Consider the following 115,343-nt stretch of genomic DNA (forward strand, 5'->3'; position numbering starts at 1 on the left):
GGTATCGTGATCGGTTTTGCAAGCCAGAACATTGTCGGAAATCTGGTTTCGGGCTGCTTCCTTATGTTTGAAAGGCCCATAAAAATAGGGGATCAGGTAGAGATCAACGGGATAGCTGGCTATGTCACCGATATCCGCATAATTTCCACCCTTATGCGAACCTATGACGGCCTCCTTGTCCGCATTCCAAACCAGCAGGTGTTTACGACAAACATCACAAATATAGTGGGACACCCGGTAAGAAGATTTGAATACACGATCAGAATTCGCTATAGTGACGATGCCAGTGCTGCAATATGGCTGATCAAGGACCTTATAGATAAAGAGCCATTTGCTCTCCTGAGCCCTTCTCCATCAGTCTTTGTAAACGACCTTGGGGACAGCTGGGTCAATATCACAGTAAGGATCTGGGCTCCTGTTAGCGAGTGGTTCGGATTGAAAACAAGACTCCTGTGGAACATTAAAAAAACCCTTGAAGAAAACGGGATCGAAATTCCCTACCCACAGCGCGTACTTCATATTAAATCCGAAACGGAAAAAAAACCTCAGGTAGCTGAAGAGCCGAAAGAAAATGAATTTGAGAAAAATGAGCCTGTGTTGAACTTTGAAGAAAGAGTGTTAAATTGAGTCCTGATGAGCCATGAAAACTGAGTGGCTAAGGAAAAGAAAAAGGGATCTTTAAATTATAGATCTCCTGTTACTTTTTAGTCACTGCCCCTATTTGATTTTCCTTTTTAGCCGTTGTCCCTTTATTTCATTTTTCTCTCTTTTTCTCTTTTTTTCTTTTCGTTTTTCTTTTTATTTTTTTATTTTTTCTTTTCACTTTTACTTTTTATATCACTTATTTTTGTTTTCTGCCCTCAAGTGCTTCTCTGATAGGTTTAACTGTAAGGGCTCCCGGTGTTCCTTTCATAGCATGGGGAGGCCAGCTTCCGGATTTTATTTCTTCCGAATCTTCCGTATGTTCGTCTTCGAGAAGCAGGATTACACCTATATCGTCAGGGATATCATAAACCATCTTTGCCCCGCAGGCACTGGCTTCCTTCAGAGCCTTTTTTCCTTTTTCCGGATCAAAGGGAGCAGTACAGCCTTTTACGATATTTGTCCGAAAACCTCTCTCGAGAAAACCAAGAGCGTTCAGGTGAATGCAGACCTCATCAACAAGACCTGTCATAAATACTTCGTCAATTCCGAGCTCTGCTATCTTCAGTTCAAGTTCTGGATTTGTAAATGCATCGTAGTGGTCTTTCGAAAGCCTGAAAAGAGAGACGGTCCTGCTGTTAACTGCTTTTCTTACCAGGGCTGCAATAGGCTCCATGATTGACTTCCCAAGCGGGGCTACAAGCTTGCCCTCGTATTCCTCTCCTTCATGTTCATATTTCTCGAATACGAAGTCATTTGTCATATCCATAATTATCAGAGCTTTCAATTTTTCACCCAATCTTTATCCTTCAATCGATTTTACCTTTTATCTTCTATTTTACGTGATCTGCGATAAGCTTACCCCTGGAGCCCTTTATTTAAAGCTATTTCTTCAAAACATAATAAAAATACCAAAACACTTAACATATATAATATATTAAAAATATTTTATTGTTAGATATTTACTTCTGCTAAAAATTGTCATCAATTTTGGAGATTAATCTATAATTTAGCTTTTATTCGATTATGAAACTTATGACTTTCTAACTTTAAAATGATCAAAAAGCAAAACAGGTAAGGGTAAAATGGTAAAAAAACATAATTGTTTTTTCTTTCTTGCTTTGACATGCCTTCTGCTAGGGCAGGCAACAGCAGTTTCAGAAAATCTGACTTCCATAGAAAACGGATCCGTTACATCAGGAAATAATACATCAATAATAGTTGAAAGTAATGTCTTAAGTACATTTGAAAATAATAATTCCAATTACTATGAAAATGACGAATCTGTTCCACCTGAAAATCATTCTTCTAAACTTTTTTCCCTTGCTCCTTTGAATCCTGAGTTTGAGGAGTATCTGGAAAATGAAGGGCTAGATGAGAACCGAATACTCCTTACCTCAAATGAGGTTTCTGAAGAAGAGGCCGAAAATTTTGCTACAGGCCTCACTCCTGCCCCCGTAGACCTCACACACCTGAAAACTGTTGAGAATCTGGCAGGCGAGGGCAGCTATCCAGTTTCTTACGACCTCCGGGCTCTAGGGCGCGTGACTCCCATCCGGGACCAGATGGATGCAGGAAGCTGCTGGGCATTCGGAGCCTGTGCAGCCCTGGAATCTTACATTCTCGGAACAGAGGGAAAAAGTATGGACTTCTCCGAGAACAATATAAAGAACCTGCTTTCAGAGGATTATCCTGAAGGTTTTGACCGCACTTATGACGATGGCGGAAATGCTCTTATGACCACGGCTTACTTTACCCGCCGGAGTGGCCCGGTAAGTGAAACCGATGACCCCTATGACTCTCACTCAGGAATATCCCGGACAGACCTTCCTTCCTTAAAACGGATACAGGAAGTTCTTTTCATTCCGGCAAGAAGCGGACCGGAAGATAACGACCTGATCAAATGGGCCCTGATGAATTACGGGGTGGTTGGCTCTGCGATTTACTATTCTCCCGATGCTTATGACGCTACCAACTTCACATATTATTACCCTGGGTCGAACAGTGAAAACCATCTGATAGGCATCGCAGGCTGGGATGATTCGTTTGACAGAAACAGGTTTACTCCTGCAGCTCCCGGGGATGGGGCATTCATTATCAAAAATTCCTGGAGTACAAGCTGGGGAGAAGAAGGCTTTTTCTATATCTCTTATTACGATACTGCCATAGGGAGCATAAACAACGTTCAGACTACCGAAGACCTGAGTTCTTATTCCCATGTATACCAGTATGATCCACTTGGCTGGGTCGAAAATATCGGGGCCTCAGGAAGCAGCACAGCCTGGGCAGCCAACATTTTCACAGCCGAAAAAGCCGAAACCCTTGAAACCGTGAGTTTCTATACTACTGCAACCAGTACGGAGTACGAAGTATACATCTACACAGATCCGGTTTCCGGACCCATAAATCCTGCAGGGGCAGAAAGTTCTGCCAATGGGACAATTACCTTTGCAGGCTACCATACGGTTTCCCTGAATACCTCAGTTCCTCTTGATCCCGGGCAGAACTTTTCAGTAGTTGTAAAGTTTACTACTCCCGGGTACTCTTTCCCTGTGGCGGTCGAATACCCGCAGGAAGAGTACAGCAGCAAAGCCAGGGCAAACCCCGGAGAGAGCTTTTTCAGCCCTGACGGGGAGAACTGGATAGATACTGCTCTTGCTGCAGAAAACATGAACGTTTGCATCAAAGCCTTCACAAACAGGAGTGAAGCTGCAGAAGCTGCCTTCACGGCCAATGTTACCTCGGGCCCTACTCCCCTCACAGTAGAGTTTATTGATGCAAGTCTCCTTTCCCCAACTGCATGGTACTGGGATTTTGGAGACGGAAACACTTCCGCCGACCGTTTCCCTATTCATAAATATACAGAAGCCGGGAAGTATAATGTCACACTCCATGTGGAAAATGAATATGGAAACAGTACTCTTGAAAAAACAGAATGGATTAGTGTAACTAACTCTTCCATACTCTACGTGGACGATGACGAGCATGCGGATTTCGCTTCCATCCAGGCTGCAGTTGACGCCGCTTCTCCAGGCGCCACAATCATTGTCCGCAACGGCACATACACTGAAAACGTGGATGTGGACAGGGCAGTTACAATCCTTTCGGAATCCGGGCCCGAGTACACGGAAGTAAGAGCGGTAAACCCGAAAGATTCGGTGTTCTTCGTAACTGCTGATTCGGTTAACATCTCAGGCTTTTCCGTAAGAGGAGCATCAGAACTTGTATCTCCTTACTCCTACCCCACTGGCGGGATCTGGCTCTATGAGGTCAGAGACTGCAACATAAGCGGAAACGTGCTTTCAAACAACTACTGCGGGCTTTATGTCACTGTTTCAGAAAACTGTACCATGGAAAGGAATAGAGCCGAATCCAATAATTACGGGATATATATATCCTCATCGGAAGGGAATACTCTTAGAAACAACAGCATGGAAAACAACTCTTACAACTTTGCGTTTCCAAAAGCTTCGACAGAACAGGATATTGATGAAAGCAATACCGTGGAAGGCAAACCAATTTACTATCTCGCAAATGAAAGCAACCTTGTCCTTGATTATGGTTCGAATGCCGGAACGGTGTACTGTATCAACTGTCAGAACATGACGATCCGTGACCTTAATCTTTCTGGAAATAACTATGGACTGTACTTTTATAACACAATGGATTCCCATGTTGAAAACACCAGTTCGTCAGATAACCGGTATGGGTTCTACATCAGTAGTTCCTCCGGCCTGAACTTCACGGACAACAATGCAAGTTCAAACTCCTACGGGCTTTATATTTCAGGCTCGGAATGGGACTCACTTGCAGGCAATAGAATGAGTGAGAACACGTACAACTTTAGAATTTCAGGAAATTGTACCTCGCAGAACATTCCTGAGATAGAATCAAGCAACCTTCTTAATGGAAAGCCTCTGTACATCCTTTCCGGAGTTTCTGACCATGTCCTGAATGCCGGGTCAGGTGCGGGTTCCGTTTGTTTGCTTAACTGCCAGAACGTAACAGTCCGGGACCTTGTATTCCGGAACGAATCTTACGGGATCTACCTTTACGGGGCAGAACGGACAGAACTCAAGAACAATACGTTCTTCAACAACACATACGGAGTATACTTCGAGGATTCGGAAAACAGCACGGTACAGGAAAGTGAGTTTTCAGGCAACTCATATGGGATTTACCTGACGGCCTGTTCAGGAAATTCCCTGACAGACAACAACCTGACCGGAAATAAGGAACACGGCATATATCTTTACGAAGCCCGGTATAACACCATAAACGGCAATAATGCTTCTGGTGGACACACCGGAATTCTGGCGGACTGCTCGAACAATAATACCTTTGTGGAAAATAACGTTTCGGGTAGTGATCTCGGGCTCGAGCTGTTTGATTCGGATTACAACGTCCTGACAGCAAACAATGCAAATTCGAACAATGAAAGCGGAATTAGCCTGACCATAAGCCAGCACAACATACTTTCACGAAATATAGTCTTGGAAAATACCCGAGGTATTACTCTTGAAGGCTGGACAGGGGAATTTTTAACGTCCGACAATGTACTGTTTGCAAATACGGTTTCAAATAACTCTGAATTCGGGCTCTGGCTTACTGCAGCTATAAACAATACCGTTTACGGTAACTCGTTCAATAATACAAAGAACGTTAAGGACACAGGCAATAACGTCTGGAATACCACCACAGGTAACTACTGGAGCGATTATACGGGTTCTGACTCTGACAGCAACGGGATAGGAGATACTCCTTATGTTATCAATACTGTCACAGGAAGTAAAGACTACCTCCCTGTCTGCAGAGAACCGGGCGTTCCGCTTACGCTCACAGTTGGTTCCGGGCCCGGGACTTTTTCCTCAATTCAGGCGGCCGTAGATGCTGCATGGGATGGGGACACGCTTCTTGTAAACCCCGGGACTTATGAAGAAAACGTGCAGGTGACCAGGTCCGTAAACATCATTTCTTCCTCAGGGAACCCTGAAGACACCATTGTCCGTGCAGCTGTCCCTGAAGAAAATGTTTTCAATGTGACTGCCAATTCCGTAAACATCAGCGGGTTCACCGTATCCGGGGCTTCGGAAGGACATGCTGCAGGAATCTATCTGGAAGGAGTATCCGGCTGCAGTATAAGTGAAAATATCCTTTCCGACAATTATCAAGGAGCCTGGTTATATGAGTCTGAAAACTGCACCCTTTCCGAAAACACCGTTACCGGAGGAGAATTCGGGCTCCACCTTGATAATTCCGGCAATAGCTCTGTAAACGATAACAGCATAAGTTCGGTTTCTACCTGCGGGCTCTGGCTGAACAGAGCATCAGGAAACGAGGTATCAGGAAACGAATTGCAGGACAACGGATACGGAATTGCTGTTAGGGGCCTGAGTGACGGAAACAGGCTGTATAACAACACCATAAGCGGAAGTGAACGGTTCGGGTTCTGGCTTTCGGCCTCGGAAGCAAATATCCTGAGAAATAATTCAATGCAGGATAACACTTTCAATTTCATGGATGATGTATATTACCGGAATGAAAACCTGATTCCAAACGATATAGATACCAGCAACCTGGTGGATGGAAAAACCATTTATTACCTTACAGGAGAATCCGATAAAGTGCTCGATTCTTCTTCAAATGCCGGTACAGTCTACATGATAGGCTGTGAAAACGTAACTGTCAGGGATCTTGTGCTCGAAAAGAACGGGTACGGGGTTTTTCTTGCGGAATCCTCCAATTCTACCCTGTATAACCTCACCGTATTCGGGAACAATAACGGGATTATAGGGAGGGACGGCATTGACTGCAACTACTCAAACAACAATGTGAAGAATAACAGTTGCGGAATCGATCTTATTGATGGGAAAGATAACTACCTGAATAATAACATAATCTCAGAAAACATGTATGGGCTAATGCTCTCTTCCGATTCCAGCGTCCTGAGAAACAATCTTCTTTCAGACAACGAGTACAGCTTTGGAGCTTCTCCTTACACCGGACAGGGGACCTGTGATATAGACACCAGTAACCTCGTGAACGGGAAGCCAATTTATTACCTTAAAGGGGAATCTGATAGAGTACTCGATACCTCTTCAAATGCAGGAACTGTGTACCTTTTTGATTGTGAGAATATAACAGTCCGGGACCAGGTACTTGAGCATAACATATACGGACTTTTCCTTTACAACACGACAAATTCGAGCCTGGAGAATAACGTAATTAGCCTCAATGACGAAGGTATTTACCTTTATATTTCCGATACCAATATCCTGCGTGACAACAACCTGTCAGACAATTATTGTGGGCTGGAACTCGATGATTCCGGGAATAACAGCATTTACAACAACCTGTTCAGGAACATGGATAATATTTTCCTCCGGGGAGAATGCGACGGAAATATCTGGAACGTCAGCAGAACCGATGGACCAAACATTCTGGGAGGTCCCTATATAGGAGGGAACTGCTGGGCAGCACCTGGCGGAACAGGCTTTTCCGAAACCACTCCGGATGCCGATGGAGACGGTTTCTGTGATACGTCTTACGAAATTCCGAACTCCGACAATGAGTTTGACAGCCTTCCCCTGTACATGCCTCCCGAAGCAGGGGATGACGGAGAAGAAGAGAAAGAAGAGAACAGCGGAAGAAATGGAAGCAGCAGGAGGCGTTCAGCTCTTTTCGGAGGAGTTTCGGGAACGTCTTCTGCCAACGTCCTGACAACGGGCGTTTCCAGACAGCAGGTTCTTGCAGGACAGCAGGCAGAGTTTACCTTCAGCGAACCCGGATGCAGTGTTACGGGAATTAGCTTTGTTTCAGGGACAGGTGCAGGGACAGTAACCGGAAAAGTTGAAGTCCTGAGAGGTCTCCCGAGTACCGTTCTTGAAAGCCCTGAAGGTGAGATCTACCAGTACATGAACATAGTTATCGGAAGCCAGTTCTTCGGAGAATTGGATACGTTTAAGAGTGCAGTGATCGAATTTAAGGTTCCCCGCAGCTGGGTGGAAGAAAACAATATTGATGAAGCCAGCTTGACCCTGAACCGTTACCACGACAACGCCTGGACCTTACTTCCGACTGAAAAAACCGGGGAAGATGATAAATTTCTCTATTTCAGAGCCGAAACTCCTGGCTTTTCCTACTACTCGATTACAGGAGAAAAGAAAGCTTCTGTTACGATAACGCCAGCAACCGGACCTGAAACCGAAGCACAGCAAGTAACCGGGGACGAAGTTCCGAATACAGACTCCGGAGAAACCAAGATAATTCCGGGTTTCGGTCCTGCCATTATGGCAACTGGAATGGTTTCTGCTTTGCGCCTGTTAAAAAAGAAATCATGAGAGCAAAAAACCCGAGCCTTTGGTTTAGTGAGGGGAAATATTTCTTCCCCATTAACTTTCTTTTTTTAGTTCCGTCTTTCAATAAAGTTTGTCCGCCGCTAGCTAGATAATGTTTTTGAAAAGAAAGAACGGAAATAATGGCTGTAAAGAATAATAAACAAATGTAATATTCCTAAAAACAATAACTAAAATGACAAAAGCCTGAAAAGGTTCAAACTAAACTGAATTAAACTATATCTAAAAAAGGCCGCCAGACAAGCTGGCGGAGGCTCTGTGATACTTACTTTATGTTAAAATGGCAGGCCAAGAAAATTAATTCTCTAGCCAAGAGAAAGGTCGATTTCACTTTTCTTAATATTTTTTATCCTCCGCCAACCGGAGGGATAAGGACAACAAGATCCCCTTCTTTCAGTTCGGTTTCAGGTCCCTTGAGAAAATCAACATCTCTGCCGTTAACAAGAAACCTGATTCTGGGATTTTCGTCCTCGAAGGGTTTACCTGCTGCTTCTTTAAACTCCACTCCAAAACGGGATTCAAGGAGTTCAAGGAGATCTTTTACAGTATCCCCTGAATTCAGTTCAAACCGGATTTCGTGAGCTCCGACTATCTCGCGGATCGAGGCAAGGAATTTCACATTTACTTTCATTTTTCCGGCATTCTCCATCAGGCAATTTCGAGTTCCCTCAGCTTTTCTTCAGTTGGTACTCCATCAACCCAGCCTCTGAGTTCATAATATTTGTCGATCATATCAGGCACATGAGAGATCTGCCCTTTGGAAGGCCCTGCAGGAGTTGATTCTGTTATGAGGCGCCTTGGCAGGACATCCTGTGTTCTATTAAAGCCATACCTGTTGTTCATCATACGTTCAAGGTTTGTGATTCTCTCTCCTATCTTAAGCAGTTTATCAGGGTCAAGTTCCATGCCTGTGATAGCTTGAAGCATTCCTGCATATTGAGGGAGCCAGAGGGCAAAGCTAGTAAAGAGGCAGATGACGGTTGAGTTAATTACAGAGACCATATCCTGCATGAAAATTGTCCATTCAGGTTTCCCTTCCGTCGAATAGGGATCCCGCTTCTCAGGAATTCCAAGGATCTCGGATGGAATGGTATAACCGTAAACGTGGTCTCCTCCGCGGTTTGATGTTGCATACTCAAGCCCTATTCCCTGGATCGGACGCGGGTCATAAGCCGGCAGTTCCATACCTTTAACGTTTATTGCATATTCCGGAGAATGATATTTTTCTGCAAGTTTTCTTGAACCAAGTGCAAGATCAGCTCCGAACCCTGCCTTGTATGCTGTCCTCCAGATACACTCAACCATTGCTCCGGCATCCCCGAACCTCAGGTTCAGGCCCAGCAGTCTTTCTTCAGGAATTTTTCCTTTCTCGACAAGCTCCATAGCGCAGGCAATTGTCCCTCCCATGGAAATCGTATCTATCCCGAACTCATTACAGAAATGGTTTGCTTTCACAACGGCATCAAGCTCTTTTACTCCGCAGTTGGAGCCCAGGGCAAAAATAGTCTCATATTCCGGACCTTCGGTATACTTCACATTGAAAGGTCCTTCAGGAACCACGGACTTTCTTCCGCAGACAATCGGGCAGCCCCAGCAGCCTGTAGTGCCTACGAGATAGGTTGCAGTAAGCCGTTCTCCGCTCTGTTCATCAGCTTCTGGGAAATAGCTTTGCTGGAAGTTCCTCGAAGAGTATGCACCGTGTGCATTTACTATGTTCACAAGGACTGCAGTTCCGTAAACGTGAAGACCTCCTTTGGGGCCGGTAACCGGATTTTCCCTGATAAGGCTCATTGACTCTGTAACCTTTTCAACAAGCATCTCCGGGTTTGCGGATTTCTGCCTCTGGTTCCCGGAAACTAAGATTGCTTTCAGTTTCTTGCTGCCCATAACAGCCCCTGAGCCGGTCCTGCCTGCTGTCCTGTATTCATCGTTCATTATACAGGCAAAGGAGATCAGGTTCTCACCGGCTGGCCCTATACAGGCAATGGAGGTTTTCTTTGGGTCTGTCCCCACCCTGTCGAGCAGTTCTTGCGTAACTGCGGTTACGGTCATGCCCCATATATCGGGAGCCTCAACAAGTTCAGCCTTTCCATTTATAATGGTCAGATAAACGGGTTTCTCCGAGATACCCCTGACAACTACTGCATCGTAACCTGCAAATTTCAGGTAAGGTCCCCATTTCCCTCCAGAGTTCCCGCTCCCTACTGCTCCTGTGAGCGGGGACTTGCTTGTAAGAATATGGTAACGCCCGCTCGTTGGCACTCTTGCCCCGGTAGCAGGACCTGTAGCAAAAACAAGGAGGTTATCCGGGTCAAAGGGCTGCATATCGTCCCTGAACTCGTCATATATGAGTTTCAGGCCAAGCCCTTTTCCTCCAAGGTACATCCTCAGAATCCCTTCGTCCAGCGTTTTATCTTTAAGCTCTCCGGTTTCAAGATTAACATCAAGAATTTTTCCTGCATAGCCCCCTAACATAGATAGTCTCCTCCAAAAGTATGTTTTTAGCTTTTTCCAATAATGATATCCTTCGGTGTCCGGCTCTATTCCCCAATTCTAATGTTCCAAGCAGGGTTTAAAAAAGAGTCTGCCGGATTAAGTTTAAGATACTGGTCTGAATGAAATGAATTTTAATAGTATTTAATTATGTAGGGGTTCCTTTATAAAAGTGTTTACATAAAAAACTGAGCTGCAAGGCGCCCTCGGGTAATTTACACAAGTATTTCCCTTATCTTGAGTTACGGAGTTCGTGGAAAATTGTAAATTTAGCTTTATCAGGTCTTTATCGGTCACATAATAGCCCAGGAATAAGAGAACAACCACTGGAGAATGAGTATTATCAGGTACAATTTTATTTTAATTCGAGGCGTAGAGACATCTTATTTTTTTCTGTCAACCGGACGTTCTGAATAGCCCTGCTACACATTGATTTTTATAATGAACTCGGTACCTCTATCCCTTTTTATCTCTATTTCACCGTTTAACTGATCTACCAGGATATTTACAAGCTGCAGGCCGAGTGTGTCTGAACTTTCCAGATCAGTATTTTCTGGAATGCCAACTCCGTTATCCGAGACAATCAGGGTATACTTCGTACCTTTTCCAGCTATTTGCTTTTTGTTATCACCCGATTCATTTTTGACTTTTCCTTCTCTAACTCTTTCTTCTTCATAGAGTTTGATTCGAATCTCACCTTTGCTCCTGCCTGTAAATGCATGTTTTAAGGAGTTGGAAACAAGTTCATTGACAATTATCCCTAACGGAACAGCTGTATCCATGTCAAAGAAAATATTTTCTTCAAGATCCATGCTTAAGCTAATATCGACATTTCCGAGGCGGTATGTCTGGAAAAGGTTCTCAACGAGCTTTTCAAGGTACGGTGAGAAGTACAGTGTATTGTCTCCTCCGCCTTCATGCAGTTCTTCATGAATCAGGGCAATAGACATTATCCTGTCCTGACTTTCTCGAAAAGCGTTGAGGACATCAGAGTCTGTAATACACTGCCTGTTGCTGAGATTTTCAGCCTGGAGATCCAGGAGAGAAGAGATAACCTGAAGATTATTTTTGATCCTGTGATGAATTTCTTTTTTACGGGCAGTCTCAAGGTTCATCAGGGCTTTTTCAGCTTTTTTACGGTCAGTAATATCCTGAATTATTCCTTTTATTCGAACAGGAGTATTTTTTTCATCAAAGATAACATGGGATTGCATATAGATTGTACGTTCTTCTCCATTATCCCGGACAATCCTATATTCAATACTGTAAGATTTTCCATTTACAGCTCTCTTGGCGGTAGTATCAAAACAGTCTCGGTCATTGGGACGTATGTAACTTAGATACTCATTGTAAGGAGGTGCCAATTTTTTGGGATCTCGTCCGAATATACGATACATCTCCTCAGACCAGTATGCTTTGTCAGCTGCAATATCCCATTCCCAGTTTCCAATGTGAGCCATTTTCTGGGCTTCAGCAAGGCCCTTTTCACTTTCTTTTAACGAATTATAAGCCTTCTCAAGCTCTGCGGTCCTTTCTTCAACCAGTTTTTCCAGATTATCAAGTGTTTCTTTCGACCTGGCTTCCGCTTTCTTTATATCCGTAATGTCCCGTGAAATGGCAAGAGCTGAAATCACTTCGCCATCAGCAAACTCCGGTACTATTCTGGTATTAAAATAGTATTCTTTTCCTAGAGGTGACCTATAATTATATTCTATTTCTTCGGGTTTGCCTGTGGTAAAAACGTTTTCAATATGTTCTTCCCAGAACTTTACTGTCTCAGGGTCCATTCCCAGTTCACTGCTAATTTTTCCTATGATCTCTTCTGGAAGGTAACCGGAAGGTTCCGCAACAGCAGGATTAACATACATGTAACGCATTTGTCTGTCATATCGGGCAATCACATCAGGAGAATTCTCAGCCAATGTACGGAATTTGTTTTCACTCCTAATCAATGCTTCTTCAGCTTTTTTGCGCTCTGTAATATCTATGAATGCAGAAACAGATCCGCGCAGGTTCTCTTGTTCATCACGTAAAGGTCTGGCATTGCCCAATACATGTCGTAAATTGCCGTCAGCAGATACGATATCCAGCTCGCAGTCCTTTATCTCTCTACCTGCAGCTGCCATCTGCGACGGCATCTTTTCAGGTGGGATCTCCTTCCCGTCCTTGAATAACTTAAAAAACTCCGGTTTATCTCTTTCAGGAGCTGACTTGGAAAAGTTCGTACCCACAGGAACCCGTAGCCATTCATAGGAGAGACGGTTACCAGTTAGCTGACGCACCTGGGGATCGTGTGTTATAAACACAGCAACAGGTACGGCATCTAATACGGTTTCCAATTCTTTAGAGCGAGCTCGTTCACGTTTTTCGCTCTCCTGCAGTGCTTCCAGTAGATTATTGCGTTCCTCCAGCGATTGGGCTAATTTGATGTTACTGTGGCTTAGCTGTGAGAGCATGTTGGCAAGTTTCATGAAGAAAGACATGCTATTTTCAACAGTTTCTCTGCTCAGCCGTGGAACTTTTTCTAAAGCTGCTATGTATTCCTCTTCATTGAAACCATATTTTCTAGCCTGAGATCGAAAAAGCTCATAGTCCAGAGGCTCGTCTTCAAAAAAGAACTGACCTGAAAAGATATTGCCGATGTGATGGCCATCAACAATGATAGGGGTTACTATGTCCCACAGATTGTTTTTGCACCTGTAGAGCTTAAACTCTCCCGGAAGAACGCCTGTGGACAGCTTTGTATCACTTTCTACGCAGTGCCTGCAGGTTTCGGGATGAACCCTATGAAATATGGTACAGATGTCCTGCCATCCAACACCTATCAGAACATTGCCTTTAAGATCAAGTAAGGCCATGGTAATGTGAGCAAATTTATAAAAATCATCCATGATGGACTGGACTGCCTGAACATTAATAATATCAGCAAGTTCCAGGTTTGTCATCTCCCGAGAAGGCGAAGGGGTGCTCTCCGGTCTCAGCCTGATGTGCTGCTCAGTCTGGTTCAGCTCCTCTTTTGCGCACTTATCCACAATAATATCAGTAATATCAGTACCAGACTTTCTTGGTTTTTCTTTCATTCAGGACCCCCAACTATAAAATGTAACTTTGCGAGACTGTGTTTGATTAAGTGTTAGTGCTGCATCAGGAACTACGATCTGTGTTAGCCACCATCATTTTTGAGACTATGATTTTGATCCCCGGAAACTTTTTTGAAACCCTTAACTGATTAAGCAAAACGCATTGCATAATATATTAAAAAAAGAATCGATCAGCCAATCAATTAAATGTTTTGTCCTAAATAAAATCAATCATATATTAATATTTGTGCCCTCATGATATCATAAATTCAACCAAAAAACTGTTTTTGTTCAGTATCTTAAAAAGAATCAGCTTAGCTGTAAAAAGTATCTGAGAGCTTCATGAGTACTCATGCTTTGGTGATATATTCGTACCTGACATCCGCCCTCGTAATCTCTGGCAACTCTCCCCACATGCCCATGTATTCCCCCTGGATCGCGAGTGCGCCTTTTATTCCCGGAATCCCTTTTACAGCCTTGAAAGATGCCTCTACTGATTCCTTTCCTATTCCCACTTCATTTCCAAGTGCAGTTGCAGCCGCATCTGCAAGGGAAACATCATCAGAAAACACTGCAGCCGCATCTGCCATTCCGAAGCTTATCGAAGGGCCTACCGTCCCTGCTGAAGTGCATACACCTGTTATAGAGTCACGCGGTTCGAATATAAGCCCCAGGTTTTTGATAGGTGACTGCCCTGCATAGATCCCGACAATAACAGGCCTGTCATTTATAAGTGCAATATCCCCGCCGTTATCAACTATGGCATATTTTGCTCCGGCTTTTACCATAGCTTCTACCGCAAGGGCAGAGATTGTGCCGGCAACCGCACTCATTGGTCCTATTCCCATTGTGTTTCCTGCTTTTATCATTCTCCTAACTACTTCAGGAGCATTTTTCGGGAATTCGTAGGGTTCGAGAGTGAACTGGAAATAAGGGTCTGAAAGAATGTAAGTTTCAAGGACTGCCCTGTGGATCCGAATAGCTTCTTTTGCGGCTTCTATGTGAGCCTGATCATAGGCGGAGATAGTAACTATGGTCTCCTTAAGCTGAAAGTGTTCTTTTATAGGAGTTCTGGCAGGTTCTTTAGCAAATTCTCTCGCGGGTTCTGGCATGTTGGTCTACATGGATTTATTGCTTAAAAAAGAAATGCTTTTCTGAAATGACCTGCCAGTCTGATAAAAAAACTTGTACACCAGCACTGAGATATAGGTCAGGAAAATATTCTATTTCCCTTAAAGGGCTTTTAAGTTCACACTGTACTGGAAACCTCCGCCAGCTTGTCTGGCGGCCCTTCTCAAAAAGCAGAAAGAGAAGAAAGAAGAAATTTGCAAATTAATGAAGTAAAGAAATAAGGGCGAAAAAATATTTTTTAAAGTATAGTTTTGTCCTGTTTCATTTGAGTTCTTTCAAGTTTTTGTCGGTTTCATTTTAACTTCTAGAAAACTTGCGGTTATTATTGCTTTCACTCTCTGAGTTTTATTTTAAATATTCATTTTCTATGTTTTTCTCTGCTTTTTGAGAAAGGCCGCTCTCCTGCGTCGAGCGTGACAAGAATCACAATTCGAAAGTTTTGATCAAAAAAGAGATTTTTGGCGGCTTTTTCAAACTTGCCGCCCACTTTGATTTCTTGATTTTTTAATTTACTTTATGCCCGGTCTAAGTTGTTTTCCGGATTAAATTGCAGTTAGAACTGCAGCTTTTTCATCCTTTCCACAGCTTCTTTGATCCTTTCGACCGACTTTGTAAGGGCGAACCTGATGTAGCCTTCACCGGCTTCTCCAAAGCCCACACCCGGGGTTGCAACGATTCCGGCTTCTTCGAGCAGGAGTTTTGCAAAACTGATTGAGGTAAAGCCTTTCGGGACCGGAGCCCAGATGTAGAAGGTGGCTTTTGGCGGCTTTACCTCAAGGCCCATTGCAGTGAGCCCTTCAATAAGAGCGTCCCGCCTCTCTTCGTAGATTTTGTTAGTTTCATCAACACAGTCCTGGGATGATGAAAGGGCTGCAATACCTGCAATCTGGATTGCATCAAAGACGCCGGAGTCAACATTGGACTTAACTTTTCCGAGACCCTTTATGAGAGCTTTGTTTCCTACGGCAAACCCGAGCCTCCAGCCGGTCATGTTATAGGTTTTTGAGTGGGAGTAAAGTTCTATTCCAATGTCCATTGCCCCTTCAGCAGCAAGGAAAGAAGGAGCCTCGTATCCGTCATAGACCATCTGGCAGTAGGCGTTGTCGTGCACGGCAATGATATTGTTTTTCTTGCAAAATTCAACGACTTTCTCGAAGAACGCCATATCAGCAGTTGCTGCAGTGGGGTTGTTCGGGTAGTTGAAGAAGAAGAGTTTTGCCTTCTTCAGGACGTCTGCCGGGATTGAGTCCAGGTCAGGCAGGAAGTTATTTTCAGCCTTCAAGGGCAGTGGATACGGTTCCCCACCCGCAAAAAGAGTCCCGATCTTATATACAGGATACCCGGGATCTGTATAAAGTACGATATCTCCGGGGTTGACAAAAGCGAGCGGGATATGGGCCACAGCCTCCTTTGACCCTATCAGGGAAAGGACTTCGGTTGCAGGGTCAAGCTTTATTCCTTTGTATTTCTTGCACCATTCAGCCGCAGCCTTCCTGAACTCGGGCATCCCGGCATAAGAAGGATACTGATGCGTCTTAGGGTCGCAGACAGCCTTCTGCATGGCCTCAACAATGTGCGGGTGTGTCGGCAGGTCGGGATCTCCCACGCCAAGGTCTATTACGTCCACTCCCTTAGCAATCATTTCGTCCTTTGATTCATCGATAGCTGCAAAAAGGTATGGGGGTAATGAGTTTATGCGGTCTGAATACATTGGAAAAGTCACCTGAATATGAATTTACAGTATGTAATTCTGCATAATTACGGCAGTGGGGATATTAAAAGGTATGGGATGATGAGAGAAAAATCAGATCATTAAACGGACCGGGAATTAAAGGACTGGATATTATTGACTTCGCAGGAAAAAATGCAAAGTTGAAAACTTTTATAAAGTATGATTGTAAACTTTTGTAATGTGTCGAAAATTAAAACTGCTATTTTGAGTTTCATTGTATCCGAATTATTTATTCTAACTATAGAAATGGTATTTGGAGTCCCACTTAATGTCTATTATTACCTGGATCTTAATCTTACAAAAACGACTGATGTTACTTTTCCATTTTTGCTAAGTAATGGTGAGGGAGCCGAATCTTCTGGAGGTTTAATATTTATGACAAATTTACTCAGCATGCTATTATGGCTCCTGACATCTCCTGCCCTATTGATTGCAGTTGTAGTTTACATCTTAGCACCGGATGACGAAAGTAAACCCTGATGTGATCACATACTTAAAAGTGGTAATATAAAAGTAATAAGGTTTAGCATTACTATATAACAATTACTGTCTTAAAAATCACAGAGAAAAACAAACGAAGAAAACCTGGTGGCATTTACAATAGGGTGTACGCACTTTTCTTATGAATCAAAACCACGGAGGGACGATTAGATGATCGTCAATGAGACTTTAAAAACCATTAAACAGCGCAGGAGTATCAGAAGTTTTAAAGACGAGCAGATCAGGGAAGAAGAATTACAGGCGGTACTGGAAGCAGGTTTGTATGCTCCTAATGCCGGGGATCAGTCGTGGCATTTTACAGTAGTTCAAAACAGGGAACTGCTGGACAGACTGAACCTTGCAGCCAAAGAAGTTGCTAAGCAAATGGAAATGGAACATTTAAGGAAACTGGGAAAAAACGAAAAGTTCAATTGCTTATATGGTGCACCGACACTGATCATGGTCTCCGGCAATGAGCATGCCCCCGTACCTCTCGAGGCAGACTGCGCTGCAGCTACTCAGAATTTGCTGCTAGCCGCAGAGTCAATAGGGCTGGGATCGTGCTGGATTTTCTTTGTCCTGTTAGCATTTTATTCCTCAGAGGGGTCCGAACTGAGAAAACAACTGAAAATACCTGAGGGCTACAGACCTTACTGTTCGGCTGTGCTCGGGTATAAGAAAGCTACAGTTGTCAATGTACCGGACAGGAGGAAGCCAAACCTCATCACATACATCAGATAATCTTAACCGAAAAGAATTGGTTGAGAAGTCACTTTAAACAGCAAAGTAAACTGCTTCAAGCAGTGTAATTTTTCTATTTCCTGCTTTTTGCAGTATCCAGTTTCAGCTTTCAAGCACCTCTACAGCCAGGTCTGCATTGATAATATAATCAAAACTGATAACTTCGTCCCATTTTTGCTGCATAAACATAGACTGGAAACAGACTCCGATAACTTTTCGTTTCTCTGAACCCTCGAGAACCTTTTCTGCAATTTCTCGAGCTTTTTCAGGCGCGGTGCCGATCTTTGGCATTGCAAGCCCGCCGAGCAGGACAACAGCACCTGCATGGGCATCTGCAGGTTCTCCAAGCTGCATTCCTTCGGGAGCCATTGAGATTGATCTGGCTTTTTCAAAGTCAAGATTGGGAACAAAAACAAGTTTCCGGTCCCTTACCACAAAACCAAGAAGTTCGGCAAAGGGTGTACAAAAGCCGGGGGTTCCAACAAAAGTAATCTTTTCTACTCCATCCATGAGACTCTTGAAACTATTCAGGATGCCTCCTACTCCCTGAGAGGTATTTATTATCGGCATGAAACTCTTCTCCTTATTGATCTCTCCTTATTAATCTCTAATACAAATACAAATCCTGTTTTTTGACCACTTTCTTGTATTATCAACTTTCTTTGTAGCACAAAATCTACTTTCACAATAAGATTGGTAACATTCCCATAAATAAGTTGAGTTTAAAGCCAGAATTACTCTATCTGAAAAATACCCTCTATAAAGTTTTCTTTTCACTTCTTCATCCACTTTTTCTTTTATAGAATAAGCGACAGACGAGCTGACATGGGCTCTCTATGAAGATTAGATTAAAAAACAATTTTAGATTAAAAACAATTCCGAGGTCAAAGTAAGTGTTTCTCTGGCCGGGAAAGAAAGACCAAAAGTAAGAAAAAAGAGCAGAAAAACAAAAGAAAAATAAGAAAAGGCAAATGCCCTCTCAAACTTTCCTGATTCCGAAGGATTCGAGCAGAATTTCAGGATAAAGCCCGCCGCTCGAAATAGTCTTTGTGCTCTTGAGATCGTTTACCGTTACCCTTGCAGGGGCGAACATACCTGCGTCAACTTTAAAGAAGTCAAAGTTCGCTGCCTTGAAGGTCTGGTAGAAGGGCTTTCCGAAATCGCTTGAAGTTGTTGAGGGAACTTTCTTTACGAAATCCTCGAGTTCAGCCAGTTCGCCTTCGAAGCGGACGGTGTAGTTGGTCTCGCCGCAGTATATCACACAGTCATTGGTTGAGCCCATGCACTGGACATCGTTTCCGACAATAGGGGCTATTGGGGCAATTCCGTACCCGCTCTTGATACAGTTGATGTCAAAGCCTATGGATTCGAATTTGTGAATACCGGTTTCGACGACACGGGCTGAGATCTGGACAGAGCCTGCAATGGAAGCTGTAGGTGCAACAGCGATCATCACATTTTCGGGGTCTACACTGCAGTGTTTTGCAATGTACTCGACCACTTTTTCATCAGGAAGCTTGTCGGATTCCATGACAAGGACAGCAGCTTCAAAATCATCCTCGTACCCGATTTCTTCGTAGAGCTCTTTGGGCTTTAAGCCGAGTGCACGTGCAGGACCTGAGCCCATCCCGAAGTAGCCCCCTACAGAGATTCTCCAGCCTGCGTACTGGGAAGCCATACAGGCAATTACAGGGTTGTCGGTTGCTACCTGGATGGCAGGCCAGTTGATGCCGTTGAGGTCAAAGGTGCTGTATTTAAGGTCAGCAAGGTCAGCAAGGCAGAGTCTTGCCAGGTACATTCCGGCTTCATATCCGCCTTCGGCTTTAACTCCACAGTCAATGATTGTGGCACCATTTTCAAGTTTGGTTACTTCCGTTTTCAGGTCTTCACTCCAGTCGAGCATCTCTTCGATGACGTATGAGCCCATTTCGTTGACGCTTATCAAAATATCACCTTATTTGTCGATCTGAAAATTTTTTATCCAAGTTCATCGAAACCGTTTATTGAGATTGTTTACAGACAAAAGTTTGACTGCATACCAAACTGTTGATCACTTTAATCAGACGGCTGGCTACCAATCAAGCTAATTTCCCCGGCTGGAAGTTTGTCCTGCCAGATGAGTATTCTATCGGATAACTAAGTACCATCTCGAATAATTGAGTACCGAATAACCGGGTACTGAACAGCCAGGTACTGAATAACTAAGCCAACTCGCTTAGGTTGTTTCCCGAATTTGCTATCCGTATAAGGAAGAATCCAATATATAGATACTGTTATAATATTTTAATAAAACAATACTAGTTTACCGGATAATACAATCAATCAGATTATAAAGATTCGGTCATTTTTTCGAACCGCCCTATCAACGGCAAGCCCGACCTCATCCCCTTTTTCGGCTGTTTGCAGGTTTATGCCCTTTTTCATAAGGGAGCTGACTTGCTGCTTTAGATAAGTAGTGTTTCCTTCTATCAGGATTTCATCTCCTGTTGCAAGCCCTCCTTCAAGAAGTTTTATCGCCGCAGCCTGCTTTTTGGGGTAATAGTTTTCAACAATTCCCACAGCCCTGCGTTTCTTTTCCGATGCATTCATGCCTTTTTCAGGAGAGAAACCTTCCAGACCGGGAACTCCGAAGTAAAATCCGGTAGAAAAGCCCCTGTTATACACAGCAGCTAACCCGGATCTCCACGTGTCTGCTTTTTCGCGGGTATAAGTGCCTTCTTTGCAGGCATCTATTGCTTCCCTGTAGCAGCGCGAGACTACTTCCAGATATCCCGGGTCGCGCAGCCTCCCTTCTACTTTAAATGCATCTATTCCGGCTTCAAGGAGTGCCGGAATATATTCTATCATACATAAGTCTTTTGCACTGAGGAGGTATTTTCCCCTGCTTTGCATGACAAGATCGTTTTCTCCGTGAAGCTCCCACTCCCAGCGGCAGGGCTGGGTGCACTCCCCGCAGTTTCCGGATTTTCCAAGGACATATGCAGACAGGTGGCACCTTCCCGAAACTGCCATACACATAGCACCGTGAACGAAAGTTTCGACCTGTATCTCTGTCTGCTGCCTGATTTTCCGGATTTCTTCTAAGGAAAGTTCCCTTGAAAGCACTATACGTTCTGCACCAAGGGTTCTGTAAAACTCTGCAGTTTCATGATTTGTTACATTTGCCTGTGTGGAGATATGGGTCCTGAGTCCGGCTTTGCGCGCTTTCAGGATAACAGCCGGGTCCCAGGCAATAACTGCATTTACTCTGGCTTTTGCGGCTGCAGCTATCACATGGTCTGCTTCCTCAAGCCTGTCTTCGTTTACTGTTGAATTCACAGCCAGATAGGCTTTTAACCCCCGTGCTTTAACCTCAGAGACAAACTTTTCAAGGTTTTCAAGAGTGACGTCTTTTGCTTTTGCCCTCAGGCTGAGCTTATCAGTTGAGAAATAGACAGCGTCGGCATACTTATAACAGGCTTCAAGCCCTGCAAGGTTCCTGATGCCCATTATGAGTTCCGGGCCTGGACTATTGTACATGAGAGAGGGAATGCCTGAACTCCGATTTAAAAATATCTTTATTGCATTTTATTACTTACCTACATTTATCAGTCCAACAAATAACAGTAAGAAATGTAAACTTTTTCCATTTAGTTAAAGGATAACTGGTTAACGGAAAACTATATATAAGCGTACTGCATTTTTCAAAATGGGGATGAAGTCAAATTAATTAGAGATTAATTTAGCGTACAGACTATAGAAACAAGTAAAGATTGTTAATATCTCAAATATGGGGGTATATTAAATGGAATACGAACTCGAAGAAGTCGAAAGAGACTATGTGGAATTCCGCAAGGAAATGGGAGAAGAATAAACATAAACCGTAAGTGCATTAAAAAATGCCGACGACCATATCTCAGAATTTATCAATATTTTTTTCTATTTTTTTCCTTTTAAAGAAAAAAATTGTTTTTGTTTGTCCAAATCGTAGAGTAATTTTTATTTTATTGTGACTCTTGGTTTGTTTAAAACAAATACTTGATTTCGAACACGTTTACCTGATGAAATCTTAACCCAAGAGATCCGCTTTTTTGTCTCATGTTAATATGTTTATACTCCTTAAGGTATTGCAATATCTGATTGTTTTTATTTTCAATTAGATTTCAATATCTACTGTGCTTCAATGTTCATGCGCTTAAAATCTACCCGATTAACAGATACTAAAATTTATGAAAAAAGTGTGTTACAAATAATAGCATTTTTTTAGCCGATTAAGATCAAGTAACATTTCGCAAATATTATATATTTAATTTTTGTTCTATGCTTAAAGCTAAAGCTTGGAACCATTAGCCAGCACTGAAATTAGCTTAAATTTTTATCTCATAAAAATTTTTATGAAAATAAACTTCTGGGACAATTGTAAACACATGTAGGGATCGATATAATGAAAAACAAAATAATTGCATTTGACTTTTTAAGGGCATTAGCAATAATTATGATTATTCCCGCTCATTTGAGTAGCTATTTGTTTTCTAAATATAGCAAGTTAGCACTCTATGCTTTTGATCCTTATTTTGCAAACATGGGTTTGGGACTCTTTATATTTATGAGTGGATACCTTCTATATTATAACAACTACTCGATAAACTCACTTGAAAATGTGTTTGATTTTTACAAAAAAAGGCTTCTCAGAATCTATCCTCTTTACTGGTCTGCACTCGCCATCTTTGTAATGATATTTTACGTACTTGCTCCCAGGTTAGATTCAGGCTTTGTATTTCCTAACTCAGATAATGTGTTTACTTTTTATAATGTACTTGTACATGCACTGGGACTGCAAATCCTGCTTGCGCCGGCTTATGCTACTCCTATGTTAACTCTCTATTTTGTGGGCTTGATTGTTATTTTCTATGCCATTTATCCGTTTATTATCATGTACTCAAAGAGTACAAAGAGCCTTTTATTTTCCTCACTTATCGTATACTCTGGTTTTTTTTTAATCTCAAAAACTTTCAATGTTATTGACCACCGTTTTTTCATGTTTTTTCTAATCTTTATGTTTGGAATCATTGTCTGCAGAGAAAATCTGTTTGAAAAAGCCGTAAAAACCCCCAAAACATCTTTTTTTCAGATCCTGCTGGCAGTTCTTCCGGTTATTTTCGTGCTGGTAATTGTTTTAGGATTGAGAAGTTCAATGTTTCTAGACCCAAAAATTTCTGTTACTATTGATAACGGTAGCGGGACAATTAGCTCTTTCACAGTAAGATCTATTATGGACAGTGTAGCGGGCTTACTGGGTGTCAATTCACCTCTTTTACAATTCATTATTGACACAGCGCTACTTAATATCTTTATAATAATATTCTGCGTTTTTGAGTATTCGCTTGCTATGAGGTTTATCAATGATAAATTTTCACGTTATTTAAGTTCTTTTTTTACGCATATTGCTACATCTTCATACTGTGTTTATTTATTTCACAGACCTTTTTTTGTTCTGTGGAATTCGGGAACGAATTTCATAAACTCTCCAATTTTACGTGATGTTATTATGCTGTTTGTAGCCATTCCCCTGTTATTCTTTACTTCATATCACATTCAAAAAATTGAATTAAACCTGAAAAATAGTTTCTCGTCGAGGAAATTCCCCGGAAAGAAATTACCTTACATGAGGGCCATTATAGGTTTCAATAAATGAGAATAGTAAAGGAAACGAGTAAACAAGGTTAATAAGATCACAGAAATTTGACCCACAGCAAAAAGAGGAACTGGAAACTGGGGCTGAAGAGGTAGAAGAAGAGTTATCCAAATAATTAAGCTCGTTTTGGGCTTTCCGGAACGCTTCTGGAAAACCCAATTTTTGAATATTTTAGTAATCAAGTGATCCACTATTGATGTTTTATTATACCTTGAAATTAGTTACTTTGATTTAAAGATTAAATACAAATTAAATAGGCAGAAAATGAGTCGAAAGCCAGGTAAAAAGCCGTTTTTTTCGCGTAGCTTCCCGGTTCTTCAGGCTCAGCAAAATAAAGCCTTTTTCTGTCCGGACAATACATATCAAGATCAAGCCGAATTCTTTCTATAAGGTCCATGCAGCAGGTTTCTGTGACTCCATAATTTTCCTGCAGAATTTTTATCAGAACTTCGATCTCAATTCCGTCGTGGATAATTTTTTGCAGGCCCTGCAGGATATTCCCAACAAGCTCTTCTTCAGGTAGGGAATCCTTTACCTCGATATTTTCAATCACATACCTGCAAGCCTGTTTCTCCCCTTCAAATTGCAGGTGCTCCAGAGCGGACAAGCTTATATCGTGGTATATTTCATTACCACAGACCGGACAACGTGTTTTTACAAACATTATTTACCTCCCTGCGGAAGATAAATTACTTTTAGGCATATAAGAAAGAATCAAGCGTGCTGAAAGTACTTAGAACCTGAGTGAGAAGCTATTCAAAAACCGAGTGAGGAACCAGTTTCAGTATGATAACAGTAGTTGTTGTCGAATCTATCAGTTAACTGAAGATATAAAACCAAACAAATTTGCCTCTTTACTTCACCAGAAAATTTTAAATATTATAAAAATAATTAAGAAATCACAAGTTATATAAAACTTGGAAAAACGGAAAAACGGATTTCCGGATAATATGACGTCAGATAGTAAGAAAGACGTAAATAATGTTTTTAATAAGATTCAGTGTGCACTATTAATTAAAACTAATTTGCGCATATTATTCAAAAAAAACTCTTCTAAGGTTTTCTTCTTTATTTCCTTTCTCTTTTTCCGATTCGCGGGCATTTTTACTTACATTTTCCAATTCTTTATATAAAAGGACTCCTAGGGTATCTTCAGGACTGAGATTTAATTCTCCAGAAATTCTGGCAAGAATTTGAGCATTCTTTTTTGATAAAAAAACCGGCTCTACATCTTCTTTGCCCCAATGTAATAGTACAACTTTCTCGATATTCATTTTTTTGATCTGCTTGACACAAAACTCTATTCCATGACTTCGACTACTAAATATTTTTTCATCGCATAATCTGTCAAGCCATAACACAAGATCGTCATCCATTGAGATAGTGAACCGTTCTTTCATCGCTAAACCATACCATTGATTATAATATAAACAATTGTATGAAATTAGAACCGATAATAAGCTATTTATGAGAATAATTAATACTATAATATGATTAATTCACCAGAATGTAGAGAGGTATAGGAAAAGATAGAGTGGAAATACAGAAGAAAATGAAGTGTAAAAAGGAGGTAAAATGCTGAATAAAAAGAGAAGTACAAGAGCAGGACTCTGCGACACAATTTTCCGGAAATCTAAACAATATATGGAGAGTGTAGTCCTCCTGTTAGTTCCTTTATTTTTAACAAGCCAAAAGATAGAAAAGACAGAAATAAATGCTGAAACCTGGAGAAGAACAGTTTTTCTCTGGAGAGATGAAACCGAAAGCACATATTCGGCAAATAATTTACGGATCGAGGAAGACGACTATCGTCTACTCGTTCAAAACATCGAAGGTTTCATAGGATTCAGGGTAGATGAGAACTTTATACCTGTATTCATTGACGGAGCAGTTAATGACATAACCGGATACAGTATAGAGGATTTTTTATCCCGCAGAATAAAATGGTTAGGAATAGTCATAGCTGAAGACCGGGCTCTAATTTTTGAGAATATCGAAAAAACTCTATCCAACCCGACTGTCTCAACCGAGTTTGAGTACAGGATACGGAGCAGGGATGGAGAAATAAAATGGGTTCGGCAGGTTATTCAGAAAATTCCGGCAGGCTACGGAAAGCCCGGAGAAATACAGGGATTCGTTCGTGATATTACCAGGCATAAATTAGCAGAGATTTCCCTGGAAATAATTAAGGACGCACACATAAAAGAAATAAATCACAGGATAAAGAATAACCTTCAGGTGATCTCATCCCTACTCAGTCTCGAGGCTGAGAAGTTTACTGACCCTGAGGTTCTTGAAGCCTTTCGGGAAAGCCAGAACCGCATAGCTTCGATGTCTTTAATCCATCAGGAACTTTACACAGAAGAAACAGATACAATTGACTTTTCAGATTACCTCCGGAAACTCACTGCAGGTCTTTTCGGTTCATACAGAGTGGGAAAAGACGAGATCAGTTTGAAGCTGGATCTTGAGCAGGTATATATTGAAACAAACACTGCAGTAGCCCTTGGCATTATTGTTAACGAACTGGTTTCAAATGCCCTGAAGTATGCCTTTCCGGCTGGAAAAGAAGGGAAAATCTGCATAAGCCTTTCCAGGGTGAAGAAATATGAAAAACAATACGAAAACTCTGGAAATCCAAGAACAGTACCAGACTGCCTGAACGAAAACGATTTGCCGTTTATACTGACCGTAGAAGATGATGGTCAGGGAATTCCGGAATGGGTGGACTTTAGGAACACAGATTCCCTGGGTCTGCAGCTTGTAAATATTTTTGTCGAGCAGATAGAAGGTTCTATCGAACTTATAAGAGACAGCGGGACAAAGTTCAATATTCACTTCAGCAGACTGAAAAATGGGAAACTAGGCTGAAAAAGTGAGAACTGAAACTCCTGCAGATAGAGTTTCGGTCTCTGATTAAAAACATACTTATGCGGTTTCTAATGTACAAAATGCGGCAACTCTTGAGGTTGAGAACCAATAAAACAAAAAGAGATAAAAAGATATTCAGAAAAAGCCTTGAGATTATACGCTGAGGGGGAGAAATTAAACCTCGTAGGACTAACCTACAGATTAAAAGATTCTCGTACAGATCCGCAGATTGAGTCAAAGATATACAAGTATAAACTTATTCATTACAAATCTTTTAGGAATATGCTTGTTAATTTCGATGAGTAAAGGGTTATTATAAAAAATATAAGAAAAACAGATGCAGTTTAAAGAATGCCTTCTGATAGTGAAAAAATAGTAGAATTTTTATCAGAAAATATATGGTTTCATTTATTGTCACACTATACAGCCTTATGCTCCAAATCAGCAATGATTCCAGCCGAGTATTCAGACAGAGGATACTCAACCAGCAATAAATCTGGATCTTCAAGCAGATCATAAATACCTTTTTCTATCAAGGCTGTTGATATCCCTCTTCTTCTAAATGCGGGGAACGTGTAAATGTCTATTAATTTCCAGGTATCATAAACCTCACGATCAATATTCACTATATCTTCTACAACGACGCAAATCCTACAGGAATTCCATTTAATATATACAGATATGAAACTTCCTCAAATCCTATATATTTAGTTAAGGAAGTCCTGGAAAAGGAAAGGCAAAGAAAAAGGAATTTCACTTATATGCTTTGTCGTGAGGACTAAACTTCAAAAAAAGTGATGGTTTCATTAGTATTATCTATTTCATAGATTAGAACGAAGTGGCCAATGTGAACTCTGCGAAGTCCTTTAAGTACATTCCGCAAAGGTTTTCCACACTCTGGATTTTCTAGAATACTGTTGACAGTTTTTCTTAAAACGGCTATAAAGAACAGAATCCTTTTTGAAGAGGACCTTTGTTTCTTTTTCAAAATCGGGTGATAAAACTACCTGATATGTCATTTTTCAAGGCTGCTAAAAAAGTCATCTACTATGTTGAACTTGATACCTTTCCCGTTGAGGACTTCTAAATGAATTCCTGGGAAGAAAAACTATTTAAAGAATTTATCCCTTCTCCTGGCCAGCACGGCTTGGAGATCGGGAACACAGGATCAGGAAAAACAACCCTCATGTATTGGCTACTGTACGGCTTTCTCAACGCTCGGACTCAACTCCCTCCAGACCTCTGGGAAACTCTTCTCTGGTTTGATAGGGGGAAATCCTCCGAAGTCCTGCAGCTCTCCAGGATGGCACCCGTCAGACTCGTAGCATCCTCTCATGGCTGGCGAAAACTCCGGCCAGGCATAAGGTCCTCTTTCCAGTTCTTAATCTCCCTCAGAGGCGCCAACTATCCCAGCAGCGAACAGCCAAAGCTCTACCGATTCAACCGCTCTTTGAAAAACTCGAACCCGGCCAGGCAATAATAGCCTTTCCCACAAAGACCTTTACGGATAAGATCCGGATACCCTGGTACGGAAAAGGTGAAGACCTCGGCTATATCAGATATCTCGGCCATCTCGAACCCGAACACAAACCCAGGACATCAAAATCAAGCGTATCCCTTGAAGATCTCGTAACAAGCCCTAAAAGCCGTAGTTCCGCAATCATAAAGGCGGTGAAACATGGAAATAAACGGAGAATTTATTTATTTTTCAACTCTGGATTTATGCATAATTTGTATTCTCCTTGCAATCATTTTTCAGTATCTATTTTTCAAATTAACCGAATCACGTGCAAGAGAAATATAAAAACGTATAAATTCCATAAAATCCATACTTTTTTTGGGAGTGCAGTATGGAACTACATTCTATCGTAGTGGCTAGGGACCTCTGTTTAGGGAAAAAAGACCGAAGACAAGTCTGGCTGTCTATGGAAAAATTTTTGATTCAAACCATTGACATGCACGGTTTAGACCTCAGCAACACAATCAATACTGCCGTAGAAAAATACCTTCAGGAAAAACAATATCTCATGCCTGAAACCCTTGAAACCCTCGGGTCCTGCTCAGTCCTAGAAAAACAGATACTCGAAAACGGAATTAACGCAATAGCCGAACACATAACCACTCAAAACATGCACATGCTCGTTTCCAGAATCAAAGAAAGCGTTCCACAATCTTAATACAGTTGAAATTATATTTTCTTTAGTTTTCGATGTACGAAAATAACCTCATTCTGGATTTAGGTATAGACCGGGATCTTCCCGAAACATCTTTTCTTACTGATTTTTTACTAGACTGTCAGGTCCGTAATTTCTCTCCCAGGACAATCCAGTCTTACAAAAGCAACCTGAAATACTTCTTATCCCAGCATTCCATAGACCTTACACCTGAGGTCCTCAAAGACTTCCTGGTCCACATCAGGGGTAAAAAACACTATTCTCCGTCTACCGTGGAAAACTATTTCGCGGTGCTCTCTTCTTTTTTTGATTGGCTTGAATGGGAAGGAGTAATCGAAAAAAACATAGTCCCACAATTCCGGAAACGGTACTTAAGATACTACAAAGAACAAAGGCACGAAGAGCGCCAGCTAATCAGCCTGGAGCAAATGCGGGCCCTGATAGATTCAGCTGAATGGATAGGCTGGAAAGCCATGTTTATCTTTTTTGCCAAGACCGGGATAAGAAGGCAGGAACTTATAGACCTCGACCTCAAGGACCTCTACATAGAAAGCAGGTATGCAGTCCTGAAACCTCACGCAAAACGAAGTAATAGAGTAGTCTTTTTTGATCAAGAATGTGCTCAGATCCTCGAGGCCTGGCTATCCTGGCGCCAGGAACACAAAATCAAATCGAAGACGCTCTTTGTAGGGGTGCAGGGTTCCAGGATCTCTAGGGACGCAGTCTATGAAACAACCACAGAACACGCTCAGCGTTTAGGCTTCCATAACTCCAAAAGCCGACTACACGAAAAATTCACCCCTCACTGTTTTAGGCACTGGTTTACTACTTGGCTAAGGCGCTCTGGCTGCCCTCGTTCAATTATACAAGAACTCCGGGGTGATTCCAGGAAGGAAGCCATAGACATTTATGACCACATAACCCAGATAGAAATAAAAGAGAGTTACTTAAGATACATTCCACAGCTGAAAACAAATATATGAAAAAAGTTTATATGTTTTTCATCTTTACTTTTTTCTATGGGAGTGTTAAAACGGATTGATTCAGTGATAATAACTGAATCAAATAAGGAGTACATGCGGTTATATAACTTTACTAAGTTTTGCCTCAAAGCTGGTTTTTATTGGCTTTGTTTTAGAACGGGTGCATTCCTCGTAATTCTCCTTTGTCTCAACATAAACAAAGATGCTGCATTTCAGGAAAGCATAAAAGATGGGTTTCCATGGTTATCATCAACAGCTTCATTTATTGATTCAATTTTTCTCTTTACTTTCTTGCTTATACTATTGGCTCTATTCTATATTTGTTATTAATTCAATAGTGAAGCCAAAAAAAAGATAAGTTTGTCTTTCAGTGCCGTGACTCAAAAAGAAGATAGTTTCTTAACAAACGAACAAAAAAAGACCATTTTTAGTAATGTTAACCAGAGAAGTTAGGCGCTGAGGGGGAGATTCGAACTCTTATAGAGCCCGACATTACCCCTTACATGTACTCACTAGAAGCTGATATTATCGTAAAACCTTTGCGTCATTTTGAGAATGTCGAGCTTGCAACTTTTTAAAAAAGTTTCCATCCTAAATGACAAGGTCCCTGTTACCAGCAGGTCGAAATACAGCCTAACATATAATGACCTCTGAAAGTTTAAAAAGCTTTTTATATTTATAAATTTCAACTAAAAGTTAGACGGAAATTTTACCAGAATTTTCGTACTAATTGAATGAGCTTGCAATAATGAAAAATGATACAATAGATAGCGGAAGCTATGCTTTAACTCAGAATAGTAACGTAGTTGAAAACACAAAGTTTTTTTCACAATGTGATGAAAGATTACGTACCTGTTGTCCTTACTGTGGATCTATTAGAATATACAGAAGGACCAGAAAGGGCGGTTATGTCTGTTCTAACTCAGACTGTCTAAGATCATTTAACATCCCAGCATCTAAATTTACCGGAGTTAGCGGCGGTAGTTTACCTACATCTCTTTTCAAGGGGGTCCGGGCATGAAGGTAATATCCAGTATAGGTCTTTGCCTTTTAACTTTCATTATTTGCCTCTTCTTCGGTCTTCTGATGTTCACCTTCTGTTTTTCTCTCCTCTCGGGGGTGGGTCTGTGAGTCGGGATGAGATTATATTTTTCACTCTTTTTTATTTGAGTATCTTTCTTATAGGGCTTGCCTCCGGGATCTGTTCGGAGGTGTGGCTTTAATGGCGCCAGAATCAAATGCCCTTGCTGCCCGGAACGGTTGCCTTATTGAGAAGATTGTCAGGACCCTATATCCTGACGCTCAATTTGATTATAAGGGAATAGTTGACCTCAAAATAAATGGGCAGCCTGTAGAGATTAAATCCTGCCAGGTTTCTGTATCTGATCATAGTCACGGATCTGGGACCAGATCAGGAAGGTTTGCCTTCTCTGCAGAGCAGCACAAAAGCCTGATTCAAAATAAGGGTGAGTATATCCTGATGGTTCATAAAAGTGGAGAACCATTCCTTTTTTTCAGGATCCCTGCAGCAGCCTTAAAAATATCTGAATTTTCCGGAGTCAAAAGTGTCTGCTGGAAATCAGTAATTTCAAGGGCGGTGTAATTTGTGGCTGCCAGAATAATTGCTGAACTTCCTGCTCGCTCCTTCCTTAATTATGAGGAAATCAGAGCTAGGCTCAGGGAGTTCATAGACATTATAGAGCTACAGCCAAAGGAGGAAAATAAATGAACTCTGTAGCTGCAGAAATGTTTGGAACTCCTTTAAACCTGGGATCAGGGGAAGTTGTCAAGGAAGCCATAAAGGAACTTTTCCGAGAAGAACCCGAGTTTTTTCAAGCTGCCCTGCAGGGGATACTTTCAGAGATTTCAGAACGCATAGATCACACACAAATGGAACAGATTAAGGATAGGTCAAGGATTGCAGATCTGGAACTTCTCCTAGGACTTGATGAGGAGATCCAAGATCCTGAAGATCCATACTATCCGGAAAAAAAAGAGAGACTAGAGGAACTCAGACAGAAAACTAGCTTTATCCGGGAGATTCAAGGAAATCCTGAGCAGAGTTTAGAAAACCATCTCTATGAAGAACTCAAACGGAGCCTTTCAATGAAAAACAGAGATATCATGAACTTGTTCGGATGGGATAAAAAGAATACTATGAAGGCGACACGATTGATGCAAAAAATGGCGGAGACGTTCTCTGATGTGGTTTATGAGCCAGTTCCAGGAAAGAAAAGAGTAATGAGAATCCACCTAAAAAAACAATAAAAGTTTACGTTGTAAAATTCAAACATTATGTTTAAACATTTCAAACATGATGTTTGAATTTTTGATGAAAAAAGGTGAAAATTGTGATACCATTTATATAGTGACTGAATGAGGGAAAGATAATTTCCTCAAAATGAAAAAGTGATACAAGGAAAGTTGTGTTACTTGGGCAAAAATCCAAAATTTTCTCTTATTTTTTATCTCTCTTATTTTATATTATCTTCATAACTTGTAAATGAAATTTGTAAAATGAATCCTATCTGTTACAAAAGTTCAAACATCATGTTTGAAACGTTTGAAAATGTTTGAAATTATATTTTCGCAACCAGTAATCTCTTTTTTGTAGATAATCCATGAGATTTCAGAATAAAGTAGTTAGTTACTAACAAAAAAGAACCTGAAGTAGCAAGCAGGAATCGATAATTCAAGAAAGTTGTCTATTTCGGTGTCTTCTAATTGACTTGTCTCGAAGTTCGGATGTATTTTTCAAAGAAAGAAAACACATCACCTAAGACGTGTTCATGTAAATCAATGTCGTTATCATACTCAACTGACACAACATGATATCTTTCCGTCCGTAATTCTTCCTTTAATAATGTGCCCATGGCAGGAATACCATTGTGAGTCTCCTCAAACACTCTACACTTTGAGAGTAAATTATTTCCAATTACATATTTTAATTCACTGGTAACGCTATCTGTTTTTCCCCTACATGTAAAGACAAGTATATTTAGATCGGCAAACTTCAAACAATCAAAGCTCTTATCAAGGTTTGAGCTAATTGATTTTTCATCAGAAGGGAAATCTTCAACAATGTAAGTGCTGATATAACCATTATTTCTCAAATAGTCCCGAAGTTTAATCAGCCTTTCCTTTTCTCCCAAATGCTCTCCATCTCCAGGTGGATTATATGCACCATAGATGATAATGTGAATCCTGCCTTTATGAGAGATAATAGACTCTGCTTTTTTTTGTTGAAAAATATTCCATCGCTCTGAAGTATTTTTGGATATCACACAATTTTAGTTATTTTTACGACATAAAAAAGTATAAGTAAAATCAGTTATACTAAAGTAAATTAAATTATACGTAATTTGATGGAGGAGATTACTATGGGCATAGATGAAAATGAAAAAATAAAAGCGTATGCGAACGAATTGCCTGCTGAACTTAGGCGAGCAATCGATGCGTTGAATAGTGATATTGGTTTGGCCGTTTTTTTTGTACTATTCAAATATGGCGAAATGTCGTTTTCACAAATAATGAGCGAATTAGATATCCCATCAAATTACAGTAGCAAATTAACATACCACATCAAAAAACTGCAAAAAGGTTCATTGGTTAAAAATGAATATATTAAAAAGGAAAACGTAGATAGTTATTCCTTTTACGATATCACAGAGTTTGGAGAAGGAATTATCAATAATTTGATGAACGCAATTCAGGTACCACAGTCGAGTAATTATCTCATACAAACGTTAGATGAAAACTCCACCACCAGTCCAATGACAAGAATTATGTTAAATTTGGACAGCAATGATAGTAAATTTAATGTAGACTGTGCAGCTGCCTCTGATAGTGTCATTAAAGTTTTGTTAAACCAATCTGAAGCTACTATGATGGCAAATTAATATCACTAGTACTGCGATTCCGAAGTATGTTCACAAAAATTGACGGTTGAATCTATCCCACGATCACGAATTTCTCAACAAATAGGGAATTTATTTTGGAATCGAAGCACTAGGAAATTAATAATAATTCTAGGTTGTTGAGGTGAAATCATGGAAACAGATAAAAAAATCTCTTTAAGTTATGCTCCACAAAAGGTGAAAACAGAAAAGTCTGATAATTATAGGGAAGTTACGCAGGATAGAGTTTTTGCAGGAATCAGAGAGGGCTATTTCATTTACATGATTCAAAGTGAAGTGTTTGATACTAATCAACTGGAGGATAAGGATGAAGGGCATTTTACTGATGAGGTACTGGTCAGGGTACCGCCTCAACAGATGGTTAGAATGCACAAACTTTTTGGTCAATTAATTAAAAATTATGAAAATATTTATGGAGAAATCAGAAATTTAGAACAAATAGCTTCTGAAAAACCAGATCTATTCAAAGATTTATCCTCTAAATCTTAAGTACTCTCAATTGATTCTAATCAGCATTATTTATTAATCTAAATACTCGGCTCTGTACAAAACCTATTTTAATCAGCATTAAGGGGCCACAATTAACTGTGGGAAATAGAGATCACAAGATCAGTGCAGAATAACGAATATTTATTATTTCATAGGCATTCTACAGAGCCAAATACTCCGGATATGATATCTATAGAAAATTAAAGCGTTTTTTTCAAAATCGTGTTCGGGCTTAAACTTTTAGTCTTTTAGGAGTAATTAAGATATTTCCTACATACATAGGTTTTATATCAAAATCAATGTATCCATGGAAAACAGCATTCTGTATAAACTATAGACTACGATATAAATCTACATAACTATCTAACTTCAAATTTACAGCAAACCTGCGACATTGCAAAAAAATTTTATTTTAAAGAGGGCCCCGCTAATTGTTACCAAATGTGGTAACAGATAGATCATTTATCACATAAAATGAAGGGTTATCATTTTGTATTCAAATCTAGGATTGTATTCAAACCTGGGATTGTATTCAAGTCTGGATTGTATTCAAATCTGGGATGAAAAACAAATATAAGTAACTACAGCATTTATACTACCTGCATTACCAAAAAATTGAGCAATAAAAGGGAACATACAAAGAAAGCTTTTATGTTCTTATAAATCAAGAGTATACGGATCATAAAGGCACTAGAACCTGAAAACGAAAAAATTTAAAGTTCCCATTAAATACTATATGCTAGGTTAGGTGAACCAGTGAAGTAATAAAGTTAGAAAGCTTGTAAGTTGTTGGGATCGTGACTCCCTACAACTTACAGACTTATGTTTAAGGAAAGTATTTCAAAACATTGCAATAATATACCATTTCTAATTGTATCGTACATGTACTTGTACTTTGCGATTGTATATAACTCTGAAAATTGCAATCTACTGAAATCTTTCCTTTTTTTTGTACAGAGTAATAAAACTTTGCATGAAGTAAAAAGAACTCATGTCAAATAAATAACAGGAGGACATATTATGTCAACTGTATTCCACGCAGGATTCATGACATATCTGTTGATTGCAATCATCTTCTTCTTAGCTCTCTGCTTTGTTGCTCCCGATATTGCTGACCAGGTATTAATTGATCTGCACAATCTAGCCTCAGCGGTAAAGGTATGATAAATACCTTTTTTCCTTTTTTTCAATTTTTGAACAATACATAGAGGTCTGAAAATGGCTTCAAAAAAGGGTCTTAGATATTCCCATCTCTTATAAAGAACACACAAGTTTTAAGGTAAAACCTGTGCATTCTTCATGATTTGGTATAATTATGCGGTAATTTTGGCTCAAAAACATCAAAAGTACGCAGGTTTAAATAAAAGCTGTGTATACTTACTTTGGTGATTTTTTGGTAAAATACCCTAAATCAGGTTATGAAAAAGATTCTGAAGCTTTACATTTCTATGTGAAAGATGTAAGAATCCTTACTCCTAAAGAATATGAAGCATTAAAAGCCACTATTCCAAAAGATCAGCATAAAACAACTTTAGATATTCTTCTAATTACAGGTATGCGCTACGCAGAGCTTTTGAGGCTCTATGATAATCCTGCCTGGTACAATGAGAAAAGAAATATAATTCATCTCCCGGAAGAGGCACAAAAGAAACACAAAAGAAGACAGTTAGAAAGAACTATTCATCCTTTACCTTCCATGTTCAATTATCTTCTAAAGGACTTCTGGCAGGCCCGTAAACCTCCCTTAGAAAGTACCTGGAATAAGAACCTTCAAAGATGGGCTATGTCTGCAGGCATAAACCCTTATGGTCTTTCTGTAAAGTCAAGTAGAAAAACACTGGAGTCCTGGTTAATTGCTTCAGGGGTTGTTGAGTCTACCGTATGTTTACGGCAGGGTCATGATTCCTTAACCTCTATGCGTCATTATCAGGGGCTTGCCTTTTCAGATGATGAATTAAGAGACATAAAAAAGCAGCTAATCGCATGGGGTTTCTCGATATAATCTTAAGTTCTGGAAATTCATTACCAAAATAAGTGTCCGAAAAACTGAACATGAAAAATGCTGACGTCATTTGATTTATAACTCAGTAACTCCAATATATATTGGAGTCTGATTAATCGAGTGTACTATGAAATAATAGGAGTTTTCAATAATGGGTCTACGGTTAACAGTTGCCATGTTATTTTTAATGAGCTTTCTAACATGGCGTTTTTTTGATGTGGCTGGCTATATCTGGCTTGGGTTTGTACTTGGTCAAATATCATATGCTGAGCATTGGGCATTTCCGTCCAACATCACTAAAAAGTAAAATAAGGGCATCTTCCTGATTTTAACGTAGATGTACACTAAGAAATAGTTAATTATTTTGAGTAAACGAAATAGATGAGAAAAGCCATATTCGAGAAGTTTTCCGAGGGTATCATCCCAAGTATTGACCTCAAGACAGTGGATAGTTTCCAAGAAAATATGGGAAGCTCTTGAGAAGCACTACAAAGGTCGAATCTATTTTTTTGATGAATTGATGTCTTAATTTCAATCTATTTAATCCACCATCGTTATTTCCGCTGTTGTTTTTTTCCGGGCTTTTTTTCCTGCCTTCTGTTAGTTAGTTACATACATCTTTTATTTCAAACTTTTAAGTAAAATTACTTATTTATCTTATTTCTCTTAATTTATATTCTCTTTTTATAATCCAATTGATTAATTATTTTTTATGATCTCAAAATTTAAAGAAAAGTTTTCCAGAAAAAACATTAAATCGGTAGCTCTAAAATCTGCCACCGCAATATCCGGAGGCATGGCGGTACTCTCTGCCAATGCTTCTGCAGCAATAAACACAACTGCCATTACTGAGGCCATAAGTGCAGTAACCGGTATCCTCCCGGCTATGGGAGATATGGTCTCTGCTGCAATCGGTCCTATGATGACCATAGGAATTTGTATGTTCTGTCTCAGGTTCTTTGACGATATCCTGGGGGCGATAAGCACAGGGCTTCGTTTTGGCCGTTAAAAGGGGGGCTTCTCTTGAATCCCTCCCGTTTATTTATTCCTCTGCTTCTTCTTTTATTCCTTCCTGGCTCAGTAATGGCTGCAGATGTTAACGTAACATTCAGCGACCTTAACTTATATCCCTCTCAGGAATTTTCTTTATATCAGGTAACTGAATCAGGCTCTCAGTACCTCGGCACTTACAACACTACTGACACAGTAACCCTGAATTCAGAGTATGAATACAATATAGTCCTAAAGCCAGGTCCTCTGTCCTGGTTTGATAACCCCTTAGATAATTTTGATCTCATATGGAACAATGCCCCTAAATCCCTTAACTTTGCAGCTTTCTTCCTGCTGATTGTAGGCGTTCCTCTCCTTACTGTTCGCTTCCTGTGGTGGGTGATGACGTGAAGACAAAAATAGTAATTTGCTCCTTGCTGTTGCTTTGCCTGCTGGCTGTTCCTGGTTCAGCTTGGGAAATGACAGGTTGGGGTCACTCAAATGATGAAAGTATGGAAGATGCCTTCGTGCTTGTAACTTCAGGGTGCTCAGTAGGTCTCTATGGACATCAGCAAACGTTTTATATTCCGGCTATGTCAAAAAATACTCCTAAAGCTTTCGGAATTGAACAGGACTTTCAAGATGGTTATTTGGGTTTCACAGTTCAGGCGTCATATTCGGTGTACACATCAAATTGGGATACTGGATGTACTGTTTCTTTGTATAACTCATCAGGTGTTAAGGTTTTAGATAACTTGGGTCCTGGAAGTTATTACACTTATAACAAAGACAACCCCATACCGTGCAGGTATGAACTTATAAAAAATGCTTATGGAACTGGATGGGATCTATACAGGAATGGGGTTTTCTTAGATTCAGAAAGTTATCTTGTTTCGAGTCCAGGCGAAATAACAAAAATAGTTTTAACCTTCAGTTCAGTTAATTCAGGATGCAATATACACGTTTATGATTTATGCACCTCTCCCGCTGTTGTAGGTTGTGATGAATCATTCGAGACTTTAGACGAATATCAATATTTTACTATCGGTCATCCATTTCCGTCAGATTGTTATTGGTTTGTCAATGTTTACAACCCCTCTGGTTCAATAATACAAACAAACAATATTACAATTACAAACATTGAATATTCAATTGAAAATGACCTAATAACAACGGGCGGCACCTATTCTATCAGGCTTTTCCAGCATGACAACCTCTCAAATAATAATTATTTCTATGCTTCGCGAATCTTTACATATGATAAACCCTCTGGCTGCTCTATAACTCTAGATAAAGAACAGTACGCACCCGGCGACCAAATGCAGATTTTTACCTATATGCCAGCTTATTCTTCTGGGTATAAAGTATCAGTCTCTTACAGGACATCTTCAGGACTTACAGCTTATACTTATGATGTCACTTCAGCAGATTACACAAAATCGTGGCCTCTTCCTTCTGCAGCTCAGGGAGGTTCCTTTTTTGCATATCTCAGAGATCCTTATGATAATGTCGTAGCTTACGATTCCTTTTATATCTCTGTTCCGCTTGGGACTACTTCATTAACTCTTGATAAATCGACTTATGAAAAGAATGACACCGTAAAAATATCTTATAAGTATCTCCCTGATAATTCTGATATTACTCTCCAGCTTCGTTCAGGCTCAACAAATGTATATACTGAATCATGGAGGGACCTCTCAGGATCAGGAGTAATATCTTTTAATATCTCTGGAAAGGCAGTAGATTCTATTTATGTAAAAGCTGTTACTCCAGTGGCAGGGGGGACTAATACTCTCCTTGCCGAAGCTTACGCAAAAATCCTTTCCGGAAACGGCTTTATCAGTGGGAAAGTATACGACAGTTCAACAAATTCCCCCATCTCAGGAGCCACAATTTATATCGGCGGTTCCTCAGCAGTAACCAACGCTCTTGGATATTACGAAATGACGACCTTAACAGGTACTCAGCCTGTGAGCATCGTCTGTGATGGATACAACCAGTATACAGGAAACGTTCAACTTTATTCTCTCTCTACTTCTAAAAACTTCTATCTGGTAAAAACAATATCGACAGGCTCTAACACACTATACGGAACCGTAACTGATTATTATACAGGAGCTCCTCTTACTAATGCCTACGTTCAGATAAAAAACGGCTCCACTACTTACAGCATGTTAACTCATTCTAAAACAGGTAATTATCTTTTCGATCAGGAAGGATTATCTGGCTCATGGGAAGTCACAGTCACAAAAACAGGATATGACACTCATACCAGGACTGTAACAATATCAGGAGACACTTACCTTTCAATAAAATTGGTACCTATTAATGGTTCTTCTATCCCTGATGATGATAGTTCTTCTGGATCCTCTGGTAGTTCTACAGACCGCCCGGGAAGGGAGGCAGCCAGAGAATCAATGAAAGAATTTGAAGCCCTTGCACCTGGACTTATCAGCCTGGTTGTCATCAAAGTCATTAAGGAGCTAATGAAATGACTTTTAAGCGTGGCTGTCTTTTCCTGTTTTTTATTTTTATATTTTTCACCGGGACAGCTGCAGCTGTAGAAGAGATTACACAAGAACACATTAAATCATTTAGTCTTGAAGCTCCAGAAGGCCTTTCTCTTTCAGGTGTTGAATTATACAACCTGGATCCTAACTCAAATACCTCAATAGTCCTGAATAACTATGGAGAAATCTATACACTGCAGATAAATTCTACAAAAAACTGGGGGTTCTGGTGGAATTTTGATGTAAGCTTAACAACTCCTAACGGCTCCATAGAACATAAAACTCTAAAATCAGGCACTCTTACCGCTCTTAATTATGACGTTCATATACAGTATTATTGGCAGGCCTTAAACAGTTCAGTTGAAACTTCTTACTTTGATATTGACCTGTATACCGGGATCCTGCCTCTTGAAGCAACATTACAAGACTATAACCCGACTAAAACAACCCCTCTTCAGTTTTCTCAGGTCTCAGCAACCAGCACAAGCTATTATGATCTTATATGTTATGCTGTCACTCCTGAAGAGTTCGAAAAACAGCTTAATAATGATCCTCTAGCCCCTCTCACAGAACTTACAGGGGATTTCTTTTCCTGGTCCTGGAGCATGATCCTATCTTTCGTTGAAAAAATCCCAGGAGTAGGACCTTACTTGGCTTCAGTCCTTGAAATTGCAGCCATCACCATTGATTCTATAATCTTCTATTTTGACCTGCTCTTTATCGAGTACCCGGAAACAACTTTCCTGACAATTGAATCTTTTATCCTGGGCTCTGCTTTTTGCAGGCGGGGGAATTTCTGGACAAAAATAAACCGGGTATGTAATGCACATGTCAAAATTATCGAACTTTTCATTAACCTGGTTGAAGCCGGGGTTAACATGATGTCTAAAATTATCAGTGCAGTTGCAGACGCAATAAACGCACTAAAACCAATATGAGGCTATGCTATGTCAGAAACAGAAATGAAAACCGAAGCAACAACAGAAACAAAATCAGAGGAAAACAAGTCTTTCCTGCCAAAAAAAATCCGCATTAAAACCTCAAAATTCAGGCGTGGAAAAATAGCCTGGGCTCTTAAATTGTTGCCTGGCTCCTCTGAGCTTGAACTCGTAAAAATGAGGCTCATAGATGGCAGGCTCCGGAACTGGCTAGAAAATGAAGACTATGCTTTAGGATCCCCTGCCATGAAACTCAATGACGGTAAAAACCTGCATGACCTGTATATCCTGGACGCTGCCAAAGGCTGCACAGTCACGACTCACATAGTCAGGGACCCTGATAAGTACATGTTAGACAGGGGAGATGGGACAGAAATCCATCTTGGAACAAACCCTTACCTGGTTCAGCAAATAACAGATGCGACAGTCTTACAAAATGCTTTCAAAATCAAGCCCGATGAAAAAGAAAAGCTAAAATCCATGATTAGCGGGCTTGCTATCGGGGTTCTTATTGGCTTGATGTTTTAAGGGGGGATAATTCACGGATCCGGAAGAAAGAAAAAAGGCCTTACAAACTCAGGTAAGCCAGGATAAAGAGCAGCAAAGAAAACAGGCCTTACACGCTGCAGTTGCAGGAAATACAGAAATAGCTTTCAGGATAGCTGCAGGGCAGGGCCTTATAGATCCCCAAACCCCAGGAATGTTTGACCTTTCAGAAGAGCAGATAACGGCTTTTTCCCTGTATTCAGCAGTTAATGAAAGTATACTCCCTCTTCCTGGAACTATGAAGTTTCTGGATACCTTCTGCAAACACTCAGCTAGTAGGGAACGCCAGGGAAGAAAAGAACTAGTGGAGCTCGCAACCCCTCACCCTATAAGCCCTCTATTCTGGCCTCGGGGAGATGAAGTTCAAGACTCCAGAACCTCCGGAGGCCTGTTCTCAAAAATAGGAGGATTATTCAAAAAACCAAAAAGGGGAGAAACTGTAAATGATGCGAAACCCGAACGGCAGTAAACCAGGTCTTCCTTTTCTTCTCGCTGAAGCTCTACGGTCCTTAATTTACACGGTTGAAGGGTCCCTTCACGGGCGGTTAAACTCCCTTTCTCTTATTTACTCCCTCACAAAAGCCATAACGGACACAAAACACAAAGGCCAGCTGGAAGATGCGGATAAGAAAATCTATGAAAGCATAAACTCGGACATAGAAGAACTAAGAAACACTTACGAACCTGACATAGACGTATCAGAAAATGCTCATGCAGCCCTTTTTAAAAGAACAGCCTTCGAAACGACCTTAGATCTGATTCAAACCCGGCTTTTATACATAATTCAAAAATACGAATTAATAGACGGCTCCATGATCGGAGAAGTACAGGCTACTAAATGGAGGGATTAAAACAATGTTACCAGACACTTTTCAAATGACAAGTGAACTGTTTACTAACTATACCTATATCATCTGCGGAATCTCGGCCCTTATAGGTTTTATAATTGGCCGTATGCCTTCCGGATGGTTTAAAAAACAGAAGAAACCGGAAGCGGAGGGATAACTTATATCTCTCTTAGATCTTTCAAATAAGTCCGGATGGGAAAAGGCCTTTTTTAACAACTTCGTTAAGCAACCAGGAGAGCACCTTTTAGATGTAGCAATCACTGGCAGCGGTAAAACTAATTTCCTTTACTGGATCGTTGATGCAATTCTGGGAGCTCGGGACAAGCAGGACCCCAAAGACTGGGAAACTGTTGTCTGGTTTGACCGGGGAAAAAGCTCAGAGATTCTGCAGCTGTGCCGGATGTCTCCCTGCAGGATAATAGTACCTGAGTCCTGCAATGTTAAGACGGAGTTCTTTGACCCGGATAACCAGTTTGATATTGAGATAGTCAAATTCTCAAACTATACCGATATGTGGCACCTGCTGGACAGGGACAGGATAAACATTATCTCGGTATTTCCTTACCTCTCAGATCCGGCTCTCGTAGGTCCTACTACAGCTAAAATCTTTAAGGTCCTGGTCCGGGAAGCAAAAAAATACAATATCATACCAAAGAACACAACAAAAGGAAACAGGTCCCCGCCAATAGCTCTGTTTATTGACGAACTGCATAACATAGCCCCTAGCAGAGGGCAAGGCCTTGCAGATCAGGACGGAGCAGGGGCAATTATACAGCTGAATGCAGAACAGTTAAGGAGCCGTAAAATCCGTTTGATAGGCAGTACTCATGGCTGGCGAAAACTGCGACCTGGTCTCAGGGTTTCTTTTCAATGGCTTGTAATCCAGAGGGGGGCGAATTTTCCAAGCGCAGAGCAGCCAAAACTAAGCAGGTTTAACAGGGAGTTTGAAAAACTTCAGCCAGGATGGGCTATGATTGTGTTTCCTAACAGGGTATTCACGGATAAAATAAAACTCCCATTTTATGGCAGGCCTGACGAGTCAATAGGTTATGTATGGTACATAGGGGAAATACACGCAAAAAAGCGTAAACCATCAACCAACAAAACTGATATCTCAGAACTAGCTGCAGTAATTGCTGAAGCAATAAGAGCAGGCGGGCAATCTAATGCCGTTATTTAATCTATCCTAGACTCAAAGCAACTTATACATTTAAATACTCTATTCTCTTTTTTATCTTGGGAGGGTAGTATGTTAAGTATAGTTATGCCTCGAGTAATGGGATTTGAACGCAGAAACAGAATTCAAGTATTTACACAGATCGAAAAAGAATTATGCGACTGTGTGGAAATGAACCTGCTGGATTTAAACGATGTTCTAAATGTGGCTCTGGAAAAATATCTGCAGGGCTCTTATTCTCCAAATACGAAGAGTATTATAGTGATACCTCGTATTAAGTCCCGGAAGTTTAACCGTGTTGCAGCCAGGCCTTATATTGAACAGGAACTCCTGAACGAAGTATCAAAAAGGTTGCTTGACCTAAAAAACACTCTAAATCTGTCACTTGAATATTATTTACTCGAACGTTCAGATATTCTTTATTACTGTTCTATAAATTAACTAATATTCCGATGTATGGAAAAATGATTAAATATGGTTCATATGGATGTACAGTTAGGGAATTTCCTTATACACAAATTCTTACTGATTTTTTGCTTGACTGCCAAGTCAGAAACTTTTCACCTAGGACGGTCCAAAGCTACAAGAGCCACATAAAATATTTTCTTTCCAGATACTCTATACAGATAAATCCAGTAGATTTGAAAGACTTCCTGGTTCATATAAGGGATGAAAAAGGTTATGCAGCCTCGACAGTGGAAAACTACTTTGCTTCTTTATCTTGTTTCTGTGATTATCTGGAATGGGAAGGAATTATTCAGGAAAATATAATTCCCAAATTCCGAAAAAGGTATTTACGATATTACAAAGATCCTCTTCCTGAAGAAAGACAACTTATCAGCCTTGAACAAATGAAGGATCTAATAAATTCTGCTGAGGATTTGCAAACTAAAACAATATTCCTTATTTTTGCTAAAACAGGTATTCGAAGGCAGGAACTTATAGATCTGGACCGTTCAGATGTTTATTCTAAACAGAACATGATTATTCTTAAGAACCATCATTTTAAGCGATCTAATAGAACCGTTTTTTATGATAATGAATGTTCTTTTTACCTTGATAGATATATCAAGTGGAGATATAATCACAGAATAAATAAGCCTGCTCTTTTTCTCGGTGTTCAGGGTAGCCGGATTAGCAGAGATACTGTATACAATATTACTACAGAACATGCTGAAAAATTAGGATTTCATGACCCTACAGGCAGGCTGGAAGAAAAATTTACCCCTCACTGTTTCCGGCATTTCTTTACTACCTGGATGATAAGGTCCGGATGTCCTCGAGAATATGTTCAGGAACTCCGGGGAGATTCCAGGAAGGAAGCTATAGATATTTATCATCACATTAAGCATGATGAGCTAAGAGAGACTTATTTAAAATATATTCCAAAACTGGGAATAAAGATCTAATTTGTCTGAATTGCTAATCTGAGGGGGTAACTCATTGCAGAGAGAAAAGAAAAAATAAAGTCTGCAATAAGAATATATAAATAAGACTAACATAGATAGTTCGATCATACGAAAAGAAGGTATTCACAATGGCAAAGCCTATTGAACTTGGTCTTGTTCTTGAAGGAGAAGATGCAAAGGAATTCTTCAGGAACGAAAAAAATCCTGTAGTTTCAAAGAAAATGGTTGAGATGTTCAAGCGAGCAAAGAAAATACATGAGAAAAACAGGTTTTAAGCTTGAACTCTATAATTTCAGACTCTGAACTTCGTACAATATCCCTTAATAAAAATCATAATCTCTCTTCTTTTAGCTGCTTAAGCGGGGAATTGAATGATTTTCTAAAAAACGATGCTCTGAATGATCAAAGTAATCTAATAAGCAGAACCAGTTTATGCTTTTGGGATGACGAACTGGTAGGATTTTTTACTTTGATAGCAGATACAATTGAAGCTAAGGCTGTAACAGATGGACTTGAACATTACGAATATCGTAAATATCCTGGGGTTAAAATTGCCAGATTAGCAGTAGATTCCAGATTTGAAAGAAGAGGAATAGGTACTTATCTGTTACTTGCAGCCATAGGTAAAACATTATCTATTTGCGATAATATAGGGTGTAGATATATTCTCGTAGATTCAAAAAAAGACTCAATCGGCTTCTATCAAAAAAATGAATTCAAACTTGTAGATAAATACAAAAATCGAGAGTTCGTTCCAATGTATCTTAATATGCAGCCGATTATTTCTGAAATGAACCTTGAGAATAGTAGCTAAACAAATGTTTTAATTTAATCAGAGTTTCTTTAAGTGCCGCAACACAAAAAAAAGTAGGTTAGACAAGAAACGAACAAAAAAGACTATTTTTTTAAGGCTTCTAGTGAGTTACGCTGAGGGGGAGAACCGAACGTTTTAACCGTTCTAGTTCCCCCATCAGTTAACTTCACTGGCTGAATTTTTATCGTAAACCCTTTTGCCTTTCAGAGAAGGTCGGAAACGCACTTTTGAAAAAAGTATATTCCTTCTCAAGGCCTGGGACCTGTTACCAGCAGGTCGACATTCACAGCCAAACCATATATAGTGCCTTCATGGTTTAATAATGTTCTTATATCAGTAAATTCTCAATTACTGTTTAGCTAAGGACTTTACCAGAGTTCTTGGACTAATTTCAGGAAATGCACGATGAGAAACACTATACCCGAGAGCGAAAGCTCTGTATTAGTTCCAACTAGTAACGCCTCTGAACTCAGAAACTTTTTGGCTCAGAAATCAGAAAGAACCCGAAAATGTTGTCCCTTCTGCGGATCTCTCCGGGTCGAGCGAAAGGTCAAAACAAAAGATTATCTCTGCCTCAGCTGTCTAAGATATTTTTGTTATCCTCACACTAAAATTACAAAACCGGGAGGTAATTCTGGTGCTCTTCCTAAAGCCTTAATGGCTTCTGAAACTGCGCAAATGTCGCCCTGGCTGCCAGTCGTGGTAACAGTATTTTGCTGTATTTTTATCGGTATTCTGATGCTCGCTTTCTGCCTCTCAATCCTTGCGGGGGTGAGCCTGTGAGAGGTCTAATGCCTGCCAGAGTCCCGGCCCACAAAGCCCGGAAAGTAGAACTCAGATCTCACCTTCCTGAACTCATCTTCCAAACAAGAGGAGAAATCAAACCTGCATACAGGAACACAATAAGAAACCTTTTCCAGACTCCAGATCTTGAAAAACTCTATCCTCAAGAGGTGCAGGCATGAGCCGAAGAAAAGCATTCTCTGCCTTCTTCGAAGATTCGCCTTGCTTGGAATCTGTCACTCAAGCAGAAGAATTTACGGTCCGAGAAAAAATTCTCTCAATTCGTGCCTATGTCGGAATCTGGGGGTGTGTGCAGTGAACACTCAGACAATTATTAATTACTCTGTCTATGTACTCACTGTCCTCCTGTATCTCGCTCTTGACATGCTCACATACAAGGGGGTGAGCCTGTGACCTGCGAAAACTGCGGAAATCCTGCCTGGAATTTCCAAAACATGAACAACGGGGAATATTACAGGTGTCCTGTCTGCGGAACATGCTATTACTCTATTCCCGTCTCACCTGCGGAGGCGGTCTAAATGGTCCGGGAATGCTGCAAAACCTGCCGGGGTTATGCTCACAACTCTATCAATCACGGCGTAGGCTGTTACGGATGTCAAAAATCTTGTGACGATTGCCTACATAATTACTGTGTGGCTTGTGGTGGCTGCACAGCTAAAAACAAAAAAACTCCTTGGCTTAATAGGCCATGCTCGGAGGCGGTCCTTTGATCTCAACAGATCTTCTCCTTTCTGACGACTGCCCGCAGCCGGAAATAGATTTTAAGGGCACAGGAAAAGCAGTCATATGGAAAAGAATGTTCCAGACTGGCATTCTCCAGGACAAACTTCCCGACGGGCTTCTATCTCTCCGCAGATATCCGGGCAGATCTGCGCAAAACGAACCCTTATACTATGTCATATTCGCCTCTCCGATCCCTGGGTACAGCTGGGTATCTGAAGAATCCGACTATGAAACCGCGTTCTCAACATACAGTTCCCTCGTATACGAGGAATTTATCTGAGGGGGTGAAGCAGTGAGCGCGAATATAGAAGGGAATACCTTAGCAAGCCACAACGGCTGCCAAATGGAAAACATAATCAAATCTCTGTATCCGGAGGCTGAATTTCACTATAAAGGAGTCATCGACTTTGTAATCGACGGGGTAAAAGTCGAAAACAAATCCTGTCAGGAATACATCAATGCAACAGGGAATCACAACGGCATGAGGTCAGGTAGGTTCTGCTTTGATGCCCTGCAGCACCAAACTCTCATAGAGCAAGGAGGAGACTATTCTTTCCTCGTCCAAAAAGATTCTAACCCTATCTTTTTCGCCAGGGTCCATGCAAAAAATCTTAAGCTCGGGAAATGGTCAGGGGTCAAAGCTGTCTGCTGGAAAACTATCATGCGGATGGTGATCTGATGGGACAAAAACGCGATAAAAGCGGGCTCAAAGGTCCGCTATTCTCTGCACTTTCGCCCGAAGATCAGCAAGAAGTCCGCGCCCTCATGAAAGTGTACAATGATACTACTCTCGATACTCCTTACTTTGAAGTTGAGCAATTTTATCACGCAGTTATCCGGGGGGTGAACACGTGAGGCCTTTCAGATACATCTTGCGTAATCATCGATACGAAAAACTATACGCCAAAAGTGAAAGAGCCGGACGTCTCTATTTTTCAAGGGATGTATATTCCACAGGTACAGGATCTCTCAGGACAGGTCCACGTCATCACGTCCATAACCTCGCAGGGAGGAGGGTATAATGCAGCCTCTCTATACTCGTTGCCTGCGCTGTGGACGCTCTCTCAGAGATCATAAGAGCAAAAGCCGGGGTTACGGTCCAACGTGTTGGAAAAAAGTGCTGCCCACTCTGCCCTCTTGCCCTCCTACAACAGAAATCCGGAGTATTGAAAATATCTTCGCGGTCAACTCGGTTTATGACTCTCTCCGGGTCCGTGTCTCTTCTCATTCCTGCCCTTCCTGTGGGGCTCTCCTGAGTTCTGCGGAGGTCCACAGTTACGACCATGAAGACGGGCTGAACCTTCGGGGCTTCTTGCGTCCTCAATGGATCTACATAACTTGTACTCGCTGCGGGGCAGATATTGCCCTGCACAAACTCACGCGGGACGGTTGCGGGGATCTTTGCAAGCATCACCGGCAGATTTCGCTAGTTGAGGCTCTGAGGGTCTAATCTTTTCTAATTTTTTTTGAAACCAGAATATCACAGGTTCCTACGGGGGTATTTTGCTCATGTCCATTTCTATCGACCAACAAAAAACCATTCAGGATTTTTGCTTATCAGAACCAAGAACGGTTAATCAAATTGCAGAAAAACTAAAACTATTAGGAGAAAACGCAATCAAAAGCCTATACAACTTTTTAAAAACACAAAAAGCTAACATGCTTTTTTTCATAGAAAACGCCGGAGGGTTCGTATGGATACGAACAAACCCTTTATATTTTTTTCAAAAATCTACTAGACTTGATACTATGATAAGCAAAACGGAGAAAAAACCAGAATGTGAATCGGGAGACTCGGAATCTAAAACCGATAGCAGTAAAACCTATAAAAAAATAGAAAATCTGAACAGGGCTTCCCCTGAGCGATTGGAGGCAATATTAAAAATGAACCGAATAAATAAATTTGGGTTTTATAATAAAGACTCAAAACAATTCGAGTACACTACAGAAATGAAAAATGAAATCGATTCACTCTTCCGGGATTACTGCACCCGGATAAAATCTGAAAAAATCGTATTAACTCGGTCTCCCGATGGGAACCCTGTATTCGCTCAAGACATCTATGTCAATTACAAAACCCGGTTTACGGATCAGGGCAGACAGCAGGAAAACATAGAAGGCTTTAAGCGGGCTTACTGGCAGGCAAGCCATAAGCATATGAAAGGGGTCTTCCTGACCCTAACGGCTCCTTCCTGTCCTTCTAAAACTTTATGGGCTGCCAATACGGACCTTCTTCAAACCTGGAAAAAATTTCAAATATTTCTAACAAAAATCTTGCCGGACCGGGCAGACTGGATTTGCGTAAGAGAGTTTCAGCAGAACGGCAGACTGCATTTTCACATCATGATTACCGGGATAAACTGGCTCGCCACAAAAAAACTAATTCAGTATACCTGGGTCAAATACGGCGGTGGTCCTATCCTGGACATCCATACAATCCATCAGGATTATAGGGGCTGGCACTGGTCAAGGTCCTGCCCTCTCGAAGCTGCAGGCTCAGAACCCCAGGACTTCTTAGAATCATATCTCGAAAAAAGTATGTCTGGTTCAGGGGGCTCTCTCTATTGGGTCATGGGCTGTAGAAACTGGACCTGCTCTAAATCCCTTCTTCCAAAAAAAGAAAAAATTCACGAAAACAAGCCCGTAAAACCTTCTAAAAATAAATATTTTCTTAAGGGGGTAATTTCAGCCCTTTCTGGCTTCCGGGCATCTCGTAGAAAGGACTCTCTGAGTCTCTTCTCAGGCTCTCTCACGAGTTCAAAAAAGAGGGCAATAGAACAGAAGGCAGAACAAAAAATAAAAAAGCCTGCTCAAAATCTGAGCTTTAGAAGAGCTACAGATCTAAGCTATCAATGTTAAACGGGGTGTTCTCAATGTGTCTTCCTGAATCAATGCAAGATTTTTATCAGTTCAACATTTATAAAATTTATAATGAAATTGGCCTTTCTGAAAAAGCCAGGATTTACGCGGAAACGTCAGCTTTCCTTTTCTGGGGTTACTTTGAACTTTATAAGGAATTCATGCCGGAGTAATTAATTATGGCTCTCAACCTAATTGAATTCGACAACTACAGCAAACTCTTAGATGAGCTCGGCCTCTCAGAAGAGGCCCGTATCATAGACGAATATGTCTCGTACAGAATAGTTGATCTCGGGTGATCCTATGAAACCAAACATGGAACAAATCAAGTACTTAGAAGATTACTGGGAAATCATAGAAGAAGACATCATAGTAGAAGCAAACATTAGAGCAGAAGAAGATCTCAGAGCAGAAAAATATCATATCTCAATCATGCAGGCTCAGGGCTCTAAACAGCCCTGTAATGATCTTTCACGTGAAGCCGAGATAGCTTTACGTTCTGCTCCTTCTCTCAGCTGGTCAGAATTTATCCAAAAATGGGGGTAAAAAATAATGATTAAAAGAAATGAAAGAATACGCATAGCTGATATGTCGCCAATTCAATCCTCATCAGAGTGTGAATATTTTGGGAGTCAAGACGAATGTATAAAATTATATGCTCTGTGTAAAGCATGCCCGTGTAATCAGTGCTCGGTACGCGAAGACTGCAGAGAAACACAAAATGAAATGTACGATTATATAGAGGGGATACATGGTATTTCTATAACTTGCCCTAAAGAATATGCTCTAGAACTATCTGAAATCATGCTTGGTATAGATAAGTATGTTAAACGAAAAGTAAAGATGATTCCTGGGTGTAAAGTGGATTATAATTTTTTAAACTCTTTTGAGTATGTCAATGATATTGATAACTAATTTATCTCAATAAGAGGACTGCTTTCTTTTCGGTTTTGTATTCCTGGCCGCACAACCGTAGAAAGTTAGATTTCTAACTTTTAATGGATACGGGAACAAAATTTTTTGCAGAAAAAGATACTTTCCTGAAAATCAGAGTAAACAAACTAGTCTTTTTTTACTCGTCTAATTTTCTCTTATTTTCCTCAGTAAACTATTTATTCTAATAGTTACGTTACTATTAATTGTAATAGTAAGTAAGGAAGATGTACAAATCTACGGGGCTTAACCTATGGATGCAAATAAAGTAAAGGTGCAGCAATTGAAAACAGGTCAGCTTATCATAACTATCCCTAGATCTATTGCAGCCTCTAAAGGTTGGGGAAAGGGCACAATCTTAGAATATAAAGAAGATCGTTTCGGAGCTCTCACTCTTCAGGAGGCAAAAGAATGAGACCTGCATTTGAAAACCTGGGCTTCATAGAGTCTCATATTGAATTAAGGTCTTTGTATACACAAACAGAAGCATTATCACGCCTTCATGAAGTCAAAGAGTACATTCTCAAACTGGAAAAATATATATTAGAAAAAGACGGGCTTGATAAATTCTATGAGCTGCGTGGAGAAGATAAGGAGGTTAAGGCTTGATCAGAATCTATTATAGGGTCTCAACAGAAAAACAAGATTTTGATATGCAGTATAAGGCTATTAGGGACCTCTGCACAAGCAAAGGAATAGATTACATGTCCTGCCAGGTATATCAGGACTTTGGGATCTCTGGAACTACAGCAGACCGTCCGGACTACAAAAGATTATTATCTGAGGTACAACCCTTCGACACTCTTATTGTCTACGAAGTCTCAAGGCTTTGGAGAGACCTAGAAGAACAATCAAGAGCAATGAAAGCCTTACTCAAAAACAATGTAAATATAATATCCGTAGCTGACGGAGAAATAAAATCATTAACGGACACTCTCTTTGCTGATATCAAAGGGTCAGTAAATCAGTTCGAGGCCCGCAGGCTAAAAGAGCGAATTAATGCAGGCATCCGGGCTAAAAAAGAAAAAGTCGCTAAAGGTGAAGATTCATGGAATGGCAGGGGGCCAGATAAAGAAAAAAGAAAAACAGACGGCTATAAAGTAAGATGGGCTCGATACAGGGAGGCAAAAAATAATGTCTGAAATAGATAACCATTATTTTAATAATTATTCTACTTCCTCTTTTTTTTCAAAAGCGATTTAATTAATATCCTCTTCTTCTTTTCTTGGGTTCACTCTTAACATTCTTTTCTCTCTCTTTTTTCAAAAGCGATTTAATTAATATCCTCTTCTCTTTTTGTCTATCTTTCATGGGGATCTGGTAGATCTCCCGGAAACCTCACAGCAGGCCAAAACAACAACAAAAAAAAGAGTCTTCAACCAGGCTTCAACCCGGCGAAAGGTTATTTTTTGGGTTAGATATAATCATTTCAAAAAACATTCGTTGTCGTTGTTTCTTCGTCAAAAACTCTACCTATCAGGCTTGGCGCTTCCTCAGCTTTCGACAGCCAAACGTTCAAAGTCGAAACAGGGATATCTGATAGTTCTGCTACCTTTCGCTTCGTGATACCTTCATCACTCACAAGCTTGCTCACCAGGTTCAGGTATGCCTGATTCACTCTTGTAAGGGTCTTAAGCTCCCTCTTAGAAAATATCTCTTCTTCTGGCTCTTTCTCTTCCTCTCCAATCTCCCTGAAATACTCATCTTTCTTCTTCAAGTAATTCTTGTATAGGCTCTTAGAAACTCCTGTAAGCTCAAAAAGCTCATCCATCTGTGGGAGAGGTATCTGTCCTATCTGCTGATATGTCCCGTCTTTCTCGACCTTATACGGGGCTATAAGGGGTTCCTGAATATAATCAGTCACAATTGCATAAGGCATTGCATACGTTTGCGTGAACGGCTTCCTATTTTGATCTATTACGTTCACAGCCTTCAACTTGTGGAAACAATCCAGCTGCAGCCGGATATCTCCATCAAGGAACTTAAGGTGCTGAAAATTTCCGAATAAGGCAATTTTCCGGTATCCGTAAACCTGCAAAGTCTTCGAAATTATCTTGTTTCGCTCGTCCATAAAATCACGAGAATACGCAGAAGCCCCGGCTTCCTCCCATACTACAGCGGCCTCAGTTTCCTCATTCAGTGTTTTCTTAAGCTCATCAATCCCAAAACAAATCTTTTCCTCTGAAAAATCCGGATCTACAGCCGAAGCAGCAGCCAAACAAAACACACTCTTCCCGGATCTCCGCTTCCCTATGCACGCCTGGAACGAAGAATTTTCAAAAAGAAATGCGTTCTTCGCAACATCTACAAAATACCAGAACCAGTTGAACAATACACTATTTTCGCTCATAACTTCACCTCAAGCGGAGAAATCTCGTTCTCTTCTAGGGTCCTGTTATATGCGGCAACAACCTGTCTCAGGTCCCGTTCAGACTCATAATATATGTTGCCTGACTGAGCGTTCGGAATCATGTCAGCCAAAATCGTCTTTCTCAGGGCTGCAATACATATTCTCTCAATTATTCCGGAAAATCTATACTCACATAAAATTTTCAGGTCAATATTTCTATTATATATAGAATTGATGTTTTCTATTGAATATATCTCGCTAGTGTTCATTTTAGCTTTAGATGTCTGGTCTATATACTTTTTATAGTTAGACACAATATTTTCAATCTTTTCAAGCAACTCTATATCTTTTTTATCAAAAGACAGAATTGCCATATTTTTTAAATGGCCAACAAGATCTATATAAGAAATATACTCTTGATTTTTCAGGGCCTCAGTCATAGAAATCATAATGTCCTGATACGGGTACATAAAACTAATCGGCTTACTTCCGTCTATAAACTTATATGCGCTCATATGCTAACCTCCTTGTAACATATAATTCCGTTTTCGAATAACTATTACAATTATATAGTATATGTACTCTATAGTTATTCGGGAGGTGTATAGTATAATGAAGAAAGTAAACACTTATCTGTCAAATTGTTATAATCGCGGATTCACCGCCGTACTCGAATCTAAATCCGGAAAAGGCTTCCGTGCATTTTCCAGAAACGAAGGTGGGTATATGGCAGGCAATGCCATTGGAATCCTGGTCCTGCTCGTAACTCTAATGCTCTGTGCTCTCCTGTTCGGTACTTTACAGGGCCAGACAGACAGTAAAATAGCTGTCCTGCAGAGCGAAGAGGCAAACGCCAGCTATGCCAACATTAAGACCACTGGATGGGGATCTATTGACCTCTTCGGCATGGTCCCGTACGTGGCGGTCTTTATCGTAATCCTCGGCATGCTGATGGGGCTCACCAGAGAAAGCCGCTAAAAGGGGGTGTTCCACCTCATGGAACAAACTTTTTTTTTATTTCTCGAAATCACAGCCTTCCTGATCTTCTTCTACGGAATTGAAAGAGACAGCTGGCATGGTCTTCTTATCTTTCTAAGCTCTGCAATATTTCTTGCTCTCTCTCTCGCATCATTCGATATTGAAAAAATATACGTACTCTTCAATGAAACAAGCGGAGCAATAGAAAGCTACTCGACAACTCAATATGATTCTGTTTTCGGTTACCTAAACAGCATCATGGGTCTATTCTCTATAGCCCTTGGCCTCATCAAAATAATAGTCTATAGAGAATCAATGAAACCACAAGACTAAGGGGGTCTTACTCTGAAATCTTTCTCTGAATTATCCCTTATTTTCTTTTCAGGATCTATGACAGGAGTCTCAGCCACTTTCGCAAGCCTTGAAAACTATTCTTTAGCTATAGGGTTTTTTCTGATAGCTATAAGTCTTACATTATTTAGGGGGGCTTCTCATGCTCAAAAAATCTGAAATCCCGAACGGGGAAATTATGTCTCAAAAAATTTTCTATCATTTTGTAAATATCTGCTTAATAGTAGCTGCTTTAGCAAGTGCTATACAAGGTGATTTTATCCTTTCTATTATTTTCTCTATGGCACTCGGATTTATACTTCTTGGGTCAAGGGGGGATAACAACGACTGAAGAACTCAAAAAACCCGCTCCATTTTCAATGGACGTTATAGCCTACGCAGGAACCCCTAACGGAATCCCAAACGACGAACTTTCAAAAAATTGGGGGCCTCTCAACAAGCAGCTTGCCTTTTCAAACCTTTCAGAAAACGACATCCTTGACATCGAAGACACTCTAAGAATCAGAGAGCTAAAATCATCTTCAAGCCTCAGAGACTATGAACTTAGAGCCCTTGACCTCAAAGGGGCAGACCAGAGCAGCATTATTTCAAAATGCCTCAGCAGCCTTGGAAAAGGCGGGTTCCTTATAAAGCGTGCAACAACAGCAAGTCACGAGATCACAAACAAAACCGAAGAAAACAAAAAATCAAGATTCTTCGGTCTCGGATCTCCAAAACAGCAGCCTCAACAAATCCCACAGCAGGGGGGAAGATAATGGACCTAAAACCAGTCCTCTTTCTCGCTGTCCTCAGTTCCCTGCTCTTATCCTCTCCCGTGGCCTCTGCGGCTCCATGGTCGCAGGTATCCTACAATTCTAATATTAATCTGGGAGAATCATTCACTCATGGAGACTACACAATCACCCTTACCGACATAGCGCGAAACTGGGACGGGGATATCTATGCTCTCATGTTCACAGTCTACAAAAACGGAATAGAAGAAGATAGAATAGCTGTCAACCTCGGCCAGAGCACAGAATTCGCAGATGGAAAATACAAACTTACATTCTCAAAATATCAATTCAAAAAAATATCAGGCAGACTCGAAGCTGCCTTAATTCCTAATTTCGAGATCTCTTCAACTACAACCCAACTCAAAGACTACAACAAAACAACAGTTTGCGCAAAACTAACAACAGCAGAAGCAGAAAACATTAAGATAACCTGGAAAACTTCTGGGGTAGAACTTCAAAACAAACCCACATCAAAACGCTACGAATCGCTTTCAAAAGATGGCAATCTCACAAACTCAACTCTCAAATGGTCCGGATCTGGTAGCATCATCCTCGAACTCACCTATCAGGATGTTGACGGAAAAAAATACAATCAGTCCTATAACGTCCTGCAAAACTCAGTATACGAAGAAACAGGATTGGGAGTAAGCCCAGGACGGATTTCAGCCGAAAAAACAGTATTCAAAAACGCAGCATTCCGGGCTATGACCTATGCAAATCTCTCTCAAGCGTCAATCTCTGACCTTCGCAGCATCACCCAAACCGGGAAAGTTTCCCCTATAACCGTAAACAAATACCGTGAAAACATAGAGAAAAAACGCTTAGAAGCTGCAATCATCCGATCAATGAACTACATTCCATACTCTGAATCTGAAAAAGCAAAACTCAACAACATTCTTCATGAACTCGGGGGTAATCAATAATGTCTACTGCTAATACAATCGCCTCAATGCTCATACTCGAAAGCCTTATACTCGGCTTTCTCGGCTTCCTAACATTTTTCGGATATCCATCATGGATGAAAATAGCCCTTGCAAGAGTCAAAGGCAACCAGTATGTAATCAAACTCACAAGAGACAATGCTCTGGTCCTCGAAGGAGCAAAAGAAACCGAAGGGATTTATCAAACAGCAAACGGAGTATATGAACTCGAACCGGAGGACGCTTTCAGCTTTAATGGCTCAACCGGTGCTCTCTGGTATGCTCCGTATAATAGGGCAGTACACGCCAGGGTAATGCCTCTTCTCAAGGATCTCAAAAAATTCGGAATCGATAACTACGGCCAGCTAATGTTTTTCTACAAAACCCCAATAGAAGAAATTCAAAAAACTAACGGAGATTCAGCTGCAGAGATCGCCTCAGTAATCCAGGGCTATGACGGAAAAATCCTCCAGGACCTGGAGATAGTCCGGATATCCGACCTAAAAAACTTTCTAGAAAGCAGAAGCCCTGCGGCTGAAAACGGGATAATCGAACGCTATGTTAACATCGAAAGAAGAAAGCTCGGCAACCCACTCAAAAACGGAAACGTAGTCATGATGCTTATAATGGCTGCCCTTCTCGGCCTTGCCTTCGGCTATATAATGGCAGGCGGGGGAGGAGTAGAAACGCCGGCAGGTATAGCAGCAGCCTCAAACGCTGCAAGCGGTCTAACTCAACTTCAGTAAGGGGGTATAAAAATATGGGAGTAGTAGGAGCATGGATAAAAGTACTAACAGGCTTCTTTATCCTCGGAGCAACCTTCATCTTAAATCAGCCTATCTTTGACTTTCTTTTCGCCCTTGGCACTGCAATGGGAGGCAACGCAGCCCACACAGCCGAAACACTTGACGGAGAACTGCGTTACCTTCCTGTCATAATGTCCTTGTCCTTAATTCTTTGGGGCTTCCTAGAAGCAACAAGATCAGAAAATAGTAGTTTCTGGAAGTGAGAACATGAAGAAAATTCTTCTTTCTTTCTTTCTTCTTCTCTTTCTTCCATACACAGGAGGTGCGTTTGAAGATAATTGTGAAAGGGGGGTAATCTCGGATTATTGGGTTACAGGATATTATATCTCATCATACTATACAGATCCATCAGGCAGATCTGATACAGTATTGTATATCGGCGCCGGGGGCTCAGGCGATGATGTATCAATAACATCTATAAATACTCTTAATCCTGCGTACTTCTCATTTATTTTTCTAGACGGAGCTTGCGGTGCATCTAATAAATATAATATAAATTATTTAAATCCTACAACAGGAGCTACACAAGTACAAATCAGTATTACCGATGCTACAAATAAAATTTCAGACAACTCAAAAGTAGAAATAATACGTGAAGGGTCATATTTTAATGTATATTCTAACGGAGTATTAATATCAAGTACTGCAGATCCCGGCGGGGTATCGGAAAACGTGAAAGTATCGTTTTCTTTCTACTCAGCATCATCTTTTACGAAGTGGATGTATATAGATGATATAACTGACGGATCTATGATCGGTACAGGAAAAATATATTATGAATCTGCAACATCAATTCCTATAACATGGTCTGCTAAATTAATGAGGAGTTACGAAACACAACATGAGATCTCACTTTACAGTATTACAAATCCAAATAACGCAGGCAAAATTATATCATGGAATATTCCTCAAGATGATAATGCTACTACAAATGAATACGGTTATTTCTCGTTTTCTCGCTCTGGTGTTCTTGGGGATAATCACGGGCTTTACCTGTTAGAAATGACAAGAGGGAGCATAGTTCTTACAGATACATATTTCTATTACGATCAGCTAGCAAACCCTCAAGGATATCCAGAAGTCCTTTTCCTCGCGTCCTCTGATGTGGACGCAGAAATAATAGATGAAGACGTCAACGGGGGAGAAATAGCAGGCGGCGGTTCTGTCTATCTATACCCTGAAATCAATGAAAACGGAATTTATAACATCACTTACAACATCAAAGAAACCCCTTTCAGCATCTCTGTAACACTAACAAAAATATATAATAACACAGCCCTGAACGGCACTAATATACACTTCACCGGGTTATCAGGTCAAAACTATTACGTTTCAGTAGACAGCACACCGATAAACGGTACTAATGGCGCTGATACCTGGGACTGCTCCCTTACATGGGACCAGAACACACACATTATTTCCTTTGCTCCAGATTATACTTTGCCGGGGGTATGGGGTTATGTCAAAAACGCAGACACGCAGGCAGCAATAAAAAGCGCTACTGTAACAGTAACTAACGGATCACTGTTCACTGAATACCTCTATACTGACAGTAACGGCATGTATTACCTTACAAAAGGGATATCCGAAGGTCCATATAACCTAACAGCAGCCAAAACCGGATATACAACCTCAAATCCCTTCCTGCTCACCACAACAGCAGGGACAACAACCAGAAAAGATATTTTTCTTGAAAAAACGTCTGGATCTGGGGTTTATTACGCTCCTCACGATGTCACTTTCACGGTCCTAGAATTCTGGTATAGCTCTATAGGTCTTCCCGGAGTATCCTATGCAGTCTATGATGATGAAAATGAGTCAATAAAAAACGGCACTACAGGCAGTAAAGGAACATTCACAGTAAAAGAAATGGACCAGGGCATAAACTATACCATAACCCTCACTCATAACGGAAACACTTATACTGAGTACATAGAACCCGGACTAACAGAATACAATATCGTCCTTAATAAGGAAGGCATAATCCACCAGTATTATAATCCATGGCTGAATCTCTCGTACTCAGAAACTCAAAATAACGTAACTGTAGCCTACAATAGTAACAAAACAGTATCAACAGCTTCTTTTACTGTTATAGCTTCTAACGGGTCCCAGGTCCAAGCTGACACTCTAAACACAACTTCAGGCTCTTTCCTTTTCTCCTTCACAGAAGGAGATTACATCATGCAGTTCGGTATAGAAGCCTCTGACGGGTCCACAGCAGCGCAGGCATGGTCTATAAGCTCGCCTCCTGTAGTAACTCTTTTTCCCGCTTCATACCCGGCATGGCTCAAAAACATGCTATTCGTAGCCATAATAATAATTTTCCTCCTGGCATTCGGAAAAGCGAAAAACGATATAGCCTGTGGATCTGTCGCAGTCCTTACGAGCCTGGCATATTATTTTGAGTGGCTATCCTGTAGCTTCAACTTCGTGGTCCTAATCTGGATCATAGCAGCAGGCGCAATATTCCTACATTACAAAAGAACGGGGGCGGTAGGCTGAACGGTGACAAAATAGAAGGATATGCATTTTCAATGCTGCTCTTGCAGCTGTCCTTCGTCCTCGTAGGTCTGGCTGGAATCTTTCCTTACAGCATGGAGTTTGCAGGTTTCAACCCTGCAGAAGACATCCAGGACACGGTAAACAGCATGCAAGTAATGTATGAACGCCTCGCAGGCGAAGGAATCCTGTCAAGCGCAGCCCTAACGGCCTATGTCCTGATTATGGGCGTGAAAATTGTCTTAGAGTTCCTTCTAATGACCTTAGTAGGGGCTTATCCGCTTCTGACAGCAATAGGACTACCCGCAGCCTTTGCGGTCCCTATCTCAATGGTCCTCGGGGCCGTCTGCGTATATGGAGCCGCAGTAAAATTCTTGGGGAGGTAATTATGAATCCTTGGCAAGACTACAACAAATCAGAAGCTTTCAAAAGCATCAACAACATGCATGGAAACTATAATTACACTTTCAACCTTTCAGACTACCCGGCACTCTCAAACATGACCAATGCGTCAGTCCTCGACGATCCAGAGCCAGCCGGGGCAGTCGCAAACAGTATCTTCACACCAATAAACTCCTTCTGGGCCTCTCCTGCAGTATGGGGCTCGTGGTTCTATGTCCTGCTAATTTTCTTGACAGTAGGGACCGTATACATCAAGAGTCAGAGCCTTCACAGGACCAGTATAATAATGCTCTTCATGTCTCTGCTCGCAGTAGTCCCAGGCTCAACAGGAGCTATATACATCCCTGCAACAGCCCTTCACACACTCTACATTTTCTCTGCAATAGCCCTAATGGGGGTACTATATTCATTCTGGGTAGGTGACTAAAATGTCAGGCAGAAGAAAAAGAATCGAAATCCGCGAATGTGATATTCCTAACGTCCAGGTTCGTGTACTCTCCAACGACTTCAGGCCGGTAGGGGATTATTCCCTCCAAAATTTCTTCAAAAAATACAGGAGGGTATAATGATCGTAATTATTTTAATCGAACGTCCTGCATATGAATCAATAAAAGACGTTCCACATAATCCAAAGTATCAATGTATAAAAACTCCTAAATTTTATTCTCCGAATTATCTTAAGGGGGTCTAAACTTGGCATACGTAAACAGCAGCGGAAAAACTGTAGTATCTCTATCTGAAGCCTCAAGTGGTCATGCAGCACAGACCACAGCCAGCAGGGACGCAGCCGGAAACGTTGTAGGCACATCAAAAGGTTCTCAATACGTCCGGGCTCAAGAAGCCGTCAGAGCAGCAGAAGCAGCAGAAACAGAACAGCAAAGCAAATACAGCAGCATGGTACAATATAATACAGGTATACCATCCTGGGCAACTGCACCCGGAGAAACAGCCGGGATTGATAGAAGCCAGCTTCAAAAATTCAAAACAGTAGATCAGCTGGAAGAAGAAAAAAACAGAAGTGTAGTATCAAGAGCCGTATCCTCATTCAAAGAAGGCCACAAAGCAGGCGAAGGCAAGGATTACTCTCTTGAAGGTCTTCAAGCCCCCAAAACACGGGCTCAAGACATGGCCACATATTCTTTATACGAGAAAAGCAATAAACTCTCTGAGGGATATAATACAGTACAAAACGCCCTTCTATCTCGTCTCTCTCCTGGGACAACAAAAGACGTCATAACAGGAGTATCAAACATTCCTGAAATGGCTATAGGGGCAGTGGGGGCGGTCCCTCTCGGGCTAGAAACAATAGCCCGAAATCCTACTTCTATCTCAGACTCTATAGGCTTCGGACTCGGAGCTATGGCAGGCTCAACAGTAGAAAAAGCAAAAACTCACCCAGGGGAACTTGCTGGGGAATTAGTAGGAGCTTACGCACTTGGGAAAGTAGGCGGATCACTTGAAGGAAAAATCAAGCCGGGAATATCTTCTAAAGGATTAAAAGAATTTTCTATAGATGAACGCGCATCACTCGGCGCTCAAAAGCTCGTCTATAAAGAGCAAAACTTTAAATCGACTGAACTCCCTAAAGTAAAACAAGAAATAGAAACTTATCATGTAGTGGGGGATGAAATTATACCAGAATCATTAATGAAAATAAACCGTATTCAATTGCCCGACGACTTTGTTCTAACATCTGAAATGGAGGAGGTCCTATTCAGTAGATCTTCAAAAACACCAGAAATAAAATTAGATACATCAAGACTAGATGCTAAACTTCAACGAAACATCTTCTCCTCAGAACTTACACAGCCAACTGATTCTATTATCAGCTCTGTTCAGGCTCAGGAACTTGTAATTGGGTCAATAAAAGCCTCAAAAATAGAAAGTCTGGCAGTAGAAGCTGGGAGGTTTGCACCATCTCCAGGTATTGCAGTTCCCTCCTTAGCTTACTCTCTACCCTTTGCAGGCCAAGGGCTCCAAGTACAGGGTAAACAAAAAAACGAATCTATATTTATGGCTGCCTCTCTCCCTGTAATACCTATTTCCTTCTCATCAGCTGAGGCTCAGTTCTTACCAGATCCAACACTCCAAAAAGAAAAGGACAAAGGCTCTATTTATACTACTCAACTTCCTGACATCAGCTCAATAGAATCTCAGAGATCAAAGCCTATAATTATCCCGGACACACTCCCAGATATTCCTCAAGATATACCAGCTTTCAACGATCCTTTACCACCTGGGAACGATCCAGGAGGTTTTACTCCTCTCCCTTTCCTGCCTGGCAGAGGCGGTAAAAAACCAATCATGCTATCAGATGATTTCGATATCCTAGGGGAGTCTACAACCAGCAAACCGAAACACAGAAAAACTAAAAAGAAAATGACAAAAAATGTATACGGAGATCCATTTAATGTAAAACTAAAATTCTAATTTTATTTAATTACTCTTTTTTTCTCTTCTTTTCTTCGTAGACAAATCGCAAAACGTATATAATTTAATGTTTTATAAAACTTGAAATTTGGCTTATCGAGGATTATATATTAAAAAAATAAAACTGTTTATTTTTATATGTACGGTAAAAATCTGTCTTTAGAATATGGTATTCGGGATCTTCCAGAAACGACACTTTTAAACGATTTTTTACTTGATTGCTCAGTAAGAAACTTTTCTCCTCGGACAATTCAGTCCTACAAAAGCAATCTAAAATATTTCCTCTCTCGTCATTCTGTCCAAATCAACCCGGACGACTTAAAAAATTTCCTCATCCATATCCGGGACAAAAAACACTATTCTCCTTCTACTGTCGGAAACTATTTTGCTGCTCTCTCTTCCTTCTATGACTGGCTTGAATGGGAAGGAGTAATCGAAAAAAACATAGTCCCACAATTCAGGAAACGGTACTTAAGATACTATAAAGAGCAGAGGCACGAAGAGCGCCAATTAATCAACTTGGAACAAATGCGGGCCCTGATCGATTCAGCTGAATGGGTAGGCTTCAAATCAATGTTTATCTTTTTTGCAAAAACAGGAATCCGCAGGCAGGAATTAATAGACCTTGACCTCAAAGATCTCTATCTTGAGAATAGGTATGCAATCCTAAAGCCTCATGCAAAACGAAGCAACAGAGTAGTATTCTTTGACAACGAATGCGCTCAGGTCCTTGAAGCCTGGCTATCCTGGCGCCAGGAAAACAAAATAAGGAACAAAGCTCTTTTTCTCGGCACACATGGCTCCCGGATCAACCGAGATACTGTCTATGACGTCACAACAGAACACGCCCAAAGCTTAGGCTTTCACAACCCTGCAGGCCGATTGAATGAAAAATTTACACCGCACTGCTTCAGACACTTTTTCACTACATGGCTCCGGCGCTCTGGCTGCCCTCGCTCAATCATTCAAGAGCTCCGGGGAGATGCAAGAAAAGAAGCAATCGACATCTACGACCACATCACCCAGGCAGAACTAAAAGAAAGCTATATAAAATATATTCCACTTTTGAATATAAAAATATAAATTTTAGTTACTGATCTGGGGAGGTACAGTAACAGCTTACTATGGTATTTATTGCGGCCGCAATTTGCTTTCCTTGTTCCGTAATCTCTAATATATACTTGGGCTTCTGCGGCTGCTCTCTAATTATAATTAATCCAAAATACTGGTATTGGTATGCTATATCTCTACAGGCTGCTTTATTCATTCTCATCTCGTCAGAAAACTTTTGGAGATCTATTACTTTGTGTGAGGCAATAGTTAACAGTCCCTCGGTTCTGTTTTCTTTGAAAAAATATTGAAAAAACTTATACTGCTCTGAAATCATGAACTAATAATCTAAGTATTTCCTTATCTTTCTTTCGGGAAACTCTTGATAAGTGCCGCGACTTAGAGTCGAAAACTTGTTAAGGCTCAAACGAACAAAAACGAGAATTTTAGTATTGTTAACCAGTGAAGTTAGCGCTGAGGGGGAGATTCGAACTCCCGTAGCGCGTAGCGCTACCGGTTTTCAAGACCGGCGCCGTGGTCCGCTGGGCTACCTCAGCATGTTGAAATGACAAGTTCTTCTGGCTTTCCGTATATAATCTGGCAAATCGCCCTGACATTCCGGGAAGCGTATACAGAGAACCTGATTATTATATATAAAATTTGCGAAGAGAAAGGACTCTTCGCTTTTCCTTAAAGTACGACAGATTTATTCCTGGGATTCCGAAGGCTCTTCTTCAGCTTCGGGTTCAGCCTTGACCTCAGGCTCTGCTGGTGCAGGGACTTCAGCTTCGGCTGTGAGTTTTTCGATAAGCTGGACTTCTTTAAGGCCGGCGTACTTGAAGAGTTCGGATGCAACCCTGTTCTTTGCCATGAGCCAGCGCTGGTTGAAGGTCAGGCCTGTCGGGACATTGATCTTTGCAACTCCGTCAGCTATTTCTACTTCCATGTCACGAATGCCGGTATAGAGGGCGAGAAGACCCTGTATTTTCTCCACATCGTCTTCAAGAAGCTTTTCAATAGCGTATTCGTAGGTAACGGTCTTACCTGCTAGAGGGCTGTTATAGTCTACAGTAACCCTGCGGCCGATAACCCTGCTGACAACTCCTCTCCTGCCGTCAATTTCTACAGGCATGCCCGGATGAACGTTTCTGTCCGGGAGCTTTGTTATGGAAACTGTCTCTACGAGCTTGGGATTGCTCGGACCGAATGCCTTCTCCGGCGGGATTGAAACTGTTCCAGAGTAACCGGCTTCCTTTCCTTCAAGGTCTTCGTCAAGGCCCTCAATGGTGTGCCCTGCCCCGACAATAACGACGTCTCCGCCATAAAGTCCGCGAGGGTTAAAGATCTCTTCTTGCTTGGCAAGTTCTTCGTCTGTTGTATCAAAAATCCTGCCATCCTCAAATCTACCTGTGTAGTTTAACTTTATGAAATCGCCTTTCTGGATTGCCATAATTCTCAACTCTTCTATTAAATTAATTAAACGTGATAAGCAAGGAAATTATCCTTTCGAGTTAAATTTCTGATATTCAAAGTAAACGCGTTCCACGCTATAGAACTCTGGCTTTAATAAGCTTTTTGGGAATCAACGGAGTTACTTGAAAACTCGCATGTCATTATAAAAATATTAGCCTGCAATAAATTACATCTGAACCCGTGTCTGCCGCCACTAAAAGGAAGTATAGAAGAAATTTTTCCTGAATACTGGAAAAAAAGTCATTCTCATTTATACATTCGAAAGATACCCTTTGAGATAAAGTTGCTTTTCTCACACTAATGTGAGAATATGACCCACCAGGAGAGGCTTTTCCGGAGAGGTCTGTCAAGCGTATCTCGTAAATTGAGTTTTCTGTATCAATCTGATCTGTATTACTCTTATTCTCGAATCAAAAACCTATTTTAGGACCACTTATTTCATCTATCTATTTTCGTCCTCTTATCCTTATTCTCTTATCCTTATTCTCTTAATCCTTATTCTATTATTTTTTATGTCTCTGAATGTGATAATATATTAAATATAACCTTGAATACTATATTTATTGGGGCAAGGAAACACATAGCGGACTTTGTCTGTCTGGGTGGTTATTATGATTTTTCATTCAATTGAATAACTGCAGCCGCAGAAACCTTGTAGAAAGAGTTTTCACTTTCAGGAGGGGTGTATGGAAAAGAAGCTTATGAGAATAGGAGTTTCCCTACCAGGGGACCTTCTGGACAAATTTGACAAAACACTTATGAAAAGAGGGTATTCCTCTCGTTCGGAAGGGATCAGAGATGCCATAAGGACATATAATCAGCACTATGAGTGGATGCAGCAGATAAGGGGTTCAAGAGCTGCAACAATTTCTATTGTATATGACTGCTCAAAGAAAGGAGTAACAAGTACTCTGGCAGCAATTCAGCACGAGTATATGGATATGATAAACTCTTCAGTACATTTCCATATGGAAGGAAGTCTCTGTTTTGAAGTTATAATCCTTGCAGGGGAAGGAGAAAAAATAGTAGAGCTTGCCCAGAGAATCCTGAGTATAAAAGGAGTTAAACATTCAAGACTGACAACTGTACCTGAAGAAAGGAAAGAGTGAACAGGACAATAAAGATAAACTTATCTAACTGCACAGATGATTATAATCATCTGTTTAATCATCTGTTCATTACTTACAAGATAAACTTCTAGATATTTTACAGTTTATACTATAAAAATTTGGGTTTCTACACTTAGTTTTCCTGGCTTTATTTCGACAGATGCTTCTTCCAATTCCAGTCGCTTAAGGGAAGAACATGAATTTGACAGAAATCTGTGAAGAGTTTTGTTTATATTCAAGAAGTCTTAAAACCATGCTTAGGAATACGGCAGGAGTTTTTCTTTTAACAAGATGGAAGCAAGTAGAGAAAGAAAATGTTGGAACTGTTGACGAGACCACACTTCCGGAAGTCCTTAGAATTCAGGCCGAAGGGTTTGAAAATCAAAGGCAGGGAGATCTTATAAAACATTCAAAGAAGTTCAGAGAAATCTTTTATACAATTAAGAGCCGGGATAGTGTAATAGGCTACTGCACTTACTACCTGAAACCATCTTTTTCGCTTAGGGGATTTGAGAAAGAATCCGTAATTTATTCAGTTGCAATAGATAGAAAATTCAGAAACAAAGGATTTGGCAGAAAGCTCATGGAGGAAAGTATTCTAGAGATGAAGCATAACGGAGTTCAATCCATTTTTTTGTATGTAAATGTAAACAATACTCCTGCTATGAAATTATACAAAAAAACGGGCTTTCTGATAATCAAAGAAGTGAAAAACATATGCGGACAAAAAGAGAGATGCTACAAAATGAAACTGAAACTTTATTGATTTAATTTCCTGAAACTGGCGCTGAGCAGGATTTTTCTTATCCAATAATTAACGCGACCTCTTAAACAAAACATATTTACAACAGCTTTTTTATATAATAGTAACTTTCAGGCTATTATGCAAAATGCTTCTCTATAGCCGCTTTTGTGGTAGTTCTTGACTACAAGGAGTGCATTTAAACAAGATGCGGTTTGAAGTCCAGTATGCCTTTAATTCATGATTCTGTGCCTCGGACAAAGGAAACAGTATCTTTTAATGGTAGTAGCAACAAAATTTATAGAGAATTATAATAACGACTTTCCACTTAAAGGTGATTTTATAGGTTCAACACAAGTTTACTCGAGGTTAGTTTCATACTTTGAGAGTTTTATGAAATTGCTGCGAGATACTATCGGTGGTTTCATCCTTAATGAATGGAAACATATTGACAAGGAAAATATTGTACCTGTAGATGAAACTATGCTTTCTGAGATTCTTAGAATTCAGGCAGAGGGATTTGATAGTAAGAATCAGAAAAAACTTCTGAAGTACTCTAAGAAACTAAGAAAAATCTTCTACGTAATTAAAAAACAGGATAGGATTGCAGGTTACTGTATATACTACCTGAAACCGGAACTTTCGTTCAAAGGGCTGAAAAAGAAATCCGTAATTTACTCAATTGCAATTGACAAAGAATTCAGAGGAATGGGTTACGGAAGGAAGCTTCTTGAAGAAAGTATAAAGGAGATGAAGCTTAATGGCGTATCCTCTACTCTCCTGTACGTAAATGTAAACAATACTCTTGCCATAAGACTGTATAAAAAAATGGGTTTTAAAATAATCAAAAAAATAGAAGGCATATGTGGCCAGAAAGAAGAGTGCTATATAATGGAGTTAAAACTTACCTGATTGATCCCCTGTTATTTAAAAATAACTTTTTTTGAAAGTAGTCCTCATTTAAGTAAAAATAATTGTAAAGTAAAATTAATTATAAGGTCTTGCCCTTTTCTTACAGTTTATCATCTTCTTATCTTTCACTTACAATCTATCGTGTTATCTTGGAATTCAGAAATCTTAAAGGATATATTTAAATAAAACTCGAGTTCACAGTTTCTTGTGTACCTGATTAACGTCTTTATGTTTGTCGGTGGCCTGATACTGCTTGTAAAGGGAGCAGACCTTTTTGTAATGTCTTCTTCCCTGATTGCGAAAAGGTTTGGAGTCTCAGAGTTTATAATCGGGTTAACTCTGGTATCGATAGGGACATCCGTGCCTGAGCTTGCCTCCTCCCTTACCGCATCCTTCGAACAGGCAAGCGGAATAGTCATAGGTAACATACTCGGATCAAACATAGCAAACATAGGACTTATCGTGAGTACTGCTGCCCTTCTGTCCAATGTGAGGACTGATGAATTAATGCTTAGAAGAGATGGCTATATAATGCTATTCTCCGCCTTTCTTTTTTTTCTGTTTGTTCTGGACTTCAGAATCTCAAGGATTGAAGCCTTTACTTTTCTTCTGCTATACTTTGTTTATCTTCTTTTCCTGCTCGATAAGGTGAAGAAACACGAAGAAGACATATACTTTAAAGATTTTATGAATTACTTTTTCAAGTTTGAGTATATCTTCGATTTGAAAGCAATTATTGAAACAGGTGTCAAAGGGCGAATAAAAGAAAAAAGATTAAAGAAAACTGGAAAAAAAAGCTATGAAGAAAGAGAAAACGGAACTTCGGAAGAAAACCGGGAAGAAAGTAAAACTGGCCTTAAAACTAAAACCGAAAACGAAATTGAGACTGAGAACGAGATAGGAAATGAAATTGAGATCAAAAGCGAGATAGAGGTAGGAAATGAAATTGAGATCGAAAACGAGATAGAGATCGAAAATGAAGCTGAAAGTCTCTCTGAAAGCAGCCTCTTGATGGAGTTTATCAAACTGGTTGCAAGCGGAATTGCCATAGTTGTTGGAGCCAGGTACTTTGTAGAACAGTCAATATTTTTTGCCCTTCTTCTGGAAGTTCCGGAAACTCTAATCGGTATAAGTCTTGTTGCAGTTGGGACTTCCCTTCCCGAACTAATGGTTACTGTTTCTGCAGCCCGCAGCGGCTATGCCAGCATAGCTCTTGGGAATGTTATAGGGTCAAACATTACGAATATCCTTTTGATTCTTGGCTGCTCCGGGCTTGTCCATCCCCTAACAGTGACTGAAATCAGCATCAATTACATAACCCCTTTCATGCTCTTCTTTAGTCTCCTGCTCCTTCTCTTTATCCGGACAGGCTGGCGGATCAAAAGGTTTGAAGGGCTTATTCTTTTCCTTCTCTACTCCGGGTTCATGATTTTTATCCTCAGCCTCGGATAAGAAACTGACCTGAAAAACTCTGTAATAGTATCAACCGATTGATAAGACCCAATTGATAAAAGCCACCAGGAAAAAGTATCCAAAAAAAATTAATTTTCCCTATCATTAGGGACTTTTGAATTCGTAGCCTTTATCTTTAAGGACCCTTACTGAAAGTTCCAGATCTCTTTCCTTTACCAGGATATAATCGGTATCATATGTCGAGACCGCGAATATGCTTACCTTGTTCTCTGCCAGTACCCTGCTGATTCCTGCAAGGATACCTGTAAGCCCGAAGTCAAGAAGGCCCTCCACTTTCAGGCAGCTCCAATCCCTTTCAGCCCGGATATTGGCAGGAACATTTGCAGGAATATTACTTTCCTGGCAGACAATCGAAAGTTCTTCATAGGTTCGCGTAATCGAGAAAAAGCTACTCTCATATACCCATGCAGGCACTTCAAAGTCTTTTTCCAGCCTTAAAATGCTGAACCTGCCTTCAAAGATGTTTAAAGTGAGCTTTTTTGTTTCATACAGAGCTCCTTTTTTGTATCAGGTTTTTGCCTCAAATTCCGTGCTTTTCTGAGTTTCTGTTTAATTTAGTACTTCTTGGCTTTACGGATCATTTTTTAGATCAGGAAACGACAGCGCCAACTTTTAAGACCAACCTCAAACAAATACTTAATTAAAACCATTTCATTATCTCTTAATCTTTATCTCTTAATCTTTATCTTTTAATCTTTATCTTTTAATCTTTATTTTAACCGGGAGTGAGTTTAATGGAACTGCTGGGTATGAACTTACTTGACACCCTTACGAGAATAGATGAGCTAATCTGGGGACTTCCTCTTCTGGTTTTGCTTGTGGGGACAGGAATTTTCCTGACCTGGCGCCTGGGCCTGATCCAGATTTTCAGGCTGCCTCTTGCTCTCAGGTACGTTCTTAACTCGCGGAAAGCCGAAATTGGAGTACAGGGAGACGTCTCAAGCTTTGCCGCACTCAGCACTGCACTTTCTGCAACAATAGGGACAGGAAACATAGTAGGAGTTGCAACCGCAATAAAAACAGGAGGACCCGGGGCGCTGTTCTGGATGTTTCTTGCGGCTTTTTTCGGGATGTCGACCATGTATTCCGAAGCCCTCCTGGCAGTCAAATACAGAACAGTTGACGCAAACGGGCAGATGTCTGGGGGTCCCATGTATTACATCAAAAACGGGCTGGGACACAAAAGGTACAGCAAGGTTCTTGCCTCCCTCTTTGCCATCTTCGGAGTAAATGTGGCACTCTTCGGGATAGGGACCTTTCCCCAGGTAAACGCTATCGTGGACTCGGCAAGGATTGCTTTTGACATCCCTGAAATCCTGACCGCAGCCGTGTTGAGTCTGCTTGTGGCTTTTGTGACACTCGGCGGGATCAGGAGGATTGCGGCTGTTGCTCAGTTTATGGTACCTTTTATGGCGATGGCTTATGTGCTGGGTTGCTTTGTGATTATCGGGCTGAACCTCGATAAGCTCCCGGAAACGTTTGCTCTGATCCTCAGTTCCGCCTTTTCCGAAACAGCAGCAAAGGGAGGGTTCCTTGGAGCAGGCGTTATGCTTGCAGTCAGGATGGGAATTGCAAGAGGAATATTTTCAAATGAGTCCGGTCTCGGGAGTGCGCCCATTGCAGCTGCAGCCGCAAAGGTTAGAGAACCGGCAAGACAGGGCCTTATTTCCATGACAGGGACTTTCTTCGACACCATTGTTGTCTGCCTGATGACAGGAACCGTACTCATTATGACAGATTCCTGGACTGAGGATCTCGCAGGGGCATACATGACGAGCTACGCCTTCTCAACAGCACTTGCGGAAGCCGGGAGCTATATCGTAACAGTCGGGCTCATATTTTTTGCCTTTACAACAATTCTCGGATGGAATTATTATGGTGAACGCTGTACTGAATTCCTCTTCGGGGTAAAAGGGATCCTTCCCTACAAAATAATCTATATTCTTATCGTCGCCTCAGGCGCCTTTCTGACTCTTGATGTTATCTGGGTTCTTGCAGATATTGTAAATGGACTGATGGCAATTCCAAACCTTATAGCCCTTCTTGCGCTTAGGAAAGTTATTGCAGCAGAGACCACACAATACTTCGAAAAACTTGAGTCGAGGGATTCTGAGCCAAAAAAACTGAATTCTTGTGAATCTTGAAAAACAAAAAATATTGAAGGAAAAAAATACAACCTGATAGGGGTTGCAAACAAAGTGTAACGGTTATAAGCTAGTCCTGAAGATTGTTAATTATAATTCACCAAATCAGACAGGGATTGTTAATCATGAAGTTCACCTTACCAGAAAAAGACCCGGGAGCTGTAAAGGCAAGAGTAAAAATATCACGCTTTAGAGTTGTACTGCTTTTGATAGCTGCCCTGATTTGCCTCCTGACAGCTCCGGCATCTGCAGTTGTCATTTCGGGAGACACACATCTTCAAGTTGAGGTCTCGGAAATAACCCCTAACCCTGCAAGACCCGGAGAAGACCTGCTTATAAAAATCAATATAGAAAATACCGGTGACGAGCCGGCAGAGAACGTGATAATAGGAATTGAAGAACTTGACCCTTTTATCTTTAAGTACAGCGCATCAGGCGTGTACGGCTCAGGAACAAATACGGAACGCACTTTTCGAATTGAACAGATAAGACAACGTTCGAAGGTCGAACTGGACTTTCATTTCAGAGTAAGCTCAGAAGCAAAATCGGGAGTTTACCAGCTTGAGTTTACTATCAAAGACGATGGCGGAACAAGCTTTTCAAGAAGGATTCCTATACGTGTGGAGGGAAACCCTGATCTTGTGCTTGTAGGCACTGAAATCTTTCCTGCAAATGAGGATAATTCTTCTTCAGGAGCTCTCATCCCTGGAGAGGAATTCTACCTCAGGACCACAGTTAAGAACGCAGGAAACGGGAATGCAAAAAATGTCCGTGTGATTCTTGATCTGAACAGCTCTTCACCCATGATTCCCCTTCAGGATAACGTCTTTTTCCTTGAGAACCTGAGTGCTGGAAGCTCTGAAAACCTGTCGTTCAAGCTCCTTTTAGGGAGCAATGCAGGTGTGCAGCCTTACATAATTCCTCTCCGGATAACCGCCTCAAACGAAGCTGAAACCCTTCAGATCAATAAATCCCAGGAAATCGGAGTAAATGTGCTGAACAGGGCAAAAATCAATATTGCAAGCCTGAAGTTTGATCCTGAAATGCCTGAGAGAGGGCAGCGGGTTTCCATGATCCTGCGACTTGAAAACGTAGGAGAAGGAGAAGCCCGTTTTGTGAAAGCCAGACTAGAAGGGCTTGAAGGAAGTGGCAGCACAGACGCTTTTTTAGGACGGCTTGAAAAGGATGACGACGCCCCTGCGGTTTTTACCTTTATTCCTCAAAAGGCAGGAGAACAGGAGGTTACCCTGCTTGTTGAGTATGAGGACGATTTTGGAGATCACCGGCTCAGTGAGGATCTGAAGTTCAATGTCATCAGAACGCACGATAGTATTTTTCCGTTTGTACTGGTGGCAGTCCTTGTTCTTGCAGTTGCACTCCTTTATCTGAAAAAAAAGGTAAACTCTAAAGGTAAACTCTAACTGAGAAACGAAAAGAAAAAGTTTCAATAAACCAGTAAGGACGCCCTATTATGCTTGAAAAGGCTAAAGTCTCCTTTTTTCTTGCCAGCCGTTCAATTATGCGGGGCAATAAAGGGATTACAATCTTTACCGTCTTCGTGCTGACCCTAATATTTGTTCAGCTCGTTCTTTTCTCAAGTATGCTGGCAGGAGTTACCCTCAAGTTTAATGAGCTTATGGTGGACTTCCAGACAGGAAACGTGGTAATAGAGCCAGAGGAAGAAGAACGTTACATAGAGGACACATCAGCCCTGCAGAAGAAGATAGAAAGCCTTCCTGAGGTCGTAGGGACTTCTGCTCGTCTTAAAACTACAGGTAACTTCCGTTATAAAGAAAAAGAAATAGGAGGTACTGTTTACGGGATTGACCCTACGGATGAAGCCTTTGTCACCGGCCTGGAGGGCGCCGTAATAAGCGGAGAATTCCTGAGCAGGCCTGATAGAGGAGAGATTATTTTGGGCAGGGAGGTCTCAGGAGGTTTTGATGCCCTGATGGAATCAAGGTCTCTTGGAGGTGTTGAAGTAGGCGATACCGTTGAACTAACAGTCAGCGGCAAAACCCGGGAATTCAGGGTAAAAGGGATCTATACAACTCTTTTTTTCATGGCTGATGCCGGAGCCTACGTTAGCCGGGCTGATATGGAAGAGATGCTTGGCATAGAAAATAGGGATCTTGCCAGCGAAATAGCTATCAAAACTACTGCAGGCACGGACGAGTACGGGACACGTATATCCTTACTCTCCCTGGGGATAAGAGAAAATATTCGTACCTGGCATGAGTTTGCAGGCATTCTTCGCCTGATCGAAAACACCCTTGGGCTTGTAAGGAATATTATGAACGCAATAGGACTTTTGATTGCATTTGTGATCATCTTCGTGGTTATTTACGTTAATATTGTGAATAAGAAGAGGCAGATCGGAGTCCAGAAAGCAATCGGGATAGAGCAGAATGTGATCGTTGCCTCTTTTGTGCTTCAGGCAATGCTTTATGCCGGCACAGGGATCATACTTGGTTACTGCTTTGTTCGTTTCGGGCTTGTGCCTTATACTATCTCTAATCCCATTCAGGTACCTTTGGGAGCTATGAGCCTCAGGCTTGACGATGCTGAAGCCATAAATCGGGCAGTCCTTCTTTTTCTTGCCTCCATTATAGGATCTGTAATTCCTGCCTATAAACTGGCTCAGAAGGACCTTCTTGACCTTATCTGGGGCAAATGAGGAAGGTGACGAAATGGAAAATGAGATTAACAGGGAAAAGAGACCCGAGATGAAAAATGAGGTGAGAGACGGACATGAGGTTGAAATGAAAACAGCCTCTGAAAAGATCGGCGACATAATTATTGAAGGAACAGACATAGTCCGCACCTTCAAAATGGGGGAAGTGCAGGTTAGAGCTCTCAGGGGCGTAAACGTAAGCATCCGTCGCGGAGAGTTTGTTGCTATTATGGGCCCAAGCGGCTCCGGAAAAACCACTCTTTTAAACCAGCTGGGCCTTCTCGATACCCCAAACTCCGGAAAAGTCATTATAGACGAGGCAGACACTTCCCGCATGTCTGATAAAGAAAAAGGCAAATTTCGCCTTCACAATCTGGGTTATGTTTTTCAGGACTATGCCCTGCTTCCTGAACTTGATGCTTCGGAAAACGTTTATATCTCCCTAATGATGCAGGGCAAAACAAAAGATGAGTATGAATCAGCAGCTGCGGAGATCCTTAAGGCAGTCGGGCTTGGCGACCGCCTGCACCAGTTGCCCTCAAAAATGAGCGGCGGCCAGCAGCAGCGTGTTTCAATTGCCCGTGCCCTTGCCCATAACCCGAGAGTTCTTTTTGCAGACGAGCCCTGCGCCAATCTGGATTCTCAAACCTCAAAGGAGGTTCTTGACCTTTTTAAGAAATTTAACGAAGAAAAGGGCCAGACGATTGTAATGGTTACACATGAGGAATGGCATGCGGCATACGCCGACAGGGTGATAAGGTTAAAGGACGGGGTCGTTGTAGGGTAATATTGAAGGGTTGAAGGGCTAATTTCCAGGTAAAAAGAAAACACTGGCAGAGGCAAATTCCTACCTTAATTCTACCCGTAAAACCTTATCCCTATACCAACCCATTCCTGTCTCACTCGATGAAGGAGAGTGGCTTTCTTTTTCAGTTTTTTTCTTTTCACCCTATTTTATAGGCCGGATATCGTATGTTTGGCGAGTGCATACTGTAAAGGGCAGACTATAATAGATAGATTTCACAGAGTTTTGCAGGCGCAAGGGAGTTATTCTCAGTCCTTACTGCATAAAAATCAGATCTAATTTTCTGATCACGCGATAAAAGTTACAAAAGTTACAGAATGAAAAATATGCTTCTTATACAATTATATAGTTTTTCTATTATACATGATATGGCAGGAGATTAAAGGGGAACTTGTCGGGTCATTATCCTGCTTATTTACCTTTGTACTAGTTGGATAGTTGTTACTATATTACTGAAGATCTGCCAGAATTATAATTAAAATATTGGAAAAGTTTTTTAGTAACATCTGCAATATAATTAGTAAAAATTACAAATGTGGTTTGAGATTATATGCTCGTAGTGCCTCTTCTGGAGAAGTATAAAAAGTACCTCAAGTTGTCCTATCGTACCCTCGAGTTCCTGCAAACAGCCGGAAAATTTACATTTTTATTTTTATTAATGATCTTATTTAACCTGTATGAACTTGCTTATTATGTCCCCGGCATGGATAAACTGAGCAAATCCCAGGAATATCTGAACACTTACTGGTTTAATCTCTGTTTAATGGCCGCAGGGGCACTTGTGCTTACCCTTCTTATTGGTTTAATTCACAGGTTATTTGATAGGAGAAGTAAGTTTAATCTGATAAATCTGCTTGAAACCAGTTTTCCGGAATTCAGGACGCGACTGAGTACGGCATATGATAACAGCCAGAACGTCAACATCGTTACAAAGAACCTGCTGGAGGATGTGCACAGGCAACTAACTGCCATCAAAATAAGGAAAGTAGTCCCGAAAAACCAGATTTTTAAGTCATTCTTGGTACTTCTCCTAATTTCTGCAGCGGTCACCTTCTGCATACATGAGGGCTTCAGCTTTAATGTATTTCCTGGAAAGATAATCGATAATATCCGGGACAGTGCTCATAATCTGAATGCCAGAGCGACTTATGAAGAAAATGAAGAGGTTGTCCCGGACCCCAGGTACAGGATAGAAGCCCTCATCGTAAAGAACGGAGAACAGGTTGAAATGAAAATCAATCCTACCCTCGGACTCGGATTCACAAGCCAGATAGACGCAGACACGGAACAAAAATTCAATGAGAACTCAGACAGTTCTAATGAAGAATTCAAGTACAGTCAGACTTACTCTGAAAACCTGCCAGAAGAGTATGAACCTCTGATCAAACAGTACTTTGAGGAGCTTTCGTCCAAGTAAACGTCCTCAAAGCGTCAGATATGTTCGAATTTACAGCAAATTCATGATTTACGTAAAAATAGTGGAGTTGCAATATGAGAGAATTACAGGAAATCCAGCTTGAAAATTCAGAACTTAACTTAAAATCCACTTATGAAAAAGCTCCCAAAATTTTTGAAGTCATTTTTAGAGAAATTGGCAATTCTATTGTCGGCCAGAAAGAAATGATCCGGCAGATTCTCATAGCTATGCTGTGTGAAGGACATGTTCTCGTAGAAAGCAACCCTGGGCTTGGTAAAACCCTGACAATATCCACTATTTCCCAGATCATGAGCATGAGATTTAGCAGGATTCAGTGCACGCCTGACCTTATGCCTGCAGACATTACAGGAACCGACATCATAGAAGAAGATGAAAGAGGCTCAAAGCACTTTAAGTTCAAGCAGGGACCCGTTTTTGCAAACATCGTACTTGCGGATGAAATTAACCGTGCCTCTCCAAAGACCCAGTCTGCCCTGCTCGAAGCAATGCAGGAAAAACAGGTAACTGTGGCAAGTACGACATACACGCTTGACCGTCCCTTCTTTATTCTTGCTACCCAGAACCCTATTGAAATGGAAGGGACCTATGCCCTGCCCGAAGCCCAGCTTGACAGGTTTCTAATGAAGATTCGCCTGGATTACCCTGATCCCGAAGAAGAATTTGAGATTGTAAACCGTTATGCAGAAGCTTTCAGACCAGCTGTAAGGAGATGCATAGAAAAACAGACCTTTCTCGAGTTGCAGCAGATAACCCGCAGGATTCCTATCTCAAACAAGCTCAAAAAATATGCAATTGATATCGTGAACCAGACTCGAAAAATGCCTGATATGATAGAAGCAGGCGCATCACCGCGTGCCTCAATTGCACTTATTCTCTGCGCAAAAGCAAATGCGTTTCTCGACGACAGAGGGTATGTTGATAAAGAGGACATTGACTCCATGGCTCTTCCCGTCCTTCGCCACAGAATAATTCTATCTTTTGACGCTGCAAGAAACAACATTACGAGCGACAGAATCATACAGAAAATTCTGGAGGACAGAAAAACAATTATTTGATTCAGCCAGCGGAAAAAAAGGCTGGAGGCAGTGATCAGACATGGCTGGCTCAAAACATACAATAGATACGTCGTTCCTGACCCAACTTGACAGATATGCAATCCCGCTCAGCAGGAGAGTTTCAGCAGTTCACACGGGCAGTCACCAGTCAACAAGGACAGGGTCAGGGATTGATATCATAGATCATAGAAAATACAATCAGGGAGACTCATTAAAAAGAATAGACTGGAACCTTTATGCCCGTACGGAAAAACTCTACATACGCAGGTTCGAAGAAGACAAAAATCTTAACATGGTCATACTGCTTGATGCCAGCAGCAGCATGCTTTTTCCCGACAGTACTCCAAACAAATTTGAGTATGCGTCAACAGTAGCCACAGGAGTTTCTTACATTGTAATGAAACACAACGACGTATACACAGTTGCAACGTTTGCAGACGACGTGGATTACACAAAAGCCCGTAAAGGAAGGGACGATTTCCTGCGGACAATAGATAACCTGACCCGGATTTCAGTCAATGGAAACACAAAACTCGCAGATTGTGCAGACTCGATATACCTGAGGATAAAATCGAAATCAATGGTCTTCATAATTTCGGATTTCCTGGATAATCTTGATTCGGTCCGCAATGCAGTTAACAGGCTGTCAAGGCACGAGCTGGTACTTGTACATATCTATGATGAGAACGAAATGAACCTGCCTGAAACCGTGGACGGAGCAGTAAAATTCATTGACAGCGAGACAAACGCAGAAATCAGTTTTACAGTGGGACCTAACTTTAAAAAAGAGTATGCTGCCGAATACTCAAAGCATATAGCTGAACTGGAGAAAATTGCATACGATTTTAAAATCCCTTATTTCCGTGTCAGCATAAAAAACGAGCCGCTTGATACTGTCCTTAAAATCATAGGTGAAGGGTGATTCTGCCTATGGACTTTGAGTTCTCTCAGGGCCTCGCTGCACTTGCAGGGATAATTCCCCTTACAATCATATACCTGCTCAGGCCCCGCCCAAAAAACATTATTCTGCCTTCCCTTATGTTTGTTCGAAGGATAAGCCAGAACAAGCTTGATTCCAGGCGCACTATCACTAAAAGAATAACAGATCCCTTATTTTACTTACAGTTACTTGCTCTTATTCTCCTTTCAACAGCAATTGCGGGCCCGCTTATAGATGACGTTAAAGCAGATGCTCAAAAGGTAATAATTATAATAGACTCTTCTGCGAGCATGACAGTTCCTGACCGTATCGGTGAAGCCAGGTCAATAGCAATAGACAGCCTGGGTGAGGAAAACACGATTACCGCTGCAGAAAGCATGCCTGTAGTGCTTGCAAAGAATCTGAATGCAAAGGATGCGGAAAAAGTAATTAACGGCATGGAGGTAAGAGACACCCCCTCGGATGTTCCCAGAGCCATTTTGACAGCTATAAACGAAAAGGAGAACGAGTATGGGAAAATCGTAGTCATATCCGATTTTGAAACCTGGGAAGGAAGGGTTCCTGAAACATACATAAGAATCGCAAACACGAAAAATATGGAGCTTGAACTCAGGCAGGTAGGTAATAGAACTGCCAATTATGCAATTGTAGACGGTTATTTGAAGGACAGCAATGACGGGACATATGAATATACATGTACTATCAGAAACTTTAATGACAGAAGCGCAAAACTTGATGTGCAGCTGGAGAGTAACTCTGATACTGCTTCCGGTACAAAAGTCAGCAATTCTGTACAGCTTGCAGAGTACGGATCTCAGCAGATAAAGTTTTCAAATATCCCTCAGGGTATATCAACTGTGAAAATCCTCAATGAGGATGCAGTACTCTGTGACAACATCGCTTACATCTCAATCCCTGAGGTCAAACCCAAAAAAATCCTGGTATTGACAGATCCTGAGAAGGCTGCAGGCAAGTCTCCTCTGATAACTGCAATATCCCTGCTGCCCGATATTCAGGTCGATGTACAGCAGGACCTTCCTGATAATGCTACAGAATATGATACTATAATTGTAAACTCAAAACATAAATCTCTTCCAGCCAAAGATGCCCTGGAAATTGCAGCTTATGCAAAGAACGGAAAAGACATTATTGTCATCGGAAACGAGTGCCTGTATGATTCATTACAGATGCATGGGCTTTACTCCGTCCTTCCGGTAGATATAGTTTCAATAGAAGAAAAAGGCAGTTACACAATAGAGACCGTGGGAAGTGGAAAAGCTATTTTTGATGATGTATCATTCGGTGAGGTCTATCTGCGCAAATTGCTTGCCACTATACCTAAAGAGGATGCTGCAATCCTTGTAGAAGCCGGAGGAGCTGGACCTCTGGTCTGCATGCAGAACATAAACGAAGGAACAGTAACCTATGTAGGGTTCAGTGACACTACCGAGACCGACGCATGGAACAATTTCGCTACTACTCCTACCTACCCTGTGTTCTGGGCAAAACTCCTCAGATACATGTGGGGAATCGATGATATAAGCGAAACAAATGTGAAAACGGGCAGGTACCAGGCATTTGACCAGACCGTCAGAGTTAAAACCCCTACGGAAACTGTCAGCAGTGATTTCGTCTATTACGATGAATGCGGATTGTACGACCTTAACCAGAAGATAATTGCTGCCAACCTGTATGATTCCGGCGAATCAAATACCTTTACCGAAAAAAGGCTAAACCTGACAGGTGAGAATGGAGGTATCGAGAAACAGGACCTTCATACAGTATCCCCTGAAAGACCCAGGAAGTACATTATTTACATCTCATTTCTGCTCCTTATAGTTGAGAGTGCAGTTATGTTAAGGAGGAAGATCATATGACCTTCGATTTTCCTTATGGTTTTAATTTTTTACATATAAGCGAACTTATGCTACTGGGTCCTCTGGCACTGTTTGTGTTTTTGGGTCTCTGGAAAAAGATTGATAGAAGACATCTGTTCGTCCATTCCCTTGTAATCTTTTTCCTCATTATTGCTCTTGCTGCACCTTATTCCGTGGAAATGAGCTCTCCAAAAACCAACCAGTCAAGAATAACCATAATCTCTGATGAAAGTGCCAGCATGGATCTGCTGGAAAAGGGAGTCTCCAAAGAGGTTGCAGATGAGCTCAATACAAGGGTCCCTGTTGCAGTTACAACGATTTCAGGGATTCATACCTCTCTTGGGGATGCTATTATCCAGCAGGCTTCACCTGAAAATTATGTGCTTGTAATATCGGACGGACAGAGCAATTCAGGGACACCGGTTGAGGAAGCTCTCTCCTACTGTTATAAAAATAATTTTCCTGTCTCTGCTCTTATCCCCAGGACTGTTGAAGAAGATCTGAGTGTGGAGATTGAAGGAGAAAACGAGGCTGTAATCGATAATAAGGCTTTTTTCAAGGTTAATGTCCGGAAATCAATTGAAGACAGGATGAGTTATCAGGTAAGAATTACAATCGACCATCAAAAAGTACTGGAGAGAGAAATTACCCAGACAGGAAGAGTAGAAAGCATAGAATTCAATCACACGTTTGAAACGCTTGGGCCTCACACCGTAAAGGCAACCCTCCATCCTGCCAGTATCAGTGTTAAAAATCTGGATTATTTCGAGAACAATAACCAGTATATGAAAAGTGTATACGTAACTCCCAAACCAAAAGTCCTGCTCGTTACAAATGAGCCCGACTCTCCTCTTGCAAACACAATGAAAGAGATCTACGACGTAAGAATAGCCGGATCCTTCAGTTCTCTTAACAATATGGATGCCGTAATAATTGACAATCAGGCCGCATCAACTATATCGGATATTGAAACCCGAGCCCTCAGAGATTATATCATTAACGGAGGCGGCATGGTAGTGATTGGAGGTGGGTCCTCTTTTGATTTCCCTGCGGAATATACATACAAGGACACAAGGTTTGAGGAACTCCTTCCTGTTACCTCGGAGCCCTCGAGCTGGAGAGGAGGCAGAAACGTTGTCCTTATGCTTGATGTTTCTCCCAGTACTCTGCAGAGCAATGGTGTAGGAGGGAGGGTTCTTGACGAGATTCTGTCAAATGCAGTTGTCCTTCTTGAAAGTGATCTTCTTAAAGATGCAAGAGTCAATGTGATCACTTTCGGGAGTAAAGGACAGGATATTACAAACGGGTTCGTAGATATGTCAAAAGAGTCCAATAGACTCTGGCTTGATGCTGAAATCCGCAAAATATCGCCTACTGGAGACTCCACGTCTCTTGAAAGGGGGCTCATGACTGCACGAACACTGCTTAAAGAGCAGGAAAACAATTCAGAAGCTGACATCATAATCGTATCTGATGGCGGGATAGGTAACATAGCTGAAGGGGATCTGAGGTTCGAACGGGCAATCCAGTGTGCGGAAAATCTTCACGAAAACAGTGGCATTGGAATTCACTTTGTTCACATACATGCTCCAAAAACCACCAGCCAGGTAACTCCAAAGGGGCAGTACTATGCCGAACTCTTCATGAACAAAATAGGCCTGTCACAAAATTACAATAGAATAGAGCCCGGTGAGAGGATAAAAGTAAGTTTCTCTAAAAATCCCGAGGAATCCGAAGAACTGGAGAACGAATACTCTAGCGGGTCAATTGTTGTTTATGACCCTAAACATTTCATTACCCGGAACATTTCCGACATACAGCATGATATTCTGGGATATAATGAGGTCACCCCGAAACCAGAAGCAAATCGCCTGGTTATAACAAGGCTGGGCAAGCCTATAATTACAGTCTGGAGACTGGGACTGGGCAGAGTTGCTGCGATTACAACCGACAACGGAAACGGAAATGGAATCCCCTGGGCGGCATCCCTGTACTCAGGAAACGACAGTCTGATAATTACCAGGACTCTGAACTGGGCAGTTGCAGATACGGAGATGTCTGAAGGTATCCAGCTGGAGGTGCCTGACCTTAAAATGAGTCAGCCTGGTAGAATCCTGATTACGACAGGAGGAACAGGTGTGCCTGAACTTTATTTTGACAAAAAGCCAATGGAAATCACATCCATTGGAAATAACATGTACGAATCATACGTTACAGCCAATACTTTCGGACTCCATAAAATTTCAGAAACCCCTCTTGAAGCAAATCTGACCGAGGAGTTAATGTCCGAAGTTTCTGGAGTTAAGAACGTATCCTGGAGACCTGCTGCTGTAAACCGTCCAGACGAATATACGTACGTAGGAGAAAACTTTCTCTTCAGAACAGCAATACTTGAAAATGGCGGGAAAATCTATACAAAAGGAGATGTCTACTCAAGGATAATAGAAGACGCTTCGATCAGTACAAAGAAAAAAATCCTGACAAAGGTCTTTTATACAAAATATTTCCTTGTGCTCGCTTTCCTGATATACCTGCTCTACACCCTGCATCATACATATAATACACGCATGAAATGACAGTATCCAGAAGTAATCCCGAACCAAAGGCAGCCAGGAAGTGCAGGCAGTATAAGAACACACATCCAGAGAACAGTAAACTCAGAGATATGAAGTAACTTGCAGTTAAACACTTAGCAATAATTAGATACCTTAGTAATAAATATATTTTTGTTATATCTGCAATTACAGTAGTTTAATGGTATAATATTAAACTAATAAACTAAAATTAGAGAGATCGGCTAAAAAATAGAGCATTACTATAGTATTATGTGTTAAAAATATTATATATGATGAAGATCTTGTATAAATTGCGTTCTCATCTCTGAACACCCCACTAGCAAACACCTACTTCAAAACCTACTCCACAGTAAAGAGATGAAATAAAACTCTCACCCACAATACCTCAAACCTCTTCCCAAACAAAAAAATCTCTCAGTACCTAGGAACTTCCAGATATTTTTCAGATGGGAACGCAACCTCATTTTAAAACCATGCATGTCTCAAGCCTTTTTGGTATTTCTTTTTAGCAAAGAGCTCAACAAGTATAGTTTTTTCAGTGGTTAAATTAATAAAAATGGTATTGGATAATGAACGAAGCTGTCAGATTAAAAGAAGAGGAGTTGAACAGTAAAGAAAAGCAAAACCGGGCTGGAGTATTTCCGTATTGCAATCGTAGTAAACAGAAAAAAGATTGGAAGGACAGATCCAGAGAACTCCAGCATCAGGGTTTCCGGAAATAAAGCTGTCACTACTTTTGTTAAAACATAGAGTTTCGTTTTCAGGCCAGGTTGTATTTGAAAAGTTGCCTGATGCTTTTGTGCTGTTATCGTCTCCGTAATCTTCGAGACTCAATAGAAGGGGATCTTCTGTGAGATAAGGCCCTGCAGGATATGTCAGTACTCCTTCTTTAATTACAGTCCCTTGTGGCACGGCATCAGCAGAGTTTGCTGCTATCAATATCCCAATGGTCAGTATTAGAATTAAATTAAATCTTTTTATGCCTCTCCCTCCGCAGGTTCAGGAAAACGATACTGATTAAAGATTAATTTTAGCTCAAAATCTTATCTAAGAAATAGGTTAAGTATTATATATCATTTTTTAAAAACTCGAGTAAATATATTTCTAATGATGCGTTTTTATTGAATGGAAGCCACACACGATTTATGTATTTCTATATGATTATATTGACGATGGAATATTATATGCATACACTAATGAATATACGGTTACAATTATATTAGTAGTTGGAAATAATATATATAGTGAATGCGTAGTATAGTTTGCGTTCTCATCTTAACACCAAACTAGCAAAGACCTATTCCAAAAGACCTACTTCAACATCCACTCCGAAAAACTACCCCACAAGCAAAGAGATAACACAAAACTCACAGCCTATGAGTCAAGTACCTCAAACCTCTTCCCAAAAACAAATACATCTCTTATAAATATTCGGAATTTCCAAGATTCAGGTGGGAACGCAACCTTTTTTCAAAAACGAAATCATTCTTCAGGATTTTTAGACAAACACTCACATTATTACAGATATATTTGATGGATAAAAGGATCTTTAAGATATGTGAAGGATAAACAAACGTATAAGTATAATCAAAACTGCTTTTGAGATATTTAAGTTGCTTTTGAGACGATGCTTAAAAAACAGGAGAGCATGATTTTAGAAAGTCAATCATGCAGCTGATATGTTTGAAATAAACGAAGAAGATAACTAAAAAGTACGGAAACACTATAGAAAAAAATAGCACTAAAAAAGGAAAGTGAATTAATAAAGGAAAGTGGATTAATTTTAGTAGTGTTGATGTAACTCAGTTACATGGATAACACTTAATAACGGTTCTCTCTGGGAGTCCTATGGTTAGGAAGGCAGTCTCTGCAGTAGACTGGTCTTTCGGGGTCAGGTTTAAATGGTACCTGAGTCTCGACGTTACAGTCAGAACAAACTGCGGTGTGCATTTCCCTGGGACCGCTGTTACCGCGGAAACCTCCGGAATTCCCTCTGAAATTTCTGTCATTAAAAGCCATTTTCGTTTTCACCTCCACTTATAGCGGATAGTCAATAGTTTAAAAATAAGATTGTATAGAGCTCTTTGATTAAAAACAAAAATGAGTTTTTAATAACAGATTATACGTCTCTTTATTTTTAATACACCTACCAGACAGATATATTATATAAAGATATCTGTAAAGCCTGGAGACTGTGAAGATACATCTCTTCCAGAGGTTAGATTCATACAGCTTTTTCTTTATCACTCCACAGGTTAATTTCCTGACTGAAAATGCGGACTGGAAGTCTCAACTGGCTTTTCAACTGTTTTTTCAATCTGGAATTCAACCGGCCTTTCTATCATTCTTTCTGGTGAGTCCTCAATTGAGCTTGTAGCCGAGCTTTCGGGCTGGATGGAGGATGTCCCGATTATTTTCCTTGTCCTGAAGGCTGCAAGCAAAAATCCGTATGTAAGAGGACCTATGATGATTCCTATCGGACCGAGAACGAAGACAGGAGCTGCAAAGGCAACAAGAGTAACTGCCGGGTGGATTGCAGCCCTGCTTCTGGCAAGCTTCGGCCTTATTACAAAGTCAGGTGCAAGGCTCAGGAGGATAATTCCCAGGAAAAACAGAGCTCCTGCTGTAAAATAGTCCTCTATGAGGACGTAGTAAAGGGCAAGGAGACCATAGACCGTGCCTGCTCCGACAACAGGCAGAAGAGCCATTATGAAGGTCACAATTCCCCATATAAGAGGGTAAGGTACTCCAAGGGTCCAGTAAAGAACCCCTCCAATTATGCCGGTCATGAGACAGGTCAGGAAGTAGACTATGAAAAGATTCTGGTAGATATAATTGAGCTCCCTGAGGAATACGACTCCCACTTTCCTGTCAGGAAAGAGATTCGGAAGTTCGGCTGCAATAGTTTCGCTTTCCACGAGAAAGTAATAGGTCAGGACAACAATTACGATCAGCTCTATAATCAGGATCGAAAGGTTTGTTGAAATCTGGAGAACGTTACTCTGGATTTCAGGAACATAATCCGTGACAAGAGAGTTCAGATATGTGCCTATGCTTGCGGTCAGCTTCCCTGGATGGGTCTGGATAAAAGGCTCAAAAAGTCCGACTATCCGTCTTAAATCCATATTTGCAAATCCGTTAAGAGTATTGGGAATTTCTAAAATTCTTGAGATCTCATTCATTAAAGCCTTCACTATCATGACGCCTGAGGAAACTGTAAGAAGAAAAATCGCGCCAAGAGGAATCAGAGCGCAGATCTGCTTGCTCTTTACGAATCTGAGACAAAAAAAGTACACAGGATGGATGATGTAAGCAAAAAGAGCACTGAGAATAATAACATAAAAAAATGCTGATGTTATATATAAAGCAAATAATGAAACCAGTATAATTATAACCGCATAAGTGGCCTTTACAGAATTGTAATTTTTCATATACACAAAATACTGAAGAAGTAGATAAATAACTTACTGTCAATATAAAAGAACTCATTTTACGAAAAACTATGTCCGTTTTCCTGATGTGCATAGCATTATAATTAGAAGAGACTTGTTTACAGAAACAGGAAGTTAAAATATAAAGAAATTGAAGATTATAGAATATTCAGAGAGAATTTAAAGGATTTTCAATCACAGAGATATTGTCTCTTGCTTCTCCCGTTTGAAAATTGCGGTTACTGTTCCTTCATCGTCGACGTCATCCTTTATCTGAACAAGCTCCCAACCCTCGTTCCCGATTCTTTCAAGGTCGCTCATCAATTGTGGCATGTTCCTACCATTAATCCTGCGAGAATCATATTCCCATAGATGTATCATCCAATACCCCCTTACAATAAAGAGAAATTTTGTAATGTTAAATATTGTAATAAAACTATAAATAACCCGAACAAAAGGAAAAAACCAATCGGGTTCTTTTAGTTCTCTTATTTCAAATGCAATTGGATAGAAACTGCTTTTTCAGATCCGGATTTTTACATTTGTCTTAATCATTTTATTTTGGTTGTTTTTTCAAGAATCAGAAAGTCTCGAAACTGCAGACCTAAAAAGCACACCTCTTTCATACCTTATCCTTCGAATTCTTTCACGTGCCATGAAATCGAACACAAGTTCAATATCTTCAGGATATCCGCCTCTGGCATGTAAGGGCATAAGGGGTTCCGAGTTCTGCCTTGAAACATAGAACATGTTCCCTCCGAAATAGGCAATATACTCCAGCTGATATTTTTCGAATACGAGGCGAATGAATTTTTTAGAAAGAGGATGCTTTGAGAATTCAAAATCTTCTTCCGTTAATTTAATGCCCGTTTCATACATAAAAGGGGATTGGCAGGATAGGATATAAACTGAAGGTAAACTGCGGATAAACCTGGAGGGTAGAAAAATCCTTATTTACCTGAAGCTCTTGATGGCATCCTCACTCCGGGGATCAGACCTATGAACCTGCCAACCCGCCTGTAGCGCTCAAGAAGGTCCTGCTCCTGTCTGATGTCCTCAAGTTTCTCAAAAATGTACGTATTTTCAGGAACATTGGGAATCTGGGCTCTAAGGATATTAAGTAAAGAGTCAAGCTGCCTGTCCAGTTCTTTTCTATCTTTTTCAAGGTCCTGGAAAATCCATTCTCTTACCTTTTGACTTACAGTACATGTAATTTTTTCCGTAGGTGTGCCTTTTGCCTGAAGACAGGCTGTCCTTGCTTTATACCTGATTCCGGAAAGAGTCTCTTTCAGTTTCTGCTCCAGGACTACCTTTCCAATCTTCGGATACTCTTTTTTCACACTTTTTTGCGCAAGAATGGCGTCTTCTTCCACAGCCTCAAAGAGTCCTGAAGCCCTGTCAAAAGCCCCAATACAGGCCTCAAGAAGTTCCTTCTGGGCAGGCAGATCCCCGGGAATCAGGTTTCCTGCTGCTCGAAGAAGCCCTGCGAATTCTTCCAGAGCTTCGAGGAGCTTCTGGTTTTCTTCAAGATCCTTTATCTCATGGGTTACCTCTGAGAGATACCGTTCACTTTCGAATCTGAAAGACCTCTCATTGAAAAGGATCTGCAAGAGAGCTTCATAAAAGGGATAGTAGAACTCGGGAATCACATTGTCAATAGAGGTTTCAGCTGCCTCTTTAAAGTATTTGACTGCCTCTTTAAGTCCGAAAAGATAGGTAGCCTCGTTTTCCGCCCTGAGCGCTCTCCAAAGGGAAGCCCTTCCAAGGGAGCGGAGTGCATATCTGCGAACATAAATGTAAGGGTTGTCAATAAGAACCTGCAGGTCTCTCCATGCCTGTGTTTTATCAGGCACATCGAAGAAGGCAGGCCCGAGAGCTCGTGTTGCTGCACGTTGCACAAAACTGTCGCTGTGAGCTGAAAGCCTGATAAGGTCGCTCCAGGCTTTTCCTTTATCCGGAACTCCTGAGTAACCGGACGAAAGAGCAAGTGCCGCCCCTTTCCTGACTTCTCTGTCCTCAACTGAAGTAAGCCTCAAAAGATCTTTCCATGCCCTTTGCTTATTATCGGAATATGCAAATGCGACAGCAAGAAGCTCTACCGCTCTTTTTCTAAGCTGGGCGTCCTGGCTTTCAGTGAGCCTGACAAGGTCAAAAAAAACTGAGGATTTTTCCTCAACCGCTGGAAAAACATACGAAAGCAGGCCTGCGGTACCCTTTCTAACGCCTGTATCTCCATCTCCGGACATTTTAAGGAGTTCACGCCAGACGTCCTGTGTTTTGCCTGATTTCCGCGAATAAAGAGCAAGAAGGGATTCAATTGCACCCCTTCTCATCTGTGGGTCGGGATCCGAACTGAGCCGGATGAGCTCTTCTACAATTTCTTCTTTTTCCGGAAGCCCGGAGTATGCTCTTGCAAAAGATTCTGCCGCATCTTTCCGCACATATTCGTCTCTATCCCCTGTAAATTTCAGGAGGTCAAAGACAGGTTTCTTGTTTTCCTTAACCTGCTCATTTTCTATCTTCTCTTTCCCCATTACTTCTCTTTCCCCCATCATTCCTTTTTTCTTTCCTCTCTTCTCTTCAGAGAGAGCATACCCCAGAGAATTAGCTGCATCCCTTCTTACGAAGGCAGCTTTTTCAGATGCAAGTTTGTAAAACCCTGCAGACTTAACTTCTTTCTTTCCCTCCCATATCTCTTTCTCCTTCGTTTCTCCATTTTCCGCTTTTACTTCACTTATCTTATACCCTTCATAAAATTGAGGATCGATCAAAGCAAGAGTTTTCACAACTCTCCTTAGCACATAACTGTCCCTTTTTTCAGCCAGATTCATAAGATCCGAATATGCCTGGCTTTTATCGGAAACATAAGGGAAAACCTTACTGAGGGTATCAGCAGCCGTTCTCTGAATATACTCATCCTCGTTTCCGGTAAGTCCCATGAGTTCTTTCCAAACCGCATCTTTATCTTCAAGGTACGGGAACACACTGACAAGTGCATCTGCAGCAGTATCTCTGACATACCTATCCCATGCTCCTGTTAGCTTAAGAAGATCAGACCATACTCTGTTTTTATTCGGCGTGTCAGGAAAGATCGAAATAAGAATATTTGCAGCCTGCTTTCTTACAGGCCCTCTTTCATCTTCTATAAGCCTTAAAATGCTGTTCCATGCCCTGTTTTTATCAGGGACCGTAGAAAAGATAGAAGGCAGAGCAAGCAAAATTTCCTTTTGAACTGCCTGATCTACGGATTTTCCTGCGATCTGCAGCATCTCTTCCCAGGCCTCATCTTTCTTTTCATCAGGCAAAAAAGAAAAAACCTCTCCAAAAGTCTTTGAAGCCTGTTCTCTAACCTGTATATCTCCGGCTTCTCCTGCCATCTCAAGGAGGTCCTCCCATGCTTTACCTTTTTTCTCTTCAGGGAGCTCCGGAAAGACCATGCTTAAAAAAGAAGCAGACTTTTCCCGGACATAGAGATCGTCTGATGCTGTCATTTCAAGTAAGTCCTTCCATACCTGTCCCTTATCCGGAAATTCAGAAATGGCATTTGGAAGCGAACGAATAATTCCCCTGCTCACATCCTCAAGGCTTGATTTTGAGTTTACTAGCTCAATCAGGTCTTTCCATGCCCTTTTTTTATCCGGCATGAGAGGAAAAACAGCAATCAGGGAGTTAACTGCCGTTCTGATAATTCTTTCAACAGGATAAGCCGTAAGGTTTACAAACCTCTCCCAGGCCAGCTCCTTTTCCGGCACGTTAGGAAAAACCGTTGTAAGGGAATTTACAGCCTCTTCCCTCACCTCGCTGTCCCTGTCAGAACAGAGTCTCAAAAGATCTTCAAATGCCTGTCTTCTATCAGGAAAAACCTCAAAAAGGGTTCCCAGCTGTCTTGCAGCTTTTATCCGTTCATTCGATGCCTGATTGAAAGTCTTATCATGTATCTCGGGCTGGTCACTCAAAAATTCCCACCAACTGCTGCTCTAATCCCTTCCAGTTATGATATATTCCAGTTTGGCAGGTTTATCTTTTATAAGTATTGATTTTGAATTTTTGCTGGCAGCAAAAGAGCGTTCAACGTCAGGTCATGGAAGAGAAATTGAACTGGATAAGTCTATAACAGCTATTTTCCAGAATAATGTTTTCTCAGACAGGATACTTTTCATAATTCTCAAACTGGATGAGTCTAATAAATATAATCTAAGAAAAATTAGACAGGTTTTTAATTTGGTTTTTGGAGATTTTTTCAGTCCTTTTCTGGATTTTTTTAACCATCGTTCCCATACCCTGCCGTCCAAAGGATGCTCCAGTTCATCTACTAATTGATAATCCGGTTTTCTGAGTATACTGGTTGATGCGTTTTCTTCAGAAAGTTCTATGCGACGATAGTCATTTCCGGAACTCCCTCGAATGCGATTTGCACGAGTACTTTGGCCATGCATGTAGCTGCATAGCTCTCCTTGTAATCCAGAAAAGTAAGGTATGCAATTTCCATACGATTATTTCTCAGAGGCGACTTAGGCGTCCACATGCCTACACAACTATTTGATTCAATCGCCAGATAGCCAATCCAGAGAGAAACATATCCCACATTTGCATACAGCTCGGCAGTTGAGCTCATTAAATCTTTAATTATGTCAGTAAGACCATTATTGGTTTTACAGCCGTGCTATTTTTGGTAATCTCGATGAGTTTTATTAAAATCACTCATTAAGTAGAAAAAGGATCCAGAAAGAGACACTCTATTATTTACCTGGACTTTCACTTAAGGTCAATCTGAATTGAAATATAATGAAGAAGGTATCTCAGTATAAAGATACAGGACTATATACTGACATTTTCATATTTATATCTACAAGAATATCGTTGTAAAGTATGTATATATAGGATAAGTCATATATAAGTAGTAACCAATAGTATAGAGTTTTTTGCGAAGAATATAATGCTTTTAAGATTTCTAGATTTTTGATTGATCAAGCTACAGAAGGCTGAAAAGTAAAGACATTATCTAAGGAGCTTTTTATGGAGTTAATGGATTCTTCGATAACTTTTAGACAAAAAAGTATCTTAATAAAATCACTTCGGTATATGGAAAGACATAAAAAAATTAGTCAGTATTGCGATGAATATAAGAAGAACTGGACTGAATTATCCTTTGATGAAGCGAGCGACTTAATCAGGATGCTAGATAAGATGTCATGGCAATAACTGTTCTTAGCTTTTTCCACTTATTCTTATTGTTTCAAACTTGTTTTTGCTTCATGCTGCTATATTAGATAACTAGAGAAAGGTTGTGCTGATTTGCTTCAGCACTGGAGTCCGATGGCTCGAGGAGTTTGTTGAGAGCTAAAAAGGAAGTAAAACTCTGGCTTGAGTATGCCTGAGGAGAAGTACTCCATGAGCAGGTCGATAAGTGGGATTTGCTTACGGCTATTATACAGTTGTCGGAATGAACAAAAAGCGTATTCTCTCAGAAAATAAAAACCGGCGACGGTTTTTCCTGAAAAATGAAAAAAAGGAGATTCTTGAAATCTAAAATCTCAGCAGGTCTTTATTTAGCTATTTTTTGCTATTACTTTAAATCTCTTCAGTCTCCTCATACTCAGGGTATTCAACTTTCCCCATGAAAAGGATGCAGTTTGTCCTTCTGTCCTCTATGAAGAACATGAAAGGATGGTCGGCTTTGAACTCTTTTGGTTTGGGATCCCATGAGATGCTCATGCCCCTCTCCATCACAACCGCTGTTGCTGCGGCAGCTTCCGTACCCTCTTCCTTCACATCTATAAACGTTTGATGAATCACTCTGGAAATCGATAATGGATCGTCACTAATTCCTGAAAAATTTGCCGGACCGAAGGCATCCACAACGCCCATATCGATGAGAGAATTAGTAAGTTCGGTTTTAGTCTCAAACTTAAATTTAGGAATTGAAACCTTTACTTCTTCTACGGATTCCATGTCATTTTTAAGTTTAGTGTAATCGTTTAGTGTGAATCCTGTCTCAAACTTTTCAATATTGTTGTTTTTCGGAAGCACAATGTACATAGATAAGTCGTTGCCTTTATAAGGCAATTCTATAATCTTCGCCTTTGAGTTTTCGCCATAGTTAAATCTGTTACATATGTACATCGTGTCCAGAGAGATTTCTTCTCCTCCAGTCGGATAAAAGGGTTTTTTATCCGTCATTTCCTTATCAAATTCATACACCCATTTTCCGTTAAAGTAAATCGCATTTGTAATAATTACACGCGTGTCAGCTGTTATTGAATTTTTCGGGACGAGATCTTTGATTTTATCACTGGTTTTGTCTTCGACCCACTTATTAATAGTATTTCTGGAAGCGTCAGGTTTTCTTACAAAATCAAGATTTGTTACTTCTCCGTCATAGTATTTTTTCACGTTGTAGATGTATGCTTCCTTTACGGGATACCCTTCCTGAATCCATAATGCATTTGCAGTTTGAAGTTCATAATCACTATTTACGGAATTTATCGTGTTGTTCGTTCTCTCCATACGAACCTTCAAAATCGTTTTATTGGCAGGGAAATAGAATACATTTGATGTCTGCTCTTTTGTAGTGCCTTCAGCTCCCTCATAACAGATTGCCATGGCAGTATATATGCTGTGTGGAGAAAAAAAGACGTTTCTCTTATTTCCGCTTTCATTTCCGCTTTCCAGTTGTGCCAGTTGAGAATACATATCAAAAGCAAAAGCATTATTTGCAGCTGCAATGTCATAATCTTTAACTGAGTCAGCACTTATCGTATTTTCCGGAACGACAGTCGTATTTTCTTTAATCACAATCGTATCTTCGATGCAGCCTGTGCAGAGCAACGTCAGGGTAAATAAAAGAAAAACAATTTTCACTTTGACCATGCATTCTAATATTTTTAAACTGTTACTAAAGTTTATTTATATATTATTAAGAAAAATATCTTTTTCCGTAAATAAGACAAGATGTTGGATCCAAAAACAGAGGTAGACTTTTTTCGATTGTTTTGATCTCTTTCTGGCAACCGAGTTTTAAATAATCACTTCTTATAGATCATCTAAAGATCATAGGAGCATTCTAAAGCTTCCAACAAAGTATTTATCTGTTATTATATTTATTCCAGTAAAGGTATTGCACTTATTGATATTACTTTATTCTGGAACCAAACCAAAGAAAGGAACGTAATGTTTTGCAAACGAAGGATGAAATAATGCAACAGAAGGATGTAATAATCAGTCAACTGGCAAACAGTCAATTAACAATAAGGCAACTGGCACAAACAGTTACGGATTTTCTTGAGCCTGTAATTCCCTATCTGGTCATCGGGTCTAAAAAAGCGGACGAAGAAGCTATCAAAAAAGCAGGACCTGAGGTATGGGTGGTTAAGAAAAAGATGTGGGAAAAACTATGTTCGAGAGAATGTCTCGAATTAAAAGAAGCCGCAGGAGATATGATCATTGCACCCTCTGATCCGGAAGTAAAGCTGGCTCTGGTTCAGAAGATACTGAAATCATTTGAAAAATATCCTGCTCTGGAAAAAGAAATTTCATCATTTATTGAAAACGGACAAATAAAGAAGATAGCAGTCGAAGAGAGTTCAAACATGATCACTGCACAAAATTCAGATGATAAAATCAGAGTACTTGAAGAATTTAACGAACTGCTTGAAAAATTAATAGCAACAAATAGTGATGTCGGTTTTATCAGTGATATCAGGGATTTTAATAGTGTCAACTCTGACAATGCTGTCCGGAATTCAGAGCTTTCAGAATGCAGGCAAGGAAATGAAAAAATTCTAGAAAAAACCCTTGACTTTGCCTGCCAGATCCAGTACGGAGACCTGAGATCCCAGGCCCTTTCACTGATTGTTCCTTATCTGAAAGGTCCAAAAAAGGGAGAATACATAAAAAAGGTTCTTTACTCTACATCCAATATTCAGGACGAATCAGAGAGGGCAAGAATTCTTTCTCCGCTTGCTTCTTACCTGAAGGGAATGGGAAAAGAAGAGCTTATTGAAGATATTTTTGATTTCTCTCCTCATATTCAATATGACGATGCAAAGTTTCAGATATTTTCCTTACTTATTGAGCATCTTGAAGGCTTAAGGAATGAAATTCTTCTTGAAAAAGCCCTCGAAATGACAGCCGGAATTCAATCCGAGTTTCTGAGGATTCAGGTTTTTTCGATGCTTATCCCCTGCCTCAAAGGGCAAAGAAAAGAGGAAATCATAGAAGAAGCCCTTCAGTTAGCTTTCAGCCTTAAAGACAAAGACATGAGACCGCAGGCTCTTTCATTCATAATTCCATATCTGGGTGAGGCAAGAAAAAAAGAAACTCTGAAAAAAACCCGCGAGATTGCTTCCGCGATTAAATCTGAGTATCGGAGGTTACAGGCCCTTTCTTCACTTGTATCCTATACTGAAGAACAAGAAAATGGAGATATCATGTAAAAAAATCCTTGTCTCAGGCACTGTTGCAAATTAATCTTATCAGTTCTCAGCAGCAGGATCGAAAACACTGGGTTACTCGTTCGAATTTGGATGAAAAAAGAAATGGATATTTTTCAAAATTTCTTTAATTCTGAAAACCAGATTGAACTTCATACTTCAAACTAAACTTTGCACTTCACACTAAAACCTATTCTTAATGAAGATTAACTATTTATAAACTGATAATGATATTACTCGAATAGTATTTAATTGACATTTATTTAATTCTTATACTAATCTAAACTTCTTTATTAATTTATTTCATTATTTAATTGCTTTTGTAGTCCAGTCTAAATAAAATGGCTGAGTTTGTACGTGGGGGGTTGAAGAATGAAAATGAAATCGATATTTTCTCTGCTAGTAGTCTGCTTGGTTTTTTCTCCTGGATTAGCTCAGGCACAGAATGAAGAGAGCAGCTGTAAATCTATAACATTTGTTAACGTTACACCTGACGCGTTTGAGTGCATGAAGAACAGGCTTCAGAATTATGGCATCGATGTCCCGCCTGGAAATGAAGGAAAGCTTTCAGAAAGAGGGGTTACCGGGAGATTCGAGTGGGATGGTAGGTCTATTCTTACCACTACAATCGAGGAAAAACCTTTTTTCGTCAGCTGTGAGACCGCAGATGAGAGAATGATACTATTCGTAGACGAATGCAAAGGTGCGTGAGGGAAAAACTGGAGAGAGGTAGAAGTTTTTTCTGATTTCCCGAGAAATCAAATTGCGGGCGGCCACCCCACCCTAAAGGATGGGGTATGCTTCGGGCCGCCCGCCCGGTTGTTCTGGTAATTAGAAATCATCAAGTCTTCTTTGCTTGGATCTCATGAACCTATGCAATCGAGACTCTTCACTCGGTTTTCCTTGCGATTCTTTAATGTAATGCTTAATTGTATCAGCAGTTACGTTTCCAACGGATCGATAGAACTTTCCACTTGACCATAGATTTCCACCCCAATATCGTTTTTTAAGATCAGGATGAAGCTTGAATAAGCTGTAAGAACTACCTCCTTTCAAATACTGAATTACCTCTGACAGAGAATTACTTGGATGAAATTCAAGAAACAAATGAACATGATCATCTACTACTTCCATTGCATGTATTTTGTAGCTATTTTTAGCACAAATTATACTGAGAATCAACTCGCAATCCTTTTTAATTCTCTTATTGTAGAATATATTGTATCGATACTTAGGCACCAACACGATGTGGTAAGTAATCTGACCATAGCCATGGCTAAAACTGCGTAATTCCAACTTATATCACATCCTAGCCAAAGGTGGCTGGCACCACCTCTGGTTATGGTGCCAAAAAAACCTTATTTTACAAAAAAAGTGAGGATTTAGATAATTAAAGTGAAAAAACGAAGAGGCGAGGGTTCACTTCATCCCCGACCTGAAGGACGGGGTATTCGTGACCCTCTGCGCTCCCTTAGTAATGAAGAAAAAAGGGGAAATAGGGGCCAAAAAAGCATCAGATAGCATCAGGCTTATTTCAATTTGATAAAAATTACTGCTTTTCCCCTGTTCTTTCTTTGCCGGAAGCTCTCTGCCCCTTTCCTGCTGTGCCGGAACCCTTCCTTCTCGCATATGGGGCCTTTTTTGCTGCAAGCCTGTAAAGCTCTTCAGCCGGGTTTCCTGCTTCGGAAAGCTCGGGATAATCGTCCCTGAGTGCTTTCAAAGCCCGCCGGGATATGTAGTCCATTTGTCTCAGGGTCAGGTTTTCGACATCTTGCATGGCTTTTTTTTGATCAGGGAGCTGGTGGAAGATCCGTACCATAATATCTCCTGCTCTGTCCCGCACATGGCTGTCCCCGCTCCCTGAAAGTTTCAGCAGGCTTTCCCAGACCTGTTTTCTATCTTCCATGTAAGGGTATATCAAAATAAAGGCATTCGAGGCGAGTTCACGGACTTCCCCATGCTCGCTCCCTGCAAGAGCTATAAAATCAGCCCAGATCTTTTCTCTATCCGGCATGGAAGGGAAAAGCAGGATTAAAACTTCTACTGCACGTGTTCTGACATAACTGCTCTCGTCCTCAGCCAGCCGAAGGAGAAAGTCCCATGCTTTTCTTTTCTCCGGCATATAGCCGAATGCAGAAACGATAGACAAGGCTACGGCTTTCCAGACTTCCGGGTCTTCGGTCCTTAGAAGTTCAAGCAGGCGGTTCCAGACCTTTTCTTTTTCCGTACCCGAAAGTTCTATGAAAAATGTTCCAAGGGTGTTTATTGCTTTTCCCCTGAGAGTTTTATCTTCATCGGAACAAAGCCTGATAATGTCCTCCAGAGCTTGCTGCCTGTCTGGAAGGAACCCAAAACATGTTATGAGCTGCTGTAAAAAGTCTGTTCTTTCATCTAAACTCGGGCTAAATGTTCTTTCGTGTACGTTGGACTGATCGACCAAGAGTCCTCACCAGCAATAGCACAAATTTTATGAAACTAAACACTTTACAACGATTTTACTTTGGTTAAGTATCCTGCTTGTTGAGAAAAATGAGAAAAATATAATATTCAGGTACTCTATAAAAAGAAAAAAGTACTGTATAAGAAATTTTATTTTTCCGAAATCTTAAACTCGTATGTGAAATCTCCACCAGCTTCTCCATCTTTATCTCCATCAAAAGGAGCACCTTTAGCATCTTTGATAACCCCTGATCCCGTGTCAGTTCCTATCAAAGTAATAGAGATTTTAGTCTCTTCTTCTCCCACAGGATACTCTTCAGAAGGCCTGAACGTCAGCGTTCTGGTACTGGCATCAAGAGTACCTTCTACAGGATTTTTCGAAGCTGAACTCCTGACAATAACTGTATCCTTCGTGACAGTAGAACTGTCGATAGAAGAATCGAACTCAATCCAGATAGGGGACTTCGGGTCCTTGGAAAATATTTGTCGATCTGGATAAACAGACTTCACAGTAGCAGGGTATGGGCGTTTAAGTACCTTCTTTGGAACTACATGGAATTTTTTGTACGCTTTTTTCTCTTTAATATATTTATCATAAGCATATCTCGCCGTAACACCGGCAACAAAGCCTACCGCAGCTCCGGCGGCTGTCCCAACTGTTGTCCCTACTAACAGGCCACCAAGTAAATGATGTTTCTTTTTAAGCACATATTTCTTTGTCAATTCTTTACCCCCCATATTTTTACCATTTTTATTTACTCAACCTGAATTTTACTCCATCTAGTAAATCCTCTCCAAACATGTCTCCTGGCTGAAGTTTACAACTTAAATATCATGCTTCCTTCAGAGATGAATGAAAGAAATTACCAGTTAGTTTTGAGTTTGACTACGTGTTTCTTGGATATATATATTTGATCATATTATTAGCATATATAATATACGTTTGATAAATAATTGTAGTAGCCTGTTTACTTCTTTTGTTAGCTTTTTATCTTCATGAATGCAGGAATAAATTCAATGATTAAAGAAAAAAGAAAAACTTTGAGGTCTATGGAAAGCATTTTTTTTATTTAAGTAAGACACTTCGCTGAAAACTAGCGGGGTTTATCAGCGCAACTTTGATTTAAAGTACTGTTGCGGGTAATGCAAACAGTCTTTTCTTCTTACAATTCAGGTGCTGATGTTCTCATCGGTTACGCGCACGCTGAGGGACAGCCTTCTAGAAAAATAAGTAAGGTTCATACAATCCTTTAATATAATGAATAACTTGCGTGTAAGAACGCGTAAATCCAGTTGCATCAATTGCTAATAGAAACATCTTCTCCATGTAAGTAAAATAGCTTCAGGACTCTTGACAAGATTAGATTAAATGATAAAGAAGGAATTCTGCAAAAGAAGGAATTCTGGATATAAAATTTCGAAGAGTAGTGTACTGACGAATCTTATCAAGGTCAAGTTTTTCCTTTATTTTTATGAGATCAATAAGTTCTACAAAATCACGATAATCTGTACTTATATACTCCTTCGATAAAGCCAGAACAAGAAGTTAATGTTGAGTATAAACGTGTTTGAAATATTTACAGGAGTAAAAAAGGTTCAATCTGGGAAGTCGAACCTTTTTAAGACTGAGATTAACAAATTTAATATACTTATTTGATGACAATAGAGATTGCTTCTCTTTTCTGTGGGGGAAAAATAAGGAGCAATTTTGAAACCTGATTTTTATAGATTTTTGGGTAAAAATAAGCAGTTAGAGGATTTCTACAGAGCCTTTCAAACTATATCACATACAGGAAACCTGGACACAAGACCGGGGATTATATACTGGAATTTCTGGACGAACTACATGCAAGAGAAAGAAAGACGATTATCATTATTACCATGATCTTGACCTGGTAAAATACGCAACAAGGGTTGTATACATCAGGGACGGAGAGATAGAAAAAAAACCAAGGAAAGCAAGAAAAGTGAAGCGGAGGAACAAAAGTGAAGAAGTTCTCTTTACTTACAATCTTACTGGTATTTTCAGCATTTACATGCCTTGGAGCCGGAACAGCACTGAGTGCATCAAACGGAAATATAAACTCTGCATCTCTGGATGTAAATTTAACCAACCAGAACCCTAACACTGCCCGCCCTGGGGAACCTGTTGAACTCACTGTCAGCGTGCAGAATGTGGGAACAAAGGATCTGAAGGACATTACTGTCACCGTCAAACCGGAATATCCCTTCACTGGGATTTCCGGACAGTCCCTTGGAAAAAACATCTCTTATCTGAATGCACGGCAGGATACTAAAGAGGGAGGCGTCCTTAAATTCAAGCTAATGACAGATGCCAACGCATCTGCTGGTACTTATGATGTAGACATTGTCACTACCTATAAAAGTGGATCCGGATCTTCGTCAAACACATACACCACTACAAAAACCGTCACTATTGATGTAAGGGGCAAAGAGTACGCTCAGATTGTAACCATAGACAAGGCGAACATTGACATTGCAAAAGAAGAGACTCTTGAGTTCATCATAACAAACACCGGAACTTCCCCTCTGAAAAACATGGTAGTTTCCTGGAAAGACTCTAAAGGTGTGATCCTCCCTGTATACTCGGACAATACAAAGTATATCAAGTACCTGGATGCAGGTGAATCAGTAAACGTTGTTTACGCCGTAATGGCAGATGTAAACGCAGATCCGGGACTTTATACTCTGGACATAAACCTCGTTCTTGAGGACTATGAATCAAACGAGCAAACCATCAATACTACAGCAGGAGTTTTCGTAGGTGGAGAAACCGACTTCGATGTTTCGTTCTCAGAAAGCGATGAAGGAGAGATCTCGCTCTCAGTTGCAAATGTAGGTAATAACATTGCATATTCGGTGAAAGTATCTGTCCCGAAACAGGAAAACTACAAAGTATCGGGAAGTTCCTCAACCATTGTTGGAAACCTTGAGAAAGGTGACTATACAATCGCTTCATTTGACGTAACCAGCACACAGGGCGCCTTAGGGACTGAAGGTAGTGAGGAAGAGTCCGGTACCGCAAGAGCAGGTGCTGAAGGAGGAAATTTAACTGCTGCTTCCGTTGAAGGCAATCCGCTGAAAGTCCGGATTGAATACACGGATGCAAAAGGAGAAAGAATAACTGTGGATAAGGAAGTAGAGCTCGAGATTACCGGCGGAGCTATGCCTGCACAGGGACAAAGACCAGGCAACAGCGGTGGAATCAGTTCATCCCTGCTCTATATTGCGGTAATAGTTCTTGCAGGCGGAGCATTTGTGTACCGGAAGAAAATACAGGAAAGGGTACAGGCAAAAAGGCTGAAAAAATCCGGTAACAAAAAACCTGAAGGTAGCAAAAAGCCTGAAGAACAGAAACACGTCCATGAAGCATCAAAAGACTGAAAAATCAACACCTTTAGATAACGGGGGGTTCAAGATAAGAAATTCAATCTACCTGAAAATGGCCCTGAACATGCTTGTGCACAGCAAGCTCCGAAGCTGGCTGACCATTATCGGGATAGTTATAGGAGTCGGATCTGTAATCGGCATTGTCTCTTTAGGGGATGCCATGCAGGCAGACATTCAGACCAGGCTTGCCGAAATGGACCTGACAAAAATACTCATAAGTCCGGGATATACAAGGGCGGAATCTAACATGCGTGGCCCTCCAGGAATGGGCTGGGAGACATCAATGGATGCTGAATTGACAGATGATGATATTGATGCACTCCAGGGTCTGGAAAGTATAGAGCATATTACCGGTCAAATTTCCGGCAGCGAAGAGGTAAAATATGCAGGAGAAACTGCAACCCTCTCAATCATAGGTGTGGACCCCCAGGTCTGGAAGTACATGACAACACTTAAGCCTCAGTCCGGAAGATTGCTCGAACCGGCTGATAGGTATGTAGCAGTTATAGGAAGCGATATTGCCAGTGGAGTTTACGACCGGGACATTGGAGTTAACCAGATAATAACAATAGATAATAAATCAGTGAGAGTTGTCGGAATTCTGGAAGAAAAGGGAGAAGGAGATGACTTAAGTATCTACATGCCAATCGATGGGGCAGTGGAGCTTATTGAGGATGCAGAAGAAGGTGTTTATGACTATATCGTTGTAAAAGCCAAAAGTGAAGACATGGTGGACGAACTTATGGAAGATATAGAGGACAAGCTCATGATCTCAAGACACGTTATTAAGGAAGAGGACAGGGACTTTTCCGTAACAGCTGCAAAGTCTATGGCTGAGTCTGTTACCGAAATGACAAGTTCGATGACACTCTTCCTCGGAGCCATTGCAGCCGTCTCCCTTCTTGTAGGAGCTGTGGGTATCGCCAACACCATGTTTACCTCTGTACTGGAAAAGACAAAAGAAATAGGGACTATGAAAGCCATCGGGGCGAAAAACAGGGATATACTCATGATTTTCCTCTTTAACTCCGCAATGGTAGGGCTTGTTGGCGGCATTCTTGGAGTTATACTGGGATGGATTGTTTCAGCTGGCCTCCAAACGATGATGGGAGGTGAGATGATGTCAGGAGGTGGAGTAAGCCCTTACCTGATGATTGAAGGACTTGTATTGGCAGTTCTTATAGGCGTGATCTCAGGAGTGGTGCCTGCATACAGAGCCTCGAAATTGAAGCCTGTAGATGCATTGAGATATGAATAAAAGGAAAAAAAGGGATTACCCTTTCTTAATTTTTAATATTTGAACGTTTTTTGAGACCTGATCTGTTTCCGAACTTTTGACAATCCAGTCAATGTATTTTTCCTGACAATCTAAGTTATCTACTCTTTTAAACACTGAATTGTGAGTACACTGACTTCAACTCTCCAATGCTTAACCAGTTCTCATATTTTGGCGTGTATACAAACTCAAACTTACCCCTAATGCTTTCATTTTGTTATCTATTGTTTCCTTTTACAGGGTTTGATTTGGTTTTTAATGAAAATGTATTGTTTTATGAGAAATCTCTCAGTATAACCAAATTTATATCAATGTTATATTACAACAGATATAACAAATAGATCAAGTTATAAATCATTATTACCCTGCTCTCTTACGAAGAATAATAGATGTCGCCACAAAACAGGCAATGAGAAAGAGAAAAAAGCAGGGAATAAGAAGCTTGAAGCCCACAAAAACTGAAAATCAAACCGATAGAAAACGGAAGGATGCAAGATGAGAAATTCAACCTACCTGAAAATGGGCCTGAATATGCTTGTGCATAGCAAACTCCGAAGCTGGCTGACCATTATCGGGATAGTTATAGGGATCGGGTCTGTTGTTGGTATCCTCTCTCTCGGGGAAGCTATGGAAGAGCAGGTGCAGAGCAGGCTTGCCGAAATGGATCTTACAAAAATAACCATTTCCCCCGGATATATTAAAGCATCTTCAAACATGCACGGACCTAGAGGTGGATGGTCCAGGGAAGGTGGTACGACAACGGATGTCGAATTAACCGATGATGACATTAAGGCACTTCAAGGCCTGGATGGTGTACAATATATAGCCGGTCAGATTTCCGGCAGTGAACCCGTGGTTTATGCCGCACAAAATGCAACTCTGTCAATCACAGGTGTGGACCCTCAGGTCTGGAAGTATATGACTACTCTGAAAACGCAATCCGGAAGGCTACTTGAACCCTCGGATAAGTATGTCGCAGTTATAGGAAGCGGAGTTGCCAGTGGAATTTATGACCAGGATATCGGAGTCAATCAGGTAATAACGATCAATGGTAAAGCAGTGCGCGTTGTCGGAATTCTTACAGAAGAGGGGCAGGGCGACAGAAGCATTTACATGCCAATCGATGTAGCGGTAAACCTGATTGACGATGCAGAAGACGGTGTTTATAATTCAATCACGGTAAAAGCCAAGAGTGAAGACCTTGTGGACGGACTTATGGAAGATATCGAAAAGAAGCTCATGATTTCGAGGCACATTATCAGGGATGACGACAGGGACTTCTCTGTTAGCGCCTCAAAGTCTATGGCTGAGTCTGTTACCGAAATGACAAGTTCGATGACACTCTTCCTCGGAGCCATTGCAGCCGTCTCCCTTCTTGTAGGAGCTGTGGGTATCGCCAACACCATGTTTACCTCTGTACTGGAAAAGACAAAAGAAATAGGGACTATGAAAGCCATCGGGGCGAAAAATAGGGATATACTCATGATTTTCCTCTTTAACTCCGCAATGGTAGGGCTTGTTGGAGGCATCCTTGGAGTTGCTCTGGGGACCTTTGTTTCATCCGGGCTTCAGGCGATGATGGGACAAATGACATCAGGAGGTGGAGTGAGTCTTCACCTGATGGTTGAAGGCCTGGTTCTCGCAATAGTAATAGGTGTGATCTCAGGAGTTGTTCCTGCGTACAGAGCCTCGAAATTAAGGCCAGTAGACGCACTGAGATATGAATAAACGGAGAAAAGAAAGGGATCAACTCTTTCTTGATTTTCTTGCTTGACCGGAAGAAGAAAAAGCAGGGAAAAGTAAGGCAGATTTATGGTCTTTTATTTGTCAGCTCTTTTTGAAAAAGAACCTGTATGCAAGATTTGTAAGAGACATATTTTTACTTATTGAACAGGAACTTGCAGAACAAAACCTTCAATTTACACAATTTTCCTTCCAAACATCACTGCAAAATGATAGTATTTATATATGCAACTGACATCACAAAACCCTGCTTCTTTAAGCCATTCCAGCTGTTGATCCAGTTTCGAATCCTTATCAAGTTTGGTCCGTTCATAACCAGCCAGTATTTCTTCCTCGGTAAGGCCGCTGTTTTCGACGTAGTGTCTCCATGTTGTCTTATTTAGATTATCTATGAATGGAGTTTCTCCATGTACCTGATCCGCGTTGATGAAAATCCCATTCTCTTTAAGAATGGAATAACTTTTTTTATAGAGCTTATTTTTCTCTTCATCTTCCAGATGGTGGATAGACAGGGCTGACACTATCATATCGTATTTTTCCGTGAAATCATATTTTGAATAATCTGCTATAATATATTTTACGTTTGAATTACCTCTGAATCTGTCTTTTGCCACATCCAACATTTTTTCCGAGATATCAATAAGAGTAAGTGATGCCCCAGGATATCTTTTCATCAGAAATGCCGATAGAAGCCCTGTTCCGGCACCCATATCCAGTATTCTTGGGCTTTCCGTACCTACTGATGCCACGGATACCGCTGTTCCATAGAAATCATCAAAGCAGGGTATAAACTTCTTTCTCTGTTCATCATACTTTTTTGAAACAGCATCAAACTTTCTTTGAACTTCGCTCATGTCTTTCTCCGGTTTTTACACTATGGGCTGGCATTTCTTTTCTTTTGCACTGCATATACTTTGTACTGCATACCATTAATTCGTTTTGACCTGTCAACCGTATCAAGTGTTTGTTTAATGTTTTGAAACTGATCCTGGTGTATTCTGTACAGAGCTCAAAAATAATTTATATTTTGCGGCATTATTAGAACCATGTATGAAAAAGATAAAGCAGCAGCCAGTGCAGACAAGAGCCGAGAATTTGGCGTACTGGGAGATGTCCTGAGGGAACTGCAAAGGGAAGAACTGGAGGAGTTTGAGACATGCCAGAAGGAAACTCAAGAAACATGCACGGCACAGAATACAATAAAGATGATGATAGAGATCAATAAAACGCTAAAAGAAATAGCAGAGACTCAGAAGAAAATATTAGAAGAGATTAAAAAAATCAGGACCGAATAAGTTCCAGTTCATGTTTTATTTTTTCGCATTAACAGATGTTTTCAATTTTCAATTTTCAATTTTTACTGCTGTAGGTTTAGTGGTTTAGAGTAAAAAAGGTCTTAGAATCAGTTCAGGAAGAATTTCAAAAAATTTCCTGAGAAATAATATTTTAAGAAATCTCCTGAAAAATAATTTATGGGTGTGGGGGATATTAAAGAGGTTTTGTCCAATTTAGAGAGATCTGTACATACGACAGTTCCCCACAACCCATTCAATATAATACTAAAGTTGTATTTATACTTCACTTCTGAGAATGAAAAGAAGATTTGTCCGTCACCCCAAAACAAGAATTAAGTATAAACATAATTCCTCCAGCTGGATTTTTAAAATTAAGACAAAAAGTGATTTAAATAGAAGGTAGAGACGAACTAGAACAAAATCTAAGCTAAAACAAAAGTAGACCTTTACAATTTTCAAATTCTGAAGAAAATCCTTATTAAAGTTTTTCTGGTTTTATCTTTAATGCACCTTCTTTGGTTTTATTCTCTTACGCGTTCCACTAGTTTGTCTTGCGTATAGTCTGTTTTGCTTATTCTTTCAGTTTCATCGGTTCGCCGCAACAGTCCATATCGCCGGTGCAGCCTGCAGAGCAGCTGTTATCTACGCATTCATTTACTACCTGTAGTTCAAACCCGCACCTCTCACAGACAAGTATTTGGCCCTGTTTCAGATCGGTACAATTCATTGCATACTCCCCTTATATACTTGACAGAAAAAATATGTAATTTAGATTAAAATTGGTTTTGAAACAAAGATTCTGAAAATTGGTCTGCTTATCGATAATTCAAACTTATTCAGAAATTTCTTCAAGGCTTTTCCTTGCAACGCAACCTTCAAGGGAAGCATCTGCAACGGCTTTTGCAACCGCAGGCACCACGTGCTTATCGAGAGGGTCAGGGATAATATAATCTTCTGAAAGCTCGCCGGCAGTCACAATATTTGCAAGGGCACGGGCTGCTGCCATTTCCATTTCAGAGGTTATCTTCCTTGCACAGGTACCAAGAGCCCCTTTGAAGACTCCGGGGAAACTCAAGCAGTTGTTGAGCTGGTTTGGAAAATCCGACCTGCCAGTCGCAACGATTCTTGCACCCGCTTTTTTTGCAGCATCGGGCATAATTTCTGGGACAGGGTTTGCCATAGCCATTACAATAGCATCTTTTGCCATTGAGTGAACCATATCCTCGGTTACGATCCCTCCGACCGAGACTCCTATAAAGAGGTCAGCTCCCGGCAAAGCTTCTTTTAGCCCTCCTTTTAACTTTTCAGGGTTCGTAAGCCTTGCAACTTCTTCTTTTACAGGGTTCATGCCTTTTTCCCGCCCTTCATATACAATTCCCTGGCTGTCGCAGGTAAGGATTTTTGCTGGATCTGCTCCTGCCCTTACAAGGAACCTGAAAATTGCAACCCCTGCAGCCCCAAGTCCTGAGATTACTATTTTTAGTTCGCTCAACTCCTTTTTTACAATTTTAAGGGCATTAAGGAGCCCGGCAAATACGACAATGGCAGTTCCGTGCTGATCGTCGTGGATAACAGGAAGGTCAAGCTCTTCCCGCAACCTTGCCTCAATTTCAAAACACCGGGGTGCACTTATATCTTCAAGATTAATGCCCCCGAAGACCGGAGCCAGGTTTTTTACCGCTTTAATAACCTCTTCGGTATCCTGAGTGTCCAGACAGATCGGAAAAGCATCTATGCCGGCAAATTCCTTGAAGATTATAGCTTTTCCTTCCATAACCGGCAGAGCCGCATAAGGACCTATGTTCCCAAGCCCGAGTACAGCTGATCCGTCAGTTACGACAGCAACCGTATTTTTCTTAAGAGTGTACAGGTAAACAAGATTCGGATTTTCGCTAATTTTCCGGCAGGGTTCGGCAACTCCAGGCGTATAGGCAACGCTTAAGTCGTGAATTGTACGCAGATGAACTTTGCTTGCAACTTCAAGTACGCCTCCAAGCCTTCTATGCATTGCAAGCGATTCCTGATACAATGAAGTGTGCACGTCATTCTCATTTTTGATACCCTGTTCAGAAATCTTTTGAGAAGTTGTTTCAGAGCCCTTCTCTACATTTCCTTCCAGATCTTTTTCCGTGTTTGAAACCAAACGAACATCTCTAATTTTACTAGCCCCCTGTTGGTATAAAGAACAGTTCCGGAAAGGGAAATTTCCGAAAAACTGGTCATTAAAAAGCACGTTGTTGCTCAATAATCTGTACAAACCATAAATAAATCAAGTGGAATGAAATTCAGAAGATTTGTTTCTCTTCAGAAAGAGATATACCATTTCAGGAGAATTAATCTGTATGCAGATAAAAGGAATTGCACGTGATACTCTTGATTTTATCCTCGAAGCTAGCAGGTCAATGGCTCCTGAAGAGTTTGCCGGGCTTTTGCAGGAAAAGGACGGAATAATCACCGAGGTACTTATCCTGCCCGGAACGGAGTCCAGCGACTCAAGTGCAGTCCTCAGGCTTTATATGATGCCGAATGTAAAAGCTGCAGGTTCGGTCCACAGCCATCCCGGACCTAACCGAAGGCCGTCAAAAGCTGACCTGCGTCTCTTTTCGAAAACAGGAAACTGCCATATTATAGTGGGTAGTCCTTACAGCAGGCAGAGCTGGACCTGCTATGATAGGGAAGGAAATATCAAAGAGCTTCCTGTCCTTGATATAGAATTCGAAGAAGATATGGAAATTTGAGAAGACAAGACTTGCATGACTACATCTCCTGTAAAATGTAGTTATTGTTTAAATCAATACCCGGACAAACTCGAGCCAATATTCCTGCTTTATTCTCCAGAATAACCGATTAGTTTATTCACTGTAGTGATAATTTTACCGTTTTTTACAGTAATACCTGAGAAGATAGTGATTTTTCTCCGGAACCTGTCTGCTGCCTGCCTTATTACCTACCAAAAACATTTTATTTACAGATACGCATTATTTATGGGATACATCCTGCACGTTTATTTGAAGGCAGGAACTTTAGCTCAAAGTATGTATCCGGGAAATATATCTGGAACTCAAGATCCAGATAGCCTTCACGTATCTGGAGGTAGTAATCTTAATGCCTACATGCCAAGACTGCAGATTTTATACGGCTATTGATGAGATAAAAGGCGAATGCTTCAGCCTCGGATTTGAAGTACGCGGGAAAACCGATTCCAAGAAGTGCCCGGAGCGGGCTTTCAGGCCAAATAAAAGTCCCAAATCGAAAAAAGCCGGAGCGGCAAGGTACTAACATGAATAACGGATCGGGGACGAAAAAACTCGTTAAATGAGGTTGAAAGTGTAAAAAATACATTGATCAAGCCTCCAGCTGGACAAAACACCGGAAAGCGCAAAAAAAATCTTTTTTCTGCTTGCCGGATCAAACGAATTTTAAGTTAGTCCCATTTCTTTCCTTTTTATATCTTCTTTTTTACTTTTATGTTTCTTTATACGCTAACTTTTGATATTTTATTCAAACTTGCCTAATTTTTATCAATTGAAATAAGATAAAGGAAAGACTAAACCTCATACCTGACAAGGCAGAATAGATATGCCGCTTTTGTCAGATGTGATCAGTAACTTTCCAGATATCCTTTAATGTTGATCTTTCGATCAATATGCTTTTTGATCTCCGGAAACAACAATATATTCAGATCTGGTCTCTGTATCCGATCCATTTGCATTCGTTACTGTAAGGCTTACATTATATTTTCCAGGTTTGGTAAATGAGTAGTATCCTCTGGATTGCCAGACTCGGAAAGGATGCTTATATCCTGTATCCCGATGTCCACACTTTCGTTATAGGAACCTGGATAAACGAGAATTAGATCCCCTGAAGAGGAACAGTTTACTGCTTCCTGAATCGATTTATAATCCGCATCTGAACCATTATTATCTACTTAATTTCCCTGGCGGATGCAGGGTTATAAGCTGTAAAAATAAAAAAGACAGCAATCGCTAAAAGAACAGTTAATTTACTTTCCCACATCTGTTACTCCCCTCTAAACCAGAAATACGAAATTACTAAAACCCTACAAAGTCCTGAGAATTGGCTATTTAAGAGCTGTTAAATCTTATTTTCCGGATTTTATATAACCATTTATAGGAATTGCGAATGCAAAGGTACTCCCCTCCTCCTGGACGCTCCTGAACCAGACATACCCTCCGTGCAGGTGTACAATCTGTTTAACCAGAGAGAGCCCAAGCCCGGTTCCCTGGGAGCTTTTCGAGAGAAACGGATCAACCTGGCTGAAGGGCTTGAAAAGTTTGCACTGGTCTTCAGCTTTGATCCCTATTCCATGATCCTTAACCGTTACTTCCACCATATCTCCTTTCTTTTTTGCCTCTATTTTCACAGGACTATTTTCATAGGAGAACTTTATAGCATTATCCAGGAGATTGTACATTACCTGGACAAACCTTGACTCGTCCGCACGGACAGTGGTAAGACCTTTATCCACATCGATTTCAATTGTGATGTTTTTACGGTCCGCGATTGGAGACAAAAGATTCTTTATCATGCTCAACTTATTAGTAAGTTCAAAATCTTTATATTCAAGCTCCAGTTTTCCGGCTTCTACTTTGGAAAGATCAAGAATGGCATTGATCAGATTCAGAAGATGCTTTCCACTTCTTGAAATATTGCCTGCATACTTTAGCTGCTTTTCATTCAACTCCCCAAAAGCCTGTTCATATAGAAGATCTGAGAATCCTATTATTGAGTTAAGCGGAGTTCTCAGTTCATGGCTCATATTTGCAAGGAATTCGCTCTTTGTACGGTTTGCAATTTCTGCAACTTGTTTTTCCTGGAAAAGTCTTTCAATTTCTTTCCTTTCGGTAATGTCCCTGAAGGTTTCCAGCACGCCTATGATTCTACCATTGTCATCAATCACCGGAGTTGCCTGGACAAACCATGAGTTTCCATCCTCTAAAGTAAATTCCTCTGACTCTTTATTTCCTGATGCAAAGATCTCTTCAAGTGGCAGGTGTTGAATCAGCAGATCGTCCATTCCCGGAGTGTCTTTAAGGTGTATTCCCCTTGCTTTTTCAAGGTCCATATGCATATATTCAAGCGCAGCTTTGTTTGCCCATACGAGATTATGTTCAGGATTTATGAAAATAACTATCTCGTTCAGAGAGTCAAGCAGGACTTTCTTTTCTCGTTCCTGCCTTTTTATTTCATGTTCTGTCAGTTCGATTTCATTCAGCATCCCGTTTATTTCCCTTGAGAGGCGGTAGAGTTCATCGTTGTCTTTCAGGTCCAATCTTCTGGAAAGATCTTTTTCCGACCTGACCCTTGTAACGAAATTATCAATTTCGATAAGTCTTGAAACAAAGAAATTGTCAAGTGCAAATTTAACTCCAATACCTGTCACAAGCCCGGTTAGGATAAGGAAAAAATACATATTATCCAGAGTTTTTTTGCTGTTCAGGTAAAGGTCTCTTGAGAAATCAGTTCTCATAATAAGAGCAGGCTGGCCTGAAATGTCCATTAACCCGAAATACCCTGCTATTATCTCTTCGCTAAGAGGCTTGACAATGGCTCTGTCAGGGAACTCTGAAAAGTTTTGGAACCTTTCCTGTAAATCGGAGGGCATACCTTCATCTGCTCGGTACATCAAAATTGAAGAGCTGACACTTTCTTTAAAATAATAAAGAAGGTCACTGTCAAAGTACCTCCCGAAAATTAGAGTGCCCTTCACGGGTCCTTCATACCTTGTCGTAAGGATAGGGTGACAGGAAATATATATAGGGTTTTCATCAAGCAAAACATAACCGCGGATAACATCATGCTCTGTTTTTGTTGAGAGCTTCCCACTTTCTACCAGTTTTATAAGCTCTTCCGGAACCGGCTTCTCCTTTTCGGTGTTAATATCTATCGATTTTGAGTAAACAAGCGAGCCGGTCTCATTAACAAAAAGCATAACATTTACTTTGAGTCCGGCAAGAGTCTGATTCTGAAGATTTACGTTTATATACTCCTGGTTTCTGTCATCGATAAAACGATAAGTATCATCCCAGCAGGACCAATCCTGAACCATTTTATCAAGATACCTCTGTTCGGCATAAACCACGTTCTGCAACCTTTCAACATCATTCAATGTATTTGCCTGTTCAAGCCCCAAAAAGTTAGAAAGCTGAAGGTTGTAAGTGAATGCATAGGTAGTAGTAAGAACTGCAAAAATTAAAATTGTTATTATAAAAATTTTTTTGCTAATATCCGTTCCTGACACCCCTGGACCCTGGATAAAGAATGGCTGAAAAGTAAGACAGCATTATCATTAAAAGGTGAGATAAGTATATAAGCCTAGGTTGACATTGTAAGAAAATTAATTAATAAGTAACATTTATTCCGCCAATTATGCTCTACAATTAAATATAAAAAATTGGGCTGAACTTAAATACTCATCAGTAGAAATTTGATTATATGGCGGATAAAAGTCCAGCGATTCTTTAACTACGAGTTTTGTGTCCCTGATTACGTACTTATTTGAGAATCCTGGGAATTAAAATTAGTAGCAAATATGTCCGTGCATTTGTTCAGGGAAGTGCGGGGCATACTCTCCAGAGGCACAGTTCTTACTTACTGGTGGGTGTCCCCGTCGAGAGGGTCTCAGATGTGACCTCAAGGATTTCCTGGGCTATCTGGATAAGTCTGAACCATGTGTTCAGGGCAGAACGCAGGGAAACCGTATCTTCGGCTTTAACCGTAAGTATAAGGCAGTTTGTACCTTCAAGGGACAGCCCTATTCTTGACCTTTCAGAGAAGTTATCATTAAGTTCGGGAAGGACAGCCTGATAAATCTTTTCGGCAGTTTCGGTTTCAAATGTAAACTCTGCGGAAAGTTTCAAAAAATTCCTCCTGAGAAGAAACTTGGCTTAAAACCTTAAATTTAAACCTGGCTCTTTAACCAGATACGGATTCTAATTTTAACTTTTTGGTCCAGGATCAGAAAGTCGATTTCAAAAAACGGGTTGAAAGAGGTACTGGTCAGTACTTCTTGAAGCCCTTGACAGTTAACTTAAAAAGGGACTTCCCGCTGCCCATGAGATCAACCTCTTTTTCTCCTGCCACAATCAGTGTGGAACTGGGAGGAAGCTGATCGATCTTATCCTCTTCTACCCTATTAAAACGGAAAAAAGACTCAAGTGCGTCCGCAATCTCTCCCTTGCCTGTAAACACCGGTTCAACGTCCGGAAACCAGTAAGAATCGATTTCTTCAGAATACCAGTCTGAAAACCTGAGGGAAAAAAGAAGTTTTCCTGCATCGTCGTAAAAGGCAAGCTCCCCGGGATTTCCGTGGTACTCCCCTATGACTATCAGAGGCCCGCCCTCTGCAAACTCGAGAAGTTCCTGCATGCCCATCTTGCCACGGGAAATGCACCTGCCGGCAATAAAGCGCGAAAGGAGTTTGCAAAGCGTCCGAGTCTTTGCAGAAGGTTTGCGAGAAGAAGTAACTAACATGCTTCCTTTGATGAGATTAGAGTATTTTTCACTTTCGCTCCACCTGAAGATTATTTTAATTTTCTGCTTTCACTGAAAATAAGCATACTACCGTCAGCGAAATTCACTTAGCATGACTGCCGGATAAGATGCAAGTTCCTGATTCGACCCGATTTTCCAGAAAGGCCTTTCATGCGGTACTTTCGGGAATGTTCCTGAGGGCTTCTGACTTATGAACAGACCCCGGACAAATAGAGGTACTCTTCATGAGGATCAAAAGCACGTGTTACAAGAAGGATAATAAAAAAGAAAATATAAAGAAAATCATGATTTAATAGAAATTCTATTACTTTTTTTCATGCATCTAAATTCAGTTTCGTATGGAGAGACATATTCCATTATTTTCTGGCAAAATCCGTAGGATCTGTTATATTTTTCACATTCTCCACATGTTGATGGCGTCTTGTCCGTTATTTCGCCCCCTTATATTGCTTTAATCATAATTTTTTTTAAATCATTGTGGGAAATCTTCAACTGAGTGTTCCATATTGTCAAATTCTTTTAGACAGGTCTTACATCATACATTATTATTTTTAAATTTCTTCGTTTTTTTAGATATTCTGTAATAGATGATATCTAACTGTAAATATTATTGTGCACAGTTATATACTTATCTGCACTTCTTCTCATACCTTAAAAGCTTATACTCAATTATCTGTGATGAAGGAAAGCAAGTCTAACCCTGATAGCAAAAATCCGAAATAGGAGAATCATGTGGAAAAAACAAATAAAAAAAGAGAAATTTAAGATATTTATTAGTACTTGACCGGACTAGAACCATATCTTGAACCAGTTCTTTTTTCGCCTTCTTCTTTTGTTTTAAATTCTTCTTTTGTTTTAAATTCTTCTTTTGTTTTGAATTTCTGTGCTTTTGTTTTAATTTCTTGTACTTTTGTATTAACTATTATGTTTTTGTTTTAAACCATTCGACTTTTTAATATAAATGCATTACACAAAGATGGAATTCATTTTTTATATTTAATCTGGGCAAACTATCTCTTTGTTAAGTAAGGAGGTAACTTTTATAATATTATTTAAAGAAAAGTATAATATTTATCCTGTCTTTTATCGGGCTATCTTCTTTCTAAGAACCTGCTATACAGAAAGAAGATATTTTGGTGTGGAGCAGAGGAGTGAATGTGTCTGAAAGAACGCATCCTTTATTGAGCGTTCGAGCAACTTGGTGAGGATGAGGAGATGGGGGAAGACGACTGATGATATTACATCTCACTCAAAAATTCGTAGGTTTGAATTTCATACCTCGTACTATAACCATCAAGATATATATATAAAGCTAAAAAAGTGTACGCTACTGAAATATATTCACATCACTGGTTTTTAGAAAGTTACCCTAACAAAAATTTCCTCTCTTTTTATGGCGAATTCATGACAAACTTTTGCATCTCTGACTACATAGGAACAGGAAAATCAGCTGCCATGGACAAAGGTACCGTCCAAGAGATTCGTATATACAGGGATAATTGAGATTATCCCTTATCTTTTTTCAAATATCTTTATGTACTATAATTTAATAGAGAATCAGCGGAAAATACCAAAAAAATATGTGCTGATAAATCACTCGATTTTGAAAACAGAAGCAGAGCCGGACTTTTTGAAACCCTATTGCAAAACAGCTTCCAGCAAAACAAGGATTGAAACAATAAAAAACAAAGGAGGAAAATATATAATAAGAACTGAAGATGATTGGGATAAGAAACTTAAGCCAGATATGAAATACTATCGAGGCTGGCATTTGATAGTTCTGGTCGTTCTTATGCTTGTCAACGCATATATGGAAATTAAATGGCTTTTCTTTAGCTAAAATTTGCTATTTTACCAGCTTATCCCAAAATCAATTTTTCTTGGTATTTTTTACAATTTTACTGTGAAATTTACATTTTAACATTTTACAGTAAAACTATACACATTTTTACTTTTGACTTGAAACCAATGCCTCCCATTTATTCGCTCTTTCCAGAACATGAGAGTTAAGAGTAAACGGCTTATCTGATTTTTTTCAAAAAGATAACATTGAGCAGTAGAAAAGAGATTAATAGCTTAATTCGTTTATCTGTTAATGGTGAGGTCTTAATGGATAATATCAAAGCTACCGGAGAACAAATCTCCAACGCTGTCCTGGACAACATTTACCAGCGTAGATCCGTGCGCAATTATTCCGATAAGGAAGTTCCCGACGAAATAATCAGGGAAATTATCAGGGCGGGAACATATGCACCAAGCGCCGTGAATAAGCAGCCTTGGCGGTTTGTAGTCGTGAAAAACAGGCAGCTCATCGATGAATATGACGACCGCGCCAGAAAGGTTTTCCTCGCTGCATACGGGGATACAAAAAACCCGGACCTGGTCAGATATGTACAGCATTTATCAAAACCGACAACCCGGATCCTCTATGGGGCACCTGTTTTCATCCTGGTATTTGCGTCTCCCGACGTTATCGATGACAATGACTGTGCTCTAGCGGCGGAGAACATGATGCTTGCAGCTCAATCTTTAGGGGTCGGAAGCTGCTGGATTGGTCTGGCAGCAGGGCTGGGTAATGATAAGGAATTCCAGAAGGAAATGGGAGTGCCTGAGGGACACAAGCTTATAGCACCGCTGATCTTTGGGTACCCGGCGAAGGAAAATCTGAAGGCGCCTGCACGTAACTCTGATGTTATTTTAAAATGGATTGATTAATTCCAAAATAAAAAAAATAGTGACTGAGAGGGGAGGTTTTATTCACCCCAAACGCGAAGGGCAAAACATGCATCTGGGATAAAATCCGCTCAATCACGAGATATATGTGTCTACTTATTGGCATGATTTTTATTTTTAGCAAGAGTTCATATAATTATCACTTTTACAAAAAGTGATTCATCGGTTTAATCATGCCGCATTCTTTTATTGATATTCAGGCATATATATCTGTCTCAAATTTATTAATTAGTAAAAATTTTTTATATTTAGATATAAAAATATTACAAAGTTAAAAGATAAAAAGTTTTGGGCTAAGGCTAATTTGTGTTAATTATATCAAAAAGTCAGAAAAGCTACCAAATTCTGAGAAGTAGGAAGAAGGTGAAAAATAGCGGAAAATTGAGATATGTACTGTCCGGACAGGAAACATCTGTTTTTGTCCGTCCAAGTACTTGAAAACGGTTTTTATCCAGACAACCATCGTTTTGCGTCTTATTTGGCAAGAGGAGTAACTAACATACTCCTTACTCGGCCTTGATGCGCTTAATGGTTGTAGGACGCTCTTTTACCAAGATTCTGTGTCCGCAGTACGGGCACCTTATGCCGGTGTACTCGTAGTCAATTTCCACTTTCTGTTTACAGCGAGTGCACTTATATCCCATACAACCTCACGTACCTGAAAAGTGTTTGTTTACTTTGCCTCAGCAATGTTCTTCATTGTGCGCAGCAGGGTCTGACCAACGCTTGTGTAAGGGATGTAAGTCCCGCCTGCGAAGGTGTGTCCGCACTTGCTGCATTTCCAGATCCCTGTACCAATCCTTCCCACTGTAGGACGGGCACATTTGGTGCATACATGCGGAGCTCGCATGCGTTCTTCCAGGTCTGCGACAAGCTTTCTGTCTTTTCTCCCGTACCTGGGACCAAACCTGCCTGCAGATCTGGAAATTCTTCCTTTCTTAGTGAATTTTTTTGCCATCGTTATAACTCCTTA

The 115,343-nt window shown here is 40.6% G+C and carries 118 protein-coding genes, 1 tRNA gene and 1 pseudogene (1 of these 120 running past the window's edge); 80 read left to right on the forward strand and 40 right to left on the reverse strand.

Annotation, left to right across the window (positions count from 1 at the left end; translation table 11 throughout):
* Positions 1-627: the 3' portion of a mechanosensitive ion channel family protein gene (locus MSHOH_RS13875; protein WP_204245327.1), read on the forward strand. It extends 297 nt beyond the left edge of the window; only the last 627 of its 924 coding nucleotides appear in the window; its start codon lies off the left edge, out of view; the stop codon is at positions 625-627.
* A 214-nt stretch (positions 628-841) separates the two neighbouring features.
* Here the strand turns inward: MSHOH_RS13875 and MSHOH_RS13880 are convergent, their stop codons facing one another.
* A complete protein-coding gene (locus MSHOH_RS13880) occupies positions 842-1,441 on the reverse strand; it encodes a cysteine hydrolase family protein (protein WP_239450981.1) in 600 nt (199 codons plus the stop codon).
* A 286-nt stretch (positions 1,442-1,727) separates the two neighbouring features.
* On the opposite strand from MSHOH_RS13880, the gene MSHOH_RS22245 reads away from it, so the two are divergent.
* Entirely contained in the window at positions 1,728-7,982 is a 6,255-nt protein-coding gene (locus MSHOH_RS22245; protein WP_052730874.1) for a NosD domain-containing protein, read from the forward strand.
* Positions 7,983-8,343: 361 nt separating this feature from the next.
* Here the strand turns inward: MSHOH_RS22245 and MSHOH_RS13890 are convergent, their stop codons facing one another.
* The 5 genes from MSHOH_RS13890 to MSHOH_RS13910 form a co-directional block, all read right to left on the reverse strand.
* Positions 8,344-8,628, reverse strand: a complete 285-nt coding sequence (locus MSHOH_RS13890) for a MoaD/ThiS family protein (protein ID WP_048143501.1) — start codon at positions 8,626-8,628, stop codon at positions 8,344-8,346.
* Between the two features lie 17 nt (positions 8,629-8,645).
* Positions 8,646-10,472, reverse strand: coding sequence for an aldehyde ferredoxin oxidoreductase family protein (locus MSHOH_RS13895; protein WP_048140462.1), 1,827 nt, complete (start codon positions 10,470-10,472; stop codon positions 8,646-8,648).
* Positions 10,473-10,912: 440 nt separating this feature from the next.
* Positions 10,913-13,570 carry a PocR ligand-binding domain-containing protein gene (locus MSHOH_RS13900; protein WP_048140464.1) on the reverse strand — a complete coding sequence of 886 codons (2,658 nt, stop codon included), beginning with the start codon at positions 13,568-13,570 and terminating at the stop codon, positions 10,913-10,915.
* A 350-nt stretch (positions 13,571-13,920) separates the two neighbouring features.
* Positions 13,921-14,682: a UPF0280 family protein gene (locus tag MSHOH_RS13905; protein WP_048140466.1), complete on the reverse strand. Its 762-nt coding sequence runs from the start codon at positions 14,680-14,682 to the stop codon at positions 13,921-13,923.
* 572 nt (positions 14,683-15,254) lie between these two features.
* The gene (locus MSHOH_RS13910; protein ID WP_048140468.1) at positions 15,255-16,412 is read right to left on the reverse strand and encodes an LL-diaminopimelate aminotransferase; all 1,158 of its coding nucleotides are present in this window, start codon (positions 16,410-16,412) and stop codon (positions 15,255-15,257) included.
* Between the two features lie 201 nt (positions 16,413-16,613).
* Here MSHOH_RS13910 and MSHOH_RS24380 point away from each other — a divergent pair, with 201 nt between their 5' ends.
* Both MSHOH_RS24380 and MSHOH_RS13920 read left to right on the forward strand, forming a co-directional pair.
* On the forward strand, positions 16,614-16,913 hold the full coding sequence (locus tag MSHOH_RS24380; protein ID WP_162197640.1) for a hypothetical protein: 300 nt from the start codon (positions 16,614-16,616) through the stop codon (positions 16,911-16,913).
* 171 nt (positions 16,914-17,084) lie between these two features.
* The gene (locus MSHOH_RS13920; RefSeq protein WP_048140472.1) at positions 17,085-17,654 is read left to right on the forward strand and encodes a nitroreductase family protein; all 570 of its coding nucleotides are present in this window, start codon (positions 17,085-17,087) and stop codon (positions 17,652-17,654) included.
* Between the two features lie 102 nt (positions 17,655-17,756).
* Here the strand turns inward: MSHOH_RS13920 and MSHOH_RS13925 are convergent, their stop codons facing one another.
* From MSHOH_RS13925 to MSHOH_RS13935, 3 genes are all read right to left on the reverse strand, one after another.
* Positions 17,757-18,224, reverse strand: a complete 468-nt coding sequence (locus tag MSHOH_RS13925) for a DUF2124 family protein (protein WP_048140474.1) — start codon at positions 18,222-18,224, stop codon at positions 17,757-17,759.
* 409 nt (positions 18,225-18,633) lie between these two features.
* Positions 18,634-19,599: a methenyltetrahydromethanopterin cyclohydrolase gene (gene mch / locus MSHOH_RS13930; protein ID WP_048140476.1), complete on the reverse strand. Its 966-nt coding sequence runs from the start codon at positions 19,597-19,599 to the stop codon at positions 18,634-18,636.
* 377 nt (positions 19,600-19,976) lie between these two features.
* The gene (locus MSHOH_RS13935) at positions 19,977-21,173 is read right to left on the reverse strand and encodes a peptidase U32 family protein (RefSeq protein ID WP_048140478.1); all 1,197 of its coding nucleotides are present in this window, start codon (positions 21,171-21,173) and stop codon (positions 19,977-19,979) included.
* 904 nt (positions 21,174-22,077) lie between these two features.
* Here MSHOH_RS13935 and MSHOH_RS13940 point away from each other — a divergent pair.
* A complete protein-coding gene (locus tag MSHOH_RS13940; protein WP_048140479.1) occupies positions 22,078-23,328 on the forward strand; it encodes an acyltransferase family protein in 1,251 nt (416 codons plus the stop codon).
* Positions 23,329-23,566: 238 nt separating this feature from the next.
* Here the strand turns inward: MSHOH_RS13940 and MSHOH_RS13945 are convergent, their stop codons facing one another.
* Together MSHOH_RS13945 and MSHOH_RS13950 are read right to left on the reverse strand one after the other, a co-directional pair.
* Positions 23,567-23,992 carry a hypothetical protein gene (locus tag MSHOH_RS13945; RefSeq protein WP_204245328.1) on the reverse strand — a complete coding sequence of 142 codons (426 nt, stop codon included), beginning with the start codon at positions 23,990-23,992 and terminating at the stop codon, positions 23,567-23,569.
* Between the two features lie 370 nt (positions 23,993-24,362).
* Positions 24,363-24,704 carry a hypothetical protein gene (locus tag MSHOH_RS13950; RefSeq protein ID WP_239450982.1) on the reverse strand — a complete coding sequence of 114 codons (342 nt, stop codon included), beginning with the start codon at positions 24,702-24,704 and terminating at the stop codon, positions 24,363-24,365.
* A 199-nt stretch (positions 24,705-24,903) separates the two neighbouring features.
* Here MSHOH_RS13950 and MSHOH_RS13955 point away from each other — a divergent pair, with 199 nt between their 5' ends.
* Positions 24,904-26,199 (forward strand): sensor histidine kinase, encoded by a 1,296-nt coding sequence (locus MSHOH_RS13955; RefSeq protein ID WP_158024166.1) that lies wholly within the window; start codon positions 24,904-24,906, stop codon positions 26,197-26,199.
* 419 nt (positions 26,200-26,618) lie between these two features.
* On the opposite strand, the gene MSHOH_RS23875 is transcribed toward MSHOH_RS13955, so the two are convergent.
* Positions 26,619-26,825, reverse strand: a complete 207-nt coding sequence (locus MSHOH_RS23875; RefSeq protein ID WP_158024167.1) for a GNAT family N-acetyltransferase — start codon at positions 26,823-26,825, stop codon at positions 26,619-26,621.
* A 152-nt stretch (positions 26,826-26,977) separates the two neighbouring features.
* Positions 26,978-27,187 (reverse strand): type II toxin-antitoxin system RelE/ParE family toxin, encoded by a 210-nt coding sequence (locus MSHOH_RS22910; RefSeq protein ID WP_239450983.1) that lies wholly within the window; start codon positions 27,185-27,187, stop codon positions 26,978-26,980.
* A 99-nt stretch (positions 27,188-27,286) separates the two neighbouring features.
* Between MSHOH_RS22910 and MSHOH_RS13960 the strand changes: the two genes are divergently transcribed.
* The 3 genes from MSHOH_RS13960 (at position 27,287) to MSHOH_RS13970 (ending at position 29,356) form a co-directional block, all read left to right on the forward strand.
* Positions 27,287-27,679 carry a hypothetical protein gene (locus tag MSHOH_RS13960; RefSeq protein ID WP_048140483.1) on the forward strand — a complete coding sequence of 131 codons (393 nt, stop codon included), beginning with the start codon at positions 27,287-27,289 and terminating at the stop codon, positions 27,677-27,679.
* 370 nt (positions 27,680-28,049) lie between these two features.
* On the forward strand, positions 28,050-28,376 hold the full coding sequence (locus MSHOH_RS13965; RefSeq protein WP_158024168.1) for a hypothetical protein: 327 nt from the start codon (positions 28,050-28,052) through the stop codon (positions 28,374-28,376).
* A gap of 32 nt (positions 28,377-28,408) precedes the next feature.
* Positions 28,409-29,356 carry a tyrosine-type recombinase/integrase gene (locus MSHOH_RS13970; protein ID WP_048140487.1) on the forward strand — a complete coding sequence of 316 codons (948 nt, stop codon included), beginning with the start codon at positions 28,409-28,411 and terminating at the stop codon, positions 29,354-29,356.
* A 1,001-nt stretch (positions 29,357-30,357) separates the two neighbouring features.
* Here MSHOH_RS13970 and MSHOH_RS23880 read toward each other — a convergent pair.
* Positions 30,358-30,594 (reverse strand): hypothetical protein, encoded by a 237-nt coding sequence (locus MSHOH_RS23880; RefSeq protein WP_158024169.1) that lies wholly within the window; start codon positions 30,592-30,594, stop codon positions 30,358-30,360.
* On the opposite strand from MSHOH_RS23880, the gene MSHOH_RS13980 reads away from it, so the two are divergent.
* Genes MSHOH_RS13980 through MSHOH_RS13985 form a run of 3 tightly spaced genes read left to right on the forward strand, consistent with a single transcriptional unit; the run spans position 30,579 to position 31,624 of the window.
* On the forward strand, positions 30,579-30,959 hold the full coding sequence (locus MSHOH_RS13980; RefSeq protein ID WP_048140489.1) for a hypothetical protein: 381 nt from the start codon (positions 30,579-30,581) through the stop codon (positions 30,957-30,959). The genes MSHOH_RS23880 and MSHOH_RS13980 overlap by 16 nt on opposite strands.
* Before the next feature lie 3 nt (positions 30,960-30,962).
* Positions 30,963-31,085 carry a hypothetical protein gene (locus MSHOH_RS25715; protein WP_269849055.1) on the forward strand — a complete coding sequence of 41 codons (123 nt, stop codon included), beginning with the start codon at positions 30,963-30,965 and terminating at the stop codon, positions 31,083-31,085.
* Complete coding sequence (locus tag MSHOH_RS13985; RefSeq protein ID WP_048140490.1) at positions 31,082-31,624, forward strand: hypothetical protein; 543 nt, start codon at positions 31,082-31,084, stop codon at positions 31,622-31,624. Before MSHOH_RS25715 ends, MSHOH_RS13985 begins: the two co-directional genes overlap by 4 nt.
* A 452-nt stretch (positions 31,625-32,076) precedes the next feature.
* On the opposite strand, the gene MSHOH_RS13990 is transcribed toward MSHOH_RS13985, so the two are convergent.
* Entirely contained in the window at positions 32,077-32,640 is a 564-nt protein-coding gene (locus MSHOH_RS13990; protein ID WP_048140492.1) for a hypothetical protein, read from the reverse strand.
* A 96-nt stretch (positions 32,641-32,736) separates the two neighbouring features.
* Between MSHOH_RS13990 and MSHOH_RS13995 the strand changes: the two genes are divergently transcribed.
* The 31 genes from MSHOH_RS13995 (at position 32,737) to MSHOH_RS14110 (ending at position 51,457) form a co-directional block, all read left to right on the forward strand.
* Positions 32,737-33,255, forward strand: a complete 519-nt coding sequence (locus tag MSHOH_RS13995) for a winged helix-turn-helix domain-containing protein (RefSeq protein ID WP_048140494.1) — start codon at positions 32,737-32,739, stop codon at positions 33,253-33,255.
* Positions 33,256-33,405: 150 nt separating this feature from the next.
* Positions 33,406-33,762 (forward strand): hypothetical protein, encoded by a 357-nt coding sequence (locus MSHOH_RS14000; protein ID WP_048140495.1) that lies wholly within the window; start codon positions 33,406-33,408, stop codon positions 33,760-33,762.
* Positions 33,763-34,782: 1,020 nt separating this feature from the next.
* Positions 34,783-34,926 carry a hypothetical protein gene (locus MSHOH_RS23885; protein WP_158024171.1) on the forward strand — a complete coding sequence of 48 codons (144 nt, stop codon included), beginning with the start codon at positions 34,783-34,785 and terminating at the stop codon, positions 34,924-34,926.
* Positions 34,927-35,155: 229 nt separating this feature from the next.
* Positions 35,156-35,764, forward strand: a complete 609-nt coding sequence (locus MSHOH_RS14005; RefSeq protein ID WP_048143504.1) for a site-specific integrase — start codon at positions 35,156-35,158, stop codon at positions 35,762-35,764.
* 712 nt (positions 35,765-36,476) lie between these two features.
* Positions 36,477-36,773: a hypothetical protein gene (locus tag MSHOH_RS23890; protein WP_162197641.1), complete on the forward strand. Its 297-nt coding sequence runs from the start codon at positions 36,477-36,479 to the stop codon at positions 36,771-36,773.
* Positions 36,774-36,787: 14 nt separating this feature from the next.
* Positions 36,788-37,165 (forward strand): hypothetical protein, encoded by a 378-nt coding sequence (locus MSHOH_RS14015; protein WP_048140498.1) that lies wholly within the window; start codon positions 36,788-36,790, stop codon positions 37,163-37,165.
* Positions 37,162-39,249 (forward strand): carboxypeptidase regulatory-like domain-containing protein, encoded by a 2,088-nt coding sequence (locus tag MSHOH_RS14020; RefSeq protein ID WP_048140499.1) that lies wholly within the window; start codon positions 37,162-37,164, stop codon positions 39,247-39,249. The genes MSHOH_RS14015 and MSHOH_RS14020 overlap by 4 nt, the downstream gene beginning before the upstream one ends.
* Positions 39,246-40,202 carry a hypothetical protein gene (locus MSHOH_RS14025; RefSeq protein ID WP_048140501.1) on the forward strand — a complete coding sequence of 319 codons (957 nt, stop codon included), beginning with the start codon at positions 39,246-39,248 and terminating at the stop codon, positions 40,200-40,202. Before MSHOH_RS14020 ends, MSHOH_RS14025 begins: the two co-directional genes overlap by 4 nt.
* A 9-nt stretch (positions 40,203-40,211) precedes the next feature.
* Positions 40,212-40,730, forward strand: coding sequence for a hypothetical protein (locus MSHOH_RS14030; RefSeq protein ID WP_048140503.1), 519 nt, complete (start codon positions 40,212-40,214; stop codon positions 40,728-40,730).
* Between the two features lie 172 nt (positions 40,731-40,902).
* Entirely contained in the window at positions 40,903-41,217 is a 315-nt protein-coding gene (locus MSHOH_RS14035) for a hypothetical protein (RefSeq protein WP_048140505.1), read from the forward strand.
* Positions 41,192-41,599, forward strand: coding sequence for a hypothetical protein (locus tag MSHOH_RS14040; RefSeq protein WP_048140507.1), 408 nt, complete (start codon positions 41,192-41,194; stop codon positions 41,597-41,599). Before MSHOH_RS14035 ends, MSHOH_RS14040 begins: the two co-directional genes overlap by 26 nt.
* 25 nt (positions 41,600-41,624) lie before the next feature.
* Complete coding sequence (locus MSHOH_RS25720) at positions 41,625-41,753, forward strand: hypothetical protein (protein WP_275425534.1); 129 nt, start codon at positions 41,625-41,627, stop codon at positions 41,751-41,753.
* 243 nt (positions 41,754-41,996) lie between these two features.
* Positions 41,997-42,776 (forward strand): AAA family ATPase, encoded by a 780-nt coding sequence (locus MSHOH_RS14045; RefSeq protein WP_048140509.1) that lies wholly within the window; start codon positions 41,997-41,999, stop codon positions 42,774-42,776.
* Between the two features lie 69 nt (positions 42,777-42,845).
* Positions 42,846-43,214 carry a hypothetical protein gene (locus MSHOH_RS14050; RefSeq protein ID WP_158024175.1) on the forward strand — a complete coding sequence of 123 codons (369 nt, stop codon included), beginning with the start codon at positions 42,846-42,848 and terminating at the stop codon, positions 43,212-43,214.
* An 11-nt stretch (positions 43,215-43,225) separates the two neighbouring features.
* On the forward strand, positions 43,226-44,182 hold the full coding sequence (locus MSHOH_RS14055) for a tyrosine-type recombinase/integrase (protein WP_239450984.1): 957 nt from the start codon (positions 43,226-43,228) through the stop codon (positions 44,180-44,182).
* A 128-nt stretch (positions 44,183-44,310) separates the two neighbouring features.
* A complete protein-coding gene (locus MSHOH_RS24715; RefSeq protein WP_204245329.1) occupies positions 44,311-44,457 on the forward strand; it encodes a hypothetical protein in 147 nt (48 codons plus the stop codon).
* A 2-nt stretch (positions 44,458-44,459) separates the two neighbouring features.
* On the forward strand, positions 44,460-44,996 hold the full coding sequence (locus MSHOH_RS14060; RefSeq protein WP_048140515.1) for a GNAT family N-acetyltransferase: 537 nt from the start codon (positions 44,460-44,462) through the stop codon (positions 44,994-44,996).
* A 779-nt stretch (positions 44,997-45,775) separates the two neighbouring features.
* Positions 45,776-45,961, forward strand: a complete 186-nt coding sequence (locus MSHOH_RS23900) for a hypothetical protein (protein WP_158024176.1) — start codon at positions 45,776-45,778, stop codon at positions 45,959-45,961.
* Positions 45,958-46,098, forward strand: coding sequence for a hypothetical protein (locus tag MSHOH_RS23905; protein ID WP_158024177.1), 141 nt, complete (start codon positions 45,958-45,960; stop codon positions 46,096-46,098). The genes MSHOH_RS23900 and MSHOH_RS23905 overlap by 4 nt, the downstream gene beginning before the upstream one ends.
* A 91-nt stretch (positions 46,099-46,189) precedes the next feature.
* A complete protein-coding gene (locus MSHOH_RS25725) occupies positions 46,190-46,318 on the forward strand; it encodes a hypothetical protein (RefSeq protein ID WP_269849040.1) in 129 nt (42 codons plus the stop codon).
* 188 nt (positions 46,319-46,506) lie between these two features.
* On the forward strand, positions 46,507-46,803 hold the full coding sequence (locus MSHOH_RS14070) for a hypothetical protein (protein WP_048140519.1): 297 nt from the start codon (positions 46,507-46,509) through the stop codon (positions 46,801-46,803).
* A 12-nt stretch (positions 46,804-46,815) separates the two neighbouring features.
* A complete protein-coding gene (locus tag MSHOH_RS14075) occupies positions 46,816-47,202 on the forward strand; it encodes a hypothetical protein (protein WP_048140520.1) in 387 nt (128 codons plus the stop codon).
* Positions 47,202-47,378: a hypothetical protein gene (locus MSHOH_RS23910; RefSeq protein ID WP_158024178.1), complete on the forward strand. Its 177-nt coding sequence runs from the start codon at positions 47,202-47,204 to the stop codon at positions 47,376-47,378. Before MSHOH_RS14075 ends, MSHOH_RS23910 begins: the two co-directional genes overlap by 1 nt.
* A complete protein-coding gene (locus tag MSHOH_RS23915) occupies positions 47,375-47,545 on the forward strand; it encodes a hypothetical protein (RefSeq protein ID WP_158024179.1) in 171 nt (56 codons plus the stop codon). Before MSHOH_RS23910 ends, MSHOH_RS23915 begins: the two co-directional genes overlap by 4 nt.
* Positions 47,545-47,973, forward strand: coding sequence for a DUF6011 domain-containing protein (locus MSHOH_RS23920; protein WP_158024180.1), 429 nt, complete (start codon positions 47,545-47,547; stop codon positions 47,971-47,973). The genes MSHOH_RS23915 and MSHOH_RS23920 overlap by 1 nt, the downstream gene beginning before the upstream one ends.
* 434 nt (positions 47,974-48,407) lie before the next feature.
* Complete coding sequence (locus MSHOH_RS14085) at positions 48,408-49,382, forward strand: rolling circle replication-associated protein (RefSeq protein ID WP_158024181.1); 975 nt, start codon at positions 48,408-48,410, stop codon at positions 49,380-49,382.
* 303 nt (positions 49,383-49,685) lie between these two features.
* A complete protein-coding gene (locus MSHOH_RS14095; protein WP_048139747.1) occupies positions 49,686-49,928 on the forward strand; it encodes a hypothetical protein in 243 nt (80 codons plus the stop codon).
* A gap of 6 nt (positions 49,929-49,934) precedes the next feature.
* Positions 49,935-50,297: a hypothetical protein gene (locus tag MSHOH_RS14100; protein ID WP_048139749.1), complete on the forward strand. Its 363-nt coding sequence runs from the start codon at positions 49,935-49,937 to the stop codon at positions 50,295-50,297.
* A 271-nt stretch (positions 50,298-50,568) separates the two neighbouring features.
* Positions 50,569-50,730: a hypothetical protein gene (locus MSHOH_RS23925; RefSeq protein ID WP_158024182.1), complete on the forward strand. Its 162-nt coding sequence runs from the start codon at positions 50,569-50,571 to the stop codon at positions 50,728-50,730.
* Positions 50,727-50,924 carry a hypothetical protein gene (locus tag MSHOH_RS14105; protein ID WP_048140525.1) on the forward strand — a complete coding sequence of 66 codons (198 nt, stop codon included), beginning with the start codon at positions 50,727-50,729 and terminating at the stop codon, positions 50,922-50,924. The genes MSHOH_RS23925 and MSHOH_RS14105 overlap by 4 nt, the downstream gene beginning before the upstream one ends.
* Positions 50,921-51,457 carry a recombinase family protein gene (locus MSHOH_RS14110; RefSeq protein WP_048140529.1) on the forward strand — a complete coding sequence of 179 codons (537 nt, stop codon included), beginning with the start codon at positions 50,921-50,923 and terminating at the stop codon, positions 51,455-51,457. The genes MSHOH_RS14105 and MSHOH_RS14110 overlap by 4 nt, the downstream gene beginning before the upstream one ends.
* A 287-nt stretch (positions 51,458-51,744) precedes the next feature.
* Here the strand turns inward: MSHOH_RS14110 and MSHOH_RS14115 are convergent, their stop codons facing one another.
* Positions 51,745-52,665 (reverse strand): hypothetical protein, encoded by a 921-nt coding sequence (locus MSHOH_RS14115; RefSeq protein ID WP_048140531.1) that lies wholly within the window; start codon positions 52,663-52,665, stop codon positions 51,745-51,747.
* Positions 52,662-53,180, reverse strand: coding sequence for a hypothetical protein (locus tag MSHOH_RS14120; protein ID WP_048140532.1), 519 nt, complete (start codon positions 53,178-53,180; stop codon positions 52,662-52,664). The genes MSHOH_RS14115 and MSHOH_RS14120 overlap by 4 nt, the downstream gene beginning before the upstream one ends.
* A gap of 97 nt (positions 53,181-53,277) precedes the next feature.
* Here MSHOH_RS14120 and MSHOH_RS14125 point away from each other — a divergent pair, with 97 nt between their 5' ends.
* From MSHOH_RS14125 to MSHOH_RS14180, 13 genes are all read left to right on the forward strand, one after another.
* Positions 53,278-53,643 (forward strand): hypothetical protein, encoded by a 366-nt coding sequence (locus tag MSHOH_RS14125; protein WP_048140533.1) that lies wholly within the window; start codon positions 53,278-53,280, stop codon positions 53,641-53,643.
* 18 nt (positions 53,644-53,661) lie between these two features.
* Positions 53,662-53,976, forward strand: coding sequence for a hypothetical protein (locus tag MSHOH_RS14130; protein WP_048140534.1), 315 nt, complete (start codon positions 53,662-53,664; stop codon positions 53,974-53,976).
* Between the two features lie 160 nt (positions 53,977-54,136).
* Entirely contained in the window at positions 54,137-54,325 is a 189-nt protein-coding gene (locus tag MSHOH_RS14135) for a hypothetical protein (protein WP_048140535.1), read from the forward strand.
* A gap of 28 nt (positions 54,326-54,353) precedes the next feature.
* Positions 54,354-54,749, forward strand: a complete 396-nt coding sequence (locus tag MSHOH_RS14140; protein WP_048140537.1) for a hypothetical protein — start codon at positions 54,354-54,356, stop codon at positions 54,747-54,749.
* Complete coding sequence (locus MSHOH_RS14145) at positions 54,749-55,690, forward strand: hypothetical protein (RefSeq protein WP_048140540.1); 942 nt, start codon at positions 54,749-54,751, stop codon at positions 55,688-55,690. The genes MSHOH_RS14140 and MSHOH_RS14145 overlap by 1 nt, the downstream gene beginning before the upstream one ends.
* On the forward strand, positions 55,690-56,433 hold the full coding sequence (locus tag MSHOH_RS14150) for a hypothetical protein (RefSeq protein ID WP_048140543.1): 744 nt from the start codon (positions 55,690-55,692) through the stop codon (positions 56,431-56,433). Before MSHOH_RS14145 ends, MSHOH_RS14150 begins: the two co-directional genes overlap by 1 nt.
* 14 nt (positions 56,434-56,447) lie before the next feature.
* Complete coding sequence (locus MSHOH_RS14155; RefSeq protein ID WP_048140545.1) at positions 56,448-56,696, forward strand: hypothetical protein; 249 nt, start codon at positions 56,448-56,450, stop codon at positions 56,694-56,696.
* Between the two features lie 4 nt (positions 56,697-56,700).
* Positions 56,701-58,998: a carboxypeptidase regulatory-like domain-containing protein gene (locus MSHOH_RS14160; RefSeq protein ID WP_048140547.1), complete on the forward strand. Its 2,298-nt coding sequence runs from the start codon at positions 56,701-56,703 to the stop codon at positions 58,996-58,998.
* A gap of 32 nt (positions 58,999-59,030) precedes the next feature.
* On the forward strand, positions 59,031-59,381 hold the full coding sequence (locus MSHOH_RS14165; protein WP_048140550.1) for a hypothetical protein: 351 nt from the start codon (positions 59,031-59,033) through the stop codon (positions 59,379-59,381).
* A 2-nt stretch (positions 59,382-59,383) separates the two neighbouring features.
* A complete protein-coding gene (locus MSHOH_RS14170) occupies positions 59,384-59,824 on the forward strand; it encodes a hypothetical protein (protein ID WP_048140553.1) in 441 nt (146 codons plus the stop codon).
* Between the two features lies 1 nt (position 59,825).
* Complete coding sequence (locus MSHOH_RS23930) at positions 59,826-59,963, forward strand: hypothetical protein (RefSeq protein WP_158024184.1); 138 nt, start codon at positions 59,826-59,828, stop codon at positions 59,961-59,963.
* 328 nt (positions 59,964-60,291) lie between these two features.
* Positions 60,292-61,827 (forward strand): hypothetical protein, encoded by a 1,536-nt coding sequence (locus MSHOH_RS14175; protein ID WP_158024185.1) that lies wholly within the window; start codon positions 60,292-60,294, stop codon positions 61,825-61,827.
* Between the two features lie 138 nt (positions 61,828-61,965).
* Positions 61,966-62,910, forward strand: coding sequence for a tyrosine-type recombinase/integrase (locus MSHOH_RS14180; protein WP_048140558.1), 945 nt, complete (start codon positions 61,966-61,968; stop codon positions 62,908-62,910).
* Positions 62,911-63,349: 439 nt separating this feature from the next.
* Here the strand turns inward: MSHOH_RS14180 and MSHOH_RS14190 are convergent.
* A tRNA-Ser gene (locus tag MSHOH_RS14190) sits at positions 63,350-63,434 on the reverse strand.
* A gap of 149 nt (positions 63,435-63,583) precedes the next feature.
* Positions 63,584-64,327 carry a peptidylprolyl isomerase gene (locus MSHOH_RS14195; RefSeq protein WP_048140560.1) on the reverse strand — a complete coding sequence of 248 codons (744 nt, stop codon included), beginning with the start codon at positions 64,325-64,327 and terminating at the stop codon, positions 63,584-63,586.
* A gap of 709 nt (positions 64,328-65,036) precedes the next feature.
* Here MSHOH_RS14195 and nikR point away from each other — a divergent pair.
* The 4 genes from nikR to MSHOH_RS14215 all read left to right on the forward strand — a co-directional run bounded on the left by nikR (position 65,037) and on the right by MSHOH_RS14215 (position 68,565).
* Entirely contained in the window at positions 65,037-65,459 is a 423-nt protein-coding gene (nikR, locus tag MSHOH_RS14200; protein WP_048140562.1) for a nickel-responsive transcriptional regulator NikR, read from the forward strand.
* Between the two features lie 253 nt (positions 65,460-65,712).
* Positions 65,713-66,225, forward strand: a complete 513-nt coding sequence (locus MSHOH_RS14205; RefSeq protein WP_048143505.1) for a GNAT family N-acetyltransferase — start codon at positions 65,713-65,715, stop codon at positions 66,223-66,225.
* A 375-nt stretch (positions 66,226-66,600) separates the two neighbouring features.
* Complete coding sequence (locus MSHOH_RS14210) at positions 66,601-67,113, forward strand: GNAT family N-acetyltransferase (protein ID WP_048143506.1); 513 nt, start codon at positions 66,601-66,603, stop codon at positions 67,111-67,113.
* Between the two features lie 228 nt (positions 67,114-67,341).
* Positions 67,342-68,565 carry a calcium/sodium antiporter gene (locus tag MSHOH_RS14215; RefSeq protein ID WP_158024286.1) on the forward strand — a complete coding sequence of 408 codons (1,224 nt, stop codon included), beginning with the start codon at positions 67,342-67,344 and terminating at the stop codon, positions 68,563-68,565.
* 105 nt (positions 68,566-68,670) lie between these two features.
* On the opposite strand, the gene MSHOH_RS14220 is transcribed toward MSHOH_RS14215, so the two are convergent.
* Positions 68,671-69,078: an ACT domain-containing protein gene (locus MSHOH_RS14220; RefSeq protein ID WP_048140566.1), complete on the reverse strand. Its 408-nt coding sequence runs from the start codon at positions 69,076-69,078 to the stop codon at positions 68,671-68,673.
* A 242-nt stretch (positions 69,079-69,320) separates the two neighbouring features.
* Here MSHOH_RS14220 and MSHOH_RS14225 point away from each other — a divergent pair, with 242 nt between their 5' ends.
* The 9 genes from MSHOH_RS14225 to MSHOH_RS14265 all read left to right on the forward strand — a co-directional run bounded on the left by MSHOH_RS14225 (position 69,321) and on the right by MSHOH_RS14265 (position 82,095).
* Positions 69,321-70,730: an alanine/glycine:cation symporter family protein gene (locus tag MSHOH_RS14225; protein WP_048140568.1), complete on the forward strand. Its 1,410-nt coding sequence runs from the start codon at positions 69,321-69,323 to the stop codon at positions 70,728-70,730.
* A gap of 125 nt (positions 70,731-70,855) precedes the next feature.
* Positions 70,856-72,151: a COG1361 S-layer family protein gene (locus tag MSHOH_RS14230; protein ID WP_048140570.1), complete on the forward strand. Its 1,296-nt coding sequence runs from the start codon at positions 70,856-70,858 to the stop codon at positions 72,149-72,151.
* Positions 72,152-72,201: 50 nt separating this feature from the next.
* Entirely contained in the window at positions 72,202-73,407 is a 1,206-nt protein-coding gene (locus tag MSHOH_RS14235; RefSeq protein WP_048140572.1) for an ABC transporter permease, read from the forward strand.
* 49 nt (positions 73,408-73,456) lie between these two features.
* Positions 73,457-74,191, forward strand: coding sequence for an ABC transporter ATP-binding protein (locus MSHOH_RS14240; protein WP_394297772.1), 735 nt, complete (start codon positions 73,457-73,459; stop codon positions 74,189-74,191).
* A gap of 568 nt (positions 74,192-74,759) precedes the next feature.
* Positions 74,760-75,626 carry a DUF7502 family protein gene (locus tag MSHOH_RS14245; RefSeq protein WP_048140574.1) on the forward strand — a complete coding sequence of 289 codons (867 nt, stop codon included), beginning with the start codon at positions 74,760-74,762 and terminating at the stop codon, positions 75,624-75,626.
* A 74-nt stretch (positions 75,627-75,700) separates the two neighbouring features.
* Positions 75,701-76,702, forward strand: a complete 1,002-nt coding sequence (locus MSHOH_RS14250) for an AAA family ATPase (RefSeq protein ID WP_048140576.1) — start codon at positions 75,701-75,703, stop codon at positions 76,700-76,702.
* Between the two features lie 40 nt (positions 76,703-76,742).
* Complete coding sequence (locus MSHOH_RS14255; protein WP_048140577.1) at positions 76,743-77,624, forward strand: DUF58 domain-containing protein; 882 nt, start codon at positions 76,743-76,745, stop codon at positions 77,622-77,624.
* Positions 77,625-77,632: 8 nt separating this feature from the next.
* Positions 77,633-79,519, forward strand: a complete 1,887-nt coding sequence (locus MSHOH_RS14260) for a vWA domain-containing protein (RefSeq protein WP_048140579.1) — start codon at positions 77,633-77,635, stop codon at positions 79,517-79,519.
* On the forward strand, positions 79,516-82,095 hold the full coding sequence (locus MSHOH_RS14265) for a vWA domain-containing protein (protein ID WP_048140580.1): 2,580 nt from the start codon (positions 79,516-79,518) through the stop codon (positions 82,093-82,095). Before MSHOH_RS14260 ends, MSHOH_RS14265 begins: the two co-directional genes overlap by 4 nt.
* A gap of 582 nt (positions 82,096-82,677) precedes the next feature.
* Here the strand turns inward: MSHOH_RS14265 and MSHOH_RS14270 are convergent.
* The 6 genes from MSHOH_RS14270 to MSHOH_RS14295 all read right to left on the reverse strand — a co-directional run bounded on the left by MSHOH_RS14270 (position 82,678) and on the right by MSHOH_RS14295 (position 89,482).
* The gene (locus tag MSHOH_RS14270; protein ID WP_048140581.1) at positions 82,678-83,034 is read right to left on the reverse strand and encodes a hypothetical protein; all 357 of its coding nucleotides are present in this window, start codon (positions 83,032-83,034) and stop codon (positions 82,678-82,680) included.
* 882 nt (positions 83,035-83,916) lie between these two features.
* Positions 83,917-84,114 (reverse strand): CxxC-x17-CxxC domain-containing protein, encoded by a 198-nt coding sequence (locus MSHOH_RS14275; RefSeq protein ID WP_048140583.1) that lies wholly within the window; start codon positions 84,112-84,114, stop codon positions 83,917-83,919.
* A 236-nt stretch (positions 84,115-84,350) separates the two neighbouring features.
* Entirely contained in the window at positions 84,351-85,526 is a 1,176-nt protein-coding gene (locus MSHOH_RS14280) for an AI-2E family transporter (protein ID WP_239450986.1), read from the reverse strand.
* Between the two features lie 195 nt (positions 85,527-85,721).
* Positions 85,722-85,907, reverse strand: a complete 186-nt coding sequence (locus MSHOH_RS14285; RefSeq protein WP_048140585.1) for a hypothetical protein — start codon at positions 85,905-85,907, stop codon at positions 85,722-85,724.
* Between the two features lie 192 nt (positions 85,908-86,099).
* Positions 86,100-86,405, reverse strand: a complete 306-nt coding sequence (locus MSHOH_RS14290; RefSeq protein ID WP_048140587.1) for a hypothetical protein — start codon at positions 86,403-86,405, stop codon at positions 86,100-86,102.
* A 71-nt stretch (positions 86,406-86,476) separates the two neighbouring features.
* On the reverse strand, positions 86,477-89,482 hold the full coding sequence (locus MSHOH_RS14295; protein ID WP_048140589.1) for a HEAT repeat domain-containing protein: 3,006 nt from the start codon (positions 89,480-89,482) through the stop codon (positions 86,477-86,479).
* 52 nt (positions 89,483-89,534) lie between these two features.
* On the opposite strand from MSHOH_RS14295, the gene MSHOH_RS14300 reads away from it, so the two are divergent.
* On the forward strand, positions 89,535-89,846 hold the full coding sequence (locus tag MSHOH_RS14300; protein WP_158024186.1) for a hypothetical protein: 312 nt from the start codon (positions 89,535-89,537) through the stop codon (positions 89,844-89,846).
* A 49-nt stretch (positions 89,847-89,895) separates the two neighbouring features.
* Here the strand turns inward: MSHOH_RS14300 and MSHOH_RS23935 are convergent, their stop codons facing one another.
* Together MSHOH_RS23935 and MSHOH_RS14310 are read right to left on the reverse strand one after the other, a co-directional pair.
* Complete coding sequence (locus tag MSHOH_RS23935) at positions 89,896-90,141, reverse strand: hypothetical protein (RefSeq protein WP_158024187.1); 246 nt, start codon at positions 90,139-90,141, stop codon at positions 89,896-89,898.
* Positions 90,142-91,097: 956 nt separating this feature from the next.
* Complete coding sequence (locus tag MSHOH_RS14310; protein WP_048140596.1) at positions 91,098-92,396, reverse strand: serpin family protein; 1,299 nt, start codon at positions 92,394-92,396, stop codon at positions 91,098-91,100.
* A gap of 326 nt (positions 92,397-92,722) precedes the next feature.
* Between MSHOH_RS14310 and MSHOH_RS14315 the strand changes: the two genes are divergently transcribed.
* Positions 92,723-93,961: a hypothetical protein gene (locus MSHOH_RS14315; protein WP_048140597.1), complete on the forward strand. Its 1,239-nt coding sequence runs from the start codon at positions 92,723-92,725 to the stop codon at positions 93,959-93,961.
* 369 nt (positions 93,962-94,330) lie between these two features.
* Positions 94,331-94,669 carry a hypothetical protein gene (locus MSHOH_RS22915; RefSeq protein WP_048140599.1) on the forward strand — a complete coding sequence of 113 codons (339 nt, stop codon included), beginning with the start codon at positions 94,331-94,333 and terminating at the stop codon, positions 94,667-94,669.
* A gap of 120 nt (positions 94,670-94,789) precedes the next feature.
* On the opposite strand, the gene tnpA is transcribed toward MSHOH_RS22915, so the two are convergent.
* From tnpA to MSHOH_RS14335, 3 genes are all read right to left on the reverse strand, one after another.
* Positions 94,790-95,254, reverse strand: a complete 465-nt coding sequence (gene tnpA / locus MSHOH_RS14325; RefSeq protein ID WP_048140603.1) for an IS200/IS605 family transposase — start codon at positions 95,252-95,254, stop codon at positions 94,790-94,792.
* Between the two features lie 253 nt (positions 95,255-95,507).
* On the reverse strand, positions 95,508-96,398 hold the full coding sequence (locus MSHOH_RS14330; protein ID WP_048140605.1) for a HEAT repeat domain-containing protein: 891 nt from the start codon (positions 96,396-96,398) through the stop codon (positions 95,508-95,510).
* A gap of 149 nt (positions 96,399-96,547) precedes the next feature.
* Complete coding sequence (locus tag MSHOH_RS14335; protein ID WP_239450987.1) at positions 96,548-97,120, reverse strand: Ig-like domain-containing protein; 573 nt, start codon at positions 97,118-97,120, stop codon at positions 96,548-96,550.
* 1,263 nt (positions 97,121-98,383) lie between these two features.
* On the opposite strand from MSHOH_RS14335, the gene MSHOH_RS14340 reads away from it, so the two are divergent.
* The 3 genes from MSHOH_RS14340 (at position 98,384) to MSHOH_RS14350 (ending at position 102,812) form a co-directional block, all read left to right on the forward strand.
* On the forward strand, positions 98,384-99,802 hold the full coding sequence (locus tag MSHOH_RS14340) for a COG1361 S-layer family protein (protein ID WP_048140607.1): 1,419 nt from the start codon (positions 98,384-98,386) through the stop codon (positions 99,800-99,802).
* Between the two features lie 34 nt (positions 99,803-99,836).
* Positions 99,837-101,066 carry an ABC transporter permease gene (locus tag MSHOH_RS14345; protein WP_048143509.1) on the forward strand — a complete coding sequence of 410 codons (1,230 nt, stop codon included), beginning with the start codon at positions 99,837-99,839 and terminating at the stop codon, positions 101,064-101,066.
* A 513-nt stretch (positions 101,067-101,579) separates the two neighbouring features.
* Positions 101,580-102,812 carry an ABC transporter permease gene (locus tag MSHOH_RS14350; RefSeq protein ID WP_048140612.1) on the forward strand — a complete coding sequence of 411 codons (1,233 nt, stop codon included), beginning with the start codon at positions 101,580-101,582 and terminating at the stop codon, positions 102,810-102,812.
* A 191-nt stretch (positions 102,813-103,003) separates the two neighbouring features.
* Here MSHOH_RS14350 and MSHOH_RS14355 read toward each other — a convergent pair whose 3' ends face one another.
* On the reverse strand, positions 103,004-103,681 hold the full coding sequence (locus MSHOH_RS14355) for a class I SAM-dependent methyltransferase (RefSeq protein ID WP_048140614.1): 678 nt from the start codon (positions 103,679-103,681) through the stop codon (positions 103,004-103,006).
* A gap of 192 nt (positions 103,682-103,873) precedes the next feature.
* Between MSHOH_RS14355 and MSHOH_RS14360 the strand changes: the two genes are divergently transcribed.
* Positions 103,874-104,122 (forward strand): hypothetical protein, encoded by a 249-nt coding sequence (locus MSHOH_RS14360; protein WP_048140616.1) that lies wholly within the window; start codon positions 103,874-103,876, stop codon positions 104,120-104,122.
* A 571-nt stretch (positions 104,123-104,693) separates the two neighbouring features.
* Here the strand turns inward: MSHOH_RS14360 and MSHOH_RS24720 are convergent.
* A complete protein-coding gene (locus MSHOH_RS24720; protein ID WP_204245331.1) occupies positions 104,694-104,849 on the reverse strand; it encodes a hypothetical protein in 156 nt (51 codons plus the stop codon).
* 105 nt (positions 104,850-104,954) lie between these two features.
* Positions 104,955-106,265: an NAD(P)-dependent malic enzyme gene (locus tag MSHOH_RS14365; protein ID WP_082089364.1), complete on the reverse strand. Its 1,311-nt coding sequence runs from the start codon at positions 106,263-106,265 to the stop codon at positions 104,955-104,957.
* Between the two features lie 199 nt (positions 106,266-106,464).
* Here MSHOH_RS14365 and MSHOH_RS14370 point away from each other — a divergent pair, with 199 nt between their 5' ends.
* Both MSHOH_RS14370 and MSHOH_RS24725 read left to right on the forward strand, forming a co-directional pair.
* Positions 106,465-106,860 carry a Mov34/MPN/PAD-1 family protein gene (locus MSHOH_RS14370; protein ID WP_048140618.1) on the forward strand — a complete coding sequence of 132 codons (396 nt, stop codon included), beginning with the start codon at positions 106,465-106,467 and terminating at the stop codon, positions 106,858-106,860.
* A 367-nt stretch (positions 106,861-107,227) separates the two neighbouring features.
* The gene (locus tag MSHOH_RS24725; RefSeq protein WP_204245332.1) at positions 107,228-107,401 is read left to right on the forward strand and encodes a hypothetical protein; all 174 of its coding nucleotides are present in this window, start codon (positions 107,228-107,230) and stop codon (positions 107,399-107,401) included.
* Between the two features lie 362 nt (positions 107,402-107,763).
* On the opposite strand, the pseudogene MSHOH_RS26060 reads toward MSHOH_RS24725, so the two are convergent.
* The 4 genes and pseudogenes from MSHOH_RS26060 to MSHOH_RS14385 all read right to left on the reverse strand — a co-directional run.
* Positions 107,764-107,838 (reverse strand): annotated as a pseudogene (locus MSHOH_RS26060) (hypothetical protein); the annotation flags it as partial.
* A gap of 386 nt (positions 107,839-108,224) precedes the next feature.
* Positions 108,225-110,384: a sensor histidine kinase gene (locus MSHOH_RS14375; protein WP_048140620.1), complete on the reverse strand. Its 2,160-nt coding sequence runs from the start codon at positions 110,382-110,384 to the stop codon at positions 108,225-108,227.
* A 346-nt stretch (positions 110,385-110,730) separates the two neighbouring features.
* A complete protein-coding gene (locus MSHOH_RS14380; RefSeq protein WP_048140622.1) occupies positions 110,731-111,003 on the reverse strand; it encodes a KEOPS complex subunit Pcc1 in 273 nt (90 codons plus the stop codon).
* Between the two features lie 139 nt (positions 111,004-111,142).
* A complete protein-coding gene (locus MSHOH_RS14385; protein WP_048140623.1) occupies positions 111,143-111,616 on the reverse strand; it encodes an rRNA maturation protein in 474 nt (157 codons plus the stop codon).
* A 1,624-nt stretch (positions 111,617-113,240) separates the two neighbouring features.
* Between MSHOH_RS14385 and MSHOH_RS14390 the strand changes: the two genes are divergently transcribed.
* Both MSHOH_RS14390 and MSHOH_RS14395 read left to right on the forward strand, forming a co-directional pair.
* Entirely contained in the window at positions 113,241-113,477 is a 237-nt protein-coding gene (locus MSHOH_RS14390; RefSeq protein WP_158024188.1) for a hypothetical protein, read from the forward strand.
* Between the two features lie 209 nt (positions 113,478-113,686).
* The gene (locus tag MSHOH_RS14395) at positions 113,687-114,352 is read left to right on the forward strand and encodes a nitroreductase family protein (protein WP_082089365.1); all 666 of its coding nucleotides are present in this window, start codon (positions 113,687-113,689) and stop codon (positions 114,350-114,352) included.
* A gap of 524 nt (positions 114,353-114,876) precedes the next feature.
* On the opposite strand, the gene MSHOH_RS22925 is transcribed toward MSHOH_RS14395, so the two are convergent.
* A complete protein-coding gene (locus tag MSHOH_RS22925) occupies positions 114,877-115,014 on the reverse strand; it encodes a DNA-directed RNA polymerase subunit P (RefSeq protein ID WP_011021777.1) in 138 nt (45 codons plus the stop codon).
* A 29-nt stretch (positions 115,015-115,043) separates the two neighbouring features.
* Complete coding sequence (locus MSHOH_RS14400; RefSeq protein ID WP_048140628.1) at positions 115,044-115,328, reverse strand: 50S ribosomal protein L37ae; 285 nt, start codon at positions 115,326-115,328, stop codon at positions 115,044-115,046.
* Between the last annotated feature and the right edge of the window lie 15 nt (positions 115,329-115,343).

Origin of the sequence: Methanosarcina horonobensis HB-1 = JCM 15518, from assembly GCF_000970285.1 — an archaeon.
In the GTDB taxonomy this organism is placed as follows: Archaea; Halobacteriota; Methanosarcinia; order Methanosarcinales; family Methanosarcinaceae; genus Methanosarcina; species Methanosarcina horonobensis.

Coding starts and splice junctions, on each gene's coding strand:
- MSHOH_RS14290 (WP_048140587.1), bottom strand. CDS start 86,405: ATGTATGAAACGGGCATTAAATTAACGGAAGAAGATTTTGAATTCTCA.
- MSHOH_RS14230 (WP_048140570.1), top strand. CDS start 70,856: ATGAAGTTCACCTTACCAGAAAAAGACCCGGGAGCTGTAAAGGCAAGA.
- MSHOH_RS14370 (WP_048140618.1), top strand. CDS start 106,465: ATGCAGATAAAAGGAATTGCACGTGATACTCTTGATTTTATCCTCGAA.
- MSHOH_RS22245 (WP_052730874.1), top strand. CDS start 1,728: ATGGTAAAAAAACATAATTGTTTTTTCTTTCTTGCTTTGACATGCCTT.
- MSHOH_RS14255 (WP_048140577.1), top strand. CDS start 76,743: ATGGCTGGCTCAAAACATACAATAGATACGTCGTTCCTGACCCAACTT.
- MSHOH_RS13940 (WP_048140479.1), top strand. CDS start 22,078: ATGAAAAACAAAATAATTGCATTTGACTTTTTAAGGGCATTAGCAATA.
- MSHOH_RS23890 (WP_162197641.1), top strand. CDS start 36,477: ATGATCTCAAAATTTAAAGAAAAGTTTTCCAGAAAAAACATTAAATCG.
- MSHOH_RS14050 (WP_158024175.1), top strand. CDS start 42,846: ATGTTAAGTATAGTTATGCCTCGAGTAATGGGATTTGAACGCAGAAAC.
- MSHOH_RS14275 (WP_048140583.1), bottom strand. CDS start 84,114: ATGGCTTTTAATGACAGAAATTTCAGAGGGAATTCCGGAGGTTTCCGC.
- MSHOH_RS14215 (WP_158024286.1), top strand. CDS start 67,342: ATGTTTGTCGGTGGCCTGATACTGCTTGTAAAGGGAGCAGACCTTTTT.
- MSHOH_RS13905 (WP_048140466.1), bottom strand. CDS start 14,682: ATGCCAGAACCCGCGAGAGAATTTGCTAAAGAACCTGCCAGAACTCCT.
- MSHOH_RS14135 (WP_048140535.1), top strand. CDS start 54,137: ATGCTCAAAAAATCTGAAATCCCGAACGGGGAAATTATGTCTCAAAAA.
- MSHOH_RS14250 (WP_048140576.1), top strand. CDS start 75,701: ATGAGAGAATTACAGGAAATCCAGCTTGAAAATTCAGAACTTAACTTA.
- MSHOH_RS14400 (WP_048140628.1), bottom strand. CDS start 115,328: ATGGCAAAAAAATTCACTAAGAAAGGAAGAATTTCCAGATCTGCAGGC.
- MSHOH_RS13995 (WP_048140494.1), top strand. CDS start 32,737: ATGGGCATAGATGAAAATGAAAAAATAAAAGCGTATGCGAACGAATTG.
- MSHOH_RS14350 (WP_048140612.1), top strand. CDS start 101,580: ATGAGAAATTCAACCTACCTGAAAATGGGCCTGAATATGCTTGTGCAT.
- MSHOH_RS14205 (WP_048143505.1), top strand. CDS start 65,713: ATGCTTAGGAATACGGCAGGAGTTTTTCTTTTAACAAGATGGAAGCAA.
- MSHOH_RS13890 (WP_048143501.1), bottom strand. CDS start 8,628: ATGAAAGTAAATGTGAAATTCCTTGCCTCGATCCGCGAGATAGTCGGA.
- MSHOH_RS13970 (WP_048140487.1), top strand. CDS start 28,409: ATGTACGAAAATAACCTCATTCTGGATTTAGGTATAGACCGGGATCTT.
- MSHOH_RS14150 (WP_048140543.1), top strand. CDS start 55,690: ATGTCTACTGCTAATACAATCGCCTCAATGCTCATACTCGAAAGCCTT.
- MSHOH_RS23925 (WP_158024182.1), top strand. CDS start 50,569: ATGGATGCAAATAAAGTAAAGGTGCAGCAATTGAAAACAGGTCAGCTT.
- MSHOH_RS14040 (WP_048140507.1), top strand. CDS start 41,192: ATGATGCGAAACCCGAACGGCAGTAAACCAGGTCTTCCTTTTCTTCTC.
- MSHOH_RS13945 (WP_204245328.1), bottom strand. CDS start 23,992: ATGTTTGTAAAAACACGTTGTCCGGTCTGTGGTAATGAAATATACCAC.
- MSHOH_RS13955 (WP_158024166.1), top strand. CDS start 24,904: ATGCTGAATAAAAAGAGAAGTACAAGAGCAGGACTCTGCGACACAATT.
- MSHOH_RS25720 (WP_275425534.1), top strand. CDS start 41,625: ATGACAAGTGAACTGTTTACTAACTATACCTATATCATCTGCGGAATC.
- MSHOH_RS23905 (WP_158024177.1), top strand. CDS start 45,958: ATGAGCCGAAGAAAAGCATTCTCTGCCTTCTTCGAAGATTCGCCTTGC.
- MSHOH_RS14115 (WP_048140531.1), bottom strand. CDS start 52,665: ATGAGCGAAAATAGTGTATTGTTCAACTGGTTCTGGTATTTTGTAGAT.
- MSHOH_RS23885 (WP_158024171.1), top strand. CDS start 34,783: ATGTCAACTGTATTCCACGCAGGATTCATGACATATCTGTTGATTGCA.
- MSHOH_RS24725 (WP_204245332.1), top strand. CDS start 107,228: ATGCCTACATGCCAAGACTGCAGATTTTATACGGCTATTGATGAGATA.
- MSHOH_RS13920 (WP_048140472.1), top strand. CDS start 17,085: ATGATCGTCAATGAGACTTTAAAAACCATTAAACAGCGCAGGAGTATC.
- MSHOH_RS14165 (WP_048140550.1), top strand. CDS start 59,031: ATGCTGCTCTTGCAGCTGTCCTTCGTCCTCGTAGGTCTGGCTGGAATC.
- MSHOH_RS13960 (WP_048140483.1), top strand. CDS start 27,287: ATGAATTCCTGGGAAGAAAAACTATTTAAAGAATTTATCCCTTCTCCT.
- MSHOH_RS13900 (WP_048140464.1), bottom strand. CDS start 13,570: ATGAAAGAAAAACCAAGAAAGTCTGGTACTGATATTACTGATATTATT.
- MSHOH_RS14385 (WP_048140623.1), bottom strand. CDS start 111,616: ATGTTAGTTACTTCTTCTCGCAAACCTTCTGCAAAGACTCGGACGCTT.
- MSHOH_RS14140 (WP_048140537.1), top strand. CDS start 54,354: ATGGACGTTATAGCCTACGCAGGAACCCCTAACGGAATCCCAAACGAC.
- MSHOH_RS13950 (WP_239450982.1), bottom strand. CDS start 24,704: ATGGATGACGATCTTGTGTTATGGCTTGACAGATTATGCGATGAAAAA.
- MSHOH_RS14025 (WP_048140501.1), top strand. CDS start 39,246: ATGACTTTTAAGCGTGGCTGTCTTTTCCTGTTTTTTATTTTTATATTT.
- MSHOH_RS13985 (WP_048140490.1), top strand. CDS start 31,082: ATGAACTCTGTAGCTGCAGAAATGTTTGGAACTCCTTTAAACCTGGGA.
- MSHOH_RS14145 (WP_048140540.1), top strand. CDS start 54,749: ATGGACCTAAAACCAGTCCTCTTTCTCGCTGTCCTCAGTTCCCTGCTC.
- MSHOH_RS14035 (WP_048140505.1), top strand. CDS start 40,903: ATGTTTGACCTTTCAGAAGAGCAGATAACGGCTTTTTCCCTGTATTCA.
- MSHOH_RS14235 (WP_048140572.1), top strand. CDS start 72,202: ATGCTTGAAAAGGCTAAAGTCTCCTTTTTTCTTGCCAGCCGTTCAATT.
- MSHOH_RS14225 (WP_048140568.1), top strand. CDS start 69,321: ATGGAACTGCTGGGTATGAACTTACTTGACACCCTTACGAGAATAGAT.
- MSHOH_RS14095 (WP_048139747.1), top strand. CDS start 49,686: ATGAAACCAAACATGGAACAAATCAAGTACTTAGAAGATTACTGGGAA.
- MSHOH_RS13895 (WP_048140462.1), bottom strand. CDS start 10,472: ATGTTAGGGGGCTATGCAGGAAAAATTCTTGATGTTAATCTTGAAACC.
- MSHOH_RS14125 (WP_048140533.1), top strand. CDS start 53,278: ATGAAGAAAGTAAACACTTATCTGTCAAATTGTTATAATCGCGGATTC.
- MSHOH_RS23930 (WP_158024184.1), top strand. CDS start 59,826: ATGTCAGGCAGAAGAAAAAGAATCGAAATCCGCGAATGTGATATTCCT.
- MSHOH_RS14180 (WP_048140558.1), top strand. CDS start 61,966: ATGTACGGTAAAAATCTGTCTTTAGAATATGGTATTCGGGATCTTCCA.
- MSHOH_RS14285 (WP_048140585.1), bottom strand. CDS start 85,907: ATGATACATCTATGGGAATATGATTCTCGCAGGATTAATGGTAGGAAC.
- MSHOH_RS24720 (WP_204245331.1), bottom strand. CDS start 104,849: ATGAATTGTACCGATCTGAAACAGGGCCAAATACTTGTCTGTGAGAGG.
- MSHOH_RS13910 (WP_048140468.1), bottom strand. CDS start 16,412: ATGTATTCAGACCGCATAAACTCATTACCCCCATACCTTTTTGCAGCT.
- MSHOH_RS22915 (WP_048140599.1), top strand. CDS start 94,331: ATGAAAATGAAATCGATATTTTCTCTGCTAGTAGTCTGCTTGGTTTTT.
- MSHOH_RS14240 (WP_394297772.1), top strand. CDS start 73,457: ATGAAAAATGAGGTGAGAGACGGACATGAGGTTGAAATGAAAACAGCC.
- MSHOH_RS14100 (WP_048139749.1), top strand. CDS start 49,935: ATGATTAAAAGAAATGAAAGAATACGCATAGCTGATATGTCGCCAATT.
- nikR (WP_048140562.1), top strand. CDS start 65,037: ATGGAAAAGAAGCTTATGAGAATAGGAGTTTCCCTACCAGGGGACCTT.
- MSHOH_RS14175 (WP_158024185.1), top strand. CDS start 60,292: ATGGTACAATATAATACAGGTATACCATCCTGGGCAACTGCACCCGGA.
- MSHOH_RS14315 (WP_048140597.1), top strand. CDS start 92,723: ATGCAACAGAAGGATGTAATAATCAGTCAACTGGCAAACAGTCAATTA.
- MSHOH_RS24715 (WP_204245329.1), top strand. CDS start 44,311: ATGGCAAAGCCTATTGAACTTGGTCTTGTTCTTGAAGGAGAAGATGCA.
- MSHOH_RS14130 (WP_048140534.1), top strand. CDS start 53,662: ATGGAACAAACTTTTTTTTTATTTCTCGAAATCACAGCCTTCCTGATC.
- MSHOH_RS14155 (WP_048140545.1), top strand. CDS start 56,448: ATGGGAGTAGTAGGAGCATGGATAAAAGTACTAACAGGCTTCTTTATC.
- MSHOH_RS14160 (WP_048140547.1), top strand. CDS start 56,701: ATGAAGAAAATTCTTCTTTCTTTCTTTCTTCTTCTCTTTCTTCCATAC.
- MSHOH_RS14195 (WP_048140560.1), bottom strand. CDS start 64,327: ATGGCAATCCAGAAAGGCGATTTCATAAAGTTAAACTACACAGGTAGA.
- MSHOH_RS22925 (WP_011021777.1), bottom strand. CDS start 115,014: ATGGGATATAAGTGCACTCGCTGTAAACAGAAAGTGGAAATTGACTAC.
- MSHOH_RS14260 (WP_048140579.1), top strand. CDS start 77,633: ATGGACTTTGAGTTCTCTCAGGGCCTCGCTGCACTTGCAGGGATAATT.
- MSHOH_RS14000 (WP_048140495.1), top strand. CDS start 33,406: ATGGAAACAGATAAAAAAATCTCTTTAAGTTATGCTCCACAAAAGGTG.
- MSHOH_RS14085 (WP_158024181.1), top strand. CDS start 48,408: ATGAACCGAATAAATAAATTTGGGTTTTATAATAAAGACTCAAAACAA.
- MSHOH_RS23920 (WP_158024180.1), top strand. CDS start 47,545: ATGCAGCCTCTCTATACTCGTTGCCTGCGCTGTGGACGCTCTCTCAGA.
- MSHOH_RS14105 (WP_048140525.1), top strand. CDS start 50,727: ATGAGACCTGCATTTGAAAACCTGGGCTTCATAGAGTCTCATATTGAA.
- MSHOH_RS13965 (WP_158024168.1), top strand. CDS start 28,050: ATGGAACTACATTCTATCGTAGTGGCTAGGGACCTCTGTTTAGGGAAA.
- MSHOH_RS14280 (WP_239450986.1), bottom strand. CDS start 85,526: ATGAAAAATTACAATTCTGTAAAGGCCACTTATGCGGTTATAATTATA.
- MSHOH_RS14360 (WP_048140616.1), top strand. CDS start 103,874: ATGTATGAAAAAGATAAAGCAGCAGCCAGTGCAGACAAGAGCCGAGAA.
- MSHOH_RS13925 (WP_048140474.1), bottom strand. CDS start 18,224: ATGCCGATAATAAATACCTCTCAGGGAGTAGGAGGCATCCTGAATAGT.
- MSHOH_RS23910 (WP_158024178.1), top strand. CDS start 47,202: ATGGGACAAAAACGCGATAAAAGCGGGCTCAAAGGTCCGCTATTCTCT.
- MSHOH_RS14170 (WP_048140553.1), top strand. CDS start 59,384: ATGAATCCTTGGCAAGACTACAACAAATCAGAAGCTTTCAAAAGCATC.
- MSHOH_RS14245 (WP_048140574.1), top strand. CDS start 74,760: ATGCTCGTAGTGCCTCTTCTGGAGAAGTATAAAAAGTACCTCAAGTTG.
- MSHOH_RS23935 (WP_158024187.1), bottom strand. CDS start 90,141: ATGAGCTCAACTGCCGAGCTGTATGCAAATGTGGGATATGTTTCTCTC.
- MSHOH_RS14045 (WP_048140509.1), top strand. CDS start 41,997: ATGTCTCCCTGCAGGATAATAGTACCTGAGTCCTGCAATGTTAAGACG.
- MSHOH_RS14030 (WP_048140503.1), top strand. CDS start 40,212: ATGTCAGAAACAGAAATGAAAACCGAAGCAACAACAGAAACAAAATCA.
- MSHOH_RS14055 (WP_239450984.1), top strand. CDS start 43,226: ATGTATGGAAAAATGATTAAATATGGTTCATATGGATGTACAGTTAGG.
- MSHOH_RS13935 (WP_048140478.1), bottom strand. CDS start 21,173: ATGTACAATAGTCCAGGCCCGGAACTCATAATGGGCATCAGGAACCTT.
- MSHOH_RS14265 (WP_048140580.1), top strand. CDS start 79,516: ATGACCTTCGATTTTCCTTATGGTTTTAATTTTTTACATATAAGCGAA.
- MSHOH_RS14310 (WP_048140596.1), bottom strand. CDS start 92,396: ATGGTCAAAGTGAAAATTGTTTTTCTTTTATTTACCCTGACGTTGCTC.
- MSHOH_RS14120 (WP_048140532.1), bottom strand. CDS start 53,180: ATGAGCGCATATAAGTTTATAGACGGAAGTAAGCCGATTAGTTTTATG.
- MSHOH_RS13980 (WP_048140489.1), top strand. CDS start 30,579: ATGGCGCCAGAATCAAATGCCCTTGCTGCCCGGAACGGTTGCCTTATT.
- MSHOH_RS14355 (WP_048140614.1), bottom strand. CDS start 103,681: ATGAGCGAAGTTCAAAGAAAGTTTGATGCTGTTTCAAAAAAGTATGAT.